99 protein-coding genes, 1 tRNA gene, 2 pseudogenes and 1 riboswitch (1 of these 103 cut by a window edge) are annotated in these 114,249 nt (G+C 73.8%); of the genes and pseudogenes, 49 read left to right on the top strand and 53 right to left on the bottom strand.

The features are described from left to right. Positions 1-1,999 carry the 5' portion of an alkyl/aryl-sulfatase gene (locus tag AMK19_RS06380; RefSeq protein ID WP_241844275.1) on the bottom strand. Its footprint begins 2 nt before the window's first position, so 1,999 of the gene's 2,001 nt are visible here — the first part of the coding sequence; the start codon lies at positions 1,997-1,999; the stop codon is cut by the window's left edge — 1 of its three bases falls inside, at position 1. 328 nt (positions 2,000-2,327) lie between these two features. On the opposite strand from AMK19_RS06380, the gene AMK19_RS06375 reads away from it, so the two are divergent. Together AMK19_RS06375 and AMK19_RS06370 are read left to right on the top strand one after the other, a co-directional pair. Further along, the gene (locus AMK19_RS06375) at positions 2,328-3,371 is read left to right on the top strand and encodes a S66 family peptidase (protein WP_073808812.1); all 1,044 of its coding nucleotides are present in this window, start codon (positions 2,328-2,330) and stop codon (positions 3,369-3,371) included. A 216-nt stretch (positions 3,372-3,587) separates the two neighbouring features. Next, positions 3,588-5,942 (top strand): hypothetical protein, encoded by a 2,355-nt coding sequence (locus tag AMK19_RS06370; RefSeq protein WP_143200071.1) that lies wholly within the window; start codon positions 3,588-3,590, stop codon positions 5,940-5,942. A 7-nt stretch (positions 5,943-5,949) separates the two neighbouring features. Here AMK19_RS06370 and AMK19_RS06365 read toward each other — a convergent pair whose 3' ends face one another. After that, positions 5,950-6,330 (bottom strand): Imm1 family immunity protein, encoded by a 381-nt coding sequence (locus tag AMK19_RS06365; RefSeq protein WP_073809583.1) that lies wholly within the window; start codon positions 6,328-6,330, stop codon positions 5,950-5,952. 97 nt (positions 6,331-6,427) lie between these two features. Between AMK19_RS06365 and AMK19_RS06360 the strand changes: the two genes are divergently transcribed. After that, complete coding sequence (locus AMK19_RS06360) at positions 6,428-7,102, top strand: hypothetical protein (protein WP_073808809.1); 675 nt, start codon at positions 6,428-6,430, stop codon at positions 7,100-7,102. Between the two features lie 10 nt (positions 7,103-7,112). Here AMK19_RS06360 and AMK19_RS06355 read toward each other — a convergent pair whose 3' ends face one another. Next, the gene (locus tag AMK19_RS06355) at positions 7,113-7,520 is read right to left on the bottom strand and encodes a carboxymuconolactone decarboxylase family protein (RefSeq protein WP_073808807.1); all 408 of its coding nucleotides are present in this window, start codon (positions 7,518-7,520) and stop codon (positions 7,113-7,115) included. A gap of 415 nt (positions 7,521-7,935) precedes the next feature. Here AMK19_RS06355 and AMK19_RS06350 point away from each other — a divergent pair, with 415 nt between their 5' ends. Together AMK19_RS06350 and AMK19_RS06345 are read left to right on the top strand one after the other, a co-directional pair. Further along, complete coding sequence (locus tag AMK19_RS06350) at positions 7,936-9,573, top strand: ABC-F family ATP-binding cassette domain-containing protein (protein WP_073808806.1); 1,638 nt, start codon at positions 7,936-7,938, stop codon at positions 9,571-9,573. 370 nt (positions 9,574-9,943) lie between these two features. Beyond that, positions 9,944-10,117, top strand: a pseudogene (locus AMK19_RS06345) (ATP-binding cassette domain-containing protein); the annotation flags it as partial. Between the two features lie 43 nt (positions 10,118-10,160). On the opposite strand, the gene fabG reads toward AMK19_RS06345, so the two are convergent. The 3 genes from fabG to AMK19_RS06330 form a co-directional block, all read right to left on the bottom strand. Then, a complete protein-coding gene (fabG, locus tag AMK19_RS06340) occupies positions 10,161-10,919 on the bottom strand; it encodes a 3-oxoacyl-ACP reductase FabG (protein ID WP_073808804.1) in 759 nt (252 codons plus the stop codon). A gap of 61 nt (positions 10,920-10,980) precedes the next feature. Then, a complete protein-coding gene (locus tag AMK19_RS06335) occupies positions 10,981-12,168 on the bottom strand; it encodes a thiolase family protein (protein ID WP_073808802.1) in 1,188 nt (395 codons plus the stop codon). 73 nt (positions 12,169-12,241) lie between these two features. Then, on the bottom strand, positions 12,242-13,390 hold the full coding sequence (locus tag AMK19_RS06330) for an acyl-CoA dehydrogenase family protein (protein ID WP_073808801.1): 1,149 nt from the start codon (positions 13,388-13,390) through the stop codon (positions 12,242-12,244). A 151-nt stretch (positions 13,391-13,541) separates the two neighbouring features. Between AMK19_RS06330 and AMK19_RS06325 the strand changes: the two genes are divergently transcribed. The 3 genes from AMK19_RS06325 (at position 13,542) to AMK19_RS06315 (ending at position 15,651) form a co-directional block, all read left to right on the top strand. Further along, positions 13,542-14,180, top strand: coding sequence for a TetR/AcrR family transcriptional regulator (locus AMK19_RS06325; RefSeq protein WP_073808799.1), 639 nt, complete (start codon positions 13,542-13,544; stop codon positions 14,178-14,180). A gap of 55 nt (positions 14,181-14,235) precedes the next feature. Next, positions 14,236-14,967, top strand: coding sequence for a hypothetical protein (locus tag AMK19_RS06320; RefSeq protein WP_241844274.1), 732 nt, complete (start codon positions 14,236-14,238; stop codon positions 14,965-14,967). A gap of 177 nt (positions 14,968-15,144) precedes the next feature. After that, positions 15,145-15,651 (top strand): DUF3592 domain-containing protein, encoded by a 507-nt coding sequence (locus AMK19_RS06315; protein WP_073808798.1) that lies wholly within the window; start codon positions 15,145-15,147, stop codon positions 15,649-15,651. 88 nt (positions 15,652-15,739) lie between these two features. Here AMK19_RS06315 and AMK19_RS06310 read toward each other — a convergent pair whose 3' ends face one another. From AMK19_RS06310 to AMK19_RS06275, 8 genes are all read right to left on the bottom strand, one after another. Then, on the bottom strand, positions 15,740-16,954 hold the full coding sequence (locus tag AMK19_RS06310; protein WP_198953228.1) for an aminoglycoside phosphotransferase family protein: 1,215 nt from the start codon (positions 16,952-16,954) through the stop codon (positions 15,740-15,742). Positions 16,955-17,026: 72 nt separating this feature from the next. After that, positions 17,027-18,016: an L-histidine N(alpha)-methyltransferase gene (gene egtD, locus AMK19_RS06305; protein WP_073808796.1), complete on the bottom strand. Its 990-nt coding sequence runs from the start codon at positions 18,014-18,016 to the stop codon at positions 17,027-17,029. After that, positions 18,013-18,789 (bottom strand): ergothioneine biosynthesis protein EgtC, encoded by a 777-nt coding sequence (gene egtC / locus AMK19_RS06300; protein ID WP_073808795.1) that lies wholly within the window; start codon positions 18,787-18,789, stop codon positions 18,013-18,015. Before egtC ends, egtD begins: the two co-directional genes overlap by 4 nt. Further along, on the bottom strand, positions 18,789-20,117 hold the full coding sequence (gene egtB / locus AMK19_RS06295) for an ergothioneine biosynthesis protein EgtB (RefSeq protein WP_083646531.1): 1,329 nt from the start codon (positions 20,115-20,117) through the stop codon (positions 18,789-18,791). Before egtB ends, egtC begins: the two co-directional genes overlap by 1 nt. Beyond that, a complete protein-coding gene (egtA, locus tag AMK19_RS06290; protein ID WP_241844273.1) occupies positions 20,111-21,385 on the bottom strand; it encodes an ergothioneine biosynthesis glutamate--cysteine ligase EgtA in 1,275 nt (424 codons plus the stop codon). The genes egtB and egtA overlap by 7 nt, the downstream gene beginning before the upstream one ends. A gap of 260 nt (positions 21,386-21,645) precedes the next feature. Next, positions 21,646-22,221, bottom strand: a complete 576-nt coding sequence (locus tag AMK19_RS06285) for a HEAT repeat domain-containing protein (protein WP_073808793.1) — start codon at positions 22,219-22,221, stop codon at positions 21,646-21,648. Positions 22,222-22,327: 106 nt separating this feature from the next. Next, positions 22,328-23,392, bottom strand: coding sequence for an S-adenosylmethionine:tRNA ribosyltransferase-isomerase (locus tag AMK19_RS06280; RefSeq protein WP_073808791.1), 1,065 nt, complete (start codon positions 23,390-23,392; stop codon positions 22,328-22,330). A gap of 129 nt (positions 23,393-23,521) precedes the next feature. After that, positions 23,522-24,703, bottom strand: a complete 1,182-nt coding sequence (locus AMK19_RS06275) for a winged helix DNA-binding domain-containing protein (protein WP_073808790.1) — start codon at positions 24,701-24,703, stop codon at positions 23,522-23,524. A 363-nt stretch (positions 24,704-25,066) separates the two neighbouring features. Here AMK19_RS06275 and AMK19_RS06270 point away from each other — a divergent pair, with 363 nt between their 5' ends. The 5 genes from AMK19_RS06270 to AMK19_RS06250 all read left to right on the top strand — a co-directional run bounded on the left by AMK19_RS06270 (position 25,067) and on the right by AMK19_RS06250 (position 32,253). Beyond that, positions 25,067-27,040 carry a glycoside hydrolase family 6 protein gene (locus AMK19_RS06270; protein WP_073808788.1) on the top strand — a complete coding sequence of 658 codons (1,974 nt, stop codon included), beginning with the start codon at positions 25,067-25,069 and terminating at the stop codon, positions 27,038-27,040. A 249-nt stretch (positions 27,041-27,289) separates the two neighbouring features. Continuing rightward, positions 27,290-28,096 (top strand): SAM-dependent methyltransferase, encoded by an 807-nt coding sequence (locus AMK19_RS06265; protein WP_073808787.1) that lies wholly within the window; start codon positions 27,290-27,292, stop codon positions 28,094-28,096. Beyond that, on the top strand, positions 28,093-30,387 hold the full coding sequence (locus tag AMK19_RS06260; protein ID WP_241844272.1) for a putative bifunctional diguanylate cyclase/phosphodiesterase: 2,295 nt from the start codon (positions 28,093-28,095) through the stop codon (positions 30,385-30,387). Before AMK19_RS06265 ends, AMK19_RS06260 begins: the two co-directional genes overlap by 4 nt. A gap of 190 nt (positions 30,388-30,577) precedes the next feature. Next, positions 30,578-31,492, top strand: a complete 915-nt coding sequence (locus AMK19_RS06255; RefSeq protein ID WP_073808785.1) for an NADP-dependent oxidoreductase — start codon at positions 30,578-30,580, stop codon at positions 31,490-31,492. Continuing rightward, positions 31,489-32,253 (top strand): VOC family protein, encoded by a 765-nt coding sequence (locus AMK19_RS06250; RefSeq protein WP_073808784.1) that lies wholly within the window; start codon positions 31,489-31,491, stop codon positions 32,251-32,253. Before AMK19_RS06255 ends, AMK19_RS06250 begins: the two co-directional genes overlap by 4 nt. 128 nt (positions 32,254-32,381) lie before the next feature. Here AMK19_RS06250 and lnt read toward each other — a convergent pair whose 3' ends face one another. Then, complete coding sequence (gene lnt, locus AMK19_RS06245) at positions 32,382-33,938, bottom strand: apolipoprotein N-acyltransferase (protein ID WP_073808783.1); 1,557 nt, start codon at positions 33,936-33,938, stop codon at positions 32,382-32,384. A 178-nt stretch (positions 33,939-34,116) separates the two neighbouring features. Next, positions 34,117-37,728 (bottom strand): cobaltochelatase subunit CobN, encoded by a 3,612-nt coding sequence (cobN, locus tag AMK19_RS06240; protein WP_073808781.1) that lies wholly within the window; start codon positions 37,726-37,728, stop codon positions 34,117-34,119. Between the two features lie 168 nt (positions 37,729-37,896). Beyond that, positions 37,897-38,029, bottom strand: a riboswitch (cobalamin riboswitch). 201 nt (positions 38,030-38,230) lie between these two features. Here cobN and AMK19_RS06235 point away from each other — a divergent pair. From AMK19_RS06235 to AMK19_RS06225, 3 genes are read left to right on the top strand one after another with little or no spacing between them, the layout of a single operon-like run. Continuing rightward, positions 38,231-39,685, top strand: a complete 1,455-nt coding sequence (locus AMK19_RS06235) for a hypothetical protein (protein WP_241844271.1) — start codon at positions 38,231-38,233, stop codon at positions 39,683-39,685. Continuing rightward, complete coding sequence (locus tag AMK19_RS06230; RefSeq protein WP_073809571.1) at positions 39,685-40,311, top strand: precorrin-8X methylmutase; 627 nt, start codon at positions 39,685-39,687, stop codon at positions 40,309-40,311. The genes AMK19_RS06235 and AMK19_RS06230 overlap by 1 nt, the downstream gene beginning before the upstream one ends. After that, positions 40,308-41,867, top strand: coding sequence for a precorrin-2 C(20)-methyltransferase (locus AMK19_RS06225; RefSeq protein ID WP_073808779.1), 1,560 nt, complete (start codon positions 40,308-40,310; stop codon positions 41,865-41,867). Before AMK19_RS06230 ends, AMK19_RS06225 begins: the two co-directional genes overlap by 4 nt. Here the strand turns inward: AMK19_RS06225 and AMK19_RS06220 are convergent. The 4 genes from AMK19_RS06220 to AMK19_RS06205 form a co-directional block, all read right to left on the bottom strand. After that, complete coding sequence (locus AMK19_RS06220; protein ID WP_073808777.1) at positions 41,852-42,604, bottom strand: cobalt-precorrin-6A reductase; 753 nt, start codon at positions 42,602-42,604, stop codon at positions 41,852-41,854. The genes AMK19_RS06225 and AMK19_RS06220 overlap by 16 nt on opposite strands. 153 nt (positions 42,605-42,757) lie before the next feature. Beyond that, positions 42,758-43,168: a RidA family protein gene (locus AMK19_RS06215; protein ID WP_073808776.1), complete on the bottom strand. Its 411-nt coding sequence runs from the start codon at positions 43,166-43,168 to the stop codon at positions 42,758-42,760. 32 nt (positions 43,169-43,200) lie between these two features. Continuing rightward, the gene (locus tag AMK19_RS06210; protein ID WP_073808774.1) at positions 43,201-43,959 is read right to left on the bottom strand and encodes an IclR family transcriptional regulator; all 759 of its coding nucleotides are present in this window, start codon (positions 43,957-43,959) and stop codon (positions 43,201-43,203) included. Further along, positions 43,956-45,068, bottom strand: a complete 1,113-nt coding sequence (locus tag AMK19_RS06205; protein WP_073808773.1) for a sugar kinase — start codon at positions 45,066-45,068, stop codon at positions 43,956-43,958. The genes AMK19_RS06210 and AMK19_RS06205 overlap by 4 nt, the downstream gene beginning before the upstream one ends. Before the next feature lie 251 nt (positions 45,069-45,319). Here AMK19_RS06205 and AMK19_RS06200 point away from each other — a divergent pair, with 251 nt between their 5' ends. The 3 genes from AMK19_RS06200 to AMK19_RS06190 all read left to right on the top strand — a co-directional run bounded on the left by AMK19_RS06200 (position 45,320) and on the right by AMK19_RS06190 (position 49,107). Beyond that, positions 45,320-46,750: an alanine racemase gene (locus tag AMK19_RS06200; protein WP_083646529.1), complete on the top strand. Its 1,431-nt coding sequence runs from the start codon at positions 45,320-45,322 to the stop codon at positions 46,748-46,750. Then, the gene (locus tag AMK19_RS06195) at positions 46,750-48,363 is read left to right on the top strand and encodes an N-acyl-D-amino-acid deacylase family protein (protein WP_073808771.1); all 1,614 of its coding nucleotides are present in this window, start codon (positions 46,750-46,752) and stop codon (positions 48,361-48,363) included. Before AMK19_RS06200 ends, AMK19_RS06195 begins: the two co-directional genes overlap by 1 nt. A 114-nt stretch (positions 48,364-48,477) precedes the next feature. Beyond that, positions 48,478-49,107 (top strand): bifunctional 4-hydroxy-2-oxoglutarate aldolase/2-dehydro-3-deoxy-phosphogluconate aldolase, encoded by a 630-nt coding sequence (locus AMK19_RS06190; RefSeq protein ID WP_073808770.1) that lies wholly within the window; start codon positions 48,478-48,480, stop codon positions 49,105-49,107. 108 nt (positions 49,108-49,215) lie between these two features. Here the strand turns inward: AMK19_RS06190 and cobM are convergent, their stop codons facing one another. The 4 genes from cobM to AMK19_RS06170 all read right to left on the bottom strand — a co-directional run bounded on the left by cobM (position 49,216) and on the right by AMK19_RS06170 (position 53,244). Then, complete coding sequence (gene cobM / locus AMK19_RS06185; protein WP_073808768.1) at positions 49,216-49,956, bottom strand: precorrin-4 C(11)-methyltransferase; 741 nt, start codon at positions 49,954-49,956, stop codon at positions 49,216-49,218. Next, complete coding sequence (cbiE, locus tag AMK19_RS06180; RefSeq protein ID WP_073808767.1) at positions 49,953-51,230, bottom strand: precorrin-6y C5,15-methyltransferase (decarboxylating) subunit CbiE; 1,278 nt, start codon at positions 51,228-51,230, stop codon at positions 49,953-49,955. The genes cobM and cbiE overlap by 4 nt, the downstream gene beginning before the upstream one ends. Positions 51,231-51,395: 165 nt before the next feature. Beyond that, on the bottom strand, positions 51,396-52,637 hold the full coding sequence (locus AMK19_RS06175; RefSeq protein ID WP_073808765.1) for an IS4 family transposase: 1,242 nt from the start codon (positions 52,635-52,637) through the stop codon (positions 51,396-51,398). Positions 52,638-52,797: 160 nt separating this feature from the next. Next, positions 52,798-53,244 (bottom strand): MarR family winged helix-turn-helix transcriptional regulator, encoded by a 447-nt coding sequence (locus tag AMK19_RS06170; RefSeq protein WP_241844270.1) that lies wholly within the window; start codon positions 53,242-53,244, stop codon positions 52,798-52,800. A gap of 210 nt (positions 53,245-53,454) precedes the next feature. Between AMK19_RS06170 and AMK19_RS06165 the strand changes: the two genes are divergently transcribed. Continuing rightward, the gene (locus AMK19_RS06165) at positions 53,455-54,546 is read left to right on the top strand and encodes an alpha/beta hydrolase family protein (RefSeq protein WP_241844269.1); all 1,092 of its coding nucleotides are present in this window, start codon (positions 53,455-53,457) and stop codon (positions 54,544-54,546) included. Positions 54,547-54,641: 95 nt separating this feature from the next. Here the strand turns inward: AMK19_RS06165 and AMK19_RS06160 are convergent, their stop codons facing one another. Further along, positions 54,642-55,145: a GNAT family N-acetyltransferase gene (locus tag AMK19_RS06160; protein ID WP_073808762.1), complete on the bottom strand. Its 504-nt coding sequence runs from the start codon at positions 55,143-55,145 to the stop codon at positions 54,642-54,644. Between the two features lie 221 nt (positions 55,146-55,366). Here AMK19_RS06160 and AMK19_RS36920 point away from each other — a divergent pair. From AMK19_RS36920 to AMK19_RS06135, 5 genes and pseudogenes are all read left to right on the top strand, one after another. Beyond that, a pseudogene (locus tag AMK19_RS36920) lies at positions 55,367-55,504 on the top strand (IS5/IS1182 family transposase); the annotation flags it as partial. Positions 55,505-55,554: 50 nt separating this feature from the next. Beyond that, a complete protein-coding gene (locus AMK19_RS06150; RefSeq protein ID WP_073808761.1) occupies positions 55,555-55,812 on the top strand; it encodes a DUF6221 family protein in 258 nt (85 codons plus the stop codon). Between the two features lie 102 nt (positions 55,813-55,914). Beyond that, positions 55,915-56,091, top strand: coding sequence for an e9imm peptide (locus tag AMK19_RS06145; RefSeq protein WP_338015771.1), 177 nt, complete (start codon positions 55,915-55,917; stop codon positions 56,089-56,091). Positions 56,092-56,285: 194 nt separating this feature from the next. Continuing rightward, positions 56,286-56,813 (top strand): HAD domain-containing protein, encoded by a 528-nt coding sequence (locus AMK19_RS06140; protein ID WP_073808759.1) that lies wholly within the window; start codon positions 56,286-56,288, stop codon positions 56,811-56,813. A gap of 94 nt (positions 56,814-56,907) precedes the next feature. Beyond that, on the top strand, positions 56,908-57,978 hold the full coding sequence (locus AMK19_RS06135) for a questin oxidase family protein (RefSeq protein ID WP_073808758.1): 1,071 nt from the start codon (positions 56,908-56,910) through the stop codon (positions 57,976-57,978). 68 nt (positions 57,979-58,046) lie between these two features. Here AMK19_RS06135 and AMK19_RS06130 read toward each other — a convergent pair whose 3' ends face one another. Both AMK19_RS06130 and AMK19_RS06125 read right to left on the bottom strand, forming a co-directional pair. Continuing rightward, positions 58,047-58,328 (bottom strand): hypothetical protein, encoded by a 282-nt coding sequence (locus AMK19_RS06130; RefSeq protein WP_073808757.1) that lies wholly within the window; start codon positions 58,326-58,328, stop codon positions 58,047-58,049. A 176-nt stretch (positions 58,329-58,504) separates the two neighbouring features. Next, positions 58,505-58,855, bottom strand: a complete 351-nt coding sequence (locus tag AMK19_RS06125) for a hypothetical protein (RefSeq protein WP_073808755.1) — start codon at positions 58,853-58,855, stop codon at positions 58,505-58,507. Here AMK19_RS06125 and AMK19_RS06120 point away from each other — a divergent pair. Next, positions 58,824-59,579 (top strand): hypothetical protein, encoded by a 756-nt coding sequence (locus AMK19_RS06120; RefSeq protein ID WP_158071872.1) that lies wholly within the window; start codon positions 58,824-58,826, stop codon positions 59,577-59,579. The two genes, AMK19_RS06125 and AMK19_RS06120, sit on opposite strands and share 32 nt — an antisense overlap. Here the strand turns inward: AMK19_RS06120 and AMK19_RS06115 are convergent. Next, the gene (locus AMK19_RS06115) at positions 59,569-61,035 is read right to left on the bottom strand and encodes a carboxyl transferase domain-containing protein (protein WP_073808752.1); all 1,467 of its coding nucleotides are present in this window, start codon (positions 61,033-61,035) and stop codon (positions 59,569-59,571) included. The genes AMK19_RS06120 and AMK19_RS06115 overlap by 11 nt on opposite strands. A 280-nt stretch (positions 61,036-61,315) precedes the next feature. Between AMK19_RS06115 and AMK19_RS06110 the strand changes: the two genes are divergently transcribed. Next, entirely contained in the window at positions 61,316-61,753 is a 438-nt protein-coding gene (locus tag AMK19_RS06110) for an RrF2 family transcriptional regulator (RefSeq protein WP_073808751.1), read from the top strand. 181 nt (positions 61,754-61,934) lie between these two features. Next, the gene (locus AMK19_RS06105) at positions 61,935-63,113 is read left to right on the top strand and encodes a globin domain-containing protein (protein ID WP_073808749.1); all 1,179 of its coding nucleotides are present in this window, start codon (positions 61,935-61,937) and stop codon (positions 63,111-63,113) included. 115 nt (positions 63,114-63,228) lie between these two features. On the opposite strand, the gene AMK19_RS06100 is transcribed toward AMK19_RS06105, so the two are convergent. The 11 genes from AMK19_RS06100 to AMK19_RS06050 all read right to left on the bottom strand — a co-directional run bounded on the left by AMK19_RS06100 (position 63,229) and on the right by AMK19_RS06050 (position 74,027). Then, positions 63,229-64,191, bottom strand: coding sequence for an alpha-ketoacid dehydrogenase subunit beta (locus AMK19_RS06100; protein WP_143200069.1), 963 nt, complete (start codon positions 64,189-64,191; stop codon positions 63,229-63,231). Then, the gene (locus AMK19_RS06095) at positions 64,188-65,171 is read right to left on the bottom strand and encodes a thiamine pyrophosphate-dependent dehydrogenase E1 component subunit alpha (RefSeq protein ID WP_241844268.1); all 984 of its coding nucleotides are present in this window, start codon (positions 65,169-65,171) and stop codon (positions 64,188-64,190) included. The genes AMK19_RS06100 and AMK19_RS06095 overlap by 4 nt, the downstream gene beginning before the upstream one ends. Then, the gene (locus AMK19_RS06090; protein ID WP_073808748.1) at positions 65,168-66,085 is read right to left on the bottom strand and encodes a phytanoyl-CoA dioxygenase family protein; all 918 of its coding nucleotides are present in this window, start codon (positions 66,083-66,085) and stop codon (positions 65,168-65,170) included. Before AMK19_RS06090 ends, AMK19_RS06095 begins: the two co-directional genes overlap by 4 nt. 17 nt (positions 66,086-66,102) lie before the next feature. Continuing rightward, positions 66,103-67,107, bottom strand: coding sequence for a 4-hydroxyphenylpyruvate dioxygenase family protein (locus tag AMK19_RS06085; protein ID WP_073808746.1), 1,005 nt, complete (start codon positions 67,105-67,107; stop codon positions 66,103-66,105). Beyond that, a complete protein-coding gene (locus AMK19_RS06080; RefSeq protein ID WP_083646527.1) occupies positions 67,104-68,456 on the bottom strand; it encodes a beta-ketoacyl-[acyl-carrier-protein] synthase family protein in 1,353 nt (450 codons plus the stop codon). Before AMK19_RS06080 ends, AMK19_RS06085 begins: the two co-directional genes overlap by 4 nt. Continuing rightward, positions 68,453-70,072, bottom strand: coding sequence for a class I adenylate-forming enzyme family protein (locus tag AMK19_RS06075; protein WP_073808745.1), 1,620 nt, complete (start codon positions 70,070-70,072; stop codon positions 68,453-68,455). The genes AMK19_RS06080 and AMK19_RS06075 overlap by 4 nt, the downstream gene beginning before the upstream one ends. Before the next feature lie 55 nt (positions 70,073-70,127). Next, on the bottom strand, positions 70,128-70,712 hold the full coding sequence (locus tag AMK19_RS06070) for a hypothetical protein (protein ID WP_143200068.1): 585 nt from the start codon (positions 70,710-70,712) through the stop codon (positions 70,128-70,130). After that, the gene (locus AMK19_RS06065) at positions 70,709-71,821 is read right to left on the bottom strand and encodes a beta-ketoacyl synthase N-terminal-like domain-containing protein (protein ID WP_073808743.1); all 1,113 of its coding nucleotides are present in this window, start codon (positions 71,819-71,821) and stop codon (positions 70,709-70,711) included. Before AMK19_RS06065 ends, AMK19_RS06070 begins: the two co-directional genes overlap by 4 nt. After that, positions 71,818-72,183, bottom strand: coding sequence for an acyl carrier protein (locus tag AMK19_RS36915; protein ID WP_241844267.1), 366 nt, complete (start codon positions 72,181-72,183; stop codon positions 71,818-71,820). Before AMK19_RS36915 ends, AMK19_RS06065 begins: the two co-directional genes overlap by 4 nt. Continuing rightward, complete coding sequence (locus tag AMK19_RS06055) at positions 72,183-72,449, bottom strand: acyl carrier protein (RefSeq protein WP_073808742.1); 267 nt, start codon at positions 72,447-72,449, stop codon at positions 72,183-72,185. Before AMK19_RS06055 ends, AMK19_RS36915 begins: the two co-directional genes overlap by 1 nt. Before the next feature lie 147 nt (positions 72,450-72,596). Continuing rightward, the gene (locus tag AMK19_RS06050) at positions 72,597-74,027 is read right to left on the bottom strand and encodes a class I adenylate-forming enzyme family protein (protein WP_073808740.1); all 1,431 of its coding nucleotides are present in this window, start codon (positions 74,025-74,027) and stop codon (positions 72,597-72,599) included. 189 nt (positions 74,028-74,216) lie between these two features. Between AMK19_RS06050 and AMK19_RS06045 the strand changes: the two genes are divergently transcribed. From AMK19_RS06045 to AMK19_RS06030, 4 genes are all read left to right on the top strand, one after another. Next, positions 74,217-75,323, top strand: a complete 1,107-nt coding sequence (locus AMK19_RS06045; protein ID WP_073808739.1) for an alpha-hydroxy acid oxidase — start codon at positions 74,217-74,219, stop codon at positions 75,321-75,323. Between the two features lie 95 nt (positions 75,324-75,418). After that, positions 75,419-76,351 carry a class I SAM-dependent methyltransferase gene (locus AMK19_RS06040; RefSeq protein WP_083646526.1) on the top strand — a complete coding sequence of 311 codons (933 nt, stop codon included), beginning with the start codon at positions 75,419-75,421 and terminating at the stop codon, positions 76,349-76,351. Further along, complete coding sequence (locus tag AMK19_RS06035) at positions 76,351-77,358, top strand: alpha/beta hydrolase (protein ID WP_073808737.1); 1,008 nt, start codon at positions 76,351-76,353, stop codon at positions 77,356-77,358. Before AMK19_RS06040 ends, AMK19_RS06035 begins: the two co-directional genes overlap by 1 nt. A gap of 59 nt (positions 77,359-77,417) precedes the next feature. Next, positions 77,418-78,656: an aminotransferase-like domain-containing protein gene (locus tag AMK19_RS06030; protein ID WP_143200107.1), complete on the top strand. Its 1,239-nt coding sequence runs from the start codon at positions 77,418-77,420 to the stop codon at positions 78,654-78,656. A 129-nt stretch (positions 78,657-78,785) separates the two neighbouring features. Here AMK19_RS06030 and AMK19_RS06025 read toward each other — a convergent pair whose 3' ends face one another. From AMK19_RS06025 to AMK19_RS06015, 3 genes are all read right to left on the bottom strand, one after another. Continuing rightward, positions 78,786-79,550, bottom strand: coding sequence for an ABC transporter permease (locus AMK19_RS06025; protein ID WP_073808736.1), 765 nt, complete (start codon positions 79,548-79,550; stop codon positions 78,786-78,788). Between the two features lie 75 nt (positions 79,551-79,625). Continuing rightward, positions 79,626-80,579: an ATP-binding cassette domain-containing protein gene (locus AMK19_RS06020; RefSeq protein WP_198953258.1), complete on the bottom strand. Its 954-nt coding sequence runs from the start codon at positions 80,577-80,579 to the stop codon at positions 79,626-79,628. Positions 80,580-80,863: 284 nt separating this feature from the next. After that, positions 80,864-82,099: a glycosyltransferase gene (locus AMK19_RS06015; RefSeq protein ID WP_073808733.1), complete on the bottom strand. Its 1,236-nt coding sequence runs from the start codon at positions 82,097-82,099 to the stop codon at positions 80,864-80,866. 185 nt (positions 82,100-82,284) lie between these two features. Here AMK19_RS06015 and AMK19_RS06010 point away from each other — a divergent pair, with 185 nt between their 5' ends. The 7 genes from AMK19_RS06010 (at position 82,285) to AMK19_RS05980 (ending at position 88,885) form a co-directional block, all read left to right on the top strand. Continuing rightward, on the top strand, positions 82,285-83,217 hold the full coding sequence (locus tag AMK19_RS06010; protein WP_073808731.1) for a 3-oxoacyl-[acyl-carrier-protein] synthase III C-terminal domain-containing protein: 933 nt from the start codon (positions 82,285-82,287) through the stop codon (positions 83,215-83,217). A 120-nt stretch (positions 83,218-83,337) separates the two neighbouring features. After that, positions 83,338-83,703, top strand: a complete 366-nt coding sequence (locus AMK19_RS06005; RefSeq protein WP_083646525.1) for an acyl carrier protein — start codon at positions 83,338-83,340, stop codon at positions 83,701-83,703. Positions 83,704-83,705: 2 nt separating this feature from the next. Further along, positions 83,706-84,554, top strand: a complete 849-nt coding sequence (locus AMK19_RS06000; RefSeq protein ID WP_073808730.1) for a hypothetical protein — start codon at positions 83,706-83,708, stop codon at positions 84,552-84,554. After that, a complete protein-coding gene (locus AMK19_RS05995; RefSeq protein ID WP_073808728.1) occupies positions 84,551-85,264 on the top strand; it encodes a 4'-phosphopantetheinyl transferase family protein in 714 nt (237 codons plus the stop codon). The genes AMK19_RS06000 and AMK19_RS05995 overlap by 4 nt, the downstream gene beginning before the upstream one ends. Before the next feature lie 2 nt (positions 85,265-85,266). Then, positions 85,267-86,145 (top strand): hypothetical protein, encoded by an 879-nt coding sequence (locus tag AMK19_RS05990; protein WP_073808726.1) that lies wholly within the window; start codon positions 85,267-85,269, stop codon positions 86,143-86,145. Between the two features lie 5 nt (positions 86,146-86,150). Continuing rightward, the gene (locus AMK19_RS05985; RefSeq protein WP_241844266.1) at positions 86,151-87,785 is read left to right on the top strand and encodes a condensation domain-containing protein; all 1,635 of its coding nucleotides are present in this window, start codon (positions 86,151-86,153) and stop codon (positions 87,783-87,785) included. 146 nt (positions 87,786-87,931) lie between these two features. Next, positions 87,932-88,885 carry a DUF5996 family protein gene (locus AMK19_RS05980; protein WP_073808725.1) on the top strand — a complete coding sequence of 318 codons (954 nt, stop codon included), beginning with the start codon at positions 87,932-87,934 and terminating at the stop codon, positions 88,883-88,885. On the opposite strand, the gene AMK19_RS05975 is transcribed toward AMK19_RS05980, so the two are convergent. Further along, on the bottom strand, positions 88,777-89,529 hold the full coding sequence (locus tag AMK19_RS05975) for a hypothetical protein (protein ID WP_073808723.1): 753 nt from the start codon (positions 89,527-89,529) through the stop codon (positions 88,777-88,779). The genes AMK19_RS05980 and AMK19_RS05975 overlap by 109 nt on opposite strands. A 42-nt stretch (positions 89,530-89,571) precedes the next feature. Further along, positions 89,572-91,092, bottom strand: a complete 1,521-nt coding sequence (locus AMK19_RS05970) for an ArnT family glycosyltransferase (protein WP_073808722.1) — start codon at positions 91,090-91,092, stop codon at positions 89,572-89,574. Between the two features lie 124 nt (positions 91,093-91,216). Between AMK19_RS05970 and murQ the strand changes: the two genes are divergently transcribed. Beyond that, complete coding sequence (murQ, locus tag AMK19_RS05965) at positions 91,217-92,158, top strand: N-acetylmuramic acid 6-phosphate etherase (RefSeq protein WP_073808720.1); 942 nt, start codon at positions 91,217-91,219, stop codon at positions 92,156-92,158. Between the two features lie 19 nt (positions 92,159-92,177). Here the strand turns inward: murQ and AMK19_RS05960 are convergent, their stop codons facing one another. Next, positions 92,178-94,247 (bottom strand): ATP-binding SpoIIE family protein phosphatase, encoded by a 2,070-nt coding sequence (locus AMK19_RS05960; RefSeq protein ID WP_073808719.1) that lies wholly within the window; start codon positions 94,245-94,247, stop codon positions 92,178-92,180. A 777-nt stretch (positions 94,248-95,024) separates the two neighbouring features. On the opposite strand from AMK19_RS05960, the gene AMK19_RS05955 reads away from it, so the two are divergent. Then, positions 95,025-96,278 carry a GAF domain-containing sensor histidine kinase gene (locus AMK19_RS05955; protein WP_073809539.1) on the top strand — a complete coding sequence of 418 codons (1,254 nt, stop codon included), beginning with the start codon at positions 95,025-95,027 and terminating at the stop codon, positions 96,276-96,278. A 71-nt stretch (positions 96,279-96,349) separates the two neighbouring features. On the opposite strand, the gene AMK19_RS05950 is transcribed toward AMK19_RS05955, so the two are convergent. Further along, positions 96,350-96,994 (bottom strand): response regulator, encoded by a 645-nt coding sequence (locus AMK19_RS05950; RefSeq protein WP_073808717.1) that lies wholly within the window; start codon positions 96,992-96,994, stop codon positions 96,350-96,352. 94 nt (positions 96,995-97,088) lie between these two features. Between AMK19_RS05950 and AMK19_RS05945 the strand changes: the two genes are divergently transcribed. The 3 genes from AMK19_RS05945 to AMK19_RS36910 all read left to right on the top strand — a co-directional run bounded on the left by AMK19_RS05945 (position 97,089) and on the right by AMK19_RS36910 (position 101,095). Next, positions 97,089-98,978 carry an AMP-binding protein gene (locus AMK19_RS05945; protein WP_083646523.1) on the top strand — a complete coding sequence of 630 codons (1,890 nt, stop codon included), beginning with the start codon at positions 97,089-97,091 and terminating at the stop codon, positions 98,976-98,978. Positions 98,979-99,423: 445 nt separating this feature from the next. After that, positions 99,424-99,497, top strand: a tRNA-Ala gene (locus AMK19_RS05940). Positions 99,498-99,550: 53 nt separating this feature from the next. Further along, a complete protein-coding gene (locus AMK19_RS36910; RefSeq protein ID WP_241844265.1) occupies positions 99,551-101,095 on the top strand; it encodes an SDR family NAD(P)-dependent oxidoreductase in 1,545 nt (514 codons plus the stop codon). A 130-nt stretch (positions 101,096-101,225) separates the two neighbouring features. Here the strand turns inward: AMK19_RS36910 and AMK19_RS05925 are convergent, their stop codons facing one another. The 4 genes from AMK19_RS05925 to AMK19_RS05910 form a co-directional block, all read right to left on the bottom strand. Continuing rightward, positions 101,226-101,783, bottom strand: coding sequence for a hypothetical protein (locus tag AMK19_RS05925; RefSeq protein WP_073808715.1), 558 nt, complete (start codon positions 101,781-101,783; stop codon positions 101,226-101,228). Beyond that, positions 101,780-102,334: an RNA polymerase sigma factor gene (locus AMK19_RS05920; RefSeq protein WP_073808714.1), complete on the bottom strand. Its 555-nt coding sequence runs from the start codon at positions 102,332-102,334 to the stop codon at positions 101,780-101,782. Before AMK19_RS05920 ends, AMK19_RS05925 begins: the two co-directional genes overlap by 4 nt. A gap of 122 nt (positions 102,335-102,456) precedes the next feature. Further along, on the bottom strand, positions 102,457-103,218 hold the full coding sequence (locus tag AMK19_RS05915; RefSeq protein WP_073808712.1) for an SDR family NAD(P)-dependent oxidoreductase: 762 nt from the start codon (positions 103,216-103,218) through the stop codon (positions 102,457-102,459). A 49-nt stretch (positions 103,219-103,267) separates the two neighbouring features. Further along, entirely contained in the window at positions 103,268-104,407 is a 1,140-nt protein-coding gene (locus AMK19_RS05910; RefSeq protein WP_073808710.1) for an acyl-CoA dehydrogenase family protein, read from the bottom strand. Positions 104,408-104,707: 300 nt separating this feature from the next. On the opposite strand from AMK19_RS05910, the gene AMK19_RS05905 reads away from it, so the two are divergent. Then, the gene (locus AMK19_RS05905) at positions 104,708-105,304 is read left to right on the top strand and encodes a TetR/AcrR family transcriptional regulator (RefSeq protein WP_073808709.1); all 597 of its coding nucleotides are present in this window, start codon (positions 104,708-104,710) and stop codon (positions 105,302-105,304) included. Between the two features lie 18 nt (positions 105,305-105,322). On the opposite strand, the gene AMK19_RS05900 is transcribed toward AMK19_RS05905, so the two are convergent. Then, complete coding sequence (locus AMK19_RS05900; protein ID WP_073808707.1) at positions 105,323-105,514, bottom strand: hypothetical protein; 192 nt, start codon at positions 105,512-105,514, stop codon at positions 105,323-105,325. Between the two features lie 265 nt (positions 105,515-105,779). Between AMK19_RS05900 and AMK19_RS05895 the strand changes: the two genes are divergently transcribed. From AMK19_RS05895 to AMK19_RS05885, 3 genes are all read left to right on the top strand, one after another. Next, positions 105,780-106,298, top strand: coding sequence for a SigE family RNA polymerase sigma factor (locus AMK19_RS05895; protein ID WP_073808706.1), 519 nt, complete (start codon positions 105,780-105,782; stop codon positions 106,296-106,298). Between the two features lie 94 nt (positions 106,299-106,392). Next, positions 106,393-107,325, top strand: a complete 933-nt coding sequence (locus tag AMK19_RS05890; protein ID WP_073808704.1) for a hypothetical protein — start codon at positions 106,393-106,395, stop codon at positions 107,323-107,325. 142 nt (positions 107,326-107,467) lie between these two features. Beyond that, the gene (locus tag AMK19_RS05885) at positions 107,468-109,636 is read left to right on the top strand and encodes an ATP-binding protein (RefSeq protein ID WP_073808702.1); all 2,169 of its coding nucleotides are present in this window, start codon (positions 107,468-107,470) and stop codon (positions 109,634-109,636) included. Between the two features lie 9 nt (positions 109,637-109,645). On the opposite strand, the gene AMK19_RS05880 is transcribed toward AMK19_RS05885, so the two are convergent. Both AMK19_RS05880 and AMK19_RS05875 read right to left on the bottom strand, forming a co-directional pair. After that, on the bottom strand, positions 109,646-111,271 hold the full coding sequence (locus AMK19_RS05880; RefSeq protein ID WP_073808701.1) for a translation initiation factor 2: 1,626 nt from the start codon (positions 111,269-111,271) through the stop codon (positions 109,646-109,648). A 249-nt stretch (positions 111,272-111,520) separates the two neighbouring features. After that, entirely contained in the window at positions 111,521-113,392 is a 1,872-nt protein-coding gene (locus tag AMK19_RS05875) for a flavin monoamine oxidase family protein (protein WP_073808699.1), read from the bottom strand. A gap of 186 nt (positions 113,393-113,578) precedes the next feature. On the opposite strand from AMK19_RS05875, the gene AMK19_RS05870 reads away from it, so the two are divergent. Further along, on the top strand, positions 113,579-114,249 hold a 671-nt coding region (locus AMK19_RS05870), incomplete at its 3' end, for an MFS transporter (RefSeq protein WP_443134991.1).

Below are 114,249 nucleotides of genomic sequence, written 5' to 3'. Positions count from 1 at the left end.
ACGGGGTGGTCAGGCCGAACCAGTACTCGAAGGTTTCGAGCGTGTTGTTGAAGGTGTTGAGCGGGGCGAGGGTGCCGCTGTCGACGGTGAGGTCGCCGTCGGCGGCGAGTTGGTCCGGGGTGGTGGCGCCGATGGCGAGGGCGTTGAGGCCGGCCCGGGTGACGGTGTAGAGGGCGTCGGCGGTGTCGGGCAGGACGCCGGGGGTGTAGACGAGGACGCCGTTGCGCAGCTGGACGGTGCACCGGTCGGGGTCGCCCGCGACGCCGCCGGTGACGGTGAAGCCGAGGGTGAGCGGCGAGTTCGCGGCCGCCGGGCCGTTGAGGCGGATGCCGAAGTAGTCGAAGAGCATGTCCATCTGCATGGCCGCCAGCACGGCCGGGGTGATGATCTGCGGGCTGGGCAGGTCGGGGCCGCTGTCGTCGGCGGGTCGGTGGCGCAGCTCGAACGCGGCGGCGAGGTAGAAGTTGCGCCACGGGCCGCTCTCGGCCTGGTAGCCGAGCTGCTCCAGGACGTCGGCCTCCAGTTCGCGGGCGTCGGTGTCGGTGGGGTCGGCGAAGACGGCGTGGCTGAGCAGTTCGGCCGCCCACCGGTAGTCCTCGGGGCCCTTGGCGTTCTCGAAGGTCTGCCGGGCCATGGCGACCACGTTGGCGGCGCCGCCCATCGCGTCGACGTAGCGGGGGCCGGCCTGCTCGGGCGGCAGGGTGTGCAGGTGGGCGGCGTTGCCGTCGTACCAGCCCAGGTAGCGCTGGTAGACCGCCTTGGTGTCGTGGCTGACGGTGCCGTAGTAGCCGCGGTTGTACCACTGCCCGGCCAGGCCGTCGGGGAGGTTGCCGTCGAGGTTCTCGGCGATCTCGGTCATCGTCAGGCCCTGGTTGGCCAGCCGCAGCGACTGGTCGTGCAGGTAGCGGTACAGGTCGGACTGGCTGGTGAGGAAGGAGGTGATCGCGGTGGGGTTCTCGGGGCTGTTCCAACGCGGCCAGAAGTGGCTGGCGAACAGCGTGTCGGAACGGTCCGCGAACCACTCGACGGACTGCCGCAGGTACTCCGACCAGGACTTGGCGTCCCGCACCTGGGCGCCGCGCAGGCTGTACAGGTTGTGCAGGGTCGGCGTGGCGTTCTCGGCCATGCAGACCGCCCGCACGTCGGGCAGGTAGAAGTTCATCTCCGCCGGGGCCTCGGTGCCCGGGGTGAGCTGGAACTCCATCCTCACCGGGCCGAACGGCACCGCTTTGCCCTGCACAGCGACGTCGGTGGTGACGGTGAACGTCGGCGCCAGCAGGCCCGAGGTGCCGTTGGAGTTGGTCTTGCCGAGCCCGGCGTCGACCTGCCCGTGCGCGGACTTCTCCAGCAGCGAGCCGTACATGAACTGGGCGCGGCGCTGCATCGCGTTGCCGGCGTAGACGTTCTCGCTCACCGCGTGCTCCAGGAACCCGTCCGGGGCGATGACGTCCACCCCGTCGGGCAGCACCCCGCCGTCGAACAGGCCGAGCACGCCGCCGTAGTGGTCGATGTGGGAGTGCGTGAAGAGCACCGCGCAGATCTCGCGGTTCGCCCCGCGGTGCTTGCGGTAGAGGCTCAGCGCCGCGGTCGCGCACTCCTCGCTGATCAGCGGGTCCACCACCACGATCCGCGGGTCGACCCCGGTGGGGTCCTCCAGGAAGGTGATGTTGGACAGGTCCATGCCGCGGACCTGGTAGACGGCGTTCGCGACCACCTCGAACAGGCCGGTGTTCATGTTCAGTTGGGCGTTGCGCCACAGGCTCGGGTTGACGGTGTCGGGCGCCGGCCCGGTCAGGAACGCGTACGGAGCCAGGCTCCAAGCCGCCTCCTTGCTACCGGACTTGTCCACGGTGAAGTCCGCGGGCAGAGCCTCGATCAGCCGGTCCGAGGCGAACGCCGCCTCCGGGTCCTGATCCGGCGGCGGGACGACGACCGTCGCGTTCAGGTCCGCCGTCAACGGCGTCGCGGGCTGGGGCTCACGAGGTGCAGAACCGGTCAAGGGTGCTTCCTTCCGTTCGGCCGGGCGGCTCCCGGCGCGGACCGAGGTGTCCGCGAACAGGCGCGCGGGCGATGACGCAGCGAAACCGGGCGGACGCGCTCCGTCATCGGTCGGTGGGCAGATCATGTCAGCACGAGATCCACCGCCACCAGGGCGACAACCAGCCAGTAGCACCGTCTCTCGCAGAGGGAACGCAGGTCACAGGCCTGATATATGACGAACCGTCGGATGCGAGGGCCGGCGAGCCTCCTGGCGCACGGGCCCTGCACGGCGGGCCGTCGCCGGAAATCGCTCGTGGGCGACGGAAGGCGCTGGCTAGCATCGCGCCATGTCAGACCGACTCACCTACCCGCCCAAGGCCCGCCCCGGCGACCGGGTCGCCGTGCTCTCGCCGTCCTTCGCCGGACCGGCGCTGTTCCCGCTGCCGTACGAGCTCGGACTGCGTCGCCTCTGCGAGGACTTCGGACTGGAACCCGTCGAGTACCCGACCACCCGCAAGCTCGAAGCGAGCCCCCAGGAGCGGGCCGCCGACCTGCATGCGGCGTTCACCGACCCGACCGTCAAGGCCGTGCTGGCCACCCTCGGCGGCGAGGACCAGATCACTGTGATCCCTTACCTGGACGGCGAGTTGATCCGGGCCCACGCCAAGCCGTTCTTCGGGTTCAGCGACAACACCAACCTGCTGGACTTCCTCTGGCGGCACGGCGTGGTCTCCTACCACGGCGGCGCGATCATGACCGAGTTCGGCCGACCCGGCGCCATCCACCCGCTCACCGAGGCCTCGCTGCGCGCCGCCCTGTTCGAAGGCGGCGCGTACGAGCTGCGCGAGGCCGAGGACGTCAGCACCGAACTCGGCCGCTGGGAGGACCCGGCCACCTTCGAACGGATGCCCGCGAGCGAACCCGCCACCGGCGCGTACTGGCACCGCAGCGACCGGGTCGTCGAGGGCGTCAGCTGGGGCGGCAACCTGGAGATCGCGCACTGGATGGCCGCCGCCGACCGGCTGCTGCCCGTCGAGGCGTACGCCGGGTGCGTGCTGGTGCTGGAGACCTCCGAGGAGATGCCGTCCGGCACCGAGGTGTACCGGATGCTGCGCAACCTCGGCGAACGCGGACTGCTCCGCCAGTTCCCGGCCGTGCTGTTCGGCCGCGCCATGGCCTGGTCCTTCGAGCAGCCCCTCGACGCCGAACAGCGCGCCCGGTACCGCGCCGAACAGCGCGCCGCCGCCCTGCGCGCCCTGAACGCCTACGCGCCCGACACCATGGCCGTGTTCGACGTCGACCTCGGCCACACCGAGCCCCAGCAGGTCGTCCCGTACGGCGGCCTGATCCGGGTCGACGGACCGGCCCGCCGCATCACCGTCACCTACTGACCACCTACTGACGCACCGTGAGCCGCCCCGACGGCACCCGCCCGGCGCCCTCGCCGACCAGCGGGCGCCGCCGCGGGCCGCGCCACCCACCCTGGCCCGCCCACCCGCCGACCACGTATCGTGGCCGGGATCGGAACGTGGCGCCCGGGCGCCACGGTGAACGGGCACGACGTCGCGAAGGCGGCGGACGGGGGCGGTGACCTGACGGTGGCTGATGTGGCATCGACGACCGGGGACGGACCGGCGGCGGCCGACCTGGAGGAGACCTTCACGCTGCCGACCCAACCCCCCGGCCCCCAACAGGGCGCCCGACCGGGCTCCGAACAGCCGCCCGCCAACGACCCGTTCGCGACCTCCGTCAACCTACGGGTCAACCCGACACCCCCCGACCTCACCCCCGGCCGCAACCGGACCGCCCCGCCCACCCCGACCCCGGTCGGCGGCACACCCGTCCCGCCGCCGCCCACCGCGCCCCCCGCGACGGTCACCACCGGCTGGACCGGCATGATCCCGGTGATCACCGCCGACACCCCGCCACCCGGCGCCCCCGCACCGGCTCCGGCACCGGGCCCGGCACCCGCGCACGCGCCCGCCTCCGCCTCGACCCCCGCCCCGGCCCGCGGCATCGGCCGCGGACTGCGCGGACGCATCCTGGTCGTCGAGGGCGGCTACGGCGGCGGCCGCCGCTGGGGCCGCGGCGGCACCGGACACGCCTCCGTGCTGTCCGCCGCACTGGCCGGCGTCGCCCCGCAGATCCTGCTCTCCGCCGACCAGGTCGACGCCGTCCACCTCCCCGGCGCCAACGACCCGCAGACCGTCCTCGCCCACCTGCGCGCCGCCGCCCGCCACCCCGGCCCGCTGCTGATCCACCTCGGCGGCCACCTGGTCACCGACCGACGCGGCGACCAGATGTACCTGTCGCTGCGCGAGAACAAGGCGTCCGAAAGCCTCCCCTGGACCGCCCTCGCCACCGAACTGCGCCACCGCGGAACCGAGTTCGACACCCTGGTGATCGGCGACCTGAGCGCCGACCCGGTGCTCTGGCCGCACCTCGTCGCCGCCGCCGGACAGCAGCTCAGCGAAGGCGTGCCGCTCTGGGCCGTCGTCAACCACGACCCCGACCAGCTCGGCACCTTCACCCGCGCCCTCATCGAGACCCTGCACCGCGGCCGCCCCGGCGCCGACCAGCTGCTCACCCCCGAACTCGTCCGCCAGCAGGTCCACTCCGTGCTGCGCCCCGACACCGTGGTGATCACCGCGCACCCCGGCGACCGGCCCTGGTTCCGCAACACCGCCCGGCAGGTCGCCCCGGCCGAACCCGCCGCCGGCCGGCCCGCCGCGCCCCCCGTCCCGCCCAACACCCCTCCCGCTGCGCCCACTTCACGCCCCGCCGAGCCGGCCCGGCCCCGGCTCGCCCCCGGCTGGACGCCACGCGTCCTGGTCTCGCTGCGCAAGGCCGGCGTCCCCGCGACACCCGCCCGCCGTCGCATGATCGTCTCGCTGGAGCGGGGCGTGCCGATGGTCCCGGTGGACACCCGGCTGGTCGACCTCGGCAAGGCCACCGGCGCGCCCGCCGCGCCTGTTGCGCCTGTTGCGCCTGAGCCTGCTGTGCCCAAGCCTGCTGTGCCTGCTGCGAACGCTGTGCCTGCTGCGCCTGCTGCGCCTGCCGCGCCGGAGGCCGCTGTGGCCGCCGTGCCTGGCGCGTCCGAGCCCGCCGTCCGCCTCGGCAAGGACCTGCCCGATCCGGCTGCGCCGCGGGTCGAACTCGCCAAGCCGGGGCCGGAGTCGGTGGATCCGCGCGTCGTGACCTTCCTCAAGGGCGACGCCTTGCCCACCGTGTCCGAACCGGACGCCGCCCTGCCCTGGTTCGACCCGCTGGCCGCGACGGTTCCGCTGAGCGGGAGCGCGCCGGCCGCCGCCCTGCCGCTGCCCGACCCCGGGGCGACGACCCCGACCGTGCCGCTCGACAAGCCCCAACCGACCGTCCAGCACGACCCGTTGGCGTCGACCGTGGCACTGGACAAGCCGCGACCGGCCGTTCAGCACGACCCGGCGGCGGCCACGGTGCCGCTGGAGAAGAAGGCCGCACCCGCCGCACCCGCCGCAGCGGCCGAACAGGCCCCGCCGACCGACTACTTGGCGGCCATCGGCCCGATCGTCCAGGCCGCCGAGGCCGGTGACCACGACACCGCGGCGGCGCTCGCCCTCGCCCTGGAGGAGCGGGCGGTCACGGCGCACGGCCAACTCGCCCCGGTCGTGCTCCAGGTCCGGCAGGTCCGCGCGCACGTCTCCCGGGTGGCCGGACTGCCAGTGCTGGCAGCCGAGTTGTACCGTCAGGTGGCCAACGCGCTGCTGCAGACCGAGGGTCCCGAGCATCCCGAGACCCAGCGGGCCGCCACCAACGCCGAGGCTTGCTGGCGCGCTGTCAAGGACCCGGTCGAGGCGATCCGCATCGCGCCCGAGATCATAGAGCTCCGCGCCCACCTGCCCGGCCCCGAGAGCCGCAAGCTCCGGGCCTCCGAGCGCTACCTCCAGCAGCTCGTCAGCGCCAAGGCAGCGGCGATGAGGTGACGGATCGTCAGCGATCGATCGACCAGGGCGTGCCCGGCGGCGGCGCGCCGTGGTCGAGCAGGTGCCGGACGAGGAGCAGCGCCCGGTCGAGCGGGACGGTGTCCTCGTCCGGGTACTCGTCCTGCTGGCCGTTGGCGAGCAGGTAGCCGTCGCTCCAGCCTTCCGCGCCCGGATCGACGGCGTGCTCGCCCGGGTCGCCGGGGCCGTCCAGCAGCATCACCATCGCCCGCGCGCCGTTTGAGACCACCGCCAACTGCCGTCCGTGCGAGCTGTGCAGCCAGTTCTCCGTCCGGCCGTCGGCGATCTGCCGCCGCAATTCGACGACGGCGTCCGCCGGTTGCGCGGAAACGTCGGTGAACTGCCAGTGTTCGCCGGGGTGTTCGATCATGTTGGCGCGTTCCTTCCGGTGTGGGTCGGGGTGGGAACCGATCGGGTGGGGCGTCCGTCCCATCGCCGGAATCGTCAACGCCCTTGAGGGGGACATCATGGTCCGTCGCCGTCTCGTCGCCGCTGCTCTGGTCCTCGGTGCGATCTCGCTGGTGAGCGGCTGCGGTTCGGTTGCCCCGACCGGCGGCGGGATCTCCGTGGAGGCCGCGCCGTCCGGCGGTGCAGGCGCAGGCGCAGGCGCAGGCGCGGTCGCGGACGCGGACGCCGCCCCGCCGTCGGACGGGAGCACTCCGGGTGCCTGGCAGCCGGCGAACGGCGCCGCGTCGGCGCTCGGCGATCTGGGGTACGGCGCGTTCCGGGACGTCTACGGGTCGGTGTACGTGGACGCCGGTCACAACCGGGTGGTCCTTTACGCCACCGACACCGGCCGCGCCACGAGCATGATCGCGGCGGCGCGGGAGGCCCACCCCGACACCGCCGGGGTGAACGTCGAGATCGTCGCCTGTGCGTACACCGCGAGGGCGATGTCCGAGGCCTCCGGGAAGATCATGTCGGCCCAGCAGGCCGAGCCGTTCTCCTATCCGGTCTACTCCTCCGGGAACGGCCCGGAGGGCAACGGCGTGCTCGTCACCACCTCGGCGGCGGGCGCCGCGTCGCCGGAGTTCGCGCGGGAGCTCCAGCGGGTGGCGGGATCCGTCCCGGTGCGGGTGAGCGTCGGCGAGCCGGTGGCCGACGCGGACGCGATCCGGCCGGTGCCGAGCACGTCCGGCTGACCCGGCGCGCTCAGCCGTCGTGAACGGGCAGCAGGCCGCGCTCGGCGAAGACCCGCTTCGCGGCCAGCGTGGCGTTGATCGCCCGAGGGAACCCGCAGTACGCGGCGGCGTGCAGCAGCGCCTCCACGATCTGCTGGGGCGTCAGTCCCACGTTCAGCGAGGCGTTGACGTGGACCTCGACCTCGGGCTCGCACCCGCCGAGCGCGGTCAGCATGCCGAGGGTCACCAACTGCCGGTCGCGCGGCGGCAGCGCCGGACGGGAGTAGATCTCGGCGAACCCCCAGGCGGCGATCTGGTGCGCGAGTTCGGGGGAGACGTCCGCCAGCGCCGCCACCACCCGCTCGCCCGCCTCGCCGTCGATCCCGGCCAGTACCTGCATGCCCCGCTCGAAGCGCTCGCGGCGGTCGTCCGTGGTCATCTGCGCTCCCTGGGTGGGGGATTCGTGGGCTGTCAGGCCACGGTAGACACCGGAGCGTGGCCGTGCCGTCCGGCCGCGCCGCCGGGGCCCCCGGCCGGCCCAGCGTGTCGCGGCCCCGGAAACAAATGGCGCGACCTGCGGCGGAGGGAGCCGCTACACTCGCCGCGACACCGTTGGTACGCGATGCGCGGGTTGCGCGGGTTGCGCGAGTTGCGCGCGTCGGGTGAGCAGAGGGACAGAGACGTGGCGGGTGACGACGACATCTCCGGGTGAGATCCGGATCTGACGGCCACCGGGCCGGTGCACAGGAGCGCCGCCGGAGTGGTCCGTTTCGTCGTCCCCATTTTTCCCGCCCGCCTGTTCTCCAGGGCAGTGGCCTCTCCCTGCCCTCCAGCACCATCGAGGTCCCTTCACCATGTCCGACGCCGCTGTCGTCTGCTCCAACCTGTCCTTCTCCTGGCCGGACGACACCCTGGTCTTCCACGACCTGTCGTTCACCGTGCCCACCGGCCGCACCGGCCTGGTCGCCCCGAACGGCTCCGGCAAGTCCACCCTGCTCCGGCTGATCGCCGGTGAACTCAAGCCCACCGCAGGCTCGGTGACGGTCTCCGGCACCCTCGGACACCTGCCGCAGACGCTGCCGCTCACCGGAAAGCTCACCGTCGCCGACGTGCTCGGCATCGCCGACGTCATCCGCGCCCTGGACGCGGTCGAGTCCGGAGACGTCGCCGAGGAGCACTTCGCCACCATCGGCGACGACTGGGACGTCGAGGAGCGCACCCGCGCCCAACTCGACCGCCTCGGCCTCGGCCACCTCGCCCTCGACCGCCACCTGGACACCCTCAGCGGCGGCCAGGTCATCTCCCTCGGCCTCGCGGCCCAACTGCTGCGCCGCCCCGACGTGCTACTGCTCGACGAGCCCACCAACAACCTCGACCTGGCAGCCCGCCACCGCCTGTACGACGTGCTGTCCGAGTTCAACGGCTGCCTGCTGCTGGTCAGCCACGACCGCGCGCTGCTCGACCGCATGGAGCGGATCGCCGAACTCGGCGACGGCGAACTGCACCTGTACGGCGGCGACTTCACCTCCTACGAGGAGGCCGTCCGGGCCGAACGGGAGGTCGCCGAACGCAACGTCCGCAACGCCGAACAGACCCTGAAGCGCGAGAAGCGCGAGGCCCAGCAGGCCCGCGAACGCGCCGATCGGCGGGCCGGCAACGCCGCGAAGAACTTGAAGAACGCCGGCCTGCCGAAGATCTTCGCCGGAAACATGAAGCGCGGCGCGCAGGAGGCCGCCGGCCGCTCCGGGCAGGTGCACGCCGCCCGCGTCGACGAAGCCAGGGCCCGCCTCGACGAAGCCGGGTGGGCCGTGCGTGAAGAACAGCGCCTCAGCCTCGAACTGCCCGACACCCGCGTTCCCGCCGGCCGCACCCTGTTCCACGGCACCGGTCTGCAGGCACGGCTCGACGGCCACGAGGTGTTCGCCCCCGGCGGCGTCGACCTGATGGTCCGCGGCCCCGAACGGATCGCACTGACCGGCCCCAACGGCGCCGGGAAGACCACCCTGATGCGGCTGATCACCGGCGCTCTCACCCCCGACAGCGGCGAACTGCGGCGCGGCGAAGGCCGGATCGCCTACCTGTCGCAGCGCCTCGACCTGCTGGACGAGAGCCGCACGGTCGCGGAGAACTTCGCCGCGTTCGCCCCCGAACGCCCGGAGGCCGACCGGATGAACCTGCTCGCCCGCTTCCTGTTCCGCGGGCGGCGTGCGCACCTCCCCGTCGGCGTCCTCTCCGGCGGCGAACGCCTCCGCGCCACCCTCGCCTGCGTCCTGTGCGCCGAACCCGCCCCGCACCTGCTGCTGCTCGACGAGCCCACCAACAACCTCGACCTCGTCGGCGTCGCCCAACTGGAGAGCGCCCTCAACGCCTACTGCGGCGCGTTCCTGGTCGTCAGCCACGACGAACGCTTCCTCACCGAGATCGGAGTCGACCGCCGACTGCTCCTCTCCGACGGCGTCCTCACGGAGACCTCGGCGGCCCCGGCGCTCTGACACGCCGTCCGAAGCTTCCGCAACCCGCCCTGCCCGCCGGCCACTTGGGCCGCACCGGCCGGAGGGGCCGGGCGGGCCGGCGGCAGCTCCGCACCACGACGGCGGTTGCCGCCGGCCGAGTTCGGCGGGTCCGCGTGGGGCCGTGCCGGAGCCCGGCCATACGTCACCTTGGCCTGCCCGCTGACGGGTCGGCCCGCCCGCGTTGGCATGCCCGGCGGACCGTCCGCCCGGATCGCAGGGGAAGTCCTGGTGCCCCGACCCGCCCTGTCCGTCGATCTCTTGACCCGCAAGCGCGGGTGGTGCGCGGCCCGGCCTGCCGCCCGCCCGTCCGCCCGGCTTGCCGCCGTCCCGACCGCACCGGAGGTTCCTCATGTCCCAACCCGCCCTGCTCGCCCACGAGGTGGTGCGCGTCCTCGGCGGCCGTCGGATTCTCGACGGGCTGTCGCTGACCGTCGCGCCCGGGCGGCGGCTCGGGCTGATCGGTGAGAACGGCTCCGGGAAGTCCACGCTGCTGCGGGTGCTGGCCGGAGTGGACGAGCCCGACCGCCACGAGCCCGACCCCGGGCCGGTCGAAGCGCACAACCGGCCTAGCGTGCACCGCCGTTGACGTACAGCGTCTGCCCGCTGACGTACGACGCTTCCTCGCTCGCCAGGAACGCCACCACCGAGGCGACCTCCTCCGGCAGACCCACCCGCCGCAGCGGGGTGCGCTGCGCGACCTCCGCCTGGTGCGACTCCGGCGTCGCCCCGACCCGCTCGGCCGTCGCCGCCGTCATCGACGTCGCGATGTAACCCGGCGCCACCGCGTTCACGTTCACGTTGAACGGGCCCAGCTCGATCGCCAACGTCGCCGTCAGGCCCTGGATGCCGGCCTTCGCCGCCGCGTAGTTCGCCTGCCCGCGGTTGCCCAGCGCGGACCGCGAACTCAGCGACACGATCTTGCCGTGCTTCTGCGCCACGAAGTACCGCTGTGCCACGTGCGAACAGTTGTAGGCGCTGGTCAGGTTGACCGACAGCACCATGTCCCAGTCGCTCTTCGGCATCTTGAAGAACAGGTTGTCGCGGGTGATCCCGGCGTTGTTCACCAGGATGTGCACCCCGCCCAACTCCTCGACCACGGACGCGAACACGGCCTCCACCGCCTCGTAGTCCGCCACGTCGCAGCCGAAGGCGCGCGCGGTGCCGCCCGCCGCGACGATCTCCTTGACGGTGCTCTCCGCCCGCTCCGCCGTCAGGTCGACCACGGCCACCGCCGCGCCCTCCTCGGCCAACCGCCGCGCCGTCGCCGCCCCGATGCCCTGCGCGGCGCCCGTGACCACCGCTACCTTGCCGTCGAACCTGCCCACAGCCACACCTTTCCGATGCATCATCAACACATTGATTGATCTCAATTCGAACTGCTTGAGATCAATCGCGCTCGACCAGTACCGCGGAGCCCTGTCCGACGCCCACGCACATCGTCGCCAGGCCGCGCCGGGTGCCGGTGCGGCGCATCCGGTGCAGCAGCGTGGTGAGGATTCGGGCGCCCGAGCAGCCCAGCGGGTGGCCCAGGGCGATCGCCCCGCCGGAGGGGTTCACCAGCTCCGGGTCGATGCCCAACTCGCCGACGGACGCCAGCGCCTGGGCCGCGAACGCCTCGTTGAACTCGGCGGTCTCCACGTCCTGCAGCTTCCAGCCGCCGCGTTCCAGCACCCGCCGGGTCGCCGGCACCGGACCGATGCCCATCACGTCCGGGTGCACGCCCATCGACGCGCCCGCCACGTACCGGCCCAGCGGCTCCAACCCCAGCTCCGCCAACGCCCGTTCGCTGCACAGCAGCAGCGCCGCCGCGCCGTCGTTCATCGGCGAGGCGTTGCCCGCGGTGACGCTGCCGCCCGCCCGGAACACCGGCTTCAGCGCGGCCAGCTTCGCCGCCGTGGTGTCCGGACGGATCGACTCGTCGCGCTCCACCAGCACCCCGTCCGGGCGCTCCACCGCCAGCAGTTCGGCGTCGAAATGGCCCGACTCCCGTGCCTCGGCGGCCAGTCGATGGCTGCGCAGGGCGAACGCGTCCTGCGCCTCCCGGGAGACGCCGTACCGCGCCGCGACTTCCTCCGCGGTCTCGCCCATCGACAGCACGCCGTGCAGCTCGCGCATCCGCGGGTTGGTCAGCCGCCAGCCCAGCCGGGTGTCGAAGGTCTCCATCCGGTGCGGCAGCGCCTCGTCGGGGCGGGGCAGCACGAACGGGGCGCGGCTCATCGACTCGCAGCCGCCCGCCACCACCACGTCCGCCTCGCCGGAGCCGATCGCCCGGGCCGCTGTGGTGACGGCCTCCATGCCGGACGCGCACAGCCGGTTGAGGGTCACGCCCGGCACCGAGTCGGGCAGCCCGGCCAGCAGCACCGCCATCCGGGCCAGGTTGCGGTTGTCCTCGCCGGCCTGGTTGGCGGCGCCCCAGTACACGTCGTCAATCCGCGCCGGGTCCAACCCCGGCACCTGGTCGAGCAGTCCACGCAGCACCGCCGCCGACAGGTCGTCGGGCCGGACGGTGGACAGCGCGCCGCGCAGCTTCCCGATCGGGGTGCGGCGGGCGGCGGCGATGAAGACCGGAAGCACTTCGTCGAGCTCCTGTTCAGTGATGGTGCCCAGTGATGGTTCCCAAGACCCGTCGCCTCGTGGGCGGACGGCGTCAGAAGGCGTTGACCCCGGTCAGGGAACGCCCGATGAGCAGCTTGTGGATCTGGCTGGTGCCCTCGTACAGCGTCATCACGCGGGCGTCGCGCAGATACTTGCCGACCGGGTACTCGTCGATGAAGCCGTACCCACCGAACACCTGCAGCGCGTTGTTCGCCGACCGCACCGCCGCCTCGCTCGCGAACAGCTTCGCCACCGAGGACTCGGTGGCGAACGGCAGCCCGCGGTCGATCAGGTCGGCCACCCGCCAGGTCAGCAGCCGGGCCGCGTCCACGTCCACCGCGATGTCCGCCAGCAGCTCCTGCACCAACTGGTGCTGCGCGATGGGCTTCCCGAACTGCTCGCGCTCGCCGGCGTACCGCACCGCCGCCTCCAGCGCGGCCCGGGCGATGCCGACGCAGCCCGCCGCCACCGACATCCGGCCCTTGGCGAGCGCCGCCATCGCCACCGTGAAGCCCTTGCCCTCCGCGCCGAGCCGCGCCGAGTCCGGCACCCGCACGGAATCGAAGGACAACTCGGCCGTGGCCTGGCCGCGCAGGCCCAACTTGCCGTGAACGAGCGTGCGGGAGAAGCCGGGCGTGTCGGTGGGCACCAGGAAAGCGCTTACCCCCCGGTGTCCGGGCTCACCCGTCCGGGCGAACACCAGCGCCACATCCGCCCACGTCCCGTTGGTGATGAACATCTTCGCGCCCGAGATCAGCCAGTCCCCGCCGTCCCGCACCGCCCGGGTGGTCAGGTTCGCCGCGTCCGAACCCGTACCGGGCTCGGTCAGCGCGAAACACGCCAACGCCTCGCCCGCACACAGCCGCGGCAGCCAGTGCCGCTTCTGCTCCTCCGTGCCGAACGCGTGGATCGACTTGCCGACCAGCCCCAGCGAGACCGACACCACCCCGCGCACCGAGGAGTCGCCGCGCCCGAGCTCCTCCAGCACCAGGCAGTACGCCAGGTGGTCACCGCCGCTGCCGCCGTACTCCTCCGGCAGGGTCAGGCCCAGGAAACCCAGGTCGCCGAGCTTCTTCACGATGCCCAGGTCGATCGACTCCGCCCGGTCCCACTCGGCGGCGAACGGCACGATCTCCCGATCGGCGAACCCCGCCGCCAACTCCCGGACGGCGGCCTGCTCCTCGGTCAGCTCCAAGTCCACGCGACGGCCCCTCGACACTCGGACGACTCGAATAAACTAGCGGTGCAAGTTTTACGGCGACTGTAGCCCGCCCCCGCCCCGCACGGAAGAGGCCGCCTGAGACAATGAGCCGCCCGCACCACCCACCGGCCCACGACCCCAGGAGGCGGAGATCGCCCGACCCCGCACCCCCCTGCTCAACCGGGACCGGATCGTCACCGCCGCACTCGCCCTGGTCGACACCGAGGGCCTGCCCGCCCTCTCCACCCGCCGCCTGGCCGCCGAACTCTCCGTCAGCGGACCGTCCCTCTACAACCACTTCGCCACCAAGGACGAACTCCTGGACGCCGTGGTCGACAGTGTGATGGGCGAGGTCGACCTCGCCATGTTCGACGCGCCGGACGACTGGCGCACCGCCCTGCACGACTGGGCCCGCTCCTACCGCGCCGCCCTCGTCGCCCACCCCCACCTCGTCCCCGTCCTCGCCCAGGGCCCCGGCCGACGCCCCCACGCGCTGCGCCTGGCCGACGCCGTCTTCGGCTGCCTGGTCGCCGCCGGCTGGCCCCGCGGCCAGGCCACCCGGATCGGCGCCCTGATGCGCTACTTCATCACCGGCTCCGCCCTCGGCTCCTTCGCCGCCGGCTTCCCCGAGGACGCCGCCCTCTACACCGCCGACTACCCCCACCTCGGCGACGCCCACCGCCTCGCCGAACACCGCCGCACCATCGACCAAGGCGCGTTCGACACCGGCCTCGAAGCCCTCCTCGACGGCCTCGAACTCCGCTACCGCCAGCTGCGCCGGGAAGACTGACCGGCCCGCGCAAAAACCCGTTCGCGCACCGCAACACCCGTGCTGTACTTGCCCGATGAGCGACAACGACGGCCGGATGCGGCTGCGCCTGACCAGCCACCGGGTCGGCGACGAGGGGCACCGGCTCAACCGGGTGCTGAGCAGCGGCCCCATGCTCCGCAACACCTTCCTCCACCCGCCCAGGGTGCACGTCGGGTACCTGTTCGCCCCTCGCGCCGACCTGCTCCGCCTCGGTGCACTCTTCCGGATCGCCGCCGCCGGCCCGCACACCGCCGTGCACGTCCCGGCCCCACCGAGCACCCCGCCGGACGCTGCGCCGCGGCTCTCCGACGGCTCCGACAGCCCGGCGCTGCCCCTGCTGATCGCCCGCGAGGACACCGGCCTGCGCCCCTCCGACTGGCCCGCCCTCCGCCGACGCATGCACCGCACCGCCACCCCCCTCACGGCGACCGCCCCCGCACCGCGCCCCCACGAACGCCCCGAGGACGTCCACCGCCGCTGCGCCAACCGCCCCGCCCGGTTCACCGAGCACGCCGGCACGGTGGTCGTCACCGCCCGCGCCGAACTCCTCTTCTGGATCGGCGACCTGCTCACCGCCGCCGGCCGGGCCGTCGCCACGGACCGGGAGATCCACCGCCGCGGCGAGTCCTACTTCGCCGACCTGGTCGGCCTCTTCGAGCCGCGCTACACCGAACACCCGATGCACGCGCTCTGCGTCGTCGCCGTCGACCCGATCTTCCACAAGTCCCGCTGGCACAAGCACCGCAGGCCCGCCACCGCCCGCTGATCCGGCACCACCGCCATCGCGCGCCGACCCGCCACCGTCACCGCCCTGGTCCGCGACGACCGCGCGCTGCGGGCCGACCGGGCCGGCATCACGGTCCTGACCAGCCGAAATACGGGCTGGTGGCCGCGTGTTCGGCTGCCCTATGATGCGGCGCACCGCACGGCACAAGGGGGGCCCATGAACGACGCCGGACAGACTTTCGGCACTTTCGGCACCATATTCGGCATCGTCTTCGCACTGATCGGCCTGCTGTTCGCCGTCCTCGGCGCGGGCGTCGTCGTGATCGTCCTCAAGCGCGCCACCCGCCGCAGGCGCGTCCGCACCTCCGGGCTCGTCGCCGAGGCCGAGGTGCTGGGCGCCCAACTCACCAGGGACGCGGCAGGCGTCCGCGCCCCCCGCAACGCCGTCCTCGGCTTCCGCACCGCCGACGGCCAGGACGTCCGCATCCGCGACACCTCCGGCAACCCCCGGTTCGTGGGCGACCACGTCACCGTCCGCTACCTGCCCGCCCACCCGCGCGAGGCGCTGCCCACCGACGCGGTGGACAGCCCCGGCCGCCGCATCGTGATCGGCCTCGCCGTCGCGTTCTTCACGGTATTCGCGCTGACCGGCCTGGGCTTCGCCGCCGTGGGCGTCGGCTTCGCCGTCGTCGCCCAGCACGTGCCGACCGACGACCAGCCCTGACGCCCCGCCGGCGGCCGCCGCGCGCATCGCCGCGCGCGGCGGCCGGCGGCGTCCGGGCACACCGCCGACCCGCGTACCGCCAACTCGCCTACTGCACCGGCACCTTGCGCAGCGCGTGGCGTAGCGAGGCGACCGGGTCGCCCTCGTGGTACGGGCGCTCGCTGGGCTCGATGCCGTCCAGGAACTCCTGGTAGCGCACCGCGTAGTGGAGGTGCATCAGCGTGGCGGCCGGGGCCAGCGCGCGCAGCGGGTCGCTGCCCGGGACGAGGGCCTGCCAGGCGGCGGCCCAGCGGGCCCGGACGGTGGCGGCGCGCTCGGGGGAGAGGAACGGGTCGGGACGCAGGCCGTCCAGGGCCGGGTGGCTCCAGACCGCGTCGGAGAAGTCCAGCAGCACCCCGCGCTCACCGTCCCAGCGCCAGTTGCCCGGGTGGCAGTCGCCGTGCACCAGCGTCAACGGCAGCCCGCAGTCAGCGAGTTCGTCCACCAGCGCGGGAAGCAGCTCGCCCAGCGCGACGGCCTGCTCCTGCTCCTCGGCGGTCAGCTCGGGCCGCAGCCGTTCCAGCAGCGCCGGGTACAGCGCCGCCAGCGCCGCCGGCGAACGGTCCGCCAATCCGCCCGGCCCGTCCGCGGCGACGGCCGCCTGCACGGCCGCCCAGCGGTCGACGACGCCCAGCATGCCGTCCTCCGGCAGCCCCCAGCAGTCCACGCCCGGCACGTCGTCCAGCAGCATCCGCCGCCCGTCCGAGGCCAGCACCTGCGGCACCAGCTCCGGATCGGCCTTCGCCACCCGGGCGATCACCTCGGCCTCGGCCACCGCGAACGGCGGGGTGCTCTTCAGCCAGGCCGTGCCCGCGCCGGTCGGGAACCTGGTCAGCGCCGACAGGTTCCAGCTGCGCACCTGCTCCGCCGGGCCGGTGCGCGGCCGCCCCAGCGCCGCCAACTCGTCGTCCGCCCACGCCCATTCCGCCCGAAGGCCGTCCGCCGACGCCCACGCCAGCCGCAACGGGTGCCCGTCCAGGGCGGCGCCCGGTGCGACGTCCGGCGCCTCGGCCAGCGGCCGGGTCGGGCGCTCCAGGGCCTGCGCCAGGTACACCACGTCGCCGTCGCTGCCGGTCTCGCCGCCGTCGACGGAGAGCATCCGCAGCAGCGCCACCGGTGCCCCCGCGGCCTCCGACGCGGCCCGCACCACCTCCGCGATCTGTGCCCAGTAAGGCGAGGGGGGCGTGAAAGGGCCCACCGCGCCGAGGAGTTCGCCCTGCCATGCGATCAGGACGGTTGCCGTCCGCTGTTCAGTGTTCTGCACCCCGGCATTGTGCGGGCGCGAAGGCCCGCCCGCCAGCGAATTTCCGCCGGCGGGCGGGCCGGGGTGCACGGATCAGTCCGAGGCGTCCGACATCGGGCGGGACAGCGACAGCCCGAACCGGTCCTCCCGGTCGGTCCACCAATCGCTCAACCGGAGCCCGGCGGCGAACAGTTCACGCTCCACCCGCTCCCGGCGGAACTTCGCCGACACCTCCGTGTACAGCTCCTCGCCCTCCTCGAAATTGACCGCGAGGCCCAGCTCCCCGACCTTCACGCTCTGCGCCCGCAGCGAACGCAGCCGCATCTCGATCCACTCCTGCTCCGGATCCCAGAGCGCGACGTGCGCGAACTGCGCGGGGTCGAAGTCCGCGTCCAGCTCCCGGTTCAGCACCGACAGCAGGTTCCGGTTGAACGCCGCCGTCACCCCCGCCGCGTCGTCGTACGCGGCGACCAGCACCGCCGGGTCCTTCACCAGGTCCGTTCCCAGCAACAGGGCGTCACCGGGCAGCAGTTGGTCCCGCAGGCCGGACAGGAACGCCGCCCGCTCGGCCGGCACCAGGTTGCCCAGCGTGCCGCCGAGGAACACCACCAGCCGGGGGCCGCCGCCCTCCTCCGGCAGGACCGGGCCGGTGGTGAAGTCCGACAGCACCGCCGAGACCTCCAGGCCCGGGTATTCGGCGATCAGCGCCTTCGCCGCCGACTCCAGCGCGCTCTCGCTGACGTCGACCGGCACGTACCGCTCCAGCGTGCCGTGCGCGCGCAGCGCGTCCAGCAGCAGCCGGGTCTTCTCCGAGGAGCCCGAGCCGAGTTCGACCAGGGTGCGGGCCCCGGTCGCGGCCGCGATCTCCCCGGCCCGGGCGGTCAGGATCTCCCGCTCGGCCCGGGTCGGGTAGTACTCGGGCAGCCGGGTGATCTCCTCGAACAGCTCGGAGCCCCGGGCGTCGTAGAACCACTTCGGCGGCAGCCGTTTCGGCTGCCCGGTCAGACCGGAGCGGGCGTCCGCGCGCAGCGCGTGGTGCAGGTGGTCGGCGGGCAGCAGCCGGGTCAGCCGGTATCCGGTCACAGCGGGGCGTCCTCTCGGGTGCGCGGCCCGATCGGGGCCAGCGGGGTGAGCGCGCTGCCGGCCGCATCGGCCACCAGCAGGGTACGGTCGGGGACTTCGGACCAGCCCGGCCCGTCGTCGAACGGCTCGGAGGCCACCAGCAGCGAACCGTCCGCGTCGCGCCGATGGAACAGCGTGTCGCCCCACGCGGTCGCCACCACGCAACGCCCGTCGGTGGCCAGCAGGTTGATCCGCGAATCGGCCAACTCGGACGCGGCCAGGCAGACTTCGGCGAGGGCCTTGCCCAACTCGACGCCCGCGCGCAGCCGGTTCAGCACCACCGCCCACAGCAGTGCCGAATCGGTGCGCGCCTCCAGCTCCAACAGCTCACTGGTGGGAACGAGTTCGGCCAGCGGCTCGAAGGCGCCCGGCCAGCCCGGCAGGATGCCGTTGTGGCTGAACAGCCAGCGCCCGGCCGCGAACGGCGCCGCCGCCTGCGGGCCCGGCGCACAGCCCGGCGTCGCCGAGCGGACGGCGCCCAGGACGGCGTGCGAGCGCACCACCCGGGCCAGGTCGGCCAGGTCGCCGTCCGCCCAGATCGGCCCCTCCCGCCGGTAGCGGGCCGGCCGCTCGTCGCCCTCGGCGTACCAGCCCACCCCGTAGCCGTCCACGTTGACCGTGCCGTGCCGCTGCAGACGCGGCGCCCAGGACTGCCGCAGCGGGCCGAACGGCGGATCCAGCAGCACCGAGCGCAACGCCACCGACCGTCCCAGATAAGCGAAGTGACGGCACATCAGGCACCGGCCTCGCCCTCGGCGTCGCGGGCGGTGCGGAAGCCGGAGAAGATCTGCCGCCGGATCGGGTAGTCCCAGTTGCGGAACGTGCCCCGGCAGGCGACCGGCGCGACCGCGAACGAGCCGCCGCGCAGCACCTTGTACTCGGGCCCGAAGAACACCTCCGAGTACTCCCGGTACGGCCACGCCCGGAAGCCCGGGTAGGCGGTGAGGTCGGAGGACGTCCACTCCCACACGTCACCGATCAACTGCCGTGCCCCGTAAGGCGATTCGCCCTCAGGGTAGGCACCGACCGGGGCCGGGCGCAGGTGCCGCTGGCCGAGGTTGGCGTGCTCCGGGCCGGGCGGGCCGTCGCCCCACGGGAAGCGCCGGGAGCGGCCGGTCGCCGGGTCGTGCCGGGCCGCCTTCTCCCACTCCGCCTCGGTCGGCAGCCGTCGCCCCGCCCACCGGGCGTACGCGTCCGCCTCGTACCAACTGACGTGCAGCACCGGCTCGTTCGGCGGAACCGGTTCGACGTGGCCGAAGCGGCGGCGCAGCCACTGCCCGCCCTCCTGGGTCCAGAACAGCGGCGCCGTCAGGTCGGCGTCCATCCGGTGCCGCCAGCCGGCCGGCGTCCACCAGCGCGGCTCGCGGTAACCGCCGTCGGCGATGAACGCCTGATAGGCGGCGTTGGAGACCGGCGCGGTGTCCAGCCGGAACGCCGGCAGATCCACCCGGTGGGCGGGGCGCTCGTTGTCCAGCGCCCACGGCTCGGTGTCGGTTCCCATGGTGAACGGCCCGGCCGGGACGAGCACTTCGGGCGCGAGAGTGCCCTCGGCGGCGGGCGGGGGAGGGGCGTCCAGCACCGCCGGCCCCTTGCGCAGCTGGTGGGTGATCAGCATCGTCTCGTCGTGCTGCTGCTCGTGCTGGGCGATCATCCCGAACGCGAACCCGGCGTCCAGCAGCGGTGCGCCCTCCAGCGGCGAGGCGGCCAGCAGGTCCAGCACCCGCCCGCGCACCTCGTGCGCGTACGCGCGGGCCTCGGCCGGCGGCAGCAGCGGCAGGCTGGGGCGCTCGGCACGCGGGTGCTCGAACGCGTCGTAGAGCGGGTCGATCTCCGGGTGCATCGGGTCGCGGCCGCCGACGTTGCGCAGCAGCCACAGCTCCTCCTGGTTGCCGATGTGCGCCAGGTCCCACACCAGCGGCGACATCAACGGCGAGTGCTGGGCGGCGAGTTCGGCGTCGTCCACGGCTCCGGTCAGCAGCCCGGTGCGCTCCCGGGCGGCCAGCAGCTCGGCGGCGATCAGCTCGCGCAGCACGGCGGGGTCGGTGCGGTCGGCGTTCAGCACGGGGCGTCCTCCTGCAACGCGGGCGCGGCGCCGGTGCGCAGCGCGGCCAACTGGTCGTCGGCGGGGCAGCGGCCCCGGGCCGGGTAGCGTTCGGCGAACTCCAGCAGGGCGGGCCGGAGCCTGCCGTCGCGGCGGGCGAGGGCCCGTTCGGCGGCGGAGAAGCAGGCCAGCGCGGCCCGGCGCAGTTCGGCGTCCGCCATGCCGAGCGCGGCGGCGCGCCGCCACAGGCCCGAGCGGGGCGCGCGGGTGCCCGCGTGACCGAGGCGCTCCAGCGCGTCCCGGGCCTCCCCGGCGGCGATCGGGTCGTCCATCAGCGCGGAGACCAGCGCCAGCGGCACCCGCCAGCCCTCGCCCGGCTGGGCGTCCATCATCCGCAGCTCCAGGTGGCCGCGCGGGCGGACCGGCGGGAACAGCGTGGTGCGGTGGTAGTCGAGGTCAGCCAGCGCGGCGCCGCGCTCGCCGCCGCCGCGCAGCCAGTCGCGGAACGTCAGCCCGGCGGGCGCGTCCCACGGCAGGCCCTCCGGGCGGCGCACGCACAGCACCGTCGCGTCCAGCACGTAGTGGGTCCACGCCTCGCGCGGGTCGCCCTGCGGCGGCGGGGCGAGCGTGCGGGTGGGGTCCATCCGGGACCAGACCAGCTGCCGGGTCGACTTCCAGCCGGTCGGACGGCCTTCCAGCAGCGGCGAGTTGGCGAACGCGCCGACCAGCACCGGCCCCAGCAGGTGCGCCAGCTGCCAGCGGTCGCGGAACGTCGCTTCGGTGCCCGCGTCCACGCAGACCTGCACCGAGGCGGTGCCCGTCATCATGATCCGGCCCCACGGGCCGCCGCGGCCGAAGTGGCGTTCCATCGCCCGGTAGCGCGGGTGGGAGGCCTGCATCCGGCGCTCCCGGTCCAGCGGATCGGTGCCGCTGCCGGTCAGCCGCAGGCCCTCGGCGGCCAGCGCCGCCCGCAGTACCGCCTGGTCGGCGCTCAGACCCTCCGCGCAGGCGGCCGGGTCGGCGGCGGGCGGGGAGCTCAGCTCGACCTGTCCGCCGGGTTCGTACGTCAGCCGCGACCCGGCCGGGAACACCGGGCCGTCGGCCGACCCGGGCAGCGCCGCCAACGCGGCCGCCACCCGGGCGGGATCCACCGGGGCGGTCGGACATCGCCCGTCATGGACGAACCACTCCGCCTCCACCCCGACCAGCGCCGGCGGCCCGATCTTGAAGCAGATGGCACCCAGGTGCCGTTCCGCCGACGCCTCGGACAACTCCGTCGGCGGGGTCACGCTCAGTGTCGAATCGGCCGGTCGATCGGCCTGCTGTGGACGTAAAGATGTCACCGGACTCACCATCCCTCGGTACGCGACTAGGGCCCGGTTGTTCCTGCTCAGTCTGCCCCCGGGCAAACCTTGACGCCGCCCGGCCCGCAGCAGCGCAGGTCAAGTGGGTGATAGCGGCCCGGGGTCGGCCCGGCGACAGGGCGAAATCCGGCCGCGGGCGGCCGGATCCGGCCGGACCGAAAGCCGATTCGTGCACCAGTTCGATCTTACGCTGGGTGAGCAGCCCGGACGGCCGTCCGTCGCCGCGCCGGACGCGGCGCCGTCCGCCGGTGGACGGCCCCGCCGGGCACGAACCAGCCGGCCGTCTTGCGGACGGCGGGGCTCGGGTCCTGGGCGTGCGCCGCCTCCAGGGCGGCGACGGCGCGGGCATCGGTGTGCACGAACTTGCCGACGAGTTCGACGGCCCGCATCCGGACCTGCGGGTCCGGGTCGGAGGCCAGGTGGCGCAGCGCGGGCCCGAGCACCCGGCCGGCGCCGGGCGCACAGGCGTCGCCCTTGCAGCGGTCGCAGGCCAGGGCGTGGAACGCGGCGACCCGCACCTTGGCGTCGGGGTCGTCGGCCATGGCGACGAGCTGGTCCATCGAGTCGGTGTCGACGAGGTGGTCCAGCAGACGGCAGCAGCCCTCACGGACGGCTGCGCTCTCGTGGGACAGGCCGGCGCGGATCGCGCCCAGCGCGTCCTCCTTGCGTCGCAGCAGCTCCCAGTAGGCCGCCACGGCGCGCTGCGGGTCGCCCAGGTACGAAACCAGGGCTTCGTTGTCGGTCTTGACGAATCCGAGCATGGCCCCAGCATCGGGCCCCGCGGCAGCGCCCGGCAAAGGAATTTCGCCCCGCCCGGCGCAAGGAGGACGGCCGGCAGAAGCTGCGCGATGAACACCTCGGCGGCCGCTACACGATGAACATGCAGTCGCCGAACATGTCGAACTCGTACCCGCCCCGGTCGAGGATCTCGCCGTAGGACTTCATGACGAGGTCCTTCCCGGCGAACGCCGCCGTGAGCACGATGTGGCTGGAGCGCGGCCGGTGCAGGTTGGTCACCAGCGCGTCCACGATCTTGAACCGGAACCCCGGGTAGATGTAGAGGTCCGTCCACCCCGCCCGGGCCTGCACCGGACTCCCCGGCTCCCGGTCGATCATCAGCGACTCCAGGGTCCGCATCACCGTCGTGCCGACCGCGACGATCCGCCGCCCCTCGGCCAGCGCCCGGTTGATCTGCGCGGCCGTCTCCGCCCCGACCTCGAAGTACTCGGAGCGCACCTTGTGGTTCTCGACGTCCTCCGCGCTGATGTGGCGCACCGCCAGCACCTCGGTGGCTCCCACGTGCAGCGTCAGATAGGCCAGCTCGACGCCCTTCTCCGAAATACGGTCCAGCAATTCGCGCGAGAAATGCAGGCCCGCCGACGGAATCTCCAGCGAACCGGGCTTCCTGGCGTAGACCGAGCGGTACGCCTCGGGCTTCGACTTCCAGCTCTTCGGGTCGAGCCGAATCGTCTCGTCGAGCCGCCGCCCGTGCCGGTCGAGGGTCGGCATCAGCAGCTCGGCGGGCTCGAACGAGACCTTCCAGAGCCGATCGGGCTGCGGCTCGACGACGGTACAGGAGAGCCGGTCGTCGTCGACCGAGGTCAGCGTGGTCCCCGGTTCCGGCGGCCGCGCCGCGTCGATCTTCACGATGTTCGCGCCGTCCGGCTCGTGGCCGTACACGGTGACGTCCATCGTCTCGTCGCCGTACCGGAACGCCAGCGTGTTCGACAGGATGTAGCTGTCGTTCAGCACCAGCAGATCACCGGCCCGCAGATGCCCCAGAATGGACGGGAAAGCGGTGTGCTCGATCGTTCCCGCCGAGCGGTCGAGCACGACCATCCGCTCGTTCCCGCGACGCTTTCCGCGCAGTTCCACGGGGTCGGTCGGCATGTCCTCCGCGGTCTGCTTGAACTCGAATTCCCTGGTCTTCATCAGGTGGCCTTCCTCGTCGGTCGATGGTCGACGACAGGGCCGAACGGCCCCGTCCCGACGAGTGGACCCGAGCGGCAGGGCCGCCGCACCTTCGGACCTGCCGTTCGGACGACCCGGGCACGGACCCGTTCAGGACGTGAGGCGGCGCTCCAACGGGGTGCGGAACCGCGGCGTGACCCGGGCGTCCGCGAGGACGCCGCGCAGCGCCGCCGCCTCGGCCCCGACGGCGTCCCGGGCGTCCCGGCCGGCGTCCTCCAGCAGCTCGAACACCACGTCGCCGTCCGGGCGTTGGGCCCAGCCGCCGACCACGCGGCCGTTCCACCACACGGTCGGGCCGAGGTTGCCGGAGCGGTCGACCAGCTGCGGGCGGTGGGCGGGGGGCAGGTACCAGTCGCGGTGCTTCACGCCCATCACGGTCGGGTCCAGGGCCGGCAGCAGCGCCGCCCACGGGTCCGGACCGGCGACCGGGTCGAGATCCCCGGGCAGCGCGAACCCCGCCGCACCGCCCGCGAGTTCGACCTCCACGGCGGCGCACGCGGCCAGCGCCGCACGGACCTCGCGGACGCCCCAGCCGGTCCACCACACCAGGTCGTCCTCCGTCGCGGGGCCGTACCGCTCCAGCCAGCGCCGCGCCAACTCGCGCTGCGCATCAGCCCGTTCGGCGGCCGAGGGCGCGGCCGGGGCGGCCTGGCCGAGCGTCCAGCGGTGCCGGCTGCTGGTCCAACTCCCCACCGGGCGACGGCGCACGATGGCGCCCTCCATGCCGAGCAGCCGCAGCAGCCGCATCCCCACCGGCTGCGTGGCCTGATACGCGGTGCCGACGCCGTAGTCGATCGTCTCCCGCAACTGCGGCACCAGCTCGCTCAGTCGGCTGCCGGTCAGTTCGGCCCCCGGGTCGGCGAGGGCGGCCCGGACGGCGTCCTCCACCCGCGCCGTCCACCCGGCGTCGCGCCCCGAGGCGGCGAAGTCCTTGAGCAGGCGGGCCCGTTCGCGGGCCACCGCCTTCGCGGTGGTGGAGGTGTACAGCGTCGGGGCGAGCGCGGCCGGGATCGCGAACAGCGTGCCGCGCATGCCGTGTCGGCGCAGCACCGTGCGGTCCCGGTACAGCGCCCGCTCGGTGTCGGCGATGCCGGGCGCGGCGAGCCGGGCCGAGACGGCGAGGAAGACCGTGGCGGGGTCGGTGGCGTGCACGGCCACCAGGTCGTCCACCACCTGCTCGGCCCGCTCCGCCCGGGCGACCGGGGCGAGACGGTGCCGGAGGGCCAGCCGGGCGCGGCGCCGGTCGTCGTCGAACTGCGGTCGGGCGGGCACGCGTTCCTCCTGGGACTCAAGGGACGCCCCAGCCTGCCACGGCCCACCGCCGGCCGCCGGGACCGCACGCAGCGTGAAAGTTTCGCCGGGGTGACCGGCCCCCTTCCGGGGTACCACCGAAGGGGCGTCGCCCCGGGTGGCAGGGCCGTGAACTGCGCGGCCGGACGGCCGGGTTCCACCCACCGCGACGGGAGCGCTCCCACAGGTTCTGTGCAAGTTCTTGACGCGCCCCGGAGGTCATGGCTTCATATCGATTGTTCCCAGGCCGAGCCCGTCTCTGCCCGGGGCCAAACTTGGGAGCGCTCCCACTAGTTGGGTGCCTTCCGTCGAGTCCGTCCCCCACCCGAAAGGACTCCCTTCACTGTGTCGGCCAACCTGACGCGCCGTCTTCGGACGGCGGCCGCAGCCGTGGCGCTCGGCGCCGCGACCGTGCTGCCGATTGCCGCGGCGACCACCGCCGCCCATGCCGCTGCGACTGCCCGCGTGGACAACCCGTTCGTCGGAGCCGGGGTGTACGTGAACCCCGAATGGGCGGCGCACGCCGCCGCCGAGCCGGGCGGCTCGGCGGTCTCCACCCAGCCCACCGCCGTCTGGATGGACCGCATCGCGGCCATCGCCGGCGGCAGCGGGGTGATGGGCCTGCGCGACCACCTGAACGCCGCGGTGCAGCAGGCCGCCGGCAAGCCGTACGTGTTCCAGGTCGTCATCTACGACCTGCCGGGCCGCGACTGCGCCGCGCTGGCCTCCAACGGCGAGCTCGGCCCGACCGATCTGCCGCGCTACAAGAGCGAGTTCGTCGACCCGATCGCCGCGATCCTGGCCGACCCGGCCTACGCGAACCTGCGGATCGTCACCACGGTCGAGCTCGACTCGCTGCCGAACCTGGTGACCAACGCGGGCGGCACCGCCACCGCCACCCCCGCGTGCGACACCATGAAGGCCAACGGCAACTACATCAACGGCGTCGGCTACGCGCTGGCCAAGCTCGGCGCGATCTCGAACGTCTACAACTACGTGGACGCCGGCCACCACGGCTGGCTCGGCTGGGACTCCAACCTCCAGCCGGCCATCGACACCATCAAGCAGGCCGCCCAGGCCTCCGGCTCGACCCTCAACAACGTGCAGGGCTTCGTCGTCAACACCGCCAACTACGGCGCGCTGCACGAGCCCAACTTCACCGTCGGCGACACGGTGAACGGCACCACGGTCCGCCAGTCCAAGTGGGTCGACTGGAACCAGTACGTCGACGAGGCGTCCTTCGCCAAGGCGTGGCGCACCAAGGCGATCGCCTCCGGGTTCAACTCGAACATCGGCATGCTGATCGACACCTCCCGCAACGGCTGGGGCGGCGCGAACCGCCCGGCCGGCCCGGGCCCGAAGACCACCGTGGACGCGTACGTCGACGGCGGCCGCATCGACCGCCGCTTCCAGACCGGCAACTGGTGCAACCAGTCCGGCGCGGGCCTCGGCGAGCGCCCCAAGGCCGCCCCCGAGGACGGCATCGCCGCGTACGTGTGGATCAAGCCCCCGGGCGAGTCGGACGGCGCGAGCTCGGCCATCTCGAACGACGAGGGCAAGGGCTTCGACCGGATGTGCGACCCGACGTACACCGGCAACCCGCGCAACAACAACAACATGTCGGGCGCGCTGGCCAACGCCCCGCTGGCCGGCCACTGGTTCTCCGCGCAGTTCCAGGAGCTGCTGAAGAACGCCTACCCGGTGCTCGGCTCGTCCGGCGGCAGCGACACCACCGCGCCGACCGCGCCCACCGGCCTCGCCGCCACCACCACGGCCGGCAGCGTCGCACTGACCTGGACCGCCTCCACCGACAACGTCGGCGTCACCGGCTACGACGTGTACCGCGGCGCCACCCTGGTCGGCTCCACCGCCGGCACCTCCTACACCGACACCGGCCTGAGCGCCTCGACGGCGTACTCGTACACCGTCAAGGCACGTGACGCGGCGGGCAACGTCTCCGCGGCGTCCGCGGCCCTGGTCGCCACCACCCAGGCGTCCGGCGGCGGTGGCGGCAGCGCCGGCTGCACCGCCACCTACAAGGTCAGCAGCGACTGGGGCGCGGGCTTCAACGCCGACGTCACCGTCACCGCCGGCAACGCGGCGATCAAGACCTGGAAGGTCACCTGGAACTTCGGCGGCAACCAGCAGATCACCAACCTGTGGAACGGCCAGCTCAGCCAGTCCGGCCAGGCCGTGAGCGTCACCAACGCCGCCTACAACGGCGCCCTGGGCGCCGGCACCGCCACCGCCTTCGGCTTCGGCGCCAACTACTCCGGCACCAACGCCCTGCCCACCCTCAGCTGCAGCGCCACCGGCTGACCGCGGCACCCGCCCACCCCGGCCGCCGCCCCTCCGCAGACCCTGCGGGCGGGCGGCGGCCCCTTTTCCCCGCGACGTCACCCGACTCCGCCCGTGTCGTCACCCGGCTCCGCCCGCGACCTCACCCGACCGGCGCAGGCCCGTACGGCCCTCGGACGACGCGGCTTGCCGAGGGGATCGGAAGTGTAGGAAGATCTTTATGTCCTGTTGCCATTTTTCGATCGATTGCCCGCCGGAAGGGGTGCCGTCATGGCGCGTCCGAACTGGGTGCCCGCAGGGACCGACCTCGACAAGCCCAATGCGGCCCGGGTCTACGACTATTACCTCGGCGGCTCGCACAACTTCGAGGTCGACCGGCGGATGGCACGCCAGGCGATGGAGCTCTGGCCCGACCTGCCGAAGATCATGCGGGCGAACCGGGCGTTCCTGCGCCGCGCCACCCAGTACGTCGCCGCCGACGGGATCAGCCGCTACCTCGACATCGGCTCCGGCATCCCCACCTTCGGCGCCGTCCACGAGGTCGCCCGCGAGTACCGGCCCGACGCCCGCGTCGTCTACGTCGACCTGGACCCCGTCGCCGTCGCCCACAGCCGCCTGATCCTGGCCGACGACGACCTCTGCCAGGTCGTCGACGCCGACCTGCGCAACACCGACGACCTGCTCTCCCGCCCCGAGGTCGAGGAGCTGCTCGCCCCCGGCGAACCCGTCGCCGTCATCCTCAACGCCGTGATGCACTTCGTCACCGACGACGACGAATCCGCGAAGATCCTCGCCAGGCTCCGCGAAGCCCTCCCCAGCGGCAGCGCCCTGATCCTCTCGCACGCCTCGCTGGAGGGCCGCCCCGACCAGGCCGGCTCCCACCAGGACCTCTACCGCGCCACCCCCACCCCGCTCACCATGCGCAGCCGCGAACAGATCACCGCCATGTTCGAGGGCTTCGACCTGGTCGAACCCGGCGTGGTCTACCTCCCCGAATGGCGCCCCGACGACGCCGACACAGTCGACCCGCACCCCGAGCGGATGACCGGAATGGCCGGCGTCGGACGCCTGTCATGACCGAGGCGGCCGCCCCGGACCACGGGTTCCGCACCGCCTGGGCCGCCATGCTCCGCACCGGACACGGCGCGGCGGTGCGCCCCGGCGTCCTCAACCCGCTGATCGCGCGGACCGCCGACCTGCTGCACCGCGCCGCCGAGGAACACCCGTTCCGCCCCGAACTCGCCGGGCAGGTCGGCGCGCTGCTCATCGACAACCACTTCACCGACCCCCAACTGCTGTCCGACGCCGTCCAGTTGATCCAGACCCGGCCGGTCCCCGACGGGCGCGGACCGGCGCTGTCCGGCGCGTTCGCGGCGGGCTGGGCCGCCGCGCTGCGCGAACGCACCCTGCGCGAGCAGGAGGCGATCCGGCTGGCCGCAGACACCGCCCGCCAGGAGGTCGAACGGGCGCTGCGGGTCTCCGAGGCCCGCTTCCGCGCCCTGTTCGAGTCCTCGGCGATCGGCATCGGCATCGGCGACACCGACGGCAACATCCTCGCCGTCAACCGGGCCCTCGGCGAGATCTTCGGCGGCGGCCCCGAGGACATGCAGGGCGTCCGCGTCAACGACCTCATGCACCCCGAGGACACCCCCGGCGTGTGGGAGGCCTACGAGGAGCTGATCGGCGGCACCCGCGAGTACTTCCAGTTCGACAAGCCGTACTACCGGCGCGACGGCGAAGTGGTCTGGACGCACCTGACCGTCTCGCTGATCCGGGACGACGACGGCTCCCCGCTGTACCAGGTGGCCATGCTGGAGGACGTCACCGACCGCTACCGGCTCCAGGAACGCCTGCGCCACCAGGCCACCCACGACCCGCTGACCGGCCTGCCCAACCGGGCCGCGTTCTTCGAACGCCTGGAGCGGCTCTTCGAATCGCCGGAGCCCGACGCCCGGTTCGGCCTGTGCTACGTCGACCTGGACGGCTTCAAGGTCGTCAACGACAGCCTCGGCCACGACATGGGCGACCAGCTGCTGACGGTGGTCGCCCGCCGGCTGGAGTCCGCGCTCAGCCCGCTCGGGCACATGGTGGCCCGGCTCGGCGGCGACGAGTTCGTCGTCCTGCTGGAGAACTGCCGCGGCGAACAGGAGGCCGTCGCCGCCGCCAAGACCGTGCTCGCGGCGCTCACCAGACCCGTGGTGATCGGCGACCACCGGCTCGCCGTCGGCGCCAGCGTCGGCGTGCTGGAACGCCGGATCTCCAGCACCACGCCCGGCGCGGCCGTCCGCGCCGCCGACCTGACGCTGTACCGCGCCAAGGAGGCCGGCCGCGGCCGTTGGACGCTGTTCGACCCCAAGGAGAACGCCCGCGCCGTCAGCCGCTACGCGGTCTCCGTGCGGATGCCCGCCGCCCTCGACCGCGGCGAGTTCTTCATCGACTACCAGCCGATGATCGACCTCTCCAGCGGCGCGATGACCGGCGTCGAGGCACTGGTGCGCTGGCGCGACCCGCAGCTGGGCGTGCTCAGCCCCGAGGAGTTCGTCGGCGTCGCCGAGGAGACCGGGCTGATCATGCCGCTCGGCCGCTGGGTGCTCGAACAGGCCTGCGAGCAGGCCGCCGACTGGGTCGCCCGGTTCGGCGACCGGGCGCCGAAGGTCAGCGTCAACCTCGCCGTCCGGCAGGCCCGCAACGCCGGACTCGTCGGCGACATCGACCGGATCCTGCGCAGCACCGGCCTCGACCCGTCCATGTTGCAGCTGGAGATCACCGAATCGACCGTGGTCGGCCCCGAGGACGAGGCCCTCAAGGCGCTGCACGCCTTGGTCGACATGGGCGTCTCGCTGGCCGTCGACGACTTCGGCACCGGCTGGTCCAACCTCGCCTACCTGCGCGACCTGCCGGTGTCCAACCTGAAGATCGCCGGCTCGTTCGTCGGCGACCTGCACGACCCCGCCAAGGACACCCACCTCGGCTGGCGGATCGTCAGCGGCCTGGTCTCGCTCGCCCACACCCTCGGCCTGTCCGTCACCGCCGAGGGCGTGGAGAGTCGCGCCGACGCCGAACGCCTGCGGCTGATGGGCTGCGACCTCGCCCAGGGCTGGCACTTCGGACGGCCGGTGCGGCCCGCCGAGATCGCCCGCCGGATCGCCGAGGGCGACCCGGACCGCACCGCCGAACTCCCGGCCGAGACCGGCCCCGGCGGCGTCGAACGCCGCCACGCACCGCTCGACGCCGCGCCCGCCGCCCGCCAACTGCCCGTTCCCGGGCCGGACTTCGCGGACGAGCCGGAGATCGCGCCGAGCGCAGGCCCGGAGAGCGCGCCGGGCATCGGCCCGGAGAGCGCGCCGGGCACCGACCGCGAGGCCTGAGCCTTCACGGCGCTTCACGGCCCTTCACGGCGCTTCACGGCGCTTCAAGGCCTGTCACGGACCGTAGCGGCCGTCGGGGCCCGTGCTTCCGTTCGGCCCACCCGTCCCCGGCTACCCGCCGGTACCCCGGCAAGCTGGGGGAGGCCACCGGGGCGCTACCGGCGAGGACGACGGGAAGAGGCGGGAAGAGATGGTGAAGGCATTCGGGTTCGTCGCCTACGGCGGACCGGAGCAGCAACAGTTCCTGGACCGGCCGCTGCCCGAGCCCGGCCCGGGCGGGCTGCGGATCGAGGTCAGGGCGGCCGGCGTCAACCCCGCCGACTGGAAGAAGCGCGAGGGCTGGTTCGGGACGGTCGCCGAACCGCCGCTGGTGATGGGCAGCGAGGCCGCCGGCGTGGTGACCGCCGTGGGGGAGGACGCGGACGGGTTCGCCGTCGGCGACGAGGTGTTCGGCATCGCGCCCGCAGGGGCGTTCGCCGAACAGACGCTGCTCGCCGCCCGCGCCACCGCCCGCAAGCCCGCCACCATCGGCTTCGACCAGGCCGCCGCGCTGCCGGTCGCCGCCGCCACCGCCTACGACGCCCTCCAGCAGCTCCAACTCCACAGCGGCGAACTCCTGTTGATCGTCGGTATCGCCGGCGGCGTCGGCACCGCCGCCACCCAGATCGCCCGCGCCCGCGGCATCACCGTCCTCGGTACCGCCGGCGCGTCCAGCGCCGACCACGTCCGCGCCCTCGGCGCCACCCCCGTCCGCTACGGCGAGGGTGTCACCGACCGGCTGCGCGAGGCCGCCCCCGACGGCGTCGACGCCGTCCTCGACCTGGTGGGCGGCACCGCCGTCCGCGACGTCGCCGGGGCGCTGCGCCGGCCCGGGCGGCTGGTGTCCACCGCCGACCGGGCCACCGTCGAGGAACTCGGCGGCGCGTACGTGAAACGCGACGGCACCGCCGCCGTGCTCACCGCCCTCGCCGACCTGGTCGCCGACGGGACGCTCGACGCGCACATCAGCGCCCGCTACCCGCTGGAACACGCCGCCGAGGCGATCGCCGCGGTCGAGTCCGGACACGCCCGCGGCAAGCTGATCCTGGAGATGAACCGCCCGTGAAGACCACCGGATTCGGGCCCGGCGCGCCCTGCTGGGCCGAACTGTCCACCAAGGACCCGCTGGCGGCCAAGACCTTCTACCACGAACTGTTCGGCTGGCGCACCGAGGCCGTCCCCGACGAGAAGGCCATGGGCTACACCCGGCTGTACGTCGGCGAGGAACTCGTCGCCGGACTCGTCGGGCTGATGCAGCCCGACCAGCCCACCGCGTGGAACATCAGCTTCCACGCCCCCGACCTGGACGCCACCGCCGCCGCCATCGCCGATGCCGGCGGCACCCTGATCGTCCCCCCGATGGACGCCCTCGGCTGGGGCCGCTTCACCGTCGCCCGCGACCCCGGCGGCGCGGTGTTCTCCGCCTGGCAGCCCGGCACCCTGCGCGGCTGCGACCTGATCAACGAGCCCGGCGCGCTCGGCTGGGTGGAACTCGCCACCCGCGACCCGAAGGCCGCCGCCGTGTTCTACACCCGGGTGTTCGGCTGGAGCGTCGCCACCGGCGAGATGTACACCCAATTCGGCCTGGACGGGAGGGACTTCGGCGGCATGATGGACATGGCCGACCAGTTCCCCGCCGAAGTGCCGCCCTACTGGATGCCGTACTTCGCGGTCGCCGACGTCGACCTGAGCTCCGAACGCGCCGCGCTGCTCGGCGCCACCGTCACCCTGCCGCCCACCGACGTCCCCGACGGCCCGCGCCTCGCCGTGCTGCGCGACCCGCAGGGCGCGGTGTTCGGCATCCACGTCGCCTACCCCGAGAACTGAACGCCGGGGCGCGGGAGTTCGGACCCGCAGTCGTCGGCAGGGGAGTTCGGCCCTGCGGTCGTCGGCAGGGGAGTTCGGACCCGCGCCGACGGCAGGGGAGTTCGGACCCGCGCCGACGGCAGGGGAGTTCAGACCCGAGCCGACGGCAGGTCGGAGGGCGGCGCGGCCGGGGCGCCGGGCCGGCGACGCCCGCGCAGCCGGGGCACCAGCGCCGTCGCCCCGGCGGCCGCCGTCACCGCCAGCGCCGACAGCGGCACCCAGTCGCCCCACCGCACGTACCACGTCCGGGCCGCCGGGTCGGCCGGGGCGAGCCGGACGGTCAGCGCACCCGCCTCGCCCGTGGTCAGCCGCGCCAGCCGGCGGCCCTGCGCGTCGTACGCCACCGACTCGCCGGTCAACGCGGCCTGCACCACCGGCCGGCCGGTCTCCGCCGCGCGGATCGCCCCCAGCGAGGCGTGCTGCGCCGGCGCCCACGTCGACTGGAAGGTCGAGGTCGCCGACTGGTAGACGATCAGGCCCGCGCCCTGCCGGGCCACGGTCCGCGACATGTCCGGGAACGCCGACTCGAAGCAGATCAGTGTGCCCACCGGCAGCGGACGGCCGTCCCGGCCGACCACCGGCAGCAGGTGCACGGACCCGCCCGGCGCCCGGTTCTCGCCCGCCGCCGCGCTCACCCCCGCGACCCAGCCCAGCAGCGAACGCAGCGGAATGTACTCGCCGAACGGCACCAGCCGGATCTTGCGGTAGCGCGCCACGATGCCCGACGGGTCGACCAGCACCGCGTCCTTGGAGATCCGGCCGTCCGCCTTCCGGGCGTCCTCGCCGACCAGCAGCTGCGCGCCCGTCGACCGCGACAGCGCCGCCAGCCGGTCCAGCGTCGCGGTGTCGCGGTCCAGGTCGGCGGTGGTCGAACTCTCGCCCCACACCACCAGGTCCACCGGATCGCCCGCCAACGAGCGGGTGATCCGGACGTTCGCCTCCAGCCGGGCCCGCTCGTCCGGCGTCTGCCCCGCCTGCACCAGCGCCACCGACGCCGAGCCGTGCGACGCCGGCGCGGCCTGCGCGGCGAACGCCAACGGGCCCGCCAGCACCGCCGCGAGCGCCGTCGCACCCGCCAGCAGCCGCAGCCGCAGTTCGCGTGCCAGCACCACGATCGTCAATGCCGTGTTGACCGCGACGAGGGCGCCGCTCACCAGCCACACCCCGCCGACCGAGGCCAGGCCGAGCACCGCCGGATGCTCCCACTGGGACGCGCCCAGCAGCGCCCACGGCCCGCCCAGCGCATGCCAGGACCGGGCGAACTCGGCGCTCACCCACACCGCCGGGACGACCACCAGCGCCGCCGCCGAGCGGCGGAGCGTCAACTCGCCGCGCAGCAGCCACCACGCGGCCAGCCCGACCGGTGCCTGCAACACCCCGAACACCGCCGCCAGCAGCGGCAGCGCCGGGCCGATCGACGGGATCAGCCAGTACATGCCGGTCAGGATGAAACCCGCGCCGAACCACCAGCCGCGCACCGCCGCCTCGCGCGCGGTGCCCGCCGCCCGCATCAGCAACAGGCCCGGCACCAGCGCCGCCCAGGCCAGTACGGCCAGGCCGGCGCCCGGGAACGTCAGGACGGGCAACGCGCCCGCGGCCAGCGCGCCGTAGCGCGCCGGGCGGGTCAGGGCGGTTCGCAGGCTCATGCGGAGATTGTCCGCCCGGGCGGGCCGGAAGACACCCCTTGGCGATCATCGCCCCGTCAAGTGTCGTCCGGCGTTCACCTTCCGCGGGGCCCGCCCGGGCCGCGGCCGTCCGACGGCCGCGCCCGTTTCGCGCCCGTTCCGCAGCCGTCCGCGGCGCCGGTGGGCCCCGCGGCGGCGGTCACTCGCCTTCCAGGTCGCCCTCGGTCTCCAGGAACACCTGCCGCAGCTCCGCGAGCAGCCGCGGGTCCGGCTCGGCCCACAGCCCGCGCTCGGCGGCCTCCAGCAGGCGCTCCGAAATGCCGTGCAGCGCCCACGGGTTGGCCTCGGCGAAGAACTCCCGGTTGACCGGGTCGAGGACGTACTCCTCGGTGAGCTTCTCGTACATCCAGTCCGCGACCACGCCGGTGGTGGCGTCGTAGCCGAACAGGTAGTCCACCGTCGCGGCCATCTCGAACGCGCCCTTGTAGCCGTGCCGGCGCATCGCCTCCAGCCAGCGCGGGTTCACCACCCGGGCCCGGAACACCCGGGCCGCCTCCTCGGTGAGAGTCCGGGTGCGGACCGTCTCCGGGCGGGTCGAGTCGCCGATGTACGCCGCCGGGCTGCTGCCCGTCAGCGCGCGCACGGTGGCCACCATGCCGCCGTGGTACTGGAAGTAGTCGTCCGAGTCGGCGATGTCGTGCTCGCGCGTGTCGGTGTTCTTCGCCGCCACCGTGATCCGCCGGTAAGCGGTTTCCATCTCCTCCCGGGCGGGCCGCCCGTCCAGGTCGCGGCCGTACGCGTAGCCGCCCCACACCGTGTACACCTCGGCCAGGTCGGCGTCCGTGCGCCAGTCCCGGCTGTCGATCAGCTGCAGCAGACCCGCACCGTACGTCCCCGGACGGGAGCCGAACACCCGGACGGTGGCCCGGCGTTCGTCGCCGTGCTCGGCCAGGTCGGCCTGCACGTGCGCCCGGACGAAGTTCTGCTCGGCGGGCTCCTCCTGGCGGGCCGCCAGCCGCACCGCGTCGTCCAGCAGCGCCACCACGTGCGGGAACGCGTCCCGGAAGAAACCGGAGATGCGCAGCGTCACGTCGATCCGGGGACGGCCCAGCTCGTCGAGCGGGATCGCCTCCAGGCCCGTCACCCGGCGCGAGGCGTCGTCCCAGACCGGGCGCACGCCCAGCAGGGCGAGGGCCTCGGCGATGTCGTCGCCGGCGGTGCGCATCGCCGAAGTGCCCCACAGCGACAGGCCCACCGACGGCGGGAACTGCCCGTCGTTGTCGGCCCGGTAACGCTCGATCAGGGAGGCGGAAAGCGCTTGCCCGGTCTCCCAGGCGAGCCGCGACGGCACCGCCTTCGGGTCCACCGAGTAGAAGTTGCGGCCCGTCGGCAGCACGTTGACCAGCCCGCGCAGTGGCGAACCCGACGGGCCCGCCGGGACGAACCCGCCCTGCAGGGCGTGCAGCACCGCGTCCAACTCGTCCGTCGTGGACGCCAGTCGGGGCACCACCTGGGCGGCCGCGAAGGACAGCACCTCCGCCACGGCGGCCGGCAGACCGGCGGCGACCTTCTCGACGGCGGCCGGGTTCCAGCCCTCCGCCTCCATCGCCTCCACCAGCGCCCGCGCCTGCGCCTCGGCGGCGTCCGTCGCACCCAGCGTCAGCGCCGCCTCGTCCAGGCCGAGCGCCTCCCGCAGACCCGGCAGCGCACTGACACCGCCCCAGATCTGCCGCGCCCGCAGGATGGCCAGCACGATGTTCACCCGGTCCGTGCCCGCCGGGGCCTGACCGAGCACGTGCAGGCCGTCGCGGATCTGCGCGTCCTTCACCTCGCACAGCCAGCCGTCGACGTGCAGCAGGAAATCGTCGAAGCCGTCGTCCTCCGGCCGCTCGGCCAGGCCCAGGTCGTGGTCCAGCTTGGCGGCCTGGATCAGCGTCCAGATCTGCGCGCGGATCGCCGGCAGCTTCGCCGGGTCCATCGCCGCGATGTTCGAGTGCTCGTCCAGCAGCTGTTCCAGTCGGGCGATGTCGCCGTACGAGTCGGCGCGCGCCATCGGCGGCACCAGGTGGTCGACCAGCGTGGCGTGCGCCCGGCGCTTGGCCTGGGTGCCCTCGCCCGGGTCGTTCACCAGGAACGGGTAGACCAGCGGCAGATCGCCCAGCGCCGCGTCCGGGCCGCACTCCGCCGACAGCGCCGCCGTCTTGCCCGGCAGCCACTCCAGGTTGCCGTGCTTGCCCAGGTGCACCACCGCGTGCGCGCCGAAACCGCCGTCCTCCTGCGCCGCCGCGATCCAGCGGTACGCCGCCAGATAGTGGTGGCTCGGCGGCAGGTCCGGGTCGTGGTAGATCGCCACCGGGTTCTCGCCGAACCCGCGCGGCGGCTGGATCAGCACCAGCAGATTGCCCGAGCGCAGCCCCGCCAGGACGATGTCGCCGTCCGGGTTCTGCGAACGGTCCACGTACAACTCGCCCGGCGCCGGGCCCCAGTGCTCCTCGACCCGCTCGCGCAGCCCGGCCGGCAGCGTCGCGTACCAGCGCCGGTAGTCGGCCGCCGGGATCCTCACCGGGTTGCGGGCCAGCTGGTCCTCCGTCAGCCACGCCTGGTCGTAGCCGCCGGCCTCGATCAGCGCATGGATCAGCGCGTCGCCCTCGTGACCGCGGTCGGTGTCCGTGTCCAGCCCCGGCAGGGCGTCGCCCAGGTCCATGCCCTCCGCGCGCAGCCGCTCCAGCAGCCGGACCGCCGACGCCGGGGTGTCCAGACCGACCGCGTTGCCGACCCGCGCATGCTTCGTCGGATACGCCGACAACACCAGGGCGAGGCGGCGCTCGGACGCCGGCGTGTGCCGCAGCCGGGCGTGCCGCACCGCGATGCCCGCCACCCGCGCCGCACGTTCCGCATCCGCCGCGTACACCGTCAGCCCGTCCTCGTCGACCTCCTTGAACGAGAACGGAACGGTGATCAGCCGGCCGTCGAACTCCGGCACCGCGACCTGCGTCGCAGTGTCCAGCGGCGACAGCCCGTCGTCACTGCCCTCCCACTGCGCCCGCGACCAGGTCAGGCACAGCGCCTGCAGGATCGGCCGGTCCAACGCCGCCAACGCCCCCGCGTCCCACGCCTCTTCGTCGCCGCCGGCCTGCGCGTCGGCCGGCCGGGTGCCGCCCGCCGCCAACACCGTCGTCACGAGCACATCGGCCGCGCCCAGCTCCGCCAGCAGCTCCGGCTCCGCGCCGCGCAGCGACGCGCAGAAGTACGCGCGGACCTGCGCGCCCTGCTCCTCGACCGCCCGGCAGAGCGTCTCCACGAACGCCGTGTTGCCGCTCATGTGGTGCGCCCGGTAGTACAGCACCGCCACCCGCGGACCCTCCTGCGGCGCGGTCGCGACCCGCTCCAGCGGACCCCACGACGGGGCCGAGGCCGGCGGCGCGAAACCGTGACCGGTCAACAGCACCGTGTCCGACAGGAACGCGCCCAGCTCCGCCAGGTTCTCCGGACCGCCGTGCGCCAGGTACGCGTGCGCCTCCGCCGCGATGCCCGCCGGCACCGTCGACAACTCCATCAGCTGCGCGTCCGGCGCCTGCTCACCCGTCAGCACCACCACCGGGCGCGGCCCCGCGAGCAGCACGTCCAGCCCCTCCTGCCAGGCCCGCCGACCACCCAGCAGCCGCACCACCACCAGCTCGACGCCGTCCAGCAGTTCGGGCAGGTCGGCCGGGTCCAGACGCGCCGGATTGCCCCACCGGAACCGCACCGGACCGCTCGACGCCCGGGCACTCAACAGGTCCGTGTCGGACGTGGACAGCAGCAGGATCATGCGAAAGCCCTCCCGGGCGTCTCGAACAGCGCGGACAACCCGGTCGTGGAAGCACAGATGCGGTCGAGGACGCGGAACGGCCCGGCGGGAACGAACCCCACGGACACCCGCCGGAACGCGGGCATGCGACAACGCATGGCACAGGCCTTCCTCGGGGTCCTCGCCCCGGGCAGTGGAGGACGGCCGGAGTTCCTGGCTCCCACGGCTCACTGAGCCGCGGTCACAGTGGCGGGACCGCACCGGATTCGCACCGGACTTCCTCCGCTGTGCCGTCGCTGGCAGCGGACACCCCGAAAGGTGACCGGGACGCCCCGAGAGGCACCCGCCAGCATCGTACGGGTAGATCGCGCATCCCGGGAGTGTGACCTGCGACGCGCCCCCGATCCGGAGCGGCGCCCGCCCCCGAACACCCCGCTGAGCTGGGCAGACGCCGGGCACTCGAACCCCGGGAGCGGGAGTCGGCGCACTGGCGCGACCCGTGGCCATGGGTATGCTCGCCGCCATGCCACCCACACCCGACGCCCTCGCGACACCCTCCGTCGGGCCCGACCGAGGCCGCGCCGACGCCTGCCCCGGCGCGCTCCGCCTGCACCCCGCCGAGGACGGCCACCTCGCCCGACTCCGGCTCCCCGGCGGCTACTTGACGCACCGTCAGTTGCTCGCGATCGCCGACGCGGCGGACGCGCTCGGCGACGGCGAGATCGAGATCACCTCCCGCGGCAACGCCCAGCTGCGCGGCCTGACCGAACAGTGCGCCGCCGACCTCGCCGAACGGCTGCGCGCCGTCGGCCTGTTGCCCTCCGACACCCACGAACGCGTCCGCAACATCGTCGCCTCGCCGCTCGCCGGCCTCGACGGACGCGGTGCCGCTTCGGCGGAACTCCCGCGTTGGGTAAGCGAGTTGGACGCCGCCCTGTGCGCCGCGCCGTGGGCCGCCCGACTCTCCGGGAAGTTCCTGTTCGCCCTCGACGACGGCCGCGGCGACATCGCCACCCTCGACGCCGATGTGACCTTGATCGCAGTCGGCGACGGTCGCGCCCTGCTGCGCCTCGGCCGCGCCCGCCGCGCCACCCTCGTCGACGACCCCGTGCCTGCCGCGCTCGACGCCGCCCGCCGCTTCCTTGAGCTGGCCGCCGGCCGGGCCTGGCACCTGCGCGAGGTGCAGGACGAACTGCCGGAGGGGGAGACGCTGCTGCCCCGGTTCACCGGGGAGCGGCCCCTGTTGGGCGCGGTCGGGGGTGCTGTGGCGGTCGGGGGTGGTGTGGCGGTCGGGGGTGCCGTACCGGTCGGGGGTGCTGTGGCGGTCGACGGCGCGGTGTCGGTCGGGGGTGCCGTACCGGTCGGGGGCGGTGTGTCGGTCGGGCTGCGGTTCGGGCGGGCGAGCAGCGCGCAGTGGCGACTGCTCGCGGACGCGCTCGGGCCGGGCGACGGCGGCGAGAGCGTGCGGCTCACACCGTGGCGCGGCGTCGTGGTGCCCGGCGCCGGGGTCGAATGGCTGCCGCGCCTCGCCGACGCGGGCTTCCGCGTCGAGTCCGGCGGCCCCTGGGAGGGCGTCACCGCCTGCACCGGCCTGCCCGGCTGCGGGAAAGCGCTTGCCGACGTCCGTGCACAGGCCGCCCGCGCGATCGCGGCCGTCCCCGTCGCAGGCCTGCCCGTGCACTGGTCCGGCTGCGAGCGCCGCTGCGGACACCCCGCCGGACGCTGGGTCGACGTACTGGCCACCGGCACCGGACACCGCGTCACCGTGGACGGCCGGACCCGCGAGACCGGCCCGGCGAGCCCGAACGAATCCACCGAGAACGGCGGCACCGGCCGCACCGGCCGCACTGAGCACGGCCGCACCGGCCGCACTGAGCGCGACCGCACCGAGAACGACCCGACTGAGCACGACCCGACCGAGTACGAGACCGCCGAAGCAGTCGCCGAGGCGCGCAATGCCGAATGGCGGAGGACCTGATGATCGACTACGAGAAGGACGGCGCGGCCATCTACCGCCAGTCCTTCGCCACCATCCGCGCCGAGGCCGACCTCGCCGCGCTGCCCGCCGACGTCGCGCAGGTCGCCGTCCGGATGATCCACGCCTGCGGCATGACCGACCTGGTCGAGGACCTGCTCTGGTCGCCCGATGTGGTCGCCGACGCCCGCCGCGCCCTGCACGCGGGTGCGCCGATCCTCTGCGACGTCAACATGGTCGCCAGCGGTGTCACCCGCAAGCGGCTGCCCGCCGACAACGAGGTGATCTGCACCCTCACCGACCCGTCGGTGCCCGAACTCGCCCGCGCCATGGGCACCACCCGCAGCGCCGCCGCCATGGAACTCTGGCTGCCCCGCCTGGAAGGCGCGGTGGTCGCCGTCGGCAACGCCCCCACCTCGCTGTTCCGCCTGCTGGAGCTGATCGAGGCCGGCGCGCCCCGGCCCGCCGCCGTGATCGGCGTCCCCGTCGGCTTCATCGGTGCCGCCGAGTCCAAGCAGGCCCTGGCCGAACACCCCGCCGCCCTGGAGCACTTGGTGGTCCGGGGTCGCCGGGGCGGCAGCGCGATAGCCGCTGCCGCGATCAACGCGATTGCGAGCGAACAGGAATGACGGAACGTCAGAACGACTCTGCGGTCGGCCGGCTGTACGGCGTCGGCGTCGGCCCGGGCGACCCTTCGCTGATCACGGTGCGCGCCGCCGAACTCATCGGCCGGGCCGACGTCATCGCCTACCACTGCGCCCGGCACGGCCGCTCGCACGCCCGGGCCATCGCCGAACGGTACCTGACGGGCCGTCAGGTCGAAGAGCGCCTGATGTACCCCGTCACCGTGGAGTCCACCGACCACCCCGGCGGCTACCGCGGCGCGCTCGACGACTTCTACCAGGAAGCGTCCGAGCGGCTCGCCGCGCACCTCGACGCCGGGCGCACCGTCGTCGTCCTCGCCGAGGGCGACCCGCTGTTCTACGGCTCCTACCAGCACATGCACAAGCGCCTCGCCCACCGCTACCCCACCGAGGTGGTGCCCGGCGTCACCTCGATCAGCGCCGCCGCCGCCCGCCTGGGCACCCCGCTGGTGGAGGCCGAGGAAGTGCTGACGATCATCCCCGGCACCCTGCCCGAGGAGGAGCTGACGGCCCGCCTCGCCGCCACCGACTCCGCCGTCGTCATGAAGCTCGGCCGCACCTTCCCCACCGTGCGACGCGCCCTGGAGCGCTCCGGGCGGCTGGCCGAGGCCCGCTACGTCGAACGCGCCACCATGGACGGCGAACGCACCGGCCGGCTCGCCGAGATCGACGCCGACAGCGTGCCGTATTTCTCGGTCGCAGTGGTGCCCAGCCGGGTCGCCGCCCTGGACTCCGAAGGGCAGCCGTTCGAGGCGCTTTCGGCCCCCGAACTCCCCGACGGCGAAGCGCCGTTGGGCGAGGTGGTGGTGGTCGGCACCGGGCCGGCCGGGCCACTGTGGCTGACGCCCGAGGCTCGCGGCGCGCTCGCCAACGCGACCGACCTGGTCGGCTACACCACCTACCTGGACCGGGTGCCGGTCCGCGCCGGGCAGGTCCGGCACGGCTCCGACAACAAGGTCGAAGGCGTACGCGCCGAATTCGCCCTGGAGTTGGCGCGTCGCGGCCGCCGCGTCGCGGTCGTCTCCTCGGGCGACCCCGGCGTCTTCGCGATGGCCACCGCCGTGCTGGAAGCCGCCTGTGAGGACCCGTACCGGGACGTCGCCGTGCGCGTGCTGCCCGGCATGACCGCCGCGCACGCCGCCGCGTCCCGGGCCGGCGCGCCGCTCGGCCACGACTACGCGGTGATCTCGCTCTCCGACCGGCTCAAGCCGTGGGAGGTGATCGCCCGCCGGCTGCGCGCCGCCGCCGAGGCCGACCTGGTCCTCGCGCTGTACAACCCCGGCTCCAAGTCCCGTACCACGCAGGTCGGTTCGGCCCGGGACCTGCTGCTGGAGTACCGCGACCCGGCGACCCCCGTGGTGCTGGCCCGGGACGTCGGCGGCCCCACCGAACGCGTCCGCACCGTCGCCCTCGCCGACCTCGACCCCGCCGACGTCGACATGCGCACCCTGCTGCTGATCGGCTCCACCCAGACCCAGTGGGTGCAGCGCGGCGAGGAACGCGACGTGGTGTGGACGCCGCGCCGCTACCCGGAGGCCTGACTCCTCAGCTCCTGAAGCCAGTTGACCGCCCCGGCGAGGTCCGGGGCGGTCCGCACGCCCTGCGGGGCGGCCGGGCGCTGGACGACCACCACCGGTAGTCCGAGCTCGCGGGCGGCGGTCAGCTTCGGGGCGGTGGCGGCGCTGCCGCTGTCCTTGGTGACCAGCACGTCGATCCGGTGCGCCCGCAGCAGCTCGCGCTCCCCGTCGAGCGCGAACGGCCCACGCTCCAACAGGACTTCGGCCGACGCGGGCATCGGCGCCACCGGCGGCTCGACCGAACGCGCCAGGAACCAGAGCGCGTCCAGATGCGCGAACGCGGCGATGCCCTGACGTCCGGTGGTCAGGAACACCCGCGCACCGAGCCCGGGCAGCGCGTCCGCCGCCGCGGCCAGACTCGGCACCGGATGCCACCGGTCGCCGTCCTCGGGCAGCCAACTCGGCCGCCGCAGCGCCAACAGCGGCACACCCGTCTCGGCGGCGGCCACCGCCGCATTGCGGCTCATCGTCTCCGCGAACGGATGCGTCGCGTCGATCAGCGCGTCCACCCGGTGCCCGCGCAACCACCCCGCGAGGCCCGCCGCCCCGCCGAACCCGCCGACCCGCACCTCCCCGGCCGGCAGCCGCGGCTGCGCCACCCGGCCCGCCAGCGAACTCGTCACCCGCAACGCCGGATCGGCCACCAGCGCCTCCGCCAACCGGCGGCCCTCACTGGTACCGCCGAGGATCAGGACGTGCATGGGCGGACTCCCGGAGGCCGACGCGGTTCGGACGCACCAGCCTAACCGGCCCGCCGGGGACGCCGGAGACGCCGGAGGGGCCCCGGCGACGTCCGTCGGGGCCCCTCCGCGCGGTGACGTCGTGGCGGCGTGGTGGCGTGGCGTGTGGCGGTGTCAGTCGGTGACGACGGCCTGGGCGTCGATCTCCACCAGCATGGGCTCCTGGGGGAGTTCGACGAAGATCGTGGTGCGGCAGGGCTTCACCCCGCCCGGCTTGACGTTCTCGTCGATGAACTCGGCGTAGACCTCGTTCATCAGCGGGAAGTCGGCACGCTTGGTGAGGTAGACGCGGAACATCACGACGTCCTCGATGGTCGCGCCGCCGGCCTCCACGATGGCCTTGACGTTCTCCAGGGTGCGGCGGGTCTGGGCCTTCACGTCGCCGTGGTACAGGTACTCGCCGGTGGCCGGGTCCTGCGGGCCCTGGCCGGAGACCTGCAGGATCGGGCCCTTGCGGACGCCCTGCGAGAACATCCAGGCCGGGGCGGGCGCGCCGTCGGTGCGGATCTCGATCTTGTCGCTCATGTGCGGTGCTCCAGAGGAGAATTGACGATGGGTCAGGAAAAACTGCCGCGGACGGGGAGGCCCGCGTCGGCGGAGATCGCCCGGGTGCAGGCGAGCAGTTGGGGGAGCAGGTCGAGCACCTGCTCGTAGGGCAGGACGACGTCCGGCACCGAGATGGAAGCGGCGGCGACCACCCGGCCGGAGACGTCCCGGATCGGCGCGGCCACACAGTTGATGAACGCCTCGTGCTCGGCGTGGTCCTGCGCCCAGCCCTGCGCGGCGACCTGCTCCAGCTCGGCGAGCAGCGCGTGCGGACTGGTGATGGTGTTCGGCGTGTGGACGGTGAACTCTATGGTGGCCACCACCCGGCGGCGCTCCGCGGGCGGCAGGTCGGCCAGCAGGACCTTCGCCACGGCCGTGTTGTGCAGCGCCGCCCGCAGCCCGATCCGCGAGTACATCCGCACCGGATGCCGGGAGTCGTACTTGTCGATGTAGACCACCTCGCCGCCCTCGTACGCGGCCAGATGCACGGTCTGGCCGGTCGCCGCGTTCAGCTCCGCCAGGCGCGGGGCCGCGGTGCGCCGGATGCCGCGCTGCTCCAGCGCCAGGCTGGACAGCGCGAACAGGCCCGCGCCCAGGTGGTAGCGGTACTGGGCGTCGCGGTGGACGAACCGCTCCTCCTCCAGGGTCTGCAACAGCCGCAGCACGGTGGTCTTGTGCACGCCGATCAGGTCGGCCAGCTGGTCCAGGGAGCGTTCGCCCTCGCCGAGTTCGGCGAGCAGGCGCAGGGCGCGGGTGACGGTCTGGCTCATGGGTGTCCCGATGTTCCGAGGGTTTCGAGGGCTTCGGGGAGGCTACGCGGCCCGACGACCGCCGAGTCGAGCGCGGGGGAGGTGATGCCGGACACGCAGACCCGGGTCGCCGCCCAGGCCCGCTCGTCGGCGGCGAGCAGCGCGGCCACCGTACGGGCATCCGGCGGCGTGCCGTGGTCGGCGGGCGCGGTCAGCGCACTGGCCGCCGACAGGTGGCCGAGCCGCAGCCGGGAACGCTGGTCGAGTCCGCGCAGGGTGCCGGCCAGGTAGCCGGCCGCGAAGGCGTCGCCCGCGCCGGTCGGCTCGACCACCTCCACGGCGAGCGCGGCCTCGGTGACCGCACCGCCGTCCCGGTCGAGCGCGGTGACGAGGTGTCCGGCGTCCTTGACGACCAGCACGGAGGGAGAGGGAAAGCGCTTTCTCAGTGCGGCCGGATCGCCGGTGCCGAACGCGTCCTCGGCCTCGTCCGCGCCGAGCAGCAGCACGTCGGCGGCGTCCAGCAGGGCCGGCAGCACCGACGGGTCGCGCCGGCGCCACAGCGCCGGACGCCAGTTGAGGTCGAAGGAGACCAGCCGACCCGGCCGGCGGCGGGCCAGCAGTGCGCGCACCAGGGCCAGGCAGTCGTCCGACAGGGCGGGCGTGATGCCCGTCAGGTGCAGCAGCGGGGCCCGGTCGAGCAGCGCGGCCGCTGCCGGGTCGTCCAGCAGGGCGGGGGAGAGCGCGGAGGCCGCCGACCCGGTGCGGTAGTAGTGCAGGCGGGAGCGGCCCGCGCCGAGGTCGTGCGGGAGGCCGGAGCCGCCGGTCTCCTTCAGGTAGACGCCGGTCGGCCGGTGCGGGTCCACCGCGACCGCGGAGACGTCCACGCCCGCCGCCGCCAGGTCGCCGGTCAGCCGGCGCCCGAAGCCGTCCGCGCCGACCCGGCTGATCCACGCGGTCGGCACCCCCAGCGCCGCGAGCGCCGAAGCGACATTGGACTCCGCGCCGCCCACCGAGGGCCGGAACGCGCCGACGGCCTCGAACGGTCCCGGCCGGTCGGGCAGCAGCACCGCCATCGACTCGCCCAGGCACACCGCCCGGGCGGTCGCCGCCCCGCCGTCCTGATCCGCCATCAATCCCGCTCCCTCACCCTCGGGCCCGCGCCCCCCGCTCCCGCCACGACGGCCCGCGCGGCCGGTGCTCGGCGGTGAGTCCGGGCGCTGCGTACCAGGTGGGAGGGTGGACGGGCCGCGTCGCGGTCCGTTGACCGCCGTCCGGCGTGAATGCTAGAACCGTAACACCAACATGCGCAATAGAGGTTGCGCATGTTGCAACATCCCAGTTCGCCGGGCGAGCCGGGACCGGAACGGAGGCAGGGACAGCCATGGGTGACACGGCAGCACACCAGCACCAGCACACCGGACACCGCTCCGCCGAGGAGCCCGCCTCCTCCGCCGGGCCCGTTCCTTCCGCCGGGCATGCCCCCTCCGCGGAACCCGTTCCCTCCGCGGAACCCGTCTTCTTCGCCGACCCCGTCCACGGGCCCGGTATCGACACCGCCGCCGTCGCCGCCCTCGCCGACGAAGTGCTCGACTGGCGCTTCAAGGCCGCCCCCGCCGACGCCTCGGGCCGCACCGTCCGCGACTGGCTCGCCACCGGCCCCACCCTCGACGGCCTCGGCACTCCGCTGCTCACCCTCGACGCCGCCGCCCTCGACCACAACCTGCACACCATGGCCGCCTGGTGCCGCGAGACCGGCGTCCTGCTCGCCCCGCACGGCAAAACCACCATGGCCCCCGCCCTCTGGCAGGCCCAACTCGCCGCCGGCGCCCACGCCATCACCCTCGCCAACCTGCCCCAGCTGCGCGTCGCCCGCGCCTTCGGCGTTCAGCGCCTGCTGCTCGCCAACACCCTGCTCGACCCCGCCGGCCTCGCCTGGCTCGCCGCCGAACTCGACCACGACCCCGACTTCGCCTTCGCCTCCTGGGTCGACTCCGCCGACAGCGTCCGGCAGATGGACGCCGCCCTGCGCGCCGCCGGAGCCCGCCGGCCCGTCGAGGTCCTGGTCGAACTCGGCGGCCCCGGCGGCCGCACCGGCGCCCGCGGCATCCCCGCCGCCCTCGACGTCGCCGCGGCCGTGCACGCCGCCCCCACCCTCCGCCTGGCCGGCGTCGGCGGCTACGAAGGCGCCCTCGCCCACGACGCCTCCGACACCGCACTCGCCGCCGTCCGCGACTACCTGCGCGACCTCGCCGAACTGCACCGCCGCCTCGCCCCCGACTACCCCACCGCCACCCCCGTCGTCACCGCCGGCGGCAGCGCCTACTTCGACACCGTCGCCGAAGAACTCACCCCCCTCGCAAGCGAGTTCCCCGGCACCACGGTCATCGTCCGGGCCGGTGCCTACCTCGCCCACGACGACGGCTTCTACCGCGGCATCTCCCCCCTCGCCCGCACCACCGGCGCCACCCCCCTGCACTCCGCCATGCACGGCTGGGCCCGCGTCGTGTCCCACCCCGAACCCCAACTCGCCCTGCTGGACGCCGGAAAGCGCGACCTGCCGTTCGACGAAGGCCTCCCCGAACCCCAACTCGTCCGCGGCACGGGCGCATTGAAGGACGCCGAAGTCACCGCACTGAACGACCAGCACACCTTCCTGCGCGGCGCCGGCGAACACGCCCCGATCGGCGCCGTCGTCCGACTCGGCCTCTCCCACCCCTGCACCGCCTTCGACAAGTGGAACCTCATCCCCGTCCTCGACCACGCCGACGCCCAACACCCGCGCGTGGTCGACCTGGTGAGGACGTACTTCTGATGCCCGACCTGCTGCTGCGCGCCGCCACCGTCATCGACGGCACCGGCGCCGACCGCTACCGCGCCGACGTCACCATCGACGCCGACGGCCGCATCGACGAGGTGGGCCACGGCCTCACCGCCCGCCGCACCATCGACGCCGACGGCCTCGTCCTCGCCCCCGGCTTCATCGACCTGCACGCCCACTCCGACCTCAACCTGCTCGTCGAACCCGACCACCCGTCCCGCATCACCCAGGGCGTCACCCTCGACGTCCTCGGCCAGGACGGACTGTCCTACGCCCCCGTCGACGACATCACCCTCGTCGCACTGCGCCGCCAACTCGCGGGCTGGAACGGCGACCCCGACGACTTCGACTGGAACTGGCGCACCGTCGCCCAGTACCTCGACCGCCTCGACGGCGGCATCGGCGCCCACGCCTGCTACCTCGCCCCGCACGGCACCATCCGGACCCTCGCCATGGGGTGGGACAACCGACCGCCGACCGAGGACGAACTCGACCGGATGCGGGCCCTGTTGGACCAGGCGCTAGCCGACGGCGCGGTCGGCATGTCCACCGGCCTCACCTACACCCCCGGCATGTACGCCGACACCGCCGAACTCGTCGAACTCTGCCGCCTCGTCGCCGCCCGCGGCGGCTACCACGCACCCCACCAACGCTCCTACGGCGCGGGCGCGTTGGAAGGCTACGCGGAGATGGTGGAGATCTCCCGGCGATCCGGCTGCCCGCTGCACCTCACCCACGCCACCATGAACTTCGGCGTCAACGAAGGCCGCGCCGGCGAATTCCTCGCCCTGGTCGACAGCGCCCTCGCCGACGGCATCGACGTCACCCTCGACAGCTACCCCTACCTGCCCGGCTCCACCACCCTGGCCGCCCTGCTGCCCAGTTGGGCCACCGAAGGCGGACCCGAAGCCACCCTCGGCCGCCTCGCAGACCCCGCCGCGCGGGACCGCATCCGCACCGACGTCGAAGAACACGGCAGCGACGGCTGCCACGGCGTCGTCACCGACTGGGACACCATCCAGATCTCCGGCGTCCGCAACACCGCCCTCACCGCCGTCGTCGGCCGGAAGATCTCCGAACTCGCCGCCGAACAGGGCCGCACCGGCACCGAAGTGTTCTTCGGCCTCCTGCTCGCCGACCAGTTGGGCACCACCATCCTCCAGCACGTCGGCCACGAGGAGAACGTCCGCGCCATCATGCGGCACCCCGCGCACACCGTCGGCAGCGACGGCCTGCTCGTCGGCGCCCGACCCCACCCCCGCGCCTGGGGCACCTTCCCGCGCTACCTCGCCCACTACAGCCGGGACTTGGGCGTTCTCACCCTCGAACAGGCCATCGCCCGGATGACCGGCCGACCCGCCCGCCGGCTGCGCCTCGACCGACGCGGACTGATCCGTCCCGGCCACCACGCCGACCTGGTCCTCTTCGACCCGGAGACCGTCCGCGACACCGCCACTTTCGACCACCCCCGTCGCCCCGCCGAAGGCATCGCCCACGTCCTGCTCGGCGGCATCGCCGCCCTCACCGACGGCAAACCCACCGGCGACCTGGCCGGCCGCGCCCTGCGACGCGACGCCGACGGGCTGGTGCGGGCCGCCGGGGACTGACCGCCGGGGGACTGACCGTCGGGGGACTGACCGTCGGGGGACTGACCGCGCCCGCTGTGCAATCGGTGCCCCGAGCGGGTGCCACAGGCTTGTGAAACACCAGGAGTTGGAGACATGGGAACCGAAGTGACCGATCTGCGCGCCGCGTTGGCCGCACAGCCCGTGATAGCCGTGGTACGCGCACCGGAGATCCCCGACGCGGTCGCCCTCTGCGAAGCACTCGCCGCAGGCGGCATCGAGTGGACCGAACTCACCTTCACCACACCGGACGTGACCCGCCACGTCGCCGCCGCCGCGAAGGCCGGCTGTCGGATCGGCGTCGGCACCGTCCTCACCGCCGAACAGGCCCGCGAAGGCATCGACGCCGGCGCCCAGTTCCTCGTCACCCCCGGCCTGCGGCCTGTCGTCGCCGCCACCGCCCGCGCCGCCGAAATCCCCGTCGTCATGGGTGCCCTGACCCCCAGCGAGGTCGCCGAAGCCCTTGACCTCGGCGCCGCCGCCGTCAAGATCTTCCCCGCCAAGACCTTCGGCCCCGGCTACTTCAAGGACCTCCGCGGCCCCTACCCCGACGTCCCCCTGGTCGCCTCCGGCGGCGTCAACGCCACCAACGCCAAGGCCTTCCTCGACAACGGCGCCCTCGCCGTCTGCGCCGGCACCGACGTCGTCCCCCCGCAGACCGTCGCTGCCGGCGACTGGGCCGAAATCACCCGCCGGGCCAAGGCCTTCGTCGCCTCGCTGGGCTGATTGCCGGGCCGAGTGCTGGGCCGCCCGCCGGGGGCGGGAAAGCGCTTACCCGTTGCCTGGACCTGCCGGCGGGGTGGAACGGGAAAGCGCTTACCCGCTGCGGTCGGCCTACCGGCTGCGGGTGGTGGAGTACAGGTGGCTGTCGCGGAATTCCGTCGCCGCCAGGGTGCGGCCGACGATGATGACCGCGGTGCGGAGCACGCCCGCGGCCTTCACCTGGACGGCGATGTCGCCGAGGGTGCCGCGCAGGACCAGCTCGTCGGGGCGGCTGGCCATCGCCACCACTGCGGCCGGGCAGTCCGGGCCGTAGTGGGGGAGGAGTTCCTCGACGATGCTGTCCACGTAACGGGCCGCCAGGTGCAGAACGAGGAGCGCGCCGCTCTTGCCGAGGACGGACAGATCCTCGCCGGGCGGCATCGGCGTCGCCTGCCGGGCCACCCGGGTCAGGATCACCGTCTGCCCGACCGTCGGGACCGTCAACTCCCGCTTCAGCGCCGCCGCGGCCGCCGCGAACGCCGGAACGCCCGGCACCACCTCGTACGGGATGTCCGCCGCGTCCAGGCGACGCATCTGCTCCGCCATCGCCGAGAACACCGACGGATCGCCCGAGTGCAGCCGCGCCACGTCCTGGCCCTCGCCGTGCGCCCGGACGATCTCCGCCATGATCTGGTCGAGGTCGAGGTTCGCGGTGTCCACCAGACGCGCCCCCGGTGGGCAGTCCGCCAGCAACTCCTGCGGCACCAGGCTCCCCGCGTACAGGCACACCCCGCAGCTCGCCAACGTGCGCTGACCGCGCACCGTGATCAGATCGGCCGCGCCTGGACCGGCGCCGATGAAAAAGACCGTCACTTCGCTGCTCCTCCGACTTCCTCGACCGCACCGGCTGTCCCGGCACCGTCGCCCTTGCCGCCGTCCTTGACGACGCTCCACTGCGTCACCGGCATCGCCTGCCGCCACCCCGTGAACCCGCCCACCGGCACCGCGTGCGCGACGCTCAGCTTCACCAACTCGCCGCCGCAGCGCCGGTACCACTGCGTCAGCAGCGCCTCCGACTCCAGCGTCACCGTGTTCGCCACCAGTCGACCACCCGGCCGCAGCGCCGCCCAGCATGCCTCCAGCACGCCCGGCACGGTCAGCCCGCCGCCGACGAACACCGCGTCGGGGACGTCCAGTCCGGCCAGCGCCGCCGGCGCCGAGCCGTGCACCACCCGCAGCCGCGGCACCCCCAGGGCGGCCGCGTTGCGGACGATCCGCTCCACCCGCACCGGGTCGCGCTCCACACTGACCGCCCGGCAACTGCGGTGCGCCCGCAGCCATTCGATGCCGATCGAGCCGGAGCCGCCGCCGATGTCCCAGAGCAGCTCGCCCGGGGCCGGACCGAGCGCCGCGAGCGTCGCCGCGCGAATGTGACGCTTCGTCAACTGTCCGTCGGACTCGAAGAGTTCGTCACACAGGCCGGAAGTCAGTTGCTGGCGCGGCGCGTTCGGTTCGGCGGCCGCGCAGTCGATGGCCAGCACGTTCAGCGGATCGCCCGGCGGCAGCGACCAGCCGTCCGCCACGCCCTCGTGCAACGCCTCGGTGGGGCCGCCGAGTTGCTCCAGCACTCGGATCCGGCTCGGGCCGAAGCCGCGTTCCCTCAGCAGCTTCGCCACCAGCTCCGGAGTCGAGGCGTTCGCGCTCAGCACCAGGATGCGGCGGCCCGGGTAGAGCGCCGCGTGCAGGGTCTCCGGGGCGCGGCCGACCAGCGTCACCACCTCGGTCTCCTCCACCGCCCAGCCCAGCCGGGCGCACGCCAGCGACACCGAGGACGGATGCGGCAGCACCCGCAGCGAGGACGCCGGTATGCCGCACTCGACCAGCGTCCGCCCGATCCCGTAGAACATCGGATCGCCACTCGCCAGCACCACCAGCCGCCGTCCCGCGAGCCGGTCCGGCAACCCCGGCACCGCCGGACGCAACGGCGACGGCCACGACACCCGTTCCGCCGTCACCTCGCCCGGCAGCAGCGCCAACTGCCGGGCCCCGCCCAGCACCGCGTCCGCCGCGCACAGTGCCTCCCGGGCGGCCGGGGACAGCCCCGGCCAGCCGTCCGCACCGATCCCCACCACGGTGATCGCAGACACGCGCAAACTCCTCACAGCTCGGGGGACGGGCAGCCCGCAGCCTACCTGCAGCCGACCGTCATACCCCCCACGAGCTGCGGAGATCCGCTGTGCGACATTGGCCACACCGCGCCGTCCCCCGGGCGCGCCCCCGGGTGCGTCGGTAGGGCGTGTCAGTGGGGTGTGTCAGTGGGGCGCGGACACTACCTGCACGGTGGGCGGCGCTGCCTGGGCAGGGACGGCGGCGGTGGGCGCGGTGGCGGGCCCGGCGGAGGGTCCGGCGGAGGGGAAGGCGCGGTCGAGGAGCAGCAGGGCGAAGATCTCCTGCTCGATGCCGTCGGGGTGGCGGGAGCGCAGCGTGCGGGCCGGGTGAGGCGGCGTCAGGCGGTCGAGCGCCGTTCCGCTGCGGGACTGGTGGGCGTAGCGGGCGGCGAGGTCGGCGGCCGGGGCGTCGGCGGGGTCGAGGAGGGAGGTGATCAGCCGGTGGGGCGGGTCGTTGCGACGGTCGGTGTCGAGGGCGAAGTCGATGACGCGGACCTGTGCGCGGTGGGCGGGGCCGCCGGTACCGACGGGTTCGCCGGCCGGGGCGGTCAGGTGGGAGCCGTCGTCCAGCCGTGTGGTGAAGGGGAGTTGGAGACGGGACGGCACCTGCCAGAGCAGGTCCGCGCCGCCCGCGAGGGCTGCCTGCCAGGTCGCGGGGTCGGTGGTGCCGCGATCGGCGAGGACGATCATGTCGCGGGTCAGCGTCGGGTAGATGGCCTCGGCGAGGGCGCGCTCGTGGGTCGACAGCGGCCCGACGTCAGCGGTGAGTGCGGTGCCCGTGCCGCACTCGACCAGGGCGCTGACGCGGGCCTGCGGGTAGCTGACGGACTCCTCGTCGGCGGGCCGGGTCGGCGGCCTCGTGGCGGCTCGGGCGGCGGTACGGGCGGCTTGGGTGGTGGTGCGGACGGAGTGGCCGAAGTGATCGGCGTTCGGCTGGGTGTCCGGGACGTCGAGGATCGCGCCGTCCAGGGCGACCAGCCGGCGGCCGCGGTACCACGCATCGGTGGTGGTGCGGGCGGCCGGCGGTGGGCAGGTCTGTTCGAACAGGCGGCGCAGCGGCTCCGCTCCGAGCCGCAGCCGGGCCCGTCCGATCGCGGCGGCGGTGGGCAGTTGACGACCCTGCGGCCACCAGGGTTCCCGCTCCAGGTCGCAGACCAGCAGCCGGCCGACCTCCGGGTACCCGTGGCCGCCGAACAGCGCCATCGCGAGGACGAAGTAGACCACCACCCGGGCCGGCAGCAGGCGGTTGCGCTGCTCGACCCGTCCGCAGTCGATCAGCACCTGGTCGACGAGTTCGGGCGGGAAGGCGCGCGTCAGTATCCCGAGCGTGGCTCGCTCTGCGGGCCGGACGTCCGTCGCTGCGTTGATCTGCCTTGGCGCTGGCACGACCCGTTCAACGAGCCGCGCCCGGTGGAAGTCACCGTGTGGCCGAGAGCGGTCTGTGTTGACGTGGGTGTCGGGTTCGGGTGCCGGCGGTGCGGGGTGCCGGGTTCGGCGACCGGGCGAGGGTGTCCGGGAGCGGGTGCCGGCGGTACGGCGGCGGCTGTCAGTCGAGGTCGTCGGCGGCCGCGCGGAGGGCGGCAGTGGCGCGGGCCAGGAAGTCGCGGAGCTGGTCGCGCTCGGCGGGGGTGAACTCGGCCTGCAGGGCCTCTTCGATGAAGCTGGCCCGGTCGTCGGCGAGTTCCAGCGCGGCACGGCCGGTGTCGGTGAGGCGGGCCTCCAGGACGTTGCGGTGCCAGCGGTGCGGGGCGCGTTCCACCAGGCCGCGGTCGGTCAGGTGGCGGAGTTGGACGGCCATCGCCTGCGGGGTGACGTGACAGGCCCGGGCAAGTGCGGCGCCGCTGATGCCCGCGTTCTCGGCCAGCACGAACAGGGCCGCGTACTGAGGCACCGTCAGCCCGGCGGGCTCGACGGCAGCGCGCTTGGCGGCCAGCAGTTCCTGGTCGGCGAGGTGCAGATCGAAACCGAGGCGGTCGCTGGCAGGCATTCCCATGTGTCGATGCTACAAGGGCTGCTTATTGTTCAGGCATTGACAGACATCAATTGATTGATGATGATCGTCGTGTTGAGAGCGCGGGGGAGTGGGGAGTGGGCCGCTGTTCTGCTGTGCCGCTGTCGTCCCGGAGCGATCCCGTGCCGTGGTGTTGATTTGTCGATCTGTTGGCCTGGCTGGCCGGCGCCCATTCCGGAGGACCGCACACCGATGACCGACCACCTCCCCTTCCTCTCCGCCCCCGGCATGGCCGCCGGCTTCACCGCGGAGACCCGCCCGAGGGCCCACGGCGCGGGTATCGACCTTTACGAGTACGACCGCGTCACCGCCTCGCTGGAGTCCCTGCTCCAGTGGCCCGACGCGTGCCGGGCGGCCGCGATTCGGCACCGTGCCGCCGCCGAACAGGCCGCCGCGCGCGGCCGTATCCGGACCGCCGGCGAACGCCACCGCCTGGCCGCCCGCTGGTTCCACCTCGCCGCCCTGATCCCCGACCCCGACCGGGCGCGGGCCGAGGACAACGAGCGGGAGTCGGACCGTTCGATGGAACAGGCGCTGGCCCTGCTCGAACCACGCGCCCGCCGCCTGTCCGGCGACGGCTTCACCGGCTGGCTGCGCACCCCGACGGGCGTGAATGCGGAGGGTAAGCGCTTTCCCGTTGCGGTGGTGATTCCGGGCATGGACTCCGCCAAGGAGGAGTTCCACGCCCTCGCGGACACGCTGCTCGCTCGCGGCCTCGCCGTGCTGGCGATCGACGGGCCCGGCCAGGGCGTGTTTGCCACCACGTCGGCGCTGAATGCGGCGGACCACCGGCGGGCCGTCTCCCAAGCCCTCGACGCGCTAGAGGAGACCGCCGGCACGTGGGAGGTCGACCTTGACCTCGGGCGGATCGCGGTGGTCGGCCTCAGCATGGGCGGCTACCTCGCCGCGGCGGTGGCCGCCCATGACTCGCGCATCCGGGCAGCCGCTCTGATCAGCGGCCCGTACCGCCTGGAGTGGGACGCGTTCGTCCCGTTCGTCACCGCCACCCTCACCCAGCGCTGCGGCAGCCCGACCGCCGCCCGCGCGTTCGCCGACAGCGTGGACCTGGCCGCACTCGCCCCGCGACTCCACTGCCCGTTGCTGCTGGTCGAGGGCGGCGAGGACCGGATCCCGGGCGTCACCAACGCGGAAGCCCTCGCCGCCGACCTCCCCCACGCCGAGGTCCTGCACGTTCCCCACGGCAACCACCTGCTCGGCAACGCCCAGTCGGACTGGCTCCCGGACACCGCCGACTGGCTGGCCGACGCCCTCCTGACGGCCTGACGGCCTGACGGCCTGTGCGCGGAGACCGCCGAAGTCACCCGATCGGGACTCCCGTTCGATCGGCAGCCTTCGGGATCGGTACGGGCAGCAACCCCTTACGTGCCGGGATGGTCCGGCAGGGCGAGCCAGTCCGACCAGGAGATCTCGCGGCCGAGGAAGCGCGGCTGCTCGAACGGCCAGTCGACGGCGATCCACTGCGGCACCAGCGCGTCGAGGGCCTGCTCGACGTTGCTGCCCACCAGCTCGTCCACCACCCACCAGGAGATCTCGCCGTCCGCGCCGGCCCTCTCCGGTGGATCGATGTAGACGCAGCCGAGCAGAGCTGTCTCCGCCGCGTCGAACAGTGCGTAGTTGAAGGACTGATGTGCGGCGATCTCCTTCTCGTGCCGCAACAGGTCGGCCTGGTCGGCCTCGTAGGTCATGGTGGCCGCAGGCCAGCCCCAGGCCGGGCCGAAGATGGTCCACAGCCGCTCGCGCGAACCCATCACAGCCGGATAGTCGAGCGGGGTGTCCGCCTCCCGGATCGGCCGCAGGTGATGGCCGCCGCCCGGTAGCGGTACCAGGACGGGGTGGACGAAGTCCTCGGGAAGCCAGCTCATGGCGCCCGACCGTAGCAGCGCGCGGCCGTCCGCTCTCCTGGATTTTCCCCCGTATACCGCCAAGCCCTGCTCTCATTCCGGGCAGGGCCCGCGACCACCCGATCGAGACTCCCGGTCGATCGACAGACTCCGTCCCGCTGCGTGGTCGATGACGGCTGGTCGCTGCGGCGGGCCACCGAGCAGGAGAAGGTGTCTGCCTTCAGCACGGTCATGGTGGCAACAAGGACCGCAACGCGGCCGAGGGGTGCAGCAACCGCCTGAAGCAGTGGCGGGGCCCGGCCATGCGAACCGACAAGCCGGCCATCGTCCACCAGGCGGTACTCCGCCTCGCGGCCGTCCTCATCCGGGCACGCGGATGACCAGAAGAAGAGGTCGGACATCAGGCGGTCCGGCGCACGAGGATGGGCACATGGACGATCTGCTGAGGTTCCTCCGGGCACGCACCATGGAGGACAATCACGCCTATGCCTACGTAGCGCAGGTTCTCGGCGGCGAGGCCCTCCTTGGCAGCCACCTGCCCATGCTGGACCTGATCGACCTGCTGGCACGAGACCACGCGACGATGGACCGGTCAGATCCCCGTGCAGCTGGCCTTGCTTATGCCCTTCGCGTCCTCGCACAGTCCTACGCCGAACACCCTGACTACCGCGAGGATTGGCGTCCCTGAGCTGCGTCAAGAGACAGAATCTGTAGGTTCCCGTTCGCTTGGTAGGGGGTGGCTGTGGTGGTGATGGCTCGGGAGGCTGCCGTGTCGATGGTGCAGAGGATCATGGACGCGGACCGTGTCAACGATGCTGAGATCGACCGGCTGTTGACGGCGTTGGGCGCCGGCCTCGGCTGCCCGAGCGGTTACGTCAGCGACTTGATCTTCTGGCCGAAGGGACCGTCGCCGACAGCCGCCGAGGTGGTCGATCAGGCCCTGGAGTACCGGCCGTTCGCGCTGTGAGCGCGCATCGTGGTTGGTCGATCCGCGGGCCGGGGACGGGAGGGCGAAGGCCCGCTACGCGTCGTGGGGTTACCGGCAGATCGGTTCCCAACAGCCGTTCCCGGACTCGCCCGTCTTCGCCGCGATGGTGAGGGGCCCGCTGAGGGTGCAGTGAGAGGTGCGGGGCGGCGTCCGGCTCGGGCATCATCGGCCCCATGGAGTCCCCGCTGCCCCTGCTCTACCTCGACGTCGACGGCCCGTTGATCCCGTTCGGCGGCGACCCGGCCCGCTACCGTTCCCACCTGACGGCGCGGCGCATCCGCGAGCTGACCGGCGAGTCCAACCCCCTGTTGTCGCGGGTCGACCCCGCGCTCGGTCCTCAACTCGTCGCGCTGTCCTGCCGGTTGATCTGGGCCACCACCTGGTTCGACGACGCGAACGCCTGCCTCGCGCCGCTGCTCGGCCTGCCGCCGCTGCCCGTCCTGGCCGTCCTACCCGATGAGCCCGACCTGCCGAACGGCGCTGCGCCGGCCGGTGTGCACTGGAAGGCGCCCGCCCTGGTCGCGCACGCGGCCGGGACGCCGTTCGCCTGGGTCGACGACGAGATCGGCGAGGCCGACCGCGAGTGGGTCGCCCACCACCACCCCGGCCCCGCGCTGCTCCACCGGGTCGATCCCGAAGTCGGCCTGGGCACGGGCGACTTCGCCACCCTCTCCGCCTGGCTGGGCAACCCCGGCCGATAGCGGACGGGCCGGAGGGCCTGGGACGATGTGGGGAGTCCGGCCTACGCCTCCAGCCCGTTCCGCCCGCCCTGTGGCTGCGCCTACCGTCGGCGGCATGGATGCGACAGGAACGCTGGACGAGGCGCTCGAACGACTGCACCGCTGCGGGCCCGAGCGGCTCGGGCGGCTCACCAACCATGCGCCGATGGCCGTCGAGGCCCTGGCCGCCCGCGGGCGGTCACAGTCGGTGCACCGGTGGCTCGACCTGTACGCCGCCAAGCTGGAGGACTTCCCGGCCGGCGTCGAACGGATCACGGCCGCCAACTGGCGTGCGGCGATGGGGGATTCGGGGAGGTCGGCGGACTGGATCGGGTTCTTCGAGCGCGAGGTCGCGGAACGTCCCTGGCGGGAGGTGCTCGCCGAGTGGTGGCCGCGGCTGCTGCCGGGGATCTGCGGCGGCTCGACCCACCCGGTGATTCGAGTGGGGCACGCGGTGCGCACCCTCCTGTCGGACGCGGACGCGGACGCGGACGCGGACGCGGGTGCGGGTGCGGGTGCGGGTGCGGGTGCGGGTGCGGTCACCGAACCCCGGCTCGCCGAACTCGCCCACGGCCTGGGCTACTGGGCCGCCCGCCACCGTCCCGTCACGGTGCCGGTCTCGCTGTCCGGTGCCGAGAGCGCGTCCGCCACGCTCGCACTGGTGCCGCGCATCACCGTCCAGGACGGCGGCTTCCCGGCCCGGATCGGCCACGTCGAGGCGCTGCCGCGATGGGCCGCCGCCACGCGCGAGCCCGCCGAGGCACACCGTCAACTCGCGGAGCTGGTACGGGCGGCAACCCACCGGTACGCCACCCACGGCCACGGTGAGGAGACGATGCTCGTGCACGCGGCCACCGCGCCCAACGCCGTGCTGCGCACTCTGCCCGCACTCCCGCAGGCCCTGTGGGCGTCGAGCCTGCACGCCGCCTGGACGGCCGCCGCGGCGGTCACCGCGATGTACGCGCCGGCCACGGCCGTGCCGCCCGTGCCGCTCGGCGGTCTCAGCGCCGAGGAGGTCTTCGACCGGGCCCTGGCGCACGGTGACGAGCACGTCATCAAGCTGGCGGACACGGCGCTGGACGTGGGCGACGAACCGGCGCTGGCAGCAGCTGTACGGGCGATGGAGCTGACCCCGCCGGCCCGCTGAGCGGCGGGCGCGGAGCGGGAGGCCGGAGCCTGTCGGCCTCCCGCTCCGGTGCGCCGTGGTGTGCGGGCTCAGAAGACGAAGTAGCTCGAACCGACGGCCGTGGCGATCCTCCCGGGGTTCACCTCCGCCGTCACCGGGCCCTGGCAGTTGGCCGCGGCGTGCAGCAGCACCACCGAGTTGGTGAAGTTCTGGACGGTGATCGGCGACGTGGCGTTGTAGCAGCCGCGCGCGGGGTCCTGGTGGGGCACCCCGTTCACCACCAGGAGGCCGGTGGCCGCCTGGGCGGGGACGGAGATGGCGAGGACGCCGGCGACGGCCAGCAGGCCGACCCCGATGAGACGACGACGCATGACTGTTCTCCCTTCCGAGGGCGCCCGGCTGGGAACGGGCACCTCTTCGGACGGGGGATTCCCGTTGCGGCCCGCCCGCCACGGGACACCGCGGCCAATCCCTCGAATCGGCGAGCGCGCAGAGGACGGGAGGTGGTGACTGGCGGCCCGGACTCCCCGAGGGGCAGGCACCCGATTCATGAAGCCTTGCCGGTGCAACTGGTGATGTTGATGCTGAAGGTCTGGTTGGTGCCGTTGCAGGTGAGGACGGTGACCACGCCCTCTCCGGCGGCCGTGAGGTTGCCGGGTTCGACCTGGTCGAGGGTGATGATCGCCGAGGTCGGGGTCGGTGTGCCGCTGGCGCAGTTGTAGTAGCCGGTCCGGGTGATGGTGCCGTTGCCCGGGAAGGTCGCGGACGGGTCGAGGTGCACGTAGATGCCACCGGTGACGGTGTCGGCGGTGTCGACGGCCGTCACGGGGCCGTCGGTCAGGGCGGCGACCACGGTGATCTCCTGGGTGCCGCTCGTGCCCAGCTGGGCGGCGGTCACGGTCTGCGTCTTGTTCACGTTGCTGGCCCCGCACAGGACGGCGACCGGTCTGCTGGCGGCCGTCCGCGAGCGCCGGGGCCGGATCGACGAGGCGATCGCGCTGCTCCGGGCCCGGGAGAGTGCCGACGGCCACGTCTGCGACCTGCTGGCCGACCTGCTGGCGCGGCACGGCCGGATCGACGACCTGCGTGCGCGCGCGACCGTCGACCCCGCCGGGCCCGCCGGGTGGCGTCTCGCCCGGCTGCTGGAGGAGTTCGGGGACGAGGCGGGCGCTGCCGCCGTGTACCGCGCGGCGAGTGAACTGCCGTGCGGCGGGCGGGGTATGGCACTCGGGCGCGCCCGGCTCCTGGCCCGGTGCGGGCGGGGCGAGGAGGCGATGGTGGTGGTGGTGCGTGCGTGCGCCGAGTCAACCGACGGGGCGGAATGCTGCATTGTCTCGACGCTGTGCACGCTGTACGCCGACCATGGCCGGCCGCACGAAGGTCTGGCGTTCCTCGATGGTTTGATAGTTCGTCAGATGTGGTCGGATGATGAAGAGTTGCTGCAACTGAGGCTCCCGCTCATGGTCGCCGCCGGGCAGCTGGACGAGGCGATCGAACTGGTGCGGGACCGTCACCCGGACGGCGACCGGCCGTTCCTCGTCGAGGCGATCGCCAAGCTGATCGCCAAGCTGCTCGCCGAAAGGCCCGACCTGTACCGGCTGTTCAAGCCGTTCAAGCCGTGAGCGGGCCGCCGAGGCGGCGGTTGCGGGTGTGGCGGGCGGAAAGACGGTCGGCGGTGGGGAGTTGGGCGAGTTCGGCGAGGGTGCGGGTGATCGCGGTGGCGAGGTGGTCGCGCAGGTGGGCGGGGTCGTCGGTCTCGGGGACGACCTGGTCGACCAGGCCGGTGGCGGCGAGGGCGGCGGCGGTGATGCCCTGGGCGCGGGCGAGTTGAGGAGCGTGCTCGCCGTCGCGGTGGACGATGGCGGAGGCGCCCTCGGGCGGCAGCGGGGCGAGCCAGGCGTGCTGGGCGGCGATGACCCGGTCGGCGGGCAGCAGGGCGAGCGCGCCGCCGCCGCTGCCCTGGCCGAGCAGGACGGCGAGGACGGGCGTGCGCAGGCCGACCAGGGTGGTCAGGCAGTGGGCGATCTCCAGTGCCACGCCGTCGAGTTCGGCCTCCACGGAGAGTTCGGCGCCGACCGTGTCGACCACGGTGAGCAGCGGCATGCCCAACTCCTCGGCCAGTTCGGCTTGTCGGCGCACCGCCCGCAAGTCCGCTGCTGTGAACGGAAGTTCGGGGAGGTCGGGGCCGGAGCGCTGCTGGGCGACCACCATCACCGGGCGACCGCCGATCAGGGCGAGGGCCCGGACGAGCGCGCTGTCGCCGTCCAGGGGGAGGAACAACTCGGCGGTGTGGTCGAGGAGCTGGAGCGCGGAGAGGCGGTCGGGGCGGCGGCTGCGGAGCACCGATTCCCAGGCGTCACCGGCGGGCAGAGGTGCTTCGGGGGCGGCAGGCGACGGCGAACTGGCTTGGGGCGGACGGGCGGTGAGGACGGCGAGGGCGCGGGACAGGAACGCGTGCAGGCGGTCCGGCGGGACGATGGCGTCCAGGCGGCCGTTGGCGGCGAGAGTCTCGGCGCGCTGGACGGTGGGCGGCAGGGGTTCGCCGCGCAGTTCCTCGTAGACGCGCGGGCCGAGGAAGCCCAGGCGGGCGTTCGGTTCGGCGAGGACCAGATGGCCGAGGGTGCCCCAGGATGCGAACACGCCGCCCATGGTCGGGTTGCGCAGGTAGGACAGGTACGGCAGGCCGGCGGCGCGGTGGGCGTGGATCGCGGCGGTGACCCGGACCATGCACAGGAACGCGGCGGAGCCCTCCTGCATGCGGGTACCCCCGGAGACCGGCAGCGCGAGCAGCGGGAGGCGCTCGGCGGTGGCGCGCTCCACGGCGCGGGTGATCCGTTCCGCCGTGGCGACGCCGATCGAGCCGCCCAGGAAGCCGAACTCGCAGGCGATCAGCGCCAGCGGCCGGCCGTCCAGCAGGGCTCGGCCGGTCAGTACCGCCTCGTCCAGCCCGGTGCGGGCCCGGGCCCGGGCCAGCGCGTCCCGGTAGTCGGGGTCGGCCGGCTCGGCGGTGATCGGCTCGTCCCAGGAGGTGAAGCTGCCGGGATCGACCAGCAGATCGAGGAGCTGACGTGCCGTCACCGGGGGTCTCCGTCGCGGGGGGAGTGGGAACAGGGGGAGCGCTTCGAGCAGGATCGAGCAGGAAGTGCCGAGCCTACGGGCGGGCGCGGGCCGTCGGCGGGTGCGGCGCACAGGGGTGACGGGGATCACCGGCGGCGGGCCGGGTACCGCGAACGGGGAGGTCGGTGGAGGCGGCGGGGGCGGGAGCGGGGGCGGGGCGGGATGGGAGGGCGGGGAACGTGACGCACCAGACACGAGGTGAATTGGTATCTCAGATGCGGAATTCACTAGAGTCATCGCCGTGAGGCTGACCAAGAGCACCGACATCGCACTGCGCATCGCCATGCGCCTGGCGGTGCTGGACGAGGACCAGACCCCGACCACCCGCGAGGTGGCCGAGGCGGTCGACGTGCCCTACAACCATGCGGCGAAGGTGGTCAGTCGTCTCCAGCACCTGGGCGTGGTCGAGGCCCGGCGCGGGCGCGGCGGAGGGCTTGCCCTCACGGCCGCCGGCCGTACCGGATCGCTCGGCCGGATCGTTCGGGAGCTGGAGGGTGCCGGGGACGTGGTCGGCTGCGAGGACCAGCCGCCGTGTCCGCTGCGGCACTCCTGCCGATTGCGCGGGGTACTGCGCCAGGCGCAGGAGGCGTTCTTCGCGACGCTCGATCCGCTGACCGTGGACGACCTGGTCGGTCCGCCGACCGGCCCGGTCCTGCTCGGACTGCCCGTGCGCGGGTAGCGGCGGCGGGGTTGTTCGGGGCGGTCGACCGAACATGTTCGGAAAGCGCTTTCCCGTTGCCGAAAGCGGTCGGTAGCAGCTCAACAGCAGTCTCCAGTGCTCACTGGCAGTCATTAGCGGTCACCAGTAGGTATTCCCACACCTTAAAATACGCATCTCAGATGCGAGTTTGGAGCTTCGGATGCTCTCCGAGAAGTCCGCGCAGACCGTGCGTGCCACCCTCCCCGTGGTGGGGGCGGCCATCGAGCAGATCACCGGCTCGTTCTACCACCGGCTCTTCGCCGCCCACCCCGAGCTGCTGCGCGACCTGTTCAACCGGGGCAACCAGGCCGACGGCAGCCAGAAGTCGGCGCTGGCCGGCTCGATAGCCGCCTTCGCGACCGTCCTGGTGAACAACCCCGACGAGCGCCCCGACGCCATGCTCGCCCGCATCGCCCACAAGCACGTCTCCCTCGGCGTCACCGGCCCGCAGTACCAGGTGGTCCACGACCACCTGTTCGCCGCCATCGTCGAGGTGCTCGGCGAGGCCGTCACCCCCGAGGTCGCCGAGGCCTGGGAAGAGGTCTACTGGCTGATGGCCAACGCGCTGATCGCCATCGAGCAGCGCCTGTACGAGCAGAGCGGCACCCGCGGCGAGCGCCGCCCCTACACGGTGGTGTCCCGCACCGCCGAGACCGCCGACGTCGCGACCTTCCTGCTGCGCCCGGCCGACGGCGGCCCCGTCCCGGCCCACAAGCCCGGCCAGTACGTCTCCGTGCAGGTCGAACTCGCGGACGGCGCCAAGCAGATCCGTCAGTACAGCCTGTCCGGGCAGCCCGAGGGCGGCCTGCAGATCACGGTCAAGCGCGTCGCCGGCGACCCGGCCGGCGAGGTCTCCAACCACCTGCACCAGCACGTCGACGAGGGCGCCACCCTGCTGGTCAGCCACCCGTTCGGCGACGTGCAGCTGGCCGACGAGGACCGCCCGGTCGTGCTGGCCTCCGCCGGCATCGGCTGCACCCCGATCATCGGCATGCTTCACCACCTCGCCGAGACCGGCGCCGCCCGCCGGGTGATCGCCGTCCACGGCGACCAGCAGGAGTCCACCCACGCCTTCCGCGAGGACTTCGCCGGCCTGGTCGAGAAGCTCCCCAACGCCGAGGCGCACGTCTGGTACGAGCACCCCGAGGGCGAGTGCCCCACCGACCGCACCGGCCGCGTCGACCTGACCGGCCTGGACGTGCCCGCCGACGCCGTCGCCTACCTCTGCGGCCCGCTGCCGTTCATGCGCGCCGTGCGCACCCAGCTGCTGGAGGCCGGCATCCCCGCCGCCGACATCCACTACGAGGTGTTCGGCCCCGACATGTGGCTCGGCAAGTAAGAAAGCGACATCAACAGTCCTGCTGTGCAGGGCAGTTGAGAGGTGGCCTCGCCGACGGCCGCACCCACCCCGGGTGCGGCCGTCGGCGAGGCCGCCCCCGCGCGCCGGGGCGGGCTCACTTCAGGACGGCGCGAATCGCCTCCCGCAGCTGGTCGACCCCCGGCTGCAACGCCCGGTCCAGGCCGAGCGCGAACGGCAGCACCGCGCCGTCCGGGCGCGTCACCCGGCGCGGCGGGGCGAGCAGCCGGCCGTCCTCGGCGGCGACCGCCAGCACCTCGGCGGCGAACCCGGCGAAGCGGTTGGAGTCGTCCACCACCACCAGCCGCCCGGTGCGCTCCAGCGAAGCCAGCAGCGCCGCCCGGTCCAGCGGGTACAGGGTGCGCGGATCGAGCACCTCCACCGACGCCTCACCCGCCAACTCCTCGGCCACCGCCAGCGCTTGATGGACGAGATGGCCGACCGCGACCACCGTGACGTCCGTGCCCGCCCGGTGCGTCCGGGCCACGCCGAGGGGTACCGGCCCCAGCGGCGCCGTCACGTCCTCCCGGACGCCCAGCGCACCCGCCGGGGCGAACAGCACGACCGGGTCGTCGTCCGCGATCGCCGAACTCAGCAGCCCGTACGCGTCGGTAGGCGTCGCCGGTACCAGCGTCTTGATGCCGACGTGCGCGAACAGGCCGTACGGCTGGTCCGAATGCTGCCCGGCCCAGCCACTGCGGGACCCCGAACCGGGCACCACCACGGTCAGCGGCACCCGCGCCTGGCCGCCCGTCATCAGAGAGAACTTGTGCGCCTGGTTGGCGAGTTGCTCGAACACCAGGAACAGCAGCGACGGGATCTGCAACTCGATCACCGGACGCATCCCGGACAGCGCCGCGCCGACGCCCGCCGAGGTGAACGCCTGCTCCGACAGCGGGGTGTCCACCACCCGCTCCGCGCCGAACCGCTGCTGCAGGCCCAGCGTCAGCCCGGCCAGGCCCGCGCCCACGTCCTCGCCGAACACGCACACCGCCGGGTCGGCCGCCAACGCGTCCGCCAGCGCCCGGTTCATCGCCTTCGCGTACGACAACAGGGTCACAGCGCCGCCCCCGACCGGGGCCGGAGCCCGCTCGCATACAGGTGATCGCCGGCCGTCAACGGATCCGGCTCCGCCGAGGCGAGCGCGAACTCGGCCGATTCGAGAAGAAGTTGGCCGACCTCGGCGTCGATGGCGGCGACCGTGGCCGACGGCAGGGCCGCAGCGGCGGAGGCCAGCGGGTCGCGGGCCCGCCACGCCGCCACCTCCTGCGCGGTGCGGTAGGCGAGACGGAAGCGGCGCTCCATGGTGTGGTGCGCCTCGAACCGGTACGTCAGACACTCCAGGAACCCCGGGCCGCCGCCCGCCCGCGCCCGCTCCACCATCCGCCCGGCCGCCGCCCGGACCGCCTCCACGTCCATGCCGTCCACCGTCTCCGCCGGAATGCCGAACGCCTCCGCCCGGCCGCACGCCGAACCGCCCACCGCCGCACCGGCCGGCAGCGTCGTCGCGTAGCCGTTGTTCTCGCACACGAACAGCACCGGGGCCCGCCAGATCGACGCCAGGTTCAACGCCTCCAGCAGCACCCCCTGGTTGAGCGCGCCGTCACCGAAGAACGAGGCCACCACCCGGGGCCGGCCCTGCCGCTGCGCCGCCCAGGCCGCGCCGACCGCGATCGGCGCGCCCGCGCCGACGATGCCGTTCGCGCCGAGGATGCCCAGCGAGAAGTCCGCCGCGTGCATCGAACCGCCCCGGCCCCGGTTCAACCCGTCGACGCGGCCGGCGAGTTCGGCCAGTAGCCGACCCGGATCGGCACCCTTGGCGAGGACGTGGCCGTGGCCCCGGTGGGTGGACGTCAACCCGTCGTCCGGCGCGAGCGCCGCGCACACGCCGACCGCCACCGCCTCCTGGCCGATGTACGGATGGGTGCCGCCGACGATCAGCCCCGAGCGCACCCACTCCAGCGCCAGCTCCTCGAACGAGCGGATCAGCCGCATCGCCCGGTAGCGCCCGGCCGGGTCCGCCAAATGCGGCAGGCTCACCGGCCCGACCGCCACAGCACCGGGCAGAACTGCGGGTCCGCGTAGTCCGGTTGGCCCTCTGCCGTGCGCCGCACCACCGCGTCGTGGTTGTACACCACCGGCGAACCGTCCGGCTTGAGGAACGAGCGGTAGCGGTTCGACCCGTCCTGAAGGTGCAGCGAGACCGCGCGGCGTGGCTGCGGGGAGCGGTTCGGGCCGGAGCCGTGATAAGTGCGACAGTGGTGGAAGGAGACGTGCCCGCGCGGGATCTCCACCGGCACCGTGCGCACCTCGGAGCCGTTGAACTCGGCATTCTCGGCGAGGAGTTGGTCGAGCTCGGCGCGGTCGCGGGAGGCAAAGTGCCGGGTCGAGTCGTCGCCGCCCGGGCGCTCCTCCCAGCGGTGGCTGCCGTCCACCATGGTGATGGTGCCCATCTCCTCCGTGCAGTCGTGGAACGGCAGGAACGCCGTCAGCATCCGCTGCGAGGTGGACGTCTGCCAATAGTGCTTGTCGAAGTGCCACGGCACCACATTGCTCGGCTCGCCCGGCACCGGCGGCTTGTAGATCAGCGTCGCCTGGAACACCCGGATCTCCTCGGCCTGCGCCAGCCGCGCCGCGACCGCGCCCAACAGCGGCTTGCGCAGGATGCGGCCGATCTCCGCGTGCTCGAAGTGCACGTAGTCGTTGTGCCGCTGCACCGGGCCGTCGGCCGGCGTCCAGGACGCCAAGTGCGGCGGACGGACGGGAAGTTCGCGGTCGCGTTCACCCGCATAGTAGCGCTCGGTCGCCGCTTGCAGCGCGTCCAGCTCCTGGTCGCTGAACAGCCGGCGCGACAGGTACCAGCCGCGCTCCGCGTACTGCAGCACCTCCTCGGCGGTCGGCAGCAGCGCCGACTCCTCCTCCGTCAGCCCGAACGCGTCGATGGGGGTGGTCACTTGAGGACTCCGTTCGGTCAGTGGCCGGCGGTGACGGCGCGCTCGCGCTCCACCGCCTCGTACAGGGCCTTGATGTTGGCGGTGCCGAACGAACCGGCGCCGCGGCGCTCCACCAGCTCCAGGAAGAAGGTCCGGCGCGGGTGGGCGGAGCGGGCGAAGATCTGGAACAGCTCGCCGCCGTGGTCGCGGTCCACCAGGACGTTGGTGTCGCGCAGCTCGGCGACCGGGATGCCGGTCGGCCCGAGCCTCGCCTCCAGCGCCCGGTAGTACGCGCCCGGCGTGGACAGGAAAGCCACCCCGCGGGCGCTCAACTCCCGTACCGACGCTGTGATCGAGGCCGTGGAGAAAGCCACGTGCTGGGCGCCCGCGCCGCCGTGCGCCTCCAGGAAGCCGTCGATCTGGCCGGCCGCCCGCGAAGTGTCCGGCTCCAGCAGGGTGAAGGTGATGGTGCCGCACGGGCTCTGCACCACCCGGGAGTCCATCGCCTGCGCGCCGACCTCGACGTACTCGCGGAAGATCTCCCGGAAGCCCAGGCCGCGCACCGCCCACTCCACGGAGGCGTCCAACTGCCCGCCCGGCACCGCGATCGCCACATGGTCGAGTTCCAACAGGCCGCCGACGCCCGGAAGTTCGTCCGGCGGAAGGAGGTCCTGCGCGTCGGCGAAACGCACCGCGAGATCGCCGAACCCGGAGACCGTGCCCGCCCCGTCCAGGCAGCCGCCGCCCGCGTTCAGCGCCCGCTCGGCCGCCGCGGCCGCCGCCACCTTGTCCGGGTGCCGCAGCGCGATCACCGCGACGCCGTCGCCGTGCCGCCGCACCCACTCCGTCACCTGGTGCTCGGCGTCCACCGCCGAGGTCACCAGCAGCCGGATCGCGCCCTGGTGGGCCAGCACCTGGACGGTGCCCGGCGCGGTGCGGGCCGGCCTGCTCAGCGTGAAACCCCAGTCGTCGCGCAGCTGCGCGGCGTACTTGTGGGCGTCCTCCGCGTACAGTTCGAGGTAGGCGATGCCGGCGACGGTCATGAGTTCCCTCCGAGATGCTCGGCCGACCGGCCGAAGTGCCGTTCCGAGAAGCCGCTTTGCCGTCCGGTAGGCCCGAAATGCTGTTCCGAGAGGCCGAGTTGCCGAGCGGCTATGCCCGGCGGGCCGAACACCAGGCTCAGGTTGTGCCCGCCGAACGCGAACGAGTTGGACAGCGCGTGACGCACCGGACGCCGCAGCGCCGAGCCGCGCACATGCTGCAACTCGCACTCCGGGTCGGGCTGTTCGAGGTTCAGGGTGGGCGGCAGCAGGCCCTCGGCGACGGCCAGCGCACAGACCGCGGCCTCCACCGCGCCGGCCGCACCCAGCAGATGGCCCGTCGCACCCTTGACGGAGCTGACCGGCGGGCCCGCGTCGCCGAACACCTCGCGCAGCGCAGACACCTCCGCCCGGTCGCCCAACCTGGTGCCCGTGCCATGGGCGTTGACGTAGCCCACCGCCGACGGATCCAGCCCCGCCGAGCGCAGCGCCGCCCGCATCGCGCTCGCCGCGCCGGCCCCGTCGGGGCGCGGCATGGTCGGGTGGTGGGCGTCGGTGGCCGCGCCCCAACCGGACACCTCCGCGTACGCCGAGGCCCCGCGGGCGGCCGCGTGCTCGGCCCGCTCCAACACCAGAACGGCGCTGCCCTCGCCCAGCACGAAGCCGTTGCGGCGGGCGTCGAACGGCCGCGATGCCTGCGCAGGGTCGTCCCAACCGGCGGCGAGAGCACGGGAGTTGTCGAAGGCGGCGGCGATGGTCGGGTGCAGCGGGGCCTCTGCGCCGCCGCACACCACCACGTCCGCCTCGCCGCCGCGGATCAGTCGCAGGCCCTCGGCGACGGCCTGCGCACCGGCCGCGCAGGCGGTGATCACGGCCGAGCTGTAGCCGCGGATGCCGTGCGTGATGGCGATCCGGGCGGCCGCCATGTTGGACAGCATGCCCGGCAGCAGGTACGGGCTGACCGCCGCCCGGCCGCGCTCGCGGCGCGCCGCGGCCTGCTGCTCGTAACTCTCCAGCCCGCCACCGCCGGTGGCCAGCACCACCGCCACCCGCTCCGGGTCGGTGTCCTGACGAACCGTCAGTTTCGCGTCGGCGAGGGCGTCGTCGGCGGCGGCCAGGGCCAGCAGCAGGAAGCGGTCGGCGCAGCGGGTCTCGGTCGCCGGCAGCACCTCGACGGCGGGCACCGGCGGGGCGATGCCCGCGGCCCGCAGCCAGCCTGCCGCCGGGTGGTCCGGGGGCGGGGCGGTCAGCCCGGAGCGGCCGGCGGCGAGGGCGCCGAACACCTCGGGAACGCCCCGGCCCAGCGGGGTCACCCAGCCGATACCGGTGATCTGCGCGCCGGTCGCCGTCACCGCGCGCCGGCCGAGGCGAGGTGCTGCTGCCGCAGCAGGACCTTGCGGACCTTGCCGGTCGGGCCGAGCGGGATCCGCTCGTCGGGTACGGCGAGCACCGTGCGGACGGTGTCGGCGACGTGCGGCTCCAACGCGGCCAGCACCCGGGCGGTGAGCTCGTCGGACTCGGCGGCGGCCGGGGCGAGTTGCAGCAGGACGTCGGTGACGACGCGGTCGCCGTCGCGGAGCGCCACCACCGTGCAGTCCAGCACGTCCGGGCAGGCGGCGAGAACGCGTTCCTCGCTGGCGGCGGTGTGCAGGCGGCGGCCGTCGGCGAGGTCGACGGTGTCGACGGCGCGGTCCACGTGGTAGTAGTAGCCGTCCTCGTCGCGGTACATCAGGTCGCCGGTGAGGAAGTAGTCGCGCAGGCGGGTGCGGTGGGTGGTGACGGAGTCGTTCCAGTAGCCGACGGCTAGGGTGGGGGAGCGGGTGCCGAGTTCGCCGACCTCGCCCGGGCCGAGCTCGTTGCCGTCCGGGTCGAGGATCGCGCAGTCCACGAACGCGTGCGGGCGGCCCACGCACCGGCCGTAGCGGTCGGAGTCGACGGTGTGGGTGATGAAGAAGTGCGAGTGGCCCATCTCGGAGGAGCCGAGGCCGTCGATGAACACCGAACCGGCGGTGCGGACCCGGCCCTGCCGGGTGGCGGTCTCGCGCGAGCCCTGGGCGACCAGGCGGCGGATGTGGGTCTCGTGCGCGCAGTCGCCGGTGTTCCACCACAGGCCGACCGAGGCCAGGTCGCGCGCCGACAGGTCGTGCCGGGCCAGGTCGGCCCAGGTGGTGGCGAAGCCGTACACGCCGAGCGGCTGCCAGCGCTCGATCGCGTCCAGCACCACCGGCCCCGACTGGCTCGACAGCAGGTGGAGTTGGGCGTCGAAGCTGAGCGCCAGGTTGACGGCGATCAGGGTGGCGGCGTGTGCGGCGGGCAGTGCGCTCAGCACCCGGTCGATGCCCTGCGGGCGCGGCAGCAGCAGCCGGTGCCGAATCGCCGCGTACAGGCTGCGGTGCGAGTGCAGCACGGCCTTCGGCAGACCGGTGGTCCCCGAGGAGTGCGTGATCGCGACCGGGTCGGTGGGCCAGTGCCGGTACGCGGCGGGCGCGAACTCCGGGTCGCCGCCGGCGAGTTCGGCCGTGTCGGCGAGCAGCGGGATGCCGAGGTCGTGGCCCGCCAGGGCCTTGGCGTGGTCGGCGTCCGTGAGCAGCCCGGCCGCGTTCAACCGGCGCAGGTAGCGGGCCGAACTGTCCGCGTCCAGCGCCGGGTTGAGCAGGGCCGGGACGGCGCCGAGGCGGGTCAGTGCGAGGAACGCCAGCACCTGGTCGGCTGCCGCGGACGCCTGTACCGCCACCGGGTCGCTCCTTCGCACCCCGAGTGCGTGCAGGGCGGACGCCCGCTTCCGTACCGCCAGGTCGAGTTGACGGAGCGTCAGGGATGTGCGGGCGGGGTGGCCGTCGACGGGCGTGTCGAAGGTCAGGGTCGGCGAGTCGAGGCCGAGTCCCTGCTCGACCCGGGTGGTCAGGACGTTGCCGGCGCCGACGGAGCTGTCCTCGGACAGCGCGGCGCGCAGGGTGCGGAGGCTCATGGATCCCGTTCTTCTCGTGGTGCGGGACGTCGTCGTCGGCATGACCGGCGGGGTGTCAGGGGGTGAGCAGGGCGGCGGTGGCGCGGTCGGGCGGGCCCTGCGCGGCGGTGATCAGCAGGACCTGCTCGGCGTCGCCGTCCTCGATCAACAGGCCCGCCCGGTCGAGGAGTTCGTCCTCGGTGTCGAAGCCGGGGCCGAGTGCGACGACCGGGCCGTCGAGCTGCCAGCGGGCGGCGAGGTGGCCGAGCACGGCGTTCGGGTTGGACTGGAAGAACAGCAGGGGCGGGACGCGCCGGCCGGTGGTGGTGGCCAGGGCGAGGGCGTCCGCAGTGCCGGTGTCGCCGGTCGCACTGGCCAGCAGCAGCGCGGTGCGCGGCGCGCCGAGCGCGGGCGGCGGCCCGTAGTGGCGGAGCAGACAGCGATCGGCGGTCTCGGCCACCAGCGGGTTGAAGCTGGACTCGACGAACCCGGCGATGGGCGGCAGCCGGTCGTCCGGTCGTTCGGGCCAGGCAGCGGAGGCGAGCACCCGCAGCGGGTGGTGGGCGGGGGAGGCCGTCCGCAGGGGGTCGGTTTCGGTCGTTTGCGGCGGGTCGGGGGCGCGGGAGGTCGTTCGCAGTGGGTCGGTGGCGGGGGCGGTCATGCGGCGGCCACCAGGAGGGCGGTGTTCGCGCCGCCGAACGCCGAGTTCAGGGTGAGGGCGAGCCCGGGGGCGGCGGATCGGGGGTGGTCGAGGACCAGGTCGAGCGGGCAGCCCGGGTCCGGATGCTGCCAGCCGGCGTTGACGGGCAGCGAACCGGCCTGCAACACACCGACGGTGACGGCGAGTTCGAGCAGGGCGGAAGCCTCCAGGGCATGGCCGTGGACGGACTTGGTGGAGCTGACCGGCGGGGTTCCGGTCGGGAAGACGGTGCGCAGCGCGGCGGCCTCGGCGAGGTCGCCGAGCTTCGACCCGGCGCCGTTGGCGTTGACGTAGGCGATTGCGTCCGGTGCGGCGCCCGCCCGGGCGAGCGCGATCCGCACCGCCCGGGCCAGTCCGACGCCCTCCGGGTGCGGCCGGCAGACGTGGTGGGCGTCCCCCGTGCGGGCCCAACCGGCGATCCGGGCCAGCGGGTTGCGGCCGCGACTGCGGCGCAGCGACGGCACGGACTCCAGGACGACGGCCACCACCGCGTCACCGAGCAGCATGCCCTGCCGGCCCAGGCTGAACGGGCGGACGGCGCCGTCTCCGGCCAGTGCCCGGCCGGCGTCGAACACCGCGAAGGTGTCCGGCTCGACCAGGTAGCCGGCGGCGACCAGCACCCGTTCGCGCCGGCCGGAGGCGATCAGCGCGGTGGCGTCGGCGACGGCCGTGGCGGCCGCCACGCACGCGCCGGTGTACACCCGGGGCCGAAGCCCGGTGCGTTCGGCGATCTCCTGGGCGACCGGTCCGGCCCGCCGATCGCCGTGCAGGGCGAGCAGCAGGTCCTCGGGCGCGCCGTCGGGCCGGCCGTCGAGCGCGCCCGCCTCGGCGAGCACGGCGACCAACTGGTCGACCAGGCTCGGCGGTTCGGCTGCGTCGTCGGCGACGGCGGCCAGGTCGGTGCGGTGCCCGGCGGTGCTGAAGCGGCCCACCGGGACGAACGCGGGCCGGCCGGCCAGCGCCCCGTCCAGCAGCGCGGGCAGCCCCGGCCCGAAGGCGGAGCGGACGCCGATGCCGCCGACCAGGACGGTGCGCCGCGGCGGACCGTTCCGGGGAGCGGTCGGCGTCATGGCGCGACGGCGGTGCGGGCGTCGAGTTGGGCGCCCAGTGCGGCGACCGCGTCGTCGACGGTCCGGATGGCGTCCAAGTGGTGGTCGTCCAGGTCGAGTTGAATTCCGTAGGCCTGCTCCGTTTCGGCGATCAGCCAGGTCAGTTCGAGCGAGCCCAGCTGTTCGTCGACCTGCTCGGGGGAGCGGTCGCCGTAGCGGGCGAGCATCGCGATCGCCTCGGTGCGGTCGAAGCGCGGCTCGGCGCGGCCGGCGTGCGGCTCGGTGCGGCCGGCGTGCGGTTCGGTGCGGCCGGCGTGCGGTTCGGTGCGGTCGAATCGCGGCTCGACCAGGCCGGAGTGCGGCTCGGTGTGGTCGGCGCTCATCAGGCGCTGCCCGCCGAGGACTTGGCGATCCGGTCGGCGACCTCGGCGCTGAACTCGTCGATCGTCATCAGCGCGGTGGACTCCATGTCGTCCAGCTCGAAGCGGATGCCGAACTTCTCCTCGACCTGCACCGCCAGGTCGGCCAGCGCGAGGGACTCCAGGTCGAGGCCGGCCGGGCCGAGGTCGGTCTCCGAAGTGACCTGCGAGACGTCGTAGTTCATCGTCGCCAGGGTGGCGAGAACGAACGAGCGGATCTGTTCCTGCATGGACTTGCTCTCTCCAGCGCGTCGGGGTGTCGGGGTTGTCTGCTGCGGGATGTTTCGGGCAGGGCGCACCGACGGACGGGCGGACGGTGTCTGGAGCCGTCCGCCCGTCCGGGCGCACTGCCGCGGAACGGGGGAGGAGGGGGCGGATCAGCGGGCGGCGTCGACCTGTCGGCGCAGGGCGACGACGTCCCGCAGCAGCTTCCCGGTGGCGGTCCGGGGGAGCTGCGGCATCAGGTGCAGGCGGCGGGGCAGCTTGTAGCCCGCCAGTTCCCTGCCGAGCAGTTCGCGCAACCGCTCGGCGGTGCCGCCCTGTTCGGACGGCGGGAGGGCGGTGCCGTCGGCGGTCGCGGCATACGCCTCGATCGCGCCGTCGGCGAACACCACCACGGCCTCGACCACGCCGGGAAGCCCGGTCAGGGTCTGCTCGACCTCGTTCAGGTCGACCTTGAGGCCGCCGATGGAAATCTGTGAGTCGCGCCGCCCCAGCACCGTCACCCGGCCGGTGGCGGGATCGAGCAGGGCGGCGTCCCTGGTGTGCAGCAGGCCGGCCGACCAGCGGGTCGGGTCGGTCAGGCCCAGATACGGGGAGCGGGTGCGGGCGATGTGCAACTCGCCCTCGTCCAGGGAGAGTTCCATGCCGTGCACGGGTCGCAGGGCCGGATGGTGGCGGCCCGTCAGATCGGTGGCGATGACCCCGGTCTCGGTCATCCCGTACATCGTGCCCAGCGGCACACCGTAGCGCTCGCGGAACGCGTCGGGAAGCCCCGGCCGGACCAACTCGCCGGCCACGACCATCCGCCGCAGCTGTGGGAGCACGGGCGGCGCGGCCACGGCGGCCAGCAGCTCCGCGTGGAACGGCACCCCGATCACGGTGGTCGGGGCGGCGCCGTCGGCGATCGCGCTCAGGATGCCCGCGGGGGTCATCCGCTGTGGCACCACCAGCTCCACGCCCGCGTGCAGGGCGTGCAGCAGCCCGCCGACCAGGCCGAGCACGTGCACCGTCGAGGACAGCAGCACGGTGCGCTCGCCCCGGGCCGGGAACTCCGGCAGCCGTGCGTAGCAGTCGAGTTCGCGCAGCAGGTCGCCCGCGGTCCGGCCGATCACCTTGGACGGGCCGGTCGAGCCCGAACTGAGCTGTACCAGCGCGTGGTCGCCGGCGGCCAGCCCCATGGCCTCGCCGCCCTCGGACACCACGGTCGGCATCTGCCTGAACCGCGGCCGCCCGTCGACGAGTTCGACCAGCACCCGGGCGTGCAGCCGGTCCACCGCGCGGTCCACCTCGACCTCGGTGAGGCGGTGGTCCAGCAGAACCGCCCGGGCACCGGCCCGCCACGCCGCCAACAGCACCGCGACGAACTCCGCCGACGGCGCCATCCGCAGGGCGACCGTGCCCAGTTCGCCGAGACCGGCCGCGGCCAACTGCCGCTGCCGCTCGGCGACCAGCGCCCGAAGCGTCCCCCTGCTCACCGGAGCGCCGAAGCGCAGGCACGGTTCGCCGTCCGGTCCGGCGAGTAACTGCTCGTCCACCCAGTCCGCGGCAACCGTGCGGCCGCGCACCGGGATCGGGATCAACGTCAACGCAACTCCACGCGCTCGAATGGGAAGCATGGGTCGGAAGTTGTGAGGCTTCAGTGTGGATCCCCCGTCGAGAGCCGACCTTTGCACGGGAGCGCATCAAGGGTCAAGGTCTATACCAGTGGCGAGCGGACCCCTACGCTGTCCCTCGTTTTCGCACCGGTTGACGGATCATCAGGAGGTTCGGAGACGATGGTTCCGCTCACCCTGGCGGAGCACGGCGCGCTCGCGAAGAGCCTGCTGCCTGCGGCGACTTGGGACTTCTTCGAAGGCGGGGCCGGCTCGGAGTGGAGCCGGCGCGCCAACCTCGACGCCTGGCGCCGGCACGTGCTGCGCCCGCGTGTCCTGGTGGACGTCTCGACGCCCGACTGCGGCACCGAGCTGCTCGGCGCCCCGCTGGCTGCCCCGTTCGGGGTCGCGCCGATGGCCTACCACCAACTCGCCCACCCCGACGGGGAGATCGCCACCGCCCGGGCCGCCGCCGAGGCCGGCGCGCTGCTGATCGTCAGCATCTTCGCCGGCCGCACCCTGGAACAGATAGCGGCAGTCGCCCCCGGCGCGCCCCGCTGGCTCCAGCTCTACTGGCTGCGCGACCGCGAGGCGCTCACCGGGCTGGTGCGGCGCGCCGAACAGGCCGACTACCGGGCCCTGGTGCTCACCGTGGACGCACCCAAGGTCGGCCGCCGACTGCGCGACCTGCGCAACGCGTTCGCGCTGCCGCCCGGCCTGACCGCCGCCAACCTCGACCCCGAACTGACCAGCAGCGCCCGGCAGTCGGCCGCCGGGCGGTCCGCCATCGAGGAGCACTCCCGCCAGCAGTTCGACGCCGCCGTCAGCTGGGCCGACCTGGCCTGGCTGCGGCGGCACACCCGGCTGCCGCTGGTACTCAAGGGCGTGCTCACCGCCGAGGACGCCCGACTCGCCGTCGAGCACGGCGTCGACGCACTGATCGTCTCCAATCACGGCGGACGCCAACTCGACGGCGTACCGCCCGCTTTGACCGTCCTGCCCGAAGTGGTGGACGCCGTCCCCGCCGGGTACCCCGTGCTGATGGACGGCGGACTGCGGCACGGCTCCGACCTGGCGAAGGCCCTTGCGCTCGGCGCCCGCGCCGCGCTGGTCGGCCGCCCCGTGCTCTGGGGGCTCGCCCACGGCGGCGCGGACGGCGCGCGGGCGGTGCTCGACCTGCTGCGCGAGGAACTGCTCGACACCATGGTGCTGGCCGGTCGACCCACGCTCGCGCACCTCGACCGGAGCGCGCTCGCGCCCTGGCCGGCCGACGCTCCGCCGCCGCTCTGACGGCGCATCGCTCTCCTTATATATAGGGGTCCGTGACGAGACACCGACAAGGTTGGTCGTTCCGCCCCCGGCACACGCGTGAAAGGACCCGCCCCGTGGCGACCACCGCAGAACCCGCACCCGCCGGAACCGCACCCGCCGGAGCCGAGAGCGTCGAACCCGAGACCGGTGGGCCCGTACCCGTCGAACCCGAGACCGGTGGGCCCGTACCCGTCGAACCCGAGATCGGTGGGCCCGCGCCCGATGGCGACCTGTTCGCCGACTGGGACTGGGAAGACCCCGCCGGGCTCGAAGCCCGCACCGACGCGTTCACCGAGAACCTCGCCCGCTGCGAGTCGATCGAGGCCGTCCGGCCCGAAGTGCCCCACACCCACCAGGACTTCGAACAGCTCGGCGTCACCGGAATCGAGTTCGCCGCGTTCCGCACCCGCCACCCGCACGGCCTCGGCACCGACCTGGTCGGCCTGCACAGCGACGAGGACGCCACCCGGCCCGGACCGGTCTACCGGATCGACGGCGCCGCCCTGTTCACCCAGCTCGACATCGGCCGGCCGCTCCCGTTCGCCGACCGCAGCGTCGACTGGGTGTACGCCGAGCACCTGATCGAACACGTCCCGCTCGGCACCGCCGTCCACTGGCTCGCCGAAGTCCGCCGCATCCTGCGCCCCGGCGGCGTGCTCCGCCTCACCACCCCCGACCTGGCCCGCTACATCGACGGCTACCTCGACGGCCGGGAGCACTTCTTCCGCCGCCACCGCCGCCGCCTGCGCACCATGCGGGTCGGACCGCCGATGCCGGAGCGCCGCGCCTTCATGCTGAACCAGATCTTCTACCATTTCGGACACCGGTGGATCTACGACGAGGCCGAGCTCCGGCACGTCCTCGACCGCGCCGGCTACCACGAATTCGCCATCGCACGACGGGAGTTCCAGACCGGCACCCGCCCCGACGTGGCCGACCTCGACACCGCCTTCCGCAAGGACGAGTCGATCTACCTGGAGGCCGTCGCCCCCGGAGGACCGCACTGATGCCACTGCACCCGCAGGCCGAGGCCATGCGTGCCCGCCGCGCCGCCGCCGGCACCCCGCCGCTGTACACCCTCACCCTGGACGCGGCCCGCGCCGCCGACCTCGCCGACCTGCGCGCCGCCACCGGCACCGGCGAACCCGTCGCCGCCGTCGAGGAGTTCACCATCGACGGCCCCGGCGGCCCGCTCACCCTGCGGCACTACCACCCGGCCGCCCGCGCCGAACGGCCCGGCCCCGCGCTGCTGTACCTGTACGGCGGCGGCTGGGCCCTCGGCTCACTGGAGACCGGCGACCCGATCTGCCGCGCACTCGCCAACGCCACCCGCGCCGACGTCCTCGCCGTCGGCTACCGGCACGCCCCCGAACACCGCTTCCCCGCCGCCGTCCACGACTGCTGGGCCGCCCTCGACTGGATCGCCCGCAACGCGCCGGGCCTCGGCCTCGACCCGGCCCGGATCGCCGTCGGCGGCGACAGCGCCGGGGGCAACCTCGCCGCCGCCCTCACCCTGCTCGCCCGCGAACGCGGTGGCCCGGCCCTCGTCCACCAACTGCTCGTCTACCCCAACACCGACCACCGCACCGCCGCGGCGGACGGCGAGGACCCGGCACTCTTCAACCGCCACTCGGTGGCCTGGTACTGGTCGCACTACCTCGCCGACCCCGCCGACGCCGCCCACCCCCTCGCCAGCCCGCTGCGCGCACCCTCGCTGGCCGGCCTGCCGCCCGCCACCGTCATCACCGCCGAGTACGACCCGCTGCGCGAGGAGGGCGAGGAGTACGCCGCCGCCCTGCACGCCGCCGGCGTCCCCGTCGAACTGCGCCGCTACGACGGCATGCCGCACGGCTTCTTCGCCGTGCCCGGCGTCCTCGACGACGGCCGCGCCGCCCAACTCTTCGCCGCCGAAAGGCTGGTGGCCTCGTATGCCGACTCGACCTCGTACGCTGGGGCGGCCTCGGCGCACGAGGCGGCCCTGTGCCCCGCCGCCGGGACGGGGGCCGACCGGTGAGCGGGGCGCTGCGCCTCGGCGAGCTGCACGGCTCGCTGTCGGACCCGCTGCTGGACGCGATGACCTTCCTCAACGAAGTCACCGGCCGCTACCCCGAGGCGATCTCGTTCGCGCCCGGCCGCCCGCACGAGGAGTTCTTCGACCCCGCCGACATCCACGGCCACCTGGAGACCTACCTGCGGCACCTGCGCGAGGAACGCGGGATGACGGAGAGCCAGGTCCGGCAGGAGGTGTTCCAGTACGGGCGGACCAAGGGCCTGATCGCGCCGCTGATCGCCCGGGCGCTGGAGGCCGATGAAGGGATCACCGCCGACCCCGAGGCGCTCGTCGTCACCGTCGGCGCGCAGGAAGGCATGCTGCTGGTGCTGCGTGCCCTGTGCGCCGACCCGGACGACGTGCTGCTGGTCTCCTCGCCCTGCTACGTCGGCGTCACCGGCGCGGCCCGGCTGCTCGACCTGACGGTCCGAGCGGTGCCCGAGGCCGGACCCGACGGCGGCCTCGACCCGGAGGCCCTGGCCGCCGCCGTCCACGAACTGCGCGCCGTGGGGAAACGCCCCCGCGCCTGCTACGTCGTCCCGGACTTCGCCAACCCCAGCGGCGCCAGCCTGGACGAGGTCGCTCGTCGGCGGCTGCTGGAGGTCGCCGAGGCCACCGGCGTGCTGCTGATCGAGGACAACCCGTACGGCTTCTTCGGCCGCCACGGGCCCGTCCGGCCCACCCTGAAGGCGCTGGACGGCGACCGCCGCAACGTGGTCTACCTCGGGTCGTTCGCCAAGACCTGCTTCCCCGGCGCCCGCGTCGGCTACGTCCTCGCGGACCAGCAGGTCCTGGCGCCGGGCGGGCGGGCGGGCCTGCTCGCCGACGAACTCGCCAAGCTCAAGAGCATGACCACCGTCAACACGTCGGCGCTCGCCCAGGCCGTGATCGGCGGCATGCTGCTGGCCGGCGGACTGCGCCTGCGGGACGCCAACGAGCCCGCCCGGGAGTTCTACGCGCACAACATGGACGTGCTGCTGACCCAACTGGAAAACGCTTTCCGGTTGGTTCCCGGAGTCACCTGGAACACGCCGGAAGGCGGCTTCTTCGCCGTCGTCACCGTCCCGTTCCGGGCCGACGCCCGGGCGCTGGATGCCTGCGCCCGCGAGCACGGCGTGCTGTGGACCCCGATGGACGGCTTCCACCCCGGCGGGGGCGGCGAGCACCAGCTGCGGCTGTCCTGCTCGTACCTGACCCCGGAACAGATCGTCGAGGGCGTCCGGCGGCTGGCCCGCTTCGTGGCGGAGCGCGTGGCGTCGTAGGTCGTCGTGACAGCACTGAGTGGGGCCCGGCATCCTCCGCCTGGCCCCACTCAGTGCTGTCGTGACGTGCCGTCGTGCCGGTGCTGTCGTGCCGGTGCTCTCGTGTCGGGGAACTGCGTCGGGGAAGTGTCAGCGGATCCGGCGGGCGAACAGGCGGGCCGCCCAGGCCACCGCCAGGGCCGTCATCAGACCGGTCAGCAACAGCCCGCGCCACACCTCCGGCGCGTCCAGGTGACCGGCGAACAGGGCGCGCATGCCCTCCACGCCCCAGTAGCAGGGGTTCCAGGACGCGGCGGTGCGCAGCCAGGCAGGGGCGAGGGCGATCGGCAACAGGGTGCCGGAGAGCAGCGCCAGCGGCTGGGCGATGGTGTTGACCACCGGCCCGAGGGCCGCGTCCGTGGGCACCAGCAGCGCCAGGCCGTAGGAGACCGAGGACGCCATCAGCGCCATCAGTGCGAGCAGCGCCATGGCCAGCAGCAGGTCGGTGAGGCCGACGGTCAGACCGAACGGGATGGCCAGCACGGCGATCAGCAGCGACTGGACGAGCAGCGCGGTGGTCTCCCGCAGGGCGCGGCCGAGCAGCAGCGCGACCCGGCTGACGGGTGTCACCCGGGAGCGTTCGATGACGCCGGCGTGCAGTTCGCCGAGCAGCGTGAACCCGGTGAACAGGCCGCCCATCACGGCCAGCGCGGACAGCAGCCCGGGCACGTAGATCCGGTACGCGTCAGCGGTGCTGTGCGCGCCCGACGCGGCCAGCGCGGAGGTGAGCAGCGGGGCGAACAGCAGCAGGTAGCACAGGGGTTGGAGCAGTCCGACGGCCAGCCACGCGGGCGAGCGGGCCATCAGGAGCAGTTGGCGCTGGTAGACCAGCCAGGTGTCGCGGGCGAGCTTCACGGGGACCTCGGGGCGTCGGAGCGGCGGAGGGCGAGGCAGGGCGGGGCGGGGGGAGGGGAGGGGGGAGCGGGGGCGTCAGGCGTGGACCAGCGGGCGTCCGGTGAGCGCCAGGAACACGTCGTCCAGGCTGGGGCGCTGCAGCTGGACGTGGTCCGGCTCCAGGCCGGCGGCGGCCAGCGCGCGCAGCAGCTGCGGGATCGCGGTGGCCGCGGAGTCCACGTGCAGGCGCAGCCCGTCCTGCCCGGGAAGCGCCTCCAGGCGCTGGACGCACGGGAGTTCGGCGAGGGCGCGTTCGGCGTGGGCGGTGTCCTCGGCGCCGGGCAGGCCGATGGTGACGGCGTCGCCGGAGATCTCCTGCTTGAGCTGCTCGGGGGTGCCCTCGGTGACGATGCCGCCGTGGTCGACGATGCCGATCCGGTCGCACAGGGCGTCCGCCTCGTCCAGGTAGTGGGTGGTGATCAGCACCGTCATGCCCTGCTCGCGCAGGCGGCGGACCTCCGACCAGACCTGGGCGCGGCTGCGCGGGTCGAGCCCGACGGTGGGCTCGTCCAGGAACAGCACCCTGGGCCGGTGGACCACGCCGAGGGCGAGGTCGAGGCGGCGGCGCTGGCCGCCCGAGTACGTCTTGCAGGGGCGGTCGCCGAACTCGGCCAGGTCGAAGGCCGCCAGACCCTGTTCGGCGCGCTGCAGCGCCTCGGCCTTGCGGATGCCGTACATCCGGGCCTGCAGGACGAGTTCCTCGCGGGCGGTGGCCTGGTCGGTGGTGCCGCCGCCCTGGGCGACGTAGCCGATCCGGCGACGGACCTCGCCGGGCTCGGCGCGCAGGTCGGCGCCGGCCACGGTGGCCTCGCCGCCGTCGGGCGCGAGGAGGGTGGCGAGCATGCGCAGCGTGGTGGTCTTGCCTGCGCCGTTCGGGCCGAGGAGGCCGTAGATCTCGCCCTCCGCGACGTTGAGGTCGATGCCGCGCACCGCGTCGACGGTGGCGGCGCCGCGGCGGGGCCGGAAGGACTTGCGCAGCCCCTTGGTCACGATCAACCCGGACTCCTGTGCTCGGTCGGTGGGTTCGGTGGGTTCGGTGGCGGTGCGGAAGCGGTGGCTTCGGGAGCGATGGGCTCGGAAGCAGTGGATCGGAAGCAGTGGATCGGAAGCAGTGGATCGGAAGGCAGTGCCTTGGAAGGCGGCGGCTCGGGGAGCAGTGGGCTCGGAAGCGGTGGGGGAGGTGCGAGGCGAGGGGGACGGCGGATGCCGGAGCAGACCCTAGGGCCCGACCCCGCCCGCCCACAATGGTCTGGACCAGGTGGTGGAGTCGTCGCTCAGCGCGGTGCGCGCGCGAACCGCTCCAGCCGCTCGACTGCCGCCACCGCGCCGCCGCCCGCCCGGAGTTGACGTCCGAGGAGCTGTGCGGAGGCGGTGAACGCCGGGTCGTCGAGGACGGCCCGCAGTGCCGCGTGCAGCTGCGAGGAGGTGGCGGTGGCGAAGTCGACCCGGACGGCTGCGCCGAGCGCGGCCAGCCGGCCCGCCGTCACCGGCTGGTCGTGCCGGATCGGCGCGACCACCAACGGCCGCCCGTGGACGAGGGATTCGGCGACGGTGTTCATCCCGCCGTGGCACAGTACGGCGTCCACCGCCCCGCGCTCAAGCAGTTCCAGCACCGGAACGCGCTCGCACACCACCGCGTCCGGCGGCCACCCGGCGTCGCCCGGGCCCGCCACCACGGCCTGCACGTCCGGGAGTTCGGCGAGCGCGGCCGCCGTCCGGTGCAGGAATCCGCCCGCGACGTCGGCGGCCAGCGTGCCCATGGTGACCAGCACCCGGCGGCGTTCCGGCTCCAACCGGGCCCAGGGGAACGGGGGTTCGGAACGGTCCGCCAGCAGCGGCCCGACCAGGGCGTATCCGTCGGGCACCCGGTCCAGCCCGGCCAGCTCCCGACAGGTCGGGGCGATCAGCAGGCCGGGGGAGAAGCGCGGATCGGCGAACTCGGCGGCGGGCAGGCCGGCCCGCTCCCACAGGCCGCGCAGCACCCCGTCCCGCCAGGCGGCCAACTCGCCGTCGCCGCCAAATGGTTCGCCGAGCGGATCGCCGAGCGGTTCGCCCAGCGGTTCGCCGCGTGTTTCGCCGAGTGTTTCGCGCAGCGGTTCGCCGAGCTCCAGCGAGGACGGCGCGAACGTCGCCCACCGCACGCCCGCGCCGTGGGCGGCCAGCGCGCCCGCCGGGCTGTGCTGATCGACCAACACCACGTCCGGCCGCCACTGCTCCACGGCGCGGCGCACCGCCCCCAGCGTGAACCGGGTGTGCGGCACCACGAAGCCCTCCCAGAGCGACCGCACCGCCGCTGCCCCGCCGATCGCCTGCTCCCGGAACACCCGGGCGCCGGTCGGGTGCAGCACCGCCTCCTCCCCGAGCACCGGGCGCAGCGCCGACTCCGGCCCCACCCAGGCCACTTGGTGTCCGCGCGCGGCCCAGGCCAGGGCCAGCGCCCGGGCCGGCAGCAGATGCCCGGCGAGCGGCGGCACCACGATGAGCAGGCGCAGCGGGGTGGTCACGGGCATGGGCGAAGGCCTTCCAGGAGAGGATCGACGGCCGGGCGGGCGACGCGGGTTGCCGGGCCGGGCGAGGAATTCGTGCGCGTCGTGTGCAAACGACGGAGAACTGGTACAGACCACAAGGGGGAGTCGGGAAGGAAGCGCCGGAGATCCCTTGTGCGGGCCGGTGAGGCGTGGGAATACTAGCCCGCGTGACCGCTCTGGAAGCAGTCGCCGTCCACCTTCCGCCCGTCGCCGAACCGATCGAACAGGTCGGAGCGCGCCTCGGACTGACGGACCGTCAGATCAGGCTCTTTCGCCGGTTCCACGGCCTCGACCAGGTCAGGGTGGACCCCGACGGAGACCTGACCGATCTGCTCACCTCCGCAGCGAAGGCCCTGGCCCCGCTGCCCGGAAACGAACACCGCGTGAAGTACGTGCTGCACGCGCGCAGCCTGCCGATCGCGGCGCCCTACCCGCACAACCCGCTGCACGACGTGCTCGGCCGTCTGGGGCTGACGCACGCCCGTGCCTTCACCGTCACCCACCACGCCTGCGCCGGCTCGCTGTTGGCGCTCGACGTGGCCGGTCGGCTGCTGGCGGCAGACCCCGACCCCGCGGCGCTGGCGTTGATCCTGGCGGGCGAGAAGACCTTCACCCGGGACGCCCGCATCGTCCCGGACACCGCCCTCTTCGGCGAAGGGGCGGCGGCCGCCCTGGTGCGCGCCGAAGGCGAACACGACCGCGTGCTGTCCTACGCGGTCGACCAGCGCGGCGAGTTCGACGGGCGACTCGCCGCCGATCCGGAGCTGATGGCGCGCTACCAGCGCAACTACCCGGAGCTGATGACCGCGGTGATGGAAGCCGCGCTGGACGAGGCCGGCGAGAGCTGGGACTCGATTCGGCTGCTGCTGCCGCACAACGTCAACCAGGTCTCCTGGCAACGGATCTGCCGCCGGATCGGGTACCCGCCCGACCGCGTGGTGCTGGACAACGTCCCGGCGGTGGGGCACAGCTTCGCCGCCGACATCCTGCTCAACCACCACACCGCCACCCGCCGCGGCCTGCTCCGCCGCGGCGACCGCTACCTGGTCGCCGCGTCCGGACTCGGCGCGACCTTCGCCGCCATGGTGCTCCAGCACTGAGGCACGCACCCGCCCGGGGCCGCCACGGCCCCGGACCGGCGCGCCCGCGCGAAGGCCCCGGCCGCCGCGCGAGCGCCGCACCCGGCCCGCACCCCCGGGCCCCGCCGACAGGGAACCGCCATGACCGACCCGACCACACCCCCGAACGACCGGCCCGCCGCCGACCGGCCCGCCGCCGACCGTGCAGACGCCGACCGGCCCGCTGCCGACGGGACCGCCGTCGACCCCGAACTGCGCGGCCGCGCACTCGACGGCATCCTCCTGCTACTGCCCCGCGTCCTCAAGCGCGACCTGCCCGACGTCACCGAGAACGCCTGCCTGTTCGACGACGTGGGCCTGACCTCCGCCGCCACCCTGGAACTCATCCTCGAACTCGAGGACCACCTCGACGTACAGATCGACGTCGAAGGCATCGACCAGGACGACCTCCGCTCGGTCGGCACCCTGGCCGGCTTCGTCGCCGGACACGTCATCGCCGAGGACTGAGCGTGCGCGTCCACGGACCGCTGCCCGCCACCACCCTGCCGCGCACCGCCTCCCCGCTGCGCCTCACCGCCGCCCGCGCCTTCGACCTGCCCGGCCACTCCCCGCTCGCCGCCGACCCCGACCTGCGCACCTTCACCGCCGACCTGTCCCGCCGCTACGGCGTGGCACTCGACGAGGACGCGCTGACCGGGGCCCGCGGCCAGTCCTACGCGGCGCTCGGCGAACTAGCCGTACGCCAACTGACCGACACCGCAAGCCCGGTGGACCTGCTGGTGCTGGTGTACGCGACACCCGACGTCCGCCCCGGCCAGTCGGTGGCGATCCAGCTCGGCAACCTGTGCCCGGGCGAGCCGCTTTCCTTCGCCCTCTGCGACGAGGGCGTCGGCGGCACGTTCAGCGCACTCGGCATCGCCGACGCCTACGCCCGCACCGGCGGCGCCCGACGAGCCCTGCTGATCGCCGTCGAACAGGCCGACCTGCATCACCGGCCGCACCGCCCCGCCCGACTGCCCGACCGGCACTCCGCCGCCGCGCTGCTCTGGGAGGCCGACGGCGGGGGCCGCCCGCTCCAGCTGCTCGACAGCGCGGGCGGGATCAAGGAACTGGGCGCCGCACTGCCGGACGGGACGCTGCTGGTGCTCGGACCCGGGCTGGCCCACGCCGCCGCGCCCGACGGAGTGGAGACCCGGCGCGCCCGCCCCGGCAGCCCGTACACCGGGGGCTGGGCCGCGCTCGCCGACGCCCTCGCCGAGCCGCGGCTCGCGGGGCGGCCGCTCGCGCTCGCCGACCTGGAGCCCGAGACCGGCCGGCTCGACCTGGCCTGCTGGGCGCCCGAGGAGCCGACCGGATGACCGCCGTCTGGTTGATCGCCACCGAAACCGGCCCCGAACAGGCCTGGGCACTGGCCGAGTTGCTCGACCCGGACGAACGGGCCCGGGCCGCCCGCACCGCCGACGGCCCGTACCGCCGCCGCTGGATCGCCGCGCACGCCGCCGCCCGCCGACTGACCGCCGCCGCCGCGGGCGTCCCGCCGGAGCACGTCCGCTGGCAGCGCGGCCCGTACGGCCGACCCGAACCCGTCGGCGCGGCCGAGGAGTTGAGCGTCAACCTGAGCACCTCCGGCCCCTGGGCGCTGTTCGCCGTCCAGCCGCGCGCCTGCGGCGAGATCGGCGCGGACCTGGAACCCGTCCCGCCCGAACCGGCCGCCGCCCGACTCGCCCGCCGCTACTACCCGACCGACGAACTCGACGGCGAGGCAGCCGAGTTCACCCGTCGATGGACTCGCAAGGAGGCGTACACCAAGGCCTACGGCGGACGCCTCGCCGACGGGCTGCGCACGCAGGTCGGACCGGTCGACGGCCCCGGCCCGCACCGGATCGACGGGCCGCTCGGCCCCTGCGTCGTCCACGACCTGCCCGCCCCGCCCGGCTACCGGGCCGCGGTCGCCCGCACCGGCACCCGGCCGCTCCTGCCCCGGCTGCTGACCTACCCGGCCGACCTCGCAGGCGAGTTCGGCCTCCACCTTTCCCCAGTCGCCAGCCGGCCCGAACCCGAAGGCTGACCATGACCCGCCACCCCGACGACGCCACCCCGCTGCCTACCGACGCCCCGGGCGTCCAACTCCAGCCCGCCGCCTACGAGAAGCTGCTCGACGCGCTGCGCGGGTCGATCGCCCGACTCGCCGCCGACGAGCCGTTCGAGCGACTCGTCGTCCCACCCGTGATCTCCCGCGCCACCATCGAACGGGCCGGCTACGTCGCGTCCTTCCCGCACCTGCTCGGCACCGTGCACAGCTACACCGGCAGCGCCGCCGACTGGCGTCAACTCGCCCCGCTGATCGCCGAGTCCGGGCCCTGGCACCTCCGCCAGACGGTCTCCGACCTGGTCCTGCTGCCCGCCGCCTGCTACCCCGTGTACGCCACCCTGGCCGGCCAGGACCTGAAGCAGCCCGCACGGTTCGGCGTCGAGGCCCAGTGCTTCCGGCAGGAGGCCACCGCCGAGCCCGGCCGGCTGCGCACCTTCCGGATGGCCGAACTCGTCACCGCCGGCACCCCCGCGCACTGCCTCGACTGGCGCGAGCACTGGCTGGCCCGGGTCGCGGACTGGCTGGAGGCCCTCGGCCTGAAGCCGTCGATCGACCTCGCCGACGACCCGTTCTTCGGCGGCGGTCGCCGCCTCTACCAAGCCGCCCAGCGCGCCCAGGAGTTGAAGTTCGAACTGCGCGTCGAACTGGCCGACGGACTGGTCCAGGCGATCGCCTCCGCCAACATCCACAAGGACCACTTCGGCGAGGCCTTCGCCTTCGCCGCCGACGGCGCACCCGCCCACACCGCCTGCACCGCCTTCGGTCTCGACCGGATCGCGCTGGCCCTGCTGCACACCCATGGCCCCCGCCCCGTCGACTGGCCCGCGACCATCAGCACCGCCCTGAACGGAGACTGACGCACGTGTCCGCACAGCAAGACGTCGTGGTGCAGTTCAGGTCCGAAGCCCCCGAAGCCGAAGGGCCCCTCACTCTCGGCCAGGACAACATGATCCGCTGCCTGCGCCACGACGAACCCTCGCACATGAACAAGCAGGCCTGCTGGAACGTCCCCGCCGGCGCCGACCTGCCCGCATGCCTGGCCGCCCTCCGCACCCTCGCCGAACGCCACCCCGCCCTGCGCACCGTCTTCCCCGGCCCCACCGACCGCCAGCCCGAACGCCAACGGGCACAATCCGAAGGCGAGTTCACCGTCCGGGTGATCGAGCTCGCCGAGGACGAGGACCGGGCCGAGCAGGCCGAACGGTACTGCTGGGACGGTCGCCGCCAGGCCTTCGACCTGGCCGAGGAATTCCCGCTCAGGTTCGCCGTCCTCACCCGCCACGGCGTCCCCGTGCTGCTCGCCGTGGTCATCTGCCACGCCCAACTCGACGGCGTCGCCACCGGATTGCTCTACCAGGAGTGGCTGACCCTGGCCGCCGGCGGCACCCTGCCCGCACCCGCCGCGCCCACCCCGATCGAGGTCGCCGAACAGGAGCGCTCCAGCTCCGGGCAGCGTCGCACCCGCGCCGCCCTCCGGCACTGGGAACACATCCTCGCCGACCGGCCCTCCGCCGTCTTCGCCGACGACCGGATCGGCCCCAACGACACCCTGCTGCCCACCCTCGGCATCCGCTCCACCGCCGGCGCCGCCTCCCTCGCCCGCGCCGCCCAGCGCACCGGAGCCTCCAACTCGGCCGTCCTGCTGGCCTGTTACGCAGCCCTCGCCGCGCACCGCGCCGCCCGCTCCACCGTGGTGATGGCCGCCCTCTCCGCCAACCGCCACCGCCCCGGCCTCGCCGACCACATCGGCACCCTCGCCCAGGACGCCCTGCTCGCCGTCGACACCGACTGCCCCGACCTCGACACCCTGATCGGCCGCACCCAGGCCCAGGCCCTGTCCGGCTACTGGCACGCCACCTTCGACGCCGAACGCATCTGGCAACTCATCGAGGACGTCGCCCACCGTCGAGGCTCCCGGTTCGCCCGGCACGTCGTCGTCAACGACCTCAGCGCCACCGTCCCCGACACCGTCGCCGCCGCCCGCCCCGACCCGGCCGACGAACCCGACCTCGCCTGGTACCCCGCCGAACCCACCCCCACCCGGCTGATGCTCAACATCTGGCGCACCACCGGCTGCCTCGAATTCACCCTGCACACCCACCCCGACGTCCTCGACCGCGAAGAAACCGAACTCTTCGCCCACGCCCTGCTCCGCCTGCTCGACCTGGCCGGCCGGCGCACCGTCCGCCTCGGCGCCGACGGCGAACTCGCCGACCTGACCGGCCTCCCCGCCGGCCGCCGCGACAAGGCCCGCTGGCAGCAGATCGGCGCCAACTGGATCGACCTGGACGCCGTCGCCGACCTGCTGCGCACCGCGCTCGGCGCGAGAGAAGTCGAAGTGCGTTACGAGGACGGCGAGTTGACGGTCAGATCCGACACGGCGCTGACCCCCGGGCAGGCCCACGCCGCCGTGATGGCCGCCCTGCCCGGGCACGACACCGCGATGGCACCGCACCGCTACGTCCTGGGCGGCGGCACCGGCAGCGGACGGGACTGACCGCGGCACCGCCGGTGCGCCGGACCGACTGCGGCACCCGGGTGGGTCTCCCCGCCACCCGGGCGCGTCGCGGCCGGGCGGTGCGCGACACCCCGCGAGGATGGGACGCGACCCCCGTCCCGACCCATCCTCAGCCGGAGCACATCATGGAGCTGTTCCCGCCCCTGCCCCTGGAGTCCTGGCGGGACACCAAGGAGACCCTGCACCGATTCGCCCAGGTCATCGGCAAGATCCGGCTGGCCGGCAGCCCCCGCCGCAACCACTGGTGGAACGTCCCCTACCACCTCACCGGGCGCGGCATCACCACCCGCCCCACCGGACCCACCCGCGGCGGCGACGCCTTCACCATCGACTTCGACTTCACCGACCACCGCCTGTACATCCGCACCCTCGAAGGCCGCGAGGACTCCTTCCCGCTCACCGGCCGCTCCGTCGGCGACTTCTACCGCGACACCCTGCGGGCCCTCATCCACCTCGACATCGACATCGTCCCCGAACACCCCCACCCGTACGACCTGCCCGACGCGCACCGCCCGTTCGCCGACGACCAGGAACACCGCAGCTACGACCCGGCCGCCGTCACCACCTACTGGCACATCCTCAGCCAGGTCGCCCTGCTGCTGGAGGAGTACGCCGCCGGATACTCCGGCAAGACCAGCCCCGTGCACCACTTCTGGCACACCTTCGACATCGCCGTCACCCGCTTCTCCGACCGCGAGATCGAACAGCCCGCCGCCGACCCCGTCACCCGCGAGGCCTACTCCCGCGAAGTCATCAGCTCCGGCTTCTGGTTCGGCGACAGCAACGTCCCCGAACCCGCCTTCTACTCCTACACCGCCCCCGAACCCGCCGACCTCGCCGCCCGCCCCCTCCACCCGTCCGCCGCCTCCTGGACCTCCAGCCGCGGCAGCCACCTCGCCCTGCTGCGCTACGACGACGTCCGCGCCGCCGCCGACCCGTGGGCCACCGTGCTCGACTTCCTCAACTCCGCCTACCGCGCCGGCGCCCAACTCGCGGGCTGGGAACGGCAACGCGAATGCCCGGGCGGCGTCACCGACTCCGTCCTGCGGACGGAACCGCCGGCCTGGTCCTGCCAGTAGAACAACAGGGTGTCGACCTTCAACGGCTCGCGGTCGCCGAAGCAGTAGACGCACAGGCCGGTGACCAGGACGCCCCTGGTGGCCTCGTCGATCCAGCGGAAGCCCGCCTGCTCCAGGACCGCGCGGACCGGCGAGTCGTCCGCGGGGCCGCCGGCGAAGGGGCCGAGCGTGCTGATGAAGAGGCTGTCCAGACCGTGGCGGCCGACCAACGCGTCCAGACCGGCCTCGCCGAGCAGGCGGAAACGCTGCCACGGTTCGGCGGCCAGGACCGCGAGCCGGGCCGTCGCCGTGCGGTCGCCTTGGACGCCGCGCGCCTTCAGACAGGCCTCGCGCAGGCCGTACCGCTCGCCGTCGGTCCGGTCCGGGTGCCGCAACCAGGGCGGCAACTCGACGCGGTCGCCGAGCAGATCGAGCAGGGCGCTCCGGAGCTCGGTGGTCTCCCGGCCGTCGCGGATCACGGCGAGCAGGCCGGAGACGTGCTGTTCGGGAACCCGACCGGCAAGAGCCTCGACGCAGGCGCGACGGCGGAACCAGCTGTGCGCCGGATCGGTCGCGTATCGGGCGAGCCCGTCCGCGTCGACGGCCCGCAGAGCGGCTCCGTCGTGCGGTCGGTCGAACGGGATCAGATCGTCGATGCCGGTCACCGGGGAATACCAGGGCCTGTCCGGCACCGGGCTTCCTGCCGCTCAGTAGAAGTGCCGCAGCCGGGGCCAGAGTTGTGACCACGGCGCGACCGGGCCCGCGCACAGCAGCACCGGGGCGTGCTGTTCCTCGTTGGCCAGGCCGTGGCCGTTGTCGACCCGGGCGACCTCGCGGCAGGCGGTGAAGGCGCGTTCCACCTCCGGGTGCGGCGCGGGGTGGATCAGCAGCACGGGGCCGGTCGCGGAGTCCGGCGGGGGACCCCAGTCGGCGTACGACATGTGGCCCGAATACGGCGTCGGCAGACCGTACCTGCCGCCGTAGCGGGCCAGTGCGCCCGCCTCGCCGTAGTCGGTGGCGAACACCACGGCCCGGCCCCGCTGCTCCGGCGGGACCAGCTCCCATCCGGCGCCCACCGCCGCCGCCAGCTCCGGCCAGCCGACCTGCTCCGCCGACTCCTTGTACACCCAGGCCACCACCGGGAGTTGGCGTGCCGGGAGCACCGGCAGCGTGATCACCGCGTTCACCGCCGCCGCCAACGCCAGCACCGCCGCCATCCGCACCCGGCTCCGCCGCACCGGCCGCATCCGGTCCACCGTCGGCTGGGACCCCGCCGCCAGCACCAGCAGCAGCGGCGGCAACGCGTAGTACGGCTTGCCGCCCACCAGCAGCACCAGCACGCACAGCCCGAGGTACCCGTACGCCAGCGGCCGCGCCCAGCTCAGCTCCGGCTCGCGCCGCAGACGGCGCAGGCCGCTCAGCCACATCGGCACCAACCAGGGCGACAGGTACAGCAGTTGCATCGGGACGAAGGTCAGCCGGTTCGCCAGACCGTCCTGCCCGCTGATGCCCGAGGCCACCGTGAGCTGCGGCCAGCCGTGCCGCGCCTGCCAGTACAGGTTCGGCGCGGCCACCAGCACCGCCAGCAGTGCGCCCAGCGGCAGCCAACACCCCTGCAGCAGACGGGGGTTGCCCCGGAACCGGACGGCCGGAAGCAGCGCGGCGGCCCACAGCAGCACCAGGTCCTTGTTCAGCAGCGCGACGCCCACCGCCGCGCCGATCGCCACCCACCAGCGGCGCTCGCCCGTGCGCAGCAGCCGCAGCACCAGCACGCCGATGCCCGTCCACGCGAACAGGTCGAAGCTCGCCGTGGACAGCATGTGCCCCAGCGCCAGCACCATCGCCGACACCGCCGCACCCGCCGCCGCCATCGTCTGACCGCCCCGGCGCGCCCCCAACTCCCGTGCGGCCACGGCGACCAGGACGATCGTCGCGGCGCACAGCAGCACCGCGACCACCCGCAGCCCCGCCGGGCTCTCGCCGAACACCGCCGTCGACAGCCGGGCCAACGCCGGTGTCAGCGGCGGCTGATCGACATAGCCCCAGGCCAAGTGGTGTCCGGCGGCCAGGAAGTAGAGCTCGTCGCGGTGGAACCCGTACCGCCCGAGCAGCGCTGCCTGGAGCACCGTGACGCCCGCCGCGACGGCGAGCACCGGCGCCAACGCGAACCGCGCCAGTCCGCCGCCGGGCGTGGCGACGGCAGCGGACCCATCCCCCCGAACGTCCATGCGGGGAGTGTGACAGACCCGGCGGCAAGCGCCAGGGTTCGGACCGGATCGGACCGGCAAACCTTCGGCGGCACGGCCCAGTTGGAGCCGAACGCGCACCGGCGACCGGCTAGGCTCGGGAACTGTGAACGGCACCCCGCAGCCCAGTGACCTGCCCGTCTCCCTCGTCGCCGACCTGGCCACCGAGGCCCGGCGCCCCGAGCACGCGGACATCGACCTGCTGCCCACGCTGGAGATCGCCCGGCTGATGAACGCCGAGGACCGCACCGTCCCGGACGCCGTCGCCGCCACACTGCCCGCGATCACCGCCGCCGTCGACGCGATCGCCGAACGGATGGGCCGCGGCGGCCGGTTGATCCACGCCGGCGCCGGAACCGCCGGCCGACTCGGCGTCCTCGACGCCGCCGAATGCCCGCCCACCTTCAACACCGGGCCCGGCCTGATCGTCGGGCTGATCGCCGGCGGACCCGAGGCCTTCACCGCCGCCGTCGAGAACGCCGAGGACGACCGCGCCGCCGCCGTCGCCGACCTCGACGCCCTCCAACTCACCGCCGCCGACACCGTGGTCGGCATCTCCGCCTCCGGCCGCACCCCCTACGCCGTCGCCGCCGTCGAACACGCCCGCGCCCTCGGCGCACTCACCGTCGGCCTGTCCGGCAACCGCGACTCCCCGCTCGCGACCGCCGCCGACCACGGCATCGAGATCGTCACCGGACCCGAACTCCTCGCCGGCTCCACGAGGTTGAAGGCCGGGACGGCGCAGAAGCTGGTGCTCAACATGATCTCGACGATCACCATGATCCGGCTCGGCAAGACCTACGGGAACCTGATGGTCGACCTCCGCGCGACCAACGAGAAACTCCGCGACCGCAGCCGCCGCATCGTCGCCCTCGCCACCGACGCCGAACCGCACGCCGTCGCCGCCGCACTCGACGCCACCGATGGCAAGGTCAAGGACGCCGTCCTGCTGCTCCTCGCCGACATCGACGCCGCCACTGCCGCTGCGCTGCTCGCCCGGCGTGGCGGCCGCCTGCGCGACGCTGTCCAGGAAGCTCTGAAGAACTGACCAACAGGGCGTTGCCGCCTCACAGTTGTTGCTCCGCCCAGATGGTCTTGCCGCGCGGCGTGTGCCGGGTGCCCCAGTTCCGGCACAGCTGCGCCACCAGCAGCAGGCCCCGGCCGCCCTCGTCGAAGGTACGCGCCCGGCGCAGGTGCGGGGCCGTGCTGCTGCCGTCCGACACCTCGCAGATGAGCGTGTCGCCGTCCCGGATCAACCGCAGTCCGATCGGCGGCAGGCCGTAGCGGACGGCGTTGGTGACCAGCTCGCTGACCACCAACTCGGTGACGAACGCGGCCTCTTCGACGCCCCACGCGGCGAGCGTCGTCGCCGTCACCTTGCGGGCCCGCGCCACCTCCGACGGGTCGCGGCGCAACTCCCAATCGGCTACGTCCAGTTCGTGCAGCGCCCGGGTGCGGGCCAGCAGCAGCGCCACGTCGTCGCTGGGCGCGTCCGGGCCCAGCATCGTGGACAGCACCCGGTCGCAGAGCTCCTCCAGCGAATCCGCCGGGTCGGCGAGCGCCGAACGCAGCCGGTCCAGGCCCAGCGCAGGGTCGCCGCGCAACTCCGAGGCCCGCAGCAGACCGTCCGTGTACAGCGCCAGCACACCGCCCTCCGGGACCGCCAACTCCCTGGCCTCGAACGGGAGTCCGCCGAGACCGAGGGGCGGGCCCGGCGGCAGCTCCGGGAAGGTCACCGAGCGGTCCGGGCCGACCAGCACCGGGCCCGGGTGACCGGCCCGGGCCATCGTGCAGGTCCGCGCGACCGGGTCGTACACCGCGTACAGGCAGGTCGCCCCGACGCTGCCGCCCGCCCAGGTCGCCGTGGCGTCCGGCAGCTCCTCCAGATCCACCCGCAGCACCAAGTCGTCCAGATGGGTGAGGAGTTCGTCCGGCGGCATGTCGATGTCGGCCAGCGTCCGCACCGCCATCCGCAGCCGGCCCATCGCCGCCGACGCGGGCACCCCGTGACCCACCACGTCGCCCACCACCAGCGCCACCCGGGCACCCGACAGCGCGATCACGTCGAACCAGTCGCCGCCCACCCCGTCCCGGCCATTCACCGGCAGGTAGCGGAACGCCACCTCCACCGCCGCCTGCCGGGGCGTCCGGGCCGGCAGCAGCGAACGCTGCAGAGCGAGCGCGGTGTCGCGCTGCTGGGTGTACTGGCGGGCGTTGTCCACCGACAGCGCCGCCCGCGCCGTCAGCTCCGTGGCCAGCACCAGATCGTCGTCGTCGAACGCCTCCGGCGAACGGTGCCGCAGGAAGATCGCCACCCCCAGCGTCACCCCGCGTGCCGTCAACGGCACCAGCAGCGAGGAATGGATGCCGAACTCCGCCGCCGCCTTCTGCCGCCGCGGCTCCCGCTCGATCCAGCCGCGCAGCCGCGGATCGCGGATGTCCGTCCGCACCGGCCGACCCGAGGACAGCACCTGCGCCATCGGCGACTCCGGCAGAATCACGTCGCGCGCCCCCGTCGCCACCGCGGACTCCGGGCAACCCGGCAGCACCGACTGCTGCGCCACCCGGTAGAACACCAGTCCCGCGTTGGACGGCGGACCGCCGCCGAACACCGGATCCAGCAGGTCCACGCCGACGAAATCCGCGAAGTCCTCCGTACCGACGTCCGCCAACTCCTGGGCGGTGCGCTGCACTTCGAGAGTGGAGCCGATCCGCAGGCCGGCCGCGCCGAGCATCGCCAACCGGCGCCGGGCCCGATCCTCCGGGCGGGCCTTCCGGCCGGAGGCCTCGGCGATCGCCGGCGGCGGATCGGCCCCCAGCGGCTGCAACGGCTGCGCGGACACCACCCAGGTCGGATCGCTGCCCGCCGTCCGCACCGGGACGATCGCCAGCTCCACCGCCACCGGGCCGCGCTCCGAACGGATCAGCCGGACCATGCCGGTGAACGGCTCGCCCTCAACCACCGCACGCAGCAAGGCGATCGGCGGGTCGCCTGCCAGCAGGTCGAACGCCGAACGCCCCAGCATCCGGTCGGCCGGGAACCCCGACATGCGCTCGGCGGCCGCCGACCATCCCGTGATCGCGCCGTCGCCGTCCACCGTCGCAGTCGCCGCACGGCCCGGTACCCGTGTCGCCATGTCCGCACATTCCCCTTCGGTGCAGCAACCCCCAGGCCATGCCTTCAGCATCGCCCCGTGTCGCAGACGCCTCAAACCGCCACGCCGAGTGCCGTCGAGGTCGAACGTGTGTTCGGCGTCGGTGGGGGAGTCGGAGGGCGGCGGCCTCGGCGACGGGAGCGGCGCCGGGGGCAGTGTCGGAGGTCGGTTCCAGCGTCTGCGGGCCGGTGGCGAGGGTGTCGGCGAGCGCCGCCAGGACGGGCGCGGCAACGAAGCGGTCGATCTCGCCGGGCCCGGTGCGGTCGGGGGCGGACCTGGCCGGTGCACGGACCGTCGCGGAACCGGGTCGACCGCACCACCGTGGAGCCCGGGGTGGCCCGCGCTGGCAGATTCCCGTCGGCCCGGCCCCGGGCGCGGAGGAGGGTCTCTACCAGCGGGCCGTCAGGGGGGTCCATGGTGGGGCCGCGTCTCTCGCGGAGAGCACCACGAAGTGCCGGGCACCTGGGAGTTCGGCCGCATCTGCCAAAGTCAGGACGGCATCGTGATCCGCCGGCTTGGCCTTCCTGGGCACCTCACCTCCGCGAACTGCTCCTCTTCGGCGCTCGCGAGGTCCGGCACCACCGGCCGCGCCCCGGCGGCCCGCCCGCCTGTTCCGGGCGCTCGACGAACGGACGTGCGGCTCATCGCAGCGCCGCGTGCACACCCGACTGCTCAGGGACGGTCGGGACTGCAAGGCCTTGTCCCGGCGGCGGTGTGATCGTCGGTCAGCTGAGTGTCTGGACCGGTACGCTGCCGCGCATGAACGGCGGCGGTGGCAGAAGCGAACACGAGGCCGAGGTGCTGGCCGCGCTCGCCGAACTGGACCGGATCGAGCACGAACGGACCCGCCGCATCGCGCTGCTCGACAGCCGGCGCACCCTCCGGGCCGTCGCGGAACGTGCCCGCGCCGAGCACGGCTTCGAACTCGGCCTCGGCGGGCTGGTCGAGGGCCGGGACCTGGTGCTGCGCGTCTGGTCCGGGACGCTCCACACCACCCTGCACGACCTGCGGATACCGCTCGGGCTCGGCCTCGGCGGCCGGGTGGTGGCCCTCGGCAGCGCTGTCGTCGTCCGCGACTACTACCGCTCGAGCCGCATCACCCACGACTTCGACCAGCAGGTCGGCAGCGAAGCCGTCACCGGCATGGTCGGCCTGCCCATCGGCACCGGCCCCGCCCGCGGCGTCCTCTACGGAGCCATCCGCGGCAGCGGACAGATCGGCGACACCGCCATCGACGGACTCACCCGACTCGCCCACCTCGCCACCCTCGCCGTGGACGTCGCCGACGGAGCCGCCACCCTCGCCGACGCCGCCGTCACCGGCGAACGCCGCCGGATCGCCGCCGAACTCCACGACGGCGTCGGCGCCATGCTCTTCGGCCTCGGCAGCTCCGTCCGCGACCTGCGCGCCGACACCGCCCAACACCCCGAACTCGCCGCCCGCCTGCACCGCCTCGAACGCGAACTCGGCGACGCCGCCGCCACCCTGCGCGCCGCCGTTGCCCGCCTGCACCGCGACCGGCCCGCCCACCCCGGTGGCGCAGGCCCCGGCGACCACCTCGTCGCCGACCTCGCCGAAACCCTCCGCACCTTCGAACAGCGCACCGGCACCCCCGCCACCTTCGTGCCCATCGGAACCGCCCCGCGCCTGGACGCCGAACGCGCCGCCCTGCTGCGCCGCACCGTCGCCGAGGGCCTGCTGAACGTCGAGAAACACGCCCGGGCCGACTCTGTCGCCGTCACCCTCACCCACGATCGGCACCGCCTCGACCTCGCCGTCATCGACGACGGGCCGGGCCCCGAAAGCAACGGGAAACCGCTTTCCACACCCAACGGGAAACCGCTTTCCGCACCCGCCACGGACCGCGCGGCCCACACCCCCGCCACCGGCGCGGGCCTGCCCGCCCTCCGCGCCTGCTACGAACGCCTCGGCGGCAGCCTCCACCTGCACAGCGACGAGGACGGCACCACCCTGCGCGGCGAACTCCCGCTCCCGCTCCCGGCCACGTCCTGACACCCAGGCGCCCTGGCGTGCTGAAGCCCTGACGCCCTGACGTTCTGACCGCCCGGACGCGGGCAGTCGCGTCAGAGCAGCTGCTCCTGCTGCGCCCGGCGGATCGCCTCGACCCGGTTGCGGGCTCCGAGCTTCTGCATCGCCGTCTGGAGGTACGTCTTGACGGTGTTCCGGGTCAGGCCGAGCTCCTCGGCGATCTCCGGGTTGGTGCGGCCGGTCGCGGCCGACCGGATCACGTCGTACTCGCGTCGGCTCAGTGACAGCCGGAACAGCCGGGCCTGCAACTGGGCGGGGGCCGAGCCGCTCAGTCGTGGGTCCAGCACCTGCTGACCTGCGGCGGCCAGCCGCAGCTGGGCGACCAGGTCGGTGTCGGTGACGTCCTTCAGCAGGCAGCCGTGGGCACCGGCCGCGAGCGCAGCGGAAAGCGCATTCCGGTCCTCGAACGCGGTGAACAGCACCACCCGCGCGTCCGGCGCGGCCGCCCGCAGCAGCGGCACCGTCTGCGAGCCCGGCAGGTCCGGCAGCCGCAGGTCGAGCAGCACGACGTCCGGCCGCAGCGTCCCGGCCAGCGACACGCCCTCGCGGGCCGTCCGGGCCGACCCGACCACGGACACGTCCTCGGCCCGCCGAATCAGCGCGGACACGCCGTCGCACACGACCGGATGGTCGTCGACCACCAGGACCCGTACGGTACGACCAGTGGAGCCATCCGCCATTCGAGCGAACTCTCCTCTCCAGGTGGGGGGACCGCAGACGCACGCCGGCGGAAATATTGGGTGCGACGGTAACTGAACTAAGAGGGGTCAGGCCATGGGCTCAGCCGAGAACGTCCGCAACAACGAGCAGCCACCGTTCGGGCCGGGCAGCGACTCGGGCTCCGGATCGGGCACCGGCTCGGACGCCGGGCAGGCCGGGGCACGGCTCGACCGGGCCGCTTCGGTGGCCAACTTCCGGGCCGCCCGTGAGGTGCTCTGGCAGCACGCCACCGACTACGACACCGCGTACCGCACGTTCGAATGGCCGGAGTTGGGCGAGTTCAACTGGGCGCTCGACCACTTCGACCCGATGGCGCGCGGCAACGACCGGCCCGCGCTGTGGGTGGTCGAGGCGGACGGCAGCGAGCGCGTCCACACCTTCGACCAGCTCGCCCGCCGCTCCGACCAGGTCGCTAACCACCTGCGCGCGCTCGGCCTCGGACGTGGCGACCGGGTGCTGGTGATGCTCGGCAACGTCGGCGAACTGTGGGAGGTGATGCTCGGCGCGATCAAGCTCGGCGTGGTGCTGATCCCCGCCACCCTGCTGCTGTCCACCGAGGACCTTGCCGACCGCCTCGACCGCGGCGAGGTCCGCGCCGTGATCGCCGCCGCCGAGGTCGCCGACCGCTTCGCCGACCTCCCCGGCGCCCCGCTGCGGATCGCCGTCCGCGCTGCCGATGACAGCAACACGGTGCCCGGCGACAGCAACACGGCCCCCGACGACAGCACCGCGGTCCCCGACGACAGCACCGCGGTCCCCGCCGGCTGGCACGACTACGCGCAGGTCGACGCCGCCGCCGAGGAGTTCACCCCCGACGGCCCCACCCTCGCCGACGACCCGCTGCTGCTGTACTTCACCTCCGGCACCACCTCCAAGCCGAAGCTGGTCGAGCACACCCACGCCTCGTACCCGGTCGGTCACCTGTCCACCATGTACTGGATCGGGCTGCGCCCCGGCGACGTCCACCTCAACATCTCCTCGCCGGGCTGGGCCAAGCACGCCTGGAGCAACCTGTTCGCGCCGTGGAACGCCGAGGCGACCGTCCTGGTCTTCAACTACGGCCGGTTCGACGCCCAGCAGTTGCTGGAGGTGATCGCCCGCTGCAAGGTCACCACCATGTGCGCGCCGCCCACCGTCTGGCGGATGCTGATCCAGGCCGACCTCGGCGCCCACCGCACCGACCTGCGCGAACTCGTCGGCGCCGGCGAACCGTTGAACCCCGAGGTGATCGAACAGGTCCGCACCGCCTGGGGATTGACCATCCGCGACGGCTTCGGCCAGACCGAGACCACCTGCCAGATCGGCAACAGCCCCGGCCAGCCCGTCAAGCTCGGCTCAATGGGACGACCGCTGCCCGGCTACCACGTCGCCCTCCTCGACCCGGACGGAAAGCCCGTCGGTGAAGGCGAGTTGAGCCTCGACCTGGCCCGCCGCCCGCTCGGCCTGATGCGCGGTTACCGCGGCGACGCCGAGCGCACCGCCGACGCCATGCGCGACGGCCACTACCACACCGGCGACGTCGCCGCCCGGGACGCCGACGGCTGGATCACCTACGTCGGCCGCGCCGACGACGTCTTCAAGGCCAGCGACTACCGGATCTCCCCGTTCGAGCTGGAGAGCGTCCTGATCGAACACCCCGCCGTCGCCGAGGCCGCCGTCGTCCCCTCGCCCGACCCGCTGCGCCTGGCTGTCCCCAAGGCGTACGTGGTACTGGTCGAGGGCCGCACCCCCGGACCCGAGCTCGCCCGCGACATCCTCGCGTTCACCCGCGAGAAGCTCAGCGCCTACAAGCGCATCCGCCGCCTCGAATTCGCCGACCTGCCGAAGACCATCTCCGGCAAGATCCGCCGCGTCGAACTCCGCAACCACGAGGCCGACCGCACCGAGAACCGCAACCCGAACGAGTACTGGGACAGCGACTTCCCGGACCTCCGCCAGGGCTGAGCAACCCGCCCCACCCTCAACGGGAAACCGCTTTCCACACGCCCCGCCGAGCCGTCGGCAGAGCAACCGGAAAGCGATTTCCCGTTGCCGGAGGCAGCTGCCCCGACGAGTGGAGGGAAAGCGCTTTCTCGCCGTCCGGGAGGGTGAGTGTCCGGAGCGCCGGGAAGCCGCTTTCCGCGCACCCCCGCCGAGTTGTCGGCGGAGCAGGGGGAAAGCGCTTTCCGCTGCTCCGGGGGCGGGTGTCTGGGCGAGCCGGAAACCGCTTTCCGCGCGCCCTCGCGGAGCTGTCGGCAGAGCAGCCGGAAACCGCTTTCCCGCCGCCCCGGAGGCAGGTGTCCGGACCAGCCGGAAACCGCTTTCCCGCCGTCCCCGGGGGCACCCGCCCGGGCGAGTCGGAAAACGCTTGCCAACGACCCGGTGCGTACCGGTAGCATCCCTCCCACCTCCCGGGCGTAGCGCAGAGGCAGACGCATCGCTTTCGCAGAGCGGGTCACGCCGGTTCGAATCCGGCCCCCGGGAGGCCCGGCCCAGCACCACACCGGCCGACGCGACGCCACCCCGGAGGACCCTCGATGAGCGCGCCCGAGCCGCACCGGTCCCAGGCACCCACCGAGGCCGAGCTCGCCGCCTTCGACCGCACCGTCGGGCACCTGCGCACCCTCCCCGCCGACCACCCGCTGCGGCTGCGCGCGGAACGCGTCGCCGAGTCCTTCGTCCGCGACGGTCGACAGCAGCGTCGCCGCGAACGCCGCACCGACGCCACCCTCGCCGACGCGGAACTGACCGCGGCCACCGCCACCGGCGACATCGCACGGCGCGAGGACGCCCCGCTGCCCAGCACGCCCGGGCACGTCCCGATCGGCGAACTCCGGCGCGGCCGCCGCTGCTACGTCTGCAAGCGCAGCTACCGGCAACTCGACGGCTTCTACCACCGCCTCTGCCCGGACTGCGCCGCCGACCACACCACCCGGCGCGCCCTCAGCACCGACCTGACCGGCCGGCGCGTCCTGCTCACCGGCGCCCGCGTCAAGATCGGCTTCCAGCTGGCGCTGATGATGCTCCGCGACGGCGCCGAACTGACCGTCACCAGCCGCTTCCCGTACGACACCCTGCGCCGCTTCGCGGCCGCCGAGGGCAGCGCCCGCTGGCTGGAGCGGCTTCGGATCGTCGGCATCGACCTGCGCGACCCCCGGCAGGTCCTCGGCCTGTGCGAGCAACTGCTCGCCGAGGGAAGGCCGTTGGACATCCTGGTGAACAACGCGGCGCAGACCGTCCGCCGCTCGCCCGAGGCCTACGCGCTGCTCGCCGCCGGCGAGCACGGGCCCGTCCCCGCACAGGTCGCCCACGCGCCCGGCTTCCGCCCGATGCCCGCCCTCGCACCCGCCTGGCCCGCCGCCGAACTCACTGCGCCCGCCCCCGAACCCGCCGGCCCCGCCCCCGCACCCGCTGCGCAGACCCCCGCACCCGCTGCGCAGACCCCCGCACCCGCTGCGCAGACCCCCGCGCAGACCCCCGCGCAGACCCCCGCGCAGACCCCCGCGCAGACCCCCGAACCCGCCACGCCCCAGCCCGCGTTGACAGTGCCGCGCTCGCGCGCCCGAGTGGACGAGGCCGGCCTGCTGCCCGACCGTGCGCCGAGGAACTCCTGGTCGGCGACGCTCGGCGGACTCGACCCGGCCGAGGTGCTGGAGACCCAGCTCGTCAACGCACTCGCCCCGGCGCTGCTCTGCGACCGGCTGCTGCCGCTGCTGGAGGTGTCCCCGCACCCGTCGCGCTACATCGTCAACGTGACGGCGGTGGAAGGCCGGTTCGCGGTCCGCAACAAGATGCCCGGCCACCCGCACACCAACATGGCCAAGGCCGCTCTCAACATGCTCACCCGCACCAGCGCCGCCGAACTCGCCGCGCGCGGCATCCACATGTGCGCGGTCGACACCGGCTGGATCACCGACGAGAACCCGGCCCCGAAGAAGTCCCGGATGGCCGATGCCGGCTTCCACACCCCGCTCGACATCGTCGACGGCGCGGCCCGCATCTACGACCCGATCGTCCGCGGCGAAGCGGGCGAGCCCTTCGCCGGCGTCTTCCTGAAGGACTACCAGGTCGCCGAGTGGTGACGCCCCGCCGCCGGAGGCATCGCCGCCCGGAAGCGTCGCCACCACCCGCCACCACCCGCCAGCCACCACTCGCCACCACCCGCCAGCTACCGCGAACAACCACATTCGCCGCGATTCGCCCAGGCCGGACCTACCCCTGTCGACCGATCGGAATGGGCTTGGCCCCGATCTTGGCGCAGGCCTCGTCCGGCGGCAGGCCGTCGGCCGGGTAGATGATCGGACCGCCTGGGGCGTGCGGGTCGTGATGGTAGCCGCCGTCGGGGTCCGGAACGTCGGCCCCTGGGTGGAAGCATGCGGTGAAGGAGGCAGGCACCGGCTCGGACGGGCCCCACATCCGGCGCCACAGTCGGGCGCAGGACGCGCCGGGGTCGTGCGGGTCGAAGTCGTGCGTGGTGGAGACCTCGGCGAGGTCCGCGTCGGCGGCGAGCGTCCGGGCGCACATCGCCGTCCGCCCGGGCTCGTTCCACGGCAGCCCGCCGGCGGCTGCCAGCGCCCCGCCGCCGGTGAGCAGGAGCAGCAGTGCGCCGCCGACCAGCACTGTTCGCGGCGGACGCCGCCGTGCGGAGGCGGCCGGTGCGCGTTCCAGGACCGAGTCGAGGACGCGCCGACCCTGCGGCGAGCGCGCCCAGCCGTCGGAGTCCTGCGGGCGCAGTTGCCGGACGGCGTCCAGCACCGGGTCGTTCTTCACGCGGGCACCTCCGAGCCGATGGCGGTCGTTGACGTCTGCTGTTGCTCCAACGCGGTACGGAAGCGCCGTCTGGCGCGGTGCAGGCGGAGTGCGTAGGCCGCTCTGGTGCAGCCCAGTGCCTTGGCGGCCTGCTGCGCCGTCAGGTCGTACCAGCCGGTGAGCAGCAGGACTTCGCGGTCGGTCTCGGCCAGGTGCATCAGCACCTGGAAGACCTGTTCGCGGTCGCCGACGCGGTCCTCGAAGGCCGTCGGCGGGGTGCTGTCCGGCGTCGCCCGGATGCGTTCGGCCAGGGCCTGGTGACGCAGGTCGGAGCGCACCCGGTTGGCGAGCAGGCGGCGCGCCGCGGCGAGCAGCCACGGCAGCGCGTCGTCCGCGTCGTCCGGCACCGCGTGCTGCTTGCGCCAGGCCAGCAGGAACGTTTCGGAGACGATCTCCTGCGCGGTCTCGCGGTCCGCGCGGTGCAGCAGGTAGCCCATCACCCGGTCGGCGTGGGCTTCGTACAGGTCCTCCAGCCATCGGTGCCGCTCCTGCGGCTCCTCCTGGTCCGTCATGCGCGCCCTTCCTGTGCGACAGCCGTCACCAGGAAATGTCCGGCACCGCGCGAACGATTACAGCCGGCGGACACGCCACCGGGCCGCCCGGTGCGGGGCGGCCCTGTGCGGCGAGCGGCGGGTCAGCGTGCGGACATCCGGAGGGCGCCGTCCATGCGGATGGTCTCGCCGTTGAGGTAGTCGTGGTCGGCGATCGCGGCGACCAGGCGGGCGTACTCCTCGGGGTGGGCGAGGCGCTGGGGGAAGGTGACGGTGGCGGCGAGGCCGGCCCGGACCTCGTCGGAGAAGCCGGCCATCATCGGGGTGTCGACGATGCCGGGGGCGATGGTGACGACGCGGATGCCGAACTGGGCGAGGTCGCGGGCGGCGGTGATGGTCATCCCGGCGACACCGGCCTTGGACGCGGCGTACGCGATCTGGCCGACCTGGCCCTCGAACGCGGCGATGGACGCGGTGTTGACGACCAGTCCGCGCTGCCCGGCCTCGTCCGCCTCCAGGGTGGACATCGCCTCGGCGGCGAGCCGCATCACGTTGAAGGTGCCGATCAGGTTGACGTTCAGCACGGTGCGGAACAGGTCCAGGTCGTGCGGGCCGCGGCGGCCGACGATCCGGGCGGACGGGGCGATGCCCGCGCAGTTGACGGCCAGCCGCAGTTCGCGGCCGTCGGCGGCGATCCGGGCCAGCGCGTCGCGCACCGGCTGTTCCTCGGTGACGTCCGCGCCGAGCAGGGTCACGCCCTCGGGCGGGGTCGTCGCGGACTCCACGGCCTTCGGCAGGTCCAGGCCGTAGACGTGGACGCCGAGGCCCGCCAGGTGCGTGGCGGTCGCCGCACCGAGGCCGGAGGCGGCGCCCGTGACCAGGGCGGCGGTACCGGTGAGCTGCATGGTGGAAAGGCCTTTCGAAACAGGTGGCGAACGGTCGGGGGATCAGGGGTCAGCGGGCGAACTGACGGCTGATCACCAGACGTTGGATCTGGTTGGTGCCCTCGAAGATCTGCATGATCTTCGTCTCGCGCATGAACCGCTCGACCGGGAAGTCCCGGGTGTAGCCGTAGCCGCCGAGCACCTGCACCGCGTCGGTGGTGACCTTCATCGCGGCGTCGGTGGCGATCAGCTTGGCCACGCTGGCCTGCCGGCTGAACGGGCGGCCGAGGTCGCGGCGGCGGGCCGCGTCGAGGTAGGTGGCGCGGGCGGAGTCCACGGCGGCGGCCATGTCGGCGAGCAGGAAGCCCAGGCCCTGGTGGTCGACGATCTTGCGGCCGAAGGTGGTGCGCTCGTTGGCGTAGGCGACGGCGGTGTCCAGTGCGGCCTGGGCGACGCCGGTGGCGCAGGCGGCGATGCCGAGGCGGCCCGAGTCGAGGGCGGAGAAGGCGATGGACAGGCCCTGGCCCTCGGCGCCGATCAGGCGCTCCGGCCCGAGCAGCGCGCCGTCCCAGTACGCGGCTGTGGTCGGCACGCCGTTCAGGCCCATCTTCTCCTCGGGCGCGCCGAAGGTCAGGCCCTCGGCCTGTCCGGGCGCCAGGAAGCAGGAGATGCCGTGCGCGCCGGGCGCAGTGCGGGCGAACAGGGCGTAGAAGTCGGCCTTGCCGCCGTGGGTGATCCACGCCTTGGTGCCCGTCACCCGGTAACCGCCGTCGACCGGCTCGGCCTTGCAGGTCAGCGCGGCCGCGTCGGAGCCCGCCTGCGGCTCGGACAGGCTGTAGCCGCCGATCATCTCGCCGGCCAGCATCCGGGGCAGCCACTGCTCCTTCTGCTCGGGCGTGCCGAACGCGTTCAGCGGGTGGCAGGCCAGCGTGTGCACGCTGGTGGCGACCGCGACGGCCGCCCAGCGCGAGGCCAGCTCCTCCAGCACCTGCAGGTACACCTCGTACGGCTGCCCGCCGCCGCCGAACTCCTCGGAGTACGGCAGGCCCAGCAGACCGGCCTGGCCGAGCAGTGCGAACAGGCCCTCGGGGTACAGCTCCTGCTTCTCGTGGGACTCGACCTTCGGGGCGAGTTCCTTGTCGGCGAGATCACGGGTCAGCGCGATCAGGTCGGCGGCTTCCTCGGTGGGAAGCAGGCGATCCACGGCCATGTTCCGGCTCCAAGCGGTACGCAAAGCGGTACGTCAGTACCGGGAAGCGTAGCGCAGCCGGGGCCGGCAGGGGAGATGCCGGGGCGGCGAACAGGGAAAAGGCCGGAAACGCGAGGGAAGTGGAGGGAAGTGGAGGGAAAGCGGCAGTTCGCCGGACGAGGGCGGGCGCGAGGCGGGTCATGAACGGGTCATGCACAGGGGCGCGAGGCGGGGCGCGAACCAGGGGCGCGAGAGGAGCCGCCGGGTGCGCCCGGCGGCCGGATCGGCGGCCCGGGAGAGGCCGACTGTCATACTGGCCGGGTGATCGACAGCGCCACCGCACCCCAGCCCACCGGACGGGGTGCCGCCCGTCGCAGCGCCCTCTTCGAGGAACTCGTCGCGCTCTTCGTCGCCGAGGGCTTCGCCCGCTTCACGCTGGACGACCTCGCGGCCCGCCTGCACTGCTCCAAGCGCACCCTGTACGGGCTGGCCGGCTCCAAGGAACAACTGGTCCGAGCGGCCGTCGTGCACTTCTTCCGCAACGCCACCGCCCGGGTGGAGGCCGCACTCGCCGCCGAGAGCGACCCGGCCGCCCGGCTGGCCGCCTACCTGCGCGCCGTCTCCGCCGAACTCGCCCCCGGCTCGGCCCGGTTCTTCGACGACCTGGCGGCCTTCGAACCCGCCGCCGAGGTGTACGGCCGCAACACCCGTGCCGCCGCCCGGCAGATCCAACGCCTGATTGACGACGGGGTCGCGGAAGGCGCTTTCCGCGAGACCCACGTGGCGTTCGCGGCGGACGTGATCAGCTCGGTGATGGTCCGCATCCAGCAGCGCCAGGTCGCCGAGGCCACCGGCCTCGCCGACGCCGAGGCGTACGGACACCTGGCCGAACTGCTGCTGCACGGCCTGCTGCGCTGAGACCCCCGCGCGGGGCGCTCAACTCTCCTGCGACGAACCGGAGCCGGCGTCGGATGCGGTGGCGTCGGCATCGACGTCGGATTCGGCCTCGGCCTCGGGCCCGGCGTCGCAGACCGGGCAGCGCCCGCGCTCCCGGACCTTGCCGCACTCCTCGCAGACCAGGTTCAGCCAGCAGGCGGCCTCGCCGCCCTCGCTCTCGATGCGCTCCATGCCGTCCAGTGTGCCGCCGCCTCCACGCGGGCGGGAAATCCCGCGCAGAGCAGGAGAGTTGACCGCCGCCTCGGGCGCACGGGGTGCCCCCCGCCGCCGGTCTGCGCAACCCCTTCGAGGTCGATCCGGCCGCCGTAACCGCAAAGGCCGGCGCGCCAGTTGACTGCTCCCCGTTACCCAATCTTGATCTTCGCCTCCGCGACGGAACCCCCCGGACGAGGCGTCTTCAGAGCGTCGACGAACACTTTTTCATCCGGGGGAGCACATGACCGAGGGGCTCGGCTTCGACGAGTTCGCGGCCAGCCGGGCGCGCCGCCTGTTCCAACTCGCGTACCTGATGTGCGGGGACTGGCACCAGGCACAGGACCTGGTGCAGACCGCGTTGTCGAAGATGTACCCGGTCTGGGGCAGGCTGCGGCGCGCGGACGGGGACGCCGGCGTCGACGCCTACGCCCGGAAGGTGCTGCTGCGCTGCTACCTGTCGCACCGCCGGCTGCGCCGCTCCAGCGAACTCGCCGTCGCCGAGTTCCCCGACGAGCCCACGGTCGGCGCCCGCGAGGGCAGCTCCGCCGCCCTGCGGATCACCCTGGTCGCCGCGCTGCGCCAACTACCGCCCCGCAACCGGGCGGCAGTGGTGCTGCGCTACCTGGAGGACTACAGCCTGGAGGAGACGGCGGAGGCGATGGGCGTCACCGTCAGCGCCGTGAAGAGCCTCAACTCCCGTTCGATGACCCGACTGCGCGCCATCCTCGGCCCCGACCGGGCCCTGCTGCTCCAGGACTGACCGCCCCACGGCGCCGGGCCGACCCCCGGCACACCCCTCTACTCGTTCTGTCACCCGCGTGACACCCACCTGCCAGTACGGAAGGCATCGGACATTGGACCTGGACCTGGAGCTCTCCCGGATGATGGAGACGAGCGTCAAGGAGCTGAGCGTCCCGGTTGCCGTCATCGTCGCCGAGAGCAACCGCAGAGGCCGCCGGCGCCGGCTGGCCCGCCGCCTGCGGATCGCGGGTGCCGCGCTCACCGTCGTCGTACTGGCCGCCGTCGGCGCGAACGCCGGACTGAACACCATGGCCGCGAAGGCGCCCGCCACGAACACCGGCCCGGCCGGTGCGGTCCTCGCCTCGCCCACCACCTCGCCGAGCCCGTTCGGCTCCGTCGCGCCGAGCCCCGACCCCGACCACACCCCGATGCTGAACCTCTCCCCGGCGCCCGTGCTCGGCCGGCCGTCGAGCAACGACACCCCGGGCCCGGACGGCATGGCGGCGTTCACGCCCACCCAGGTGCAGAAGGTGATCACCGCCCTGCTGCCGGCCGAAGTGGGGTCCTTCAAGGACGCCGGGGCCTTCCTCGGCACCCTTCCCGTCGGCACCGCCGGGGTGACCTTGCAGTACGTGGACGGAGACGGGGTGGTCAGCAGCCTGGAAGTGATGATGCGGCACTCGGTGGCCGCTTTCCCGAAGGACCGCCGCGCGCCCGACCCCAGCGACCAGCCGTTCCATTGCGCGGAGACCGTCCTCGGCACTGGGGAGCGCAGTACCCAGGGCTGCGAGTACGGCTTCCTCCCGGACGGCACCTGGGAGATGGTGGAGGCCAACGACGCCATCGTTCCCGGCCTGTACAACTACCGGGTCAGGCTGTGGCGGATCGACGGCACCGTGCTGGAGTTCACCGAGTTCAACGGCCCGCGCGACTACGTCCTCTCCGCGCCTCGGAAGACCCGCACCACCCCGCCGATCCCGCTCGACACCTGGCGCGGCGTCGCGGAGAGCCAGGAGTGGCGCTGGCTCAGCCGGCCCACCGACTGACCGCCCGCGGCCCGCCCGACCCCGGACCGCCCGCCGCGCCGGACCGCCCGCCCGACCCCGCACCGGACCGCCCGCCGCGCCCGAACTCCCTTGGTTCGCCCGTCTCCCGGCCACCGCCCCGGCCACCGCGTAGGGTTGACGAGTGACCGAACAGACGCGCAACGTGGTGGGCGACCACGCCCGGGTGGACACCGTGGTGCAGGCCGGGCACGTCGGCACCGTGAACATCCACCAGGCGGCCGCCGCCGTCCACACCCCGGCCTTCGAACTGCCGCCCCAGCGCGCCCACTTCGTCGACCGCACCGAGGAGCAGCGGCGCATCGTCGAGCTCCGCCCGCCCGCCGGCGCGAGCGAGGGCACCCCGCAGGTGGTGGCGATCAGCGGCCTCGGCGGCATCGGCAAGACCGCGCTCTGCCTGCGCGTCGGCCACGCCCTCGCGGAGCGCTACCCCGACGGCGCGCACTACCTCGACCTGGACGACTACCGCCGCGACGGCGGCATCGACCCCGCCGACGTCCTCGCCGACCTGCTGCCCGCCCTCGGCGTCGACCGCGACTGGCTCGGCCGCGGCTACCGCGCCCTGCTCCGCCAGTACTGGGCCAGGACCCGCGGCGGCCGCCGCCTGCTGGTCGTCGACAACGCCCACACCGGCGCCGAGGTGCAGGCCCTGCTGCCCGCCTCGGCCGGCAGCCTGGTGCTGGTCGCCAGCCGCGGCCCGCTCTACGACCTCGGCGACGCGGGCCAGTTGGAGCTGGCCCTCACCCCGCTCAGCACCGACCACACCGGCGAACTGCTGCGCCTGCTGCTCGGCGAACAGCGCTGGGCCGCCGCCGACCCCGCCACCGTGCACGCCATCGCCGCCGCCTGCGCCGGACTGCCCAAGGCCGCCGAAGTCGCCGGCGAACTCGCCCGCCGCCTCCCGCACCGCACCCTCGCCGCGCTCGCCGAACGCCTCACCGACGAACTCCACCGGCGCGGCAGCGCACCCGTGGAAGCCGTCTGGGACGCCGCCTACCGCGAACTCGACCCCGCCGCAGCCAAGTTGTACCGCACCCTGGCGGAGATCCCCGGCCCCTGCGGCACCGAGTACCTGGCCGCCGCCCTGCTCGGCCTAGGCCTGCCCGACGCCGAGGACGCCCTCGCCGAACTCGTCACCGCCGGACTGCTCGACTACCGGGCCGGCGGCTACCGGCAGCACGCGCTGGTCCGCGGCCACGCCCTGCGCCGCGCCGAACAGGCCGACCCGGACGGCGCCGAACGCGCCGCCGCCCGCCGCCGCGTCCTGCACTGGCTGCGCCGCCAGACCGCCCGCGCCGACCTGCTGACCGCCGGCGCCCGCCTCACCGTCGAGCCCGCCGTCCCGCCGCTGTCCGGCGTCCCCGACGCCGACCTCGGCACCGCCAAGTCCGGTGCGCTGCACTGGATGGAGGCCAATCGGCTGAGCCTGTACGGCGCGGTCGCCCTCGCGCACGCCACCCGGCAGGACGAGGACGCCGTCGCCCTCGCCGAGTCGCTCTGGACGCACTACCTCGACCACCCCCGGCACGATGCCGTCGAAGCCTTCCGCGCCGCCGTCGACTCCGCCGACCGCGCCGACCGCCTCCCCGCCCGCATCCGCACCCGCTGCCTGCTCGCCCGACCCCTGTGGGAGGCCGCCCGGTTCGACGAGGCCGCCGCCCTCCTCCAGCAGGCCCGCGCCCTCGCCGACCTGCTCGGCGACCAGGACACGGACCGCCGACTCGCCGCCTCCGCCGTCGACTTCCGCGGCCAACTCGCCCTCGCCCGGGGCGAATGGACCGCCGAACACCACGGCGCCGACGCCGCCCGGGAACACTTCGACGCCGCCCTGGCCGACTTCGCCGAGGCCCGCGCCGTCCACCTGGCCATCGGCAACGCCTACGGCGCGGCCCTCCAGACCTACCAGTGCGCCAAGGCCGAGGCCGCCGCCGACGACCAGGCCGCGGCCGCCGAACTCTTCGACCGCGCCCACCGGTTGTTCGCCGCGATGCCCGGCCGCGGCCGCATCGCCGCCCGCGCCCGCTCCGGCCTCGGCCGGGCCCTGCTGCGGGCCGGCCGCTGCACGGACGCCGAACCGCACCTGACCGCCGCGCTCGCCGACGCCGAAGAACGCGGCTCCACCTTCGACGAGGCCCGCATCCGCACCGACCTCGCCACCCTCGCCGACCGCACCGACCGCCCCCGGGAGGCCGCCGCCCACCGCGCCCGGGCCGCCGAACTGCGCGCCACCCACGGCGGCGACACGGGCGGCGGCGCGGACGGTTTGGACGGGACGGCCGACGACGAACGCTGACCGCGGCCCTCACAGCTCCGCGTCGAGCTCCTCGGCGCGGGCCGGACGGACGGTCAGGCGGGCGGTGAACGGGCCCAGCACGCAGTCGAGTTGAACGGGCCACTCGGCCGCCGGCCGGGTGCCCAGCCAGGCATGCACGGCGGACACGGCGGCCGTCGGATCGACCCGGTGCACCCGGCCGCCCGCCCGGCCCGGCGCGAGCTGCACGGCGAGCAGGCCGCGCTGCCGGTGCCGCAGCACGCAGCGGTCGGCCGACAGCACCGCCGCGGCCGTCACGCAGGACGGCAGCTCGGCCAGCACGTGCGCCGTCCACCCCGCCACCGTCCACCGGCCCGAGCCGGGACGCCGCCACAGCACGGCGGCGCTGCGCACCTGCGCCAGCGAGGCCGCCGGATGCTCGGCGGACAGGTGGTGGATCGGCCGCTCGGTCGCCGCCGGGAACCGCTCCACCCGCACCCGGCCGCCCGCCACCTCCGCGTGCACCGCGAGCGCCGGCGCCGCCGACCGGGGCACCGAGGGCACGGGCAGCGGCTCGGCCGGCACCGCCCGTCGAGGGGGCGTCAGGTCCAGCAGCCGGTACAGCTCGGCGCGCAGCAGCGTCAGCGCCTCCCCGGGCCGGTCGAAGGCGTCGGCGGCGTCGGCCGGGGCCGGCGCGGACACGTCGCGGACGCTCTCCGGGCCGGTGAAGCGCGGCGCGGCGGCCAGCAGCCGAGCCATCGGGGTGCCCGCGATCAACTCCCGGCCGCCGTCGTAGGCGTTCAGCACCGGACGGCCCAGCGCCGCCGCGTACAGCGCAGTCGAACCGTGGTCGGTGATTACCGCGTCGGCGGCGACCAGGACCGCCGCCCAGTCCTGGTGCGGGGAGGGCAGCAGCAGCCCGGCCCGCAGCTCGGGCCGGAACTGCTCGGCCAGGTCCAGGCGGCTGCGCCCGCCCACCTCGTTGGGGTGCACCAGCAGCGCCACCCGGTACCCGTCCACCGGCAGGCCGAGCACCAACTCGCCCGGCAGGCCGGGCCGTTGGGTGAGCAGGCTCTCCGGACCCCAGGTGGACAGCACCGCCAGCAGGGTCCGGTCGCCGAGGTCCAGCGCGGACCGGTACGCCTCGCGGCGCGGGCCGGACTCCAGCATCCGGTCCAGCGTCGGATCGCCCACCACGACCGCACGGGTCGCCGCCGGCGGGCAGAACTCGGCCAGCCGGGACACCTGTTCGGCGTGCCCGAGGCCGTGCAGGTCGGCCCACGGCGCGCCGTCGGAGAGCAGGAACGCGGGGTCGAGCCCTGACGGCAGCTCGGGCGAACCCTCCTCGTGCAGCGCCTTGTTGAAGCCCGCACCGTGCGGCAGCAGCGCCCGTGCTCGGCCCGAGAGGCTGGCCAGCGCACCCTTCGGACTGGTCGTCAGAATCAGGTCGAACGGCCGGCCGGTGGCCTGCTCGAAGTCGATCACCCGGGCGCCGGAGCGGTCCAGCGCGGCCAGCGCCTCCAGGTCGAAACGGGAGCCCGGCACCAGGGTGAACCAGCGGGAGATCCGGCCGTCGCCCTCGAAGACCGGCAGCACGTCCAGCAGCCGGTGCAGCGCCACCGCCGAGCGGAACGCCAGCAGCACCGAGCGCTGCTGGTCCCCGCCGGTGTCGCGCATGCGCCGATGCTATCGGGGCCCCCGCCGCACCGGGCACCGGGACACGGCCGCTCGACCCCGGCCCGCACCCGCTGACGGCCGATCAACCACGCCCCGAGGCACCCGCTGACGGCCGGTCGCCAGGCCACGAGAGGCCCGGCGACGGCCGACCGACCACATCCCAGACCTACTGACGGCCGCTCAACCACGCCCCCGCAGGCCCGGGCACGGGAACGCCCGCCGCCCGGGCCGGGCGGCGGGCGTGCGCCGTCAGATCGCGTCGACCAACTGCACCGCGGCCTCCGTGCCGGAGGCGATCGCGCCGGAGATCCACGCGTGGTAGCGCGGTTGACAGTGGTCGCCGGCGAAGAACAGCCGCCCCGCCACCGGCGTCGCCACGTGCGGGCCGAGGCTGAGCAGCTGCCCGGGCGTCTCGATGACGGCCTCGCCCAGCGCCCAGCGGTTGCGCAGCCAGGACTGCGACACGTGCCGGTCGGTGACGTAGCGCCGGATCCGCTCGCCGTACAGCTCGGTCAGGTGCTCCAGCGCCTCGGTGTGCCGGTCGGCGGGGGTGAGGGAGTCGAAGCGAAGCGCGTCCTCCGCCCAGTTGTAGGCGGCCAGCACCACGCCGCCGGGCGCGCCGCCGTCACTGGGGTGGGAGGGGAAGTAGACGAATCGGCTGGCCTCGTCGGAGACGCAGCCGCCGCCGACCGCCGCCACCGCGTCGCCGTGCGGGGCGGGTCGGTAGTCGGTGCCGAGCTTGTCCTTCCAGGTGTTCTCGTCCCACTCCCACCAGCGTTCGGTGAACTCCAGCAGCACCTTGTGCGCGGTGTCGTGCTTGAGCTCGTTGATCGCCCGGCGCTTGCCGTAGGGGAGCAGCGGCGCGAAGTCGACGTGCCGCAGCGCCGCGAACGGCACCGCCAGCACCACCATGTCGGCCCGGTACTCGGTGGCCTTGCCGCCGATCGCGCCGTCGCAGGCCTCGTCCTCCGGGCCGGTCTCCGGTTCGGCGGTCAGCGTCACGCCGCTGTCGTCGGTGGCGACGCGGGTGACGACCTGGCCGCGCTCGATGTGCAGGTCCTTGGCGAGGGCCTCGGTCAGCGCGTCGGTGCCCGCGTTGAACTCGAAGTAGGTGACGGAGGGGTTGATGTCGCCGGCGTCGAACACCGAGTGCAGGAAACCGTAGGACAGCCGGCTGGTCAGGTTCTCCAGTGTGCCGACGGCCTGGATCTGGGCGTCGCTCCAGCCCTCGCCCTCCTGGAGGTAGCGCAGCAGCGAGTAGCCGTCCATGTCGTACAGCAGCTTGGCCATGCCCTCGACGCGTTCGGCGATCGGCTTGTCGGTCCAGGTGCCGTCGGGGTTCTTCACCATGGTGTAGGCGCGGGCGGTGTCGAGTGCCTTGTCGAAGGCGGCCGCGGTGGTCTGGTTGCTGTTCCAGCCGAAGCTCTTGTTGATCGGGCCGGGATCGGCGCTGTACGCGCCCTTGCTGACGGTCTGCCCGTTGACGTGCACGAAGCGGCTGCCGAGGCCCTTCGGCGCGACGTACACCGGGGCCTCGCCGCTGCTGAACTCCTCGCCCGTCCAGGACTTGTACGTCACCTTGGAGTCGTTGGACACCTGGTCCGGCGTCGGCGGGAGGTCCACCAGGTCGAACGGGCGGCGCGGCACCTTCAGGTGGTCGGCGAGCGCCAGGGTCAGCAGGTGGCTGGACGGGATGCGCATCGCGCCGGCCTCCGCGTGCAGCCGCCCGTCCTGCCACACCTCGCCGCGGAAGGTCTTCACCCGGCCGCCCACCCGGCTGCGGTTCGCCTCCAGCACCCGCACCCGGTGGCCCGCCGCCTGCAGCAGCCGGGCGCACACCATGCCGGAGACGCCCGCGCCGACCACCACGACGTCCCGGGTGTCGGTCGGCTTGAGGCGCGTACGGCCGGTGAGCAGCTTCAGGTAGTCGAGTGTCAGGTCGTTGTGGTCGGCGTCCGTCAGCAGGATGCGGCGCGCCATGATCAGCGCTGCCTCCCGCCGGGCCGGGTCGTCCTGCGGCGTCGCGCCCGCCGCGAGCGAGGCGCCGGCCCCGGGGCCGGTCAGGGCGGCGGCCGTCACCACGCCGCCGGAGGCAAAGAGAAGTCCGCGTCGAGAGATCATCGCCCCAGCGTCCCAGCGCCCCACCCGGCAGAACGGGCACTCGGGGCACCGCGCCCCCTCTCTCACCCGCACGGGGGGCGCTCGCCGCATTCCATCAGCGCTCCCCGCCCGCATCGTGCGCCCGGCGGTCGCTCGGTAAGCGATCGATAGGGTATTCCACGAAAACTTGGAGAACAGGGGAGAGCCGTGAAGGCCAGGATCAGCACCACCGCACCACCGCCCGCCGAACTCGCCGCCGACCCCGCCGTCCAACGGCACATCCTGCGCACCCTGGTCACCGCCCAGATCCTCAGCGGCGCCGGGCTCGCCGCCGGCATCACCGTCGGCGCCGTCCTCGCCAAGGACATGCTCGGCAGCACCGCGCTCGCCGGACTGCCCAGCGCCCTGTTCACCGCCGGCAGCGCCCTCGCCGCGATCATGGTCAGCCGGATATCCGCCGCCCGCGGCCGCCGCCCCGGACTCACCGCCGGCTACGCCACCGGCGCCGTCGGCAGCGTCGGCGTCATCGCCGCCGCCGCTCTCGACAGCCCCGTGCTGCTCTTCCTCGCGCTGTTCGTCTACGGCGCCGGCAGCGCCACCAACCTCCAGGCCCGCTACGCCGGCGCCGACCTCGCCGCCCCCGGGCACCGCGCCCGCGCGATCTCCACCGTGCTCGTCGCCACCACCCTCGGCGGCGTCCTCGGCCCCAACCTGGCCGCCCCCACCGGCGCCGTCGCCCACGCCCTGCACCTGCCCCGCCTCGCCGGGCCGTTCCTGCTGGCCGGCCTCGCCTACACCGCCGCCGCCCTCGTCCTCGCCACCCGGCTGCACCCCGACCCGATGCTGGTCGCCCGCGCCGCCGCAGCCCCGGCCGCCGA

The organism is Kitasatospora sp. CB01950 (assembly GCF_001905465.1).
Taxonomy (GTDB): domain Bacteria; phylum Actinomycetota; class Actinomycetes; order Streptomycetales; family Streptomycetaceae; genus Kitasatospora.
Note: the sequence above shows the minus strand (reverse complement) of the source record. Positions and strands in the feature narration are given on the sequence as shown.

What these genes read in the sequence shown, in the direction of transcription:
- AMK19_RS06375 (WP_073808812.1), top strand. Translation starts at nt 2,328, where the DNA reads ATGTCAGACCGACTCACCTACCCGCCCAAGGCCCGCCCCGGCGACCGG.
- AMK19_RS06365 (WP_073809583.1), bottom strand. Translation starts at nt 6,330, where the DNA reads ATGATCGAACACCCCGGCGAACACTGGCAGTTCACCGACGTTTCCGCG.
- AMK19_RS06360 (WP_073808809.1), top strand. Translation starts at nt 6,428, where the DNA reads ATGGTCCGTCGCCGTCTCGTCGCCGCTGCTCTGGTCCTCGGTGCGATC.
- AMK19_RS06355 (WP_073808807.1), bottom strand. Translation starts at nt 7,520, where the DNA reads ATGACCACGGACGACCGCCGCGAGCGCTTCGAGCGGGGCATGCAGGTA.
- AMK19_RS06350 (WP_073808806.1), top strand. Translation starts at nt 7,936, where the DNA reads ATGTCCGACGCCGCTGTCGTCTGCTCCAACCTGTCCTTCTCCTGGCCG.
- AMK19_RS06320 (WP_241844274.1), top strand. Translation starts at nt 14,236, where the DNA reads ATGAGCGACAACGACGGCCGGATGCGGCTGCGCCTGACCAGCCACCGG.
- AMK19_RS06315 (WP_073808798.1), top strand. Translation starts at nt 15,145, where the DNA reads ATGAACGACGCCGGACAGACTTTCGGCACTTTCGGCACCATATTCGGC.
- egtC (WP_073808795.1), bottom strand. Translation starts at nt 18,789, where the DNA reads ATGTGCCGTCACTTCGCTTATCTGGGACGGTCGGTGGCGTTGCGCTCG.
- AMK19_RS06285 (WP_073808793.1), bottom strand. Translation starts at nt 22,221, where the DNA reads ATGCTCGGATTCGTCAAGACCGACAACGAAGCCCTGGTTTCGTACCTG.
- AMK19_RS06280 (WP_073808791.1), bottom strand. Translation starts at nt 23,392, where the DNA reads ATGAAGACCAGGGAATTCGAGTTCAAGCAGACCGCGGAGGACATGCCG.
- AMK19_RS06265 (WP_073808787.1), top strand. Translation starts at nt 27,290, where the DNA reads ATGGCGCGTCCGAACTGGGTGCCCGCAGGGACCGACCTCGACAAGCCC.
- AMK19_RS06260 (WP_241844272.1), top strand. Translation starts at nt 28,093, where the DNA reads ATGACCGAGGCGGCCGCCCCGGACCACGGGTTCCGCACCGCCTGGGCC.
- AMK19_RS06255 (WP_073808785.1), top strand. Translation starts at nt 30,578, where the DNA reads ATGGTGAAGGCATTCGGGTTCGTCGCCTACGGCGGACCGGAGCAGCAA.
- lnt (WP_073808783.1), bottom strand. Translation starts at nt 33,938, where the DNA reads ATGAGCCTGCGAACCGCCCTGACCCGCCCGGCGCGCTACGGCGCGCTG.
- cobN (WP_073808781.1), bottom strand. Translation starts at nt 37,728, where the DNA reads ATGATCCTGCTGCTGTCCACGTCCGACACGGACCTGTTGAGTGCCCGG.
- AMK19_RS06235 (WP_241844271.1), top strand. Translation starts at nt 38,231, where the DNA reads ATGCCACCCACACCCGACGCCCTCGCGACACCCTCCGTCGGGCCCGAC.
- AMK19_RS06230 (WP_073809571.1), top strand. Translation starts at nt 39,685, where the DNA reads ATGATCGACTACGAGAAGGACGGCGCGGCCATCTACCGCCAGTCCTTC.
- AMK19_RS06225 (WP_073808779.1), top strand. Translation starts at nt 40,308, where the DNA reads ATGACGGAACGTCAGAACGACTCTGCGGTCGGCCGGCTGTACGGCGTC.
- AMK19_RS06220 (WP_073808777.1), bottom strand. Translation starts at nt 42,604, where the DNA reads ATGCACGTCCTGATCCTCGGCGGTACCAGTGAGGGCCGCCGGTTGGCG.
- AMK19_RS06215 (WP_073808776.1), bottom strand. Translation starts at nt 43,168, where the DNA reads ATGAGCGACAAGATCGAGATCCGCACCGACGGCGCGCCCGCCCCGGCC.
- AMK19_RS06210 (WP_073808774.1), bottom strand. Translation starts at nt 43,959, where the DNA reads ATGAGCCAGACCGTCACCCGCGCCCTGCGCCTGCTCGCCGAACTCGGC.
- AMK19_RS06205 (WP_073808773.1), bottom strand. Translation starts at nt 45,068, where the DNA reads ATGGCGGATCAGGACGGCGGGGCGGCGACCGCCCGGGCGGTGTGCCTG.
- AMK19_RS06200 (WP_083646529.1), top strand. Translation starts at nt 45,320, where the DNA reads ATGGGTGACACGGCAGCACACCAGCACCAGCACACCGGACACCGCTCC.
- AMK19_RS06195 (WP_073808771.1), top strand. Translation starts at nt 46,750, where the DNA reads ATGCCCGACCTGCTGCTGCGCGCCGCCACCGTCATCGACGGCACCGGC.
- AMK19_RS06190 (WP_073808770.1), top strand. Translation starts at nt 48,478, where the DNA reads ATGGGAACCGAAGTGACCGATCTGCGCGCCGCGTTGGCCGCACAGCCC.
- AMK19_RS06170 (WP_241844270.1), bottom strand. Translation starts at nt 53,244, where the DNA reads ATGGGAATGCCTGCCAGCGACCGCCTCGGTTTCGATCTGCACCTCGCC.
- AMK19_RS06165 (WP_241844269.1), top strand. Translation starts at nt 53,455, where the DNA reads ATGACCGACCACCTCCCCTTCCTCTCCGCCCCCGGCATGGCCGCCGGC.
- AMK19_RS06160 (WP_073808762.1), bottom strand. Translation starts at nt 55,145, where the DNA reads ATGAGCTGGCTTCCCGAGGACTTCGTCCACCCCGTCCTGGTACCGCTA.
- AMK19_RS06150 (WP_073808761.1), top strand. Translation starts at nt 55,555, where the DNA reads ATGGACGATCTGCTGAGGTTCCTCCGGGCACGCACCATGGAGGACAAT.
- AMK19_RS06145 (WP_338015771.1), top strand. Translation starts at nt 55,915, where the DNA reads ATGGACGCGGACCGTGTCAACGATGCTGAGATCGACCGGCTGTTGACG.
- AMK19_RS06140 (WP_073808759.1), top strand. Translation starts at nt 56,286, where the DNA reads ATGGAGTCCCCGCTGCCCCTGCTCTACCTCGACGTCGACGGCCCGTTG.
- AMK19_RS06135 (WP_073808758.1), top strand. Translation starts at nt 56,908, where the DNA reads ATGGATGCGACAGGAACGCTGGACGAGGCGCTCGAACGACTGCACCGC.
- AMK19_RS06130 (WP_073808757.1), bottom strand. Translation starts at nt 58,328, where the DNA reads ATGCGTCGTCGTCTCATCGGGGTCGGCCTGCTGGCCGTCGCCGGCGTC.
- AMK19_RS06105 (WP_073808749.1), top strand. Translation starts at nt 61,935, where the DNA reads ATGCTCTCCGAGAAGTCCGCGCAGACCGTGCGTGCCACCCTCCCCGTG.
- AMK19_RS06085 (WP_073808746.1), bottom strand. Translation starts at nt 67,107, where the DNA reads ATGACCGTCGCCGGCATCGCCTACCTCGAACTGTACGCGGAGGACGCC.
- AMK19_RS06075 (WP_073808745.1), bottom strand. Translation starts at nt 70,072, where the DNA reads ATGAGCCTCCGCACCCTGCGCGCCGCGCTGTCCGAGGACAGCTCCGTC.
- AMK19_RS06070 (WP_143200068.1), bottom strand. Translation starts at nt 70,712, where the DNA reads ATGACCGCCCCCGCCACCGACCCACTGCGAACGACCTCCCGCGCCCCC.
- AMK19_RS06065 (WP_073808743.1), bottom strand. Translation starts at nt 71,821, where the DNA reads ATGACGCCGACCGCTCCCCGGAACGGTCCGCCGCGGCGCACCGTCCTG.
- AMK19_RS36915 (WP_241844267.1), bottom strand. Translation starts at nt 72,183, where the DNA reads ATGAGCGCCGACCACACCGAGCCGCACTCCGGCCTGGTCGAGCCGCGA.
- AMK19_RS06055 (WP_073808742.1), bottom strand. Translation starts at nt 72,449, where the DNA reads ATGCAGGAACAGATCCGCTCGTTCGTTCTCGCCACCCTGGCGACGATG.
- AMK19_RS06045 (WP_073808739.1), top strand. Translation starts at nt 74,217, where the DNA reads ATGGTTCCGCTCACCCTGGCGGAGCACGGCGCGCTCGCGAAGAGCCTG.
- AMK19_RS06035 (WP_073808737.1), top strand. Translation starts at nt 76,351, where the DNA reads ATGCCACTGCACCCGCAGGCCGAGGCCATGCGTGCCCGCCGCGCCGCC.
- AMK19_RS06030 (WP_143200107.1), top strand. Translation starts at nt 77,418, where the DNA reads ATGACCTTCCTCAACGAAGTCACCGGCCGCTACCCCGAGGCGATCTCG.
- AMK19_RS06015 (WP_073808733.1), bottom strand. Translation starts at nt 82,099, where the DNA reads ATGCCCGTGACCACCCCGCTGCGCCTGCTCATCGTGGTGCCGCCGCTC.
- AMK19_RS06005 (WP_083646525.1), top strand. Translation starts at nt 83,338, where the DNA reads ATGACCGACCCGACCACACCCCCGAACGACCGGCCCGCCGCCGACCGG.
- AMK19_RS05995 (WP_073808728.1), top strand. Translation starts at nt 84,551, where the DNA reads ATGACCGCCGTCTGGTTGATCGCCACCGAAACCGGCCCCGAACAGGCC.
- AMK19_RS05990 (WP_073808726.1), top strand. Translation starts at nt 85,267, where the DNA reads ATGACCCGCCACCCCGACGACGCCACCCCGCTGCCTACCGACGCCCCG.
- AMK19_RS05980 (WP_073808725.1), top strand. Translation starts at nt 87,932, where the DNA reads ATGGAGCTGTTCCCGCCCCTGCCCCTGGAGTCCTGGCGGGACACCAAG.
- AMK19_RS05970 (WP_073808722.1), bottom strand. Translation starts at nt 91,092, where the DNA reads ATGGACGTTCGGGGGGATGGGTCCGCTGCCGTCGCCACGCCCGGCGGC.
- AMK19_RS05960 (WP_073808719.1), bottom strand. Translation starts at nt 94,247, where the DNA reads ATGGCGACACGGGTACCGGGCCGTGCGGCGACTGCGACGGTGGACGGC.
- AMK19_RS05955 (WP_073809539.1), top strand. Translation starts at nt 95,025, where the DNA reads ATGAACGGCGGCGGTGGCAGAAGCGAACACGAGGCCGAGGTGCTGGCC.
- AMK19_RS05950 (WP_073808717.1), bottom strand. Translation starts at nt 96,994, where the DNA reads ATGGCGGATGGCTCCACTGGTCGTACCGTACGGGTCCTGGTGGTCGAC.
- AMK19_RS05945 (WP_083646523.1), top strand. Translation starts at nt 97,089, where the DNA reads ATGGGCTCAGCCGAGAACGTCCGCAACAACGAGCAGCCACCGTTCGGG.
- AMK19_RS36910 (WP_241844265.1), top strand. Translation starts at nt 99,551, where the DNA reads ATGAGCGCGCCCGAGCCGCACCGGTCCCAGGCACCCACCGAGGCCGAG.
- AMK19_RS05920 (WP_073808714.1), bottom strand. Translation starts at nt 102,334, where the DNA reads ATGACGGACCAGGAGGAGCCGCAGGAGCGGCACCGATGGCTGGAGGAC.
- AMK19_RS05915 (WP_073808712.1), bottom strand. Translation starts at nt 103,218, where the DNA reads ATGCAGCTCACCGGTACCGCCGCCCTGGTCACGGGCGCCGCCTCCGGC.
- AMK19_RS05910 (WP_073808710.1), bottom strand. Translation starts at nt 104,407, where the DNA reads ATGGCCGTGGATCGCCTGCTTCCCACCGAGGAAGCCGCCGACCTGATC.
- AMK19_RS05900 (WP_073808707.1), bottom strand. Translation starts at nt 105,514, where the DNA reads ATGGAGCGCATCGAGAGCGAGGGCGGCGAGGCCGCCTGCTGGCTGAAC.
- AMK19_RS05895 (WP_073808706.1), top strand. Translation starts at nt 105,780, where the DNA reads ATGACCGAGGGGCTCGGCTTCGACGAGTTCGCGGCCAGCCGGGCGCGC.
- AMK19_RS05880 (WP_073808701.1), bottom strand. Translation starts at nt 111,271, where the DNA reads ATGCGCGACACCGGCGGGGACCAGCAGCGCTCGGTGCTGCTGGCGTTC.
- AMK19_RS05875 (WP_073808699.1), bottom strand. Translation starts at nt 113,392, where the DNA reads ATGATCTCTCGACGCGGACTTCTCTTTGCCTCCGGCGGCGTGGTGACG.